100 protein-coding genes, 4 tRNA genes and 1 pseudogene (2 of these 105 cut by a window edge) are annotated in these 115,343 nt (G+C 59.8%); 55 read left to right on the top strand and 50 right to left on the bottom strand.

What is annotated here, in order from left to right:
* The 7 genes from cobG to M1E04_RS21705 form a co-directional block, all read left to right on the top strand.
* Positions 1-1,276 carry the 3' portion of a precorrin-3B synthase gene (cobG, locus tag M1E04_RS21735; RefSeq protein WP_456292024.1) on the top strand. 77 nt of this gene lie to the left of the window's left edge, so the window shows 1,276 of its 1,353 coding nt (coding positions 78-1,353); the start codon falls outside the window, past its left edge; its stop codon occupies positions 1,274-1,276.
* Positions 1,269-1,895, top strand: coding sequence for a precorrin-8X methylmutase (locus M1E04_RS21730; protein ID WP_456292023.1), 627 nt, complete (start codon positions 1,269-1,271; stop codon positions 1,893-1,895). The genes cobG and M1E04_RS21730 overlap by 8 nt, the downstream gene beginning before the upstream one ends.
* A complete protein-coding gene (locus M1E04_RS21725) occupies positions 1,895-2,626 on the top strand; it encodes a precorrin-2 C(20)-methyltransferase (protein WP_296307670.1) in 732 nt (243 codons plus the stop codon). Before M1E04_RS21730 ends, M1E04_RS21725 begins: the two co-directional genes overlap by 1 nt.
* Positions 2,626-4,335, top strand: coding sequence for a precorrin-3B C(17)-methyltransferase (gene cobJ / locus M1E04_RS21720; protein WP_192133238.1), 1,710 nt, complete (start codon positions 2,626-2,628; stop codon positions 4,333-4,335). Before M1E04_RS21725 ends, cobJ begins: the two co-directional genes overlap by 1 nt.
* A gap of 338 nt (positions 4,336-4,673) precedes the next feature.
* Entirely contained in the window at positions 4,674-5,474 is an 801-nt protein-coding gene (locus M1E04_RS21715; protein ID WP_065987738.1) for a hypothetical protein, read from the top strand.
* A 48-nt stretch (positions 5,475-5,522) separates the two neighbouring features.
* Positions 5,523-6,227, top strand: coding sequence for a hypothetical protein (locus M1E04_RS21710; RefSeq protein ID WP_065987737.1), 705 nt, complete (start codon positions 5,523-5,525; stop codon positions 6,225-6,227).
* Positions 6,224-6,862, top strand: a complete 639-nt coding sequence (locus M1E04_RS21705; protein WP_192133234.1) for a hypothetical protein — start codon at positions 6,224-6,226, stop codon at positions 6,860-6,862. Before M1E04_RS21710 ends, M1E04_RS21705 begins: the two co-directional genes overlap by 4 nt.
* Before the next feature lie 7 nt (positions 6,863-6,869).
* Here M1E04_RS21705 and M1E04_RS21700 read toward each other — a convergent pair whose 3' ends face one another.
* From M1E04_RS21700 to M1E04_RS21640, 13 genes are all read right to left on the bottom strand, one after another.
* Positions 6,870-7,466: a MarC family protein gene (locus M1E04_RS21700; RefSeq protein ID WP_065987735.1), complete on the bottom strand. Its 597-nt coding sequence runs from the start codon at positions 7,464-7,466 to the stop codon at positions 6,870-6,872.
* 67 nt (positions 7,467-7,533) lie between these two features.
* Entirely contained in the window at positions 7,534-10,329 is a 2,796-nt protein-coding gene (locus M1E04_RS21695; RefSeq protein ID WP_296307661.1) for a hybrid sensor histidine kinase/response regulator, read from the bottom strand.
* 93 nt (positions 10,330-10,422) lie between these two features.
* Positions 10,423-11,718 (bottom strand): phosphoribosylamine--glycine ligase, encoded by a 1,296-nt coding sequence (purD, locus tag M1E04_RS21690; RefSeq protein WP_456292022.1) that lies wholly within the window; start codon positions 11,716-11,718, stop codon positions 10,423-10,425.
* A gap of 183 nt (positions 11,719-11,901) precedes the next feature.
* Entirely contained in the window at positions 11,902-13,509 is a 1,608-nt protein-coding gene (purH, locus tag M1E04_RS21685) for a bifunctional phosphoribosylaminoimidazolecarboxamide formyltransferase/IMP cyclohydrolase (protein ID WP_456292021.1), read from the bottom strand.
* Between the two features lie 78 nt (positions 13,510-13,587).
* Positions 13,588-13,908: a DNA-binding transcriptional regulator Fis gene (gene fis, locus M1E04_RS21680; protein ID WP_015093301.1), complete on the bottom strand. Its 321-nt coding sequence runs from the start codon at positions 13,906-13,908 to the stop codon at positions 13,588-13,590.
* On the bottom strand, positions 13,905-14,918 hold the full coding sequence (gene dusB, locus M1E04_RS21675) for a tRNA dihydrouridine synthase DusB (protein ID WP_456292020.1): 1,014 nt from the start codon (positions 14,916-14,918) through the stop codon (positions 13,905-13,907). Before dusB ends, fis begins: the two co-directional genes overlap by 4 nt.
* A 277-nt stretch (positions 14,919-15,195) precedes the next feature.
* Positions 15,196-16,575 carry a DUF3426 domain-containing protein gene (locus M1E04_RS21670; protein ID WP_456292019.1) on the bottom strand — a complete coding sequence of 460 codons (1,380 nt, stop codon included), beginning with the start codon at positions 16,573-16,575 and terminating at the stop codon, positions 15,196-15,198.
* Positions 16,576-16,630: 55 nt separating this feature from the next.
* Complete coding sequence (gene prmA / locus M1E04_RS21665) at positions 16,631-17,509, bottom strand: 50S ribosomal protein L11 methyltransferase (protein ID WP_065987729.1); 879 nt, start codon at positions 17,507-17,509, stop codon at positions 16,631-16,633.
* Positions 17,510-17,778: 269 nt separating this feature from the next.
* Complete coding sequence (gene accC / locus M1E04_RS21660; RefSeq protein ID WP_065987728.1) at positions 17,779-19,128, bottom strand: acetyl-CoA carboxylase biotin carboxylase subunit; 1,350 nt, start codon at positions 19,126-19,128, stop codon at positions 17,779-17,781.
* Between the two features lie 17 nt (positions 19,129-19,145).
* Positions 19,146-19,601 (bottom strand): acetyl-CoA carboxylase biotin carboxyl carrier protein, encoded by a 456-nt coding sequence (gene accB, locus M1E04_RS21655; RefSeq protein WP_065987727.1) that lies wholly within the window; start codon positions 19,599-19,601, stop codon positions 19,146-19,148.
* An 80-nt stretch (positions 19,602-19,681) separates the two neighbouring features.
* Complete coding sequence (aroQ, locus tag M1E04_RS21650) at positions 19,682-20,134, bottom strand: type II 3-dehydroquinate dehydratase (RefSeq protein ID WP_065987726.1); 453 nt, start codon at positions 20,132-20,134, stop codon at positions 19,682-19,684.
* A gap of 152 nt (positions 20,135-20,286) precedes the next feature.
* Positions 20,287-22,071: a protein-disulfide reductase DsbD gene (locus tag M1E04_RS21645; RefSeq protein ID WP_456292018.1), complete on the bottom strand. Its 1,785-nt coding sequence runs from the start codon at positions 22,069-22,071 to the stop codon at positions 20,287-20,289.
* 116 nt (positions 22,072-22,187) lie between these two features.
* Positions 22,188-23,852 carry a response regulator gene (locus tag M1E04_RS21640; protein ID WP_192133220.1) on the bottom strand — a complete coding sequence of 555 codons (1,665 nt, stop codon included), beginning with the start codon at positions 23,850-23,852 and terminating at the stop codon, positions 22,188-22,190.
* A 397-nt stretch (positions 23,853-24,249) separates the two neighbouring features.
* Here M1E04_RS21640 and M1E04_RS21635 point away from each other — a divergent pair, with 397 nt between their 5' ends.
* The 5 genes from M1E04_RS21635 to M1E04_RS21615 all read left to right on the top strand — a co-directional run bounded on the left by M1E04_RS21635 (position 24,250) and on the right by M1E04_RS21615 (position 29,506).
* Positions 24,250-25,341, top strand: a complete 1,092-nt coding sequence (locus tag M1E04_RS21635; protein ID WP_065987724.1) for a DUF2333 family protein — start codon at positions 24,250-24,252, stop codon at positions 25,339-25,341.
* Positions 25,342-25,344: 3 nt separating this feature from the next.
* Positions 25,345-25,890, top strand: a complete 546-nt coding sequence (locus M1E04_RS21630) for an NUDIX hydrolase (protein ID WP_065987723.1) — start codon at positions 25,345-25,347, stop codon at positions 25,888-25,890.
* Between the two features lie 163 nt (positions 25,891-26,053).
* A complete protein-coding gene (locus M1E04_RS21625) occupies positions 26,054-26,425 on the top strand; it encodes a translation initiation factor Sui1 (protein ID WP_065987874.1) in 372 nt (123 codons plus the stop codon).
* A 183-nt stretch (positions 26,426-26,608) separates the two neighbouring features.
* Complete coding sequence (speA, locus tag M1E04_RS21620; RefSeq protein ID WP_065987722.1) at positions 26,609-28,522, top strand: arginine decarboxylase; 1,914 nt, start codon at positions 26,609-26,611, stop codon at positions 28,520-28,522.
* 90 nt (positions 28,523-28,612) lie between these two features.
* The gene (locus M1E04_RS21615) at positions 28,613-29,506 is read left to right on the top strand and encodes an alpha/beta hydrolase (protein ID WP_456292017.1); all 894 of its coding nucleotides are present in this window, start codon (positions 28,613-28,615) and stop codon (positions 29,504-29,506) included.
* Here M1E04_RS21615 and M1E04_RS21610 read toward each other — a convergent pair.
* Positions 29,496-30,836, bottom strand: a complete 1,341-nt coding sequence (locus tag M1E04_RS21610) for an MATE family efflux transporter (RefSeq protein WP_456292016.1) — start codon at positions 30,834-30,836, stop codon at positions 29,496-29,498. The two genes, M1E04_RS21615 and M1E04_RS21610, sit on opposite strands and share 11 nt — an antisense overlap.
* A gap of 139 nt (positions 30,837-30,975) precedes the next feature.
* Here M1E04_RS21610 and M1E04_RS21605 point away from each other — a divergent pair, with 139 nt between their 5' ends.
* Positions 30,976-35,901 carry an alpha-2-macroglobulin family protein gene (locus tag M1E04_RS21605; RefSeq protein ID WP_456292015.1) on the top strand — a complete coding sequence of 1,642 codons (4,926 nt, stop codon included), beginning with the start codon at positions 30,976-30,978 and terminating at the stop codon, positions 35,899-35,901.
* 130 nt (positions 35,902-36,031) lie between these two features.
* Here M1E04_RS21605 and M1E04_RS21600 read toward each other — a convergent pair whose 3' ends face one another.
* On the bottom strand, positions 36,032-36,325 hold the full coding sequence (locus M1E04_RS21600) for a hypothetical protein (RefSeq protein ID WP_065987718.1): 294 nt from the start codon (positions 36,323-36,325) through the stop codon (positions 36,032-36,034).
* Between the two features lie 161 nt (positions 36,326-36,486).
* On the opposite strand from M1E04_RS21600, the gene pbpC reads away from it, so the two are divergent.
* Complete coding sequence (gene pbpC / locus M1E04_RS21595; RefSeq protein WP_456292014.1) at positions 36,487-38,823, top strand: peptidoglycan glycosyltransferase PbpC; 2,337 nt, start codon at positions 36,487-36,489, stop codon at positions 38,821-38,823.
* Positions 38,824-38,990: 167 nt separating this feature from the next.
* On the opposite strand, the gene M1E04_RS21590 is transcribed toward pbpC, so the two are convergent.
* The 6 genes from M1E04_RS21590 to M1E04_RS21565 all read right to left on the bottom strand — a co-directional run bounded on the left by M1E04_RS21590 (position 38,991) and on the right by M1E04_RS21565 (position 43,824).
* A complete protein-coding gene (locus M1E04_RS21590) occupies positions 38,991-39,560 on the bottom strand; it encodes a DUF4136 domain-containing protein (protein ID WP_065987716.1) in 570 nt (189 codons plus the stop codon).
* Positions 39,561-39,603: 43 nt separating this feature from the next.
* Entirely contained in the window at positions 39,604-40,233 is a 630-nt protein-coding gene (locus M1E04_RS21585) for a DUF4136 domain-containing protein (RefSeq protein ID WP_192133208.1), read from the bottom strand.
* Between the two features lie 48 nt (positions 40,234-40,281).
* Positions 40,282-41,031: a methyltransferase domain-containing protein gene (locus M1E04_RS21580; protein WP_296309195.1), complete on the bottom strand. Its 750-nt coding sequence runs from the start codon at positions 41,029-41,031 to the stop codon at positions 40,282-40,284.
* Positions 41,028-41,333: a MazG-like family protein gene (locus M1E04_RS21575; RefSeq protein WP_065987713.1), complete on the bottom strand. Its 306-nt coding sequence runs from the start codon at positions 41,331-41,333 to the stop codon at positions 41,028-41,030. Before M1E04_RS21575 ends, M1E04_RS21580 begins: the two co-directional genes overlap by 4 nt.
* A 180-nt stretch (positions 41,334-41,513) precedes the next feature.
* Positions 41,514-42,371 carry a MaoC/PaaZ C-terminal domain-containing protein gene (locus M1E04_RS21570; protein WP_456292013.1) on the bottom strand — a complete coding sequence of 286 codons (858 nt, stop codon included), beginning with the start codon at positions 42,369-42,371 and terminating at the stop codon, positions 41,514-41,516.
* Positions 42,372-42,456: 85 nt separating this feature from the next.
* A complete protein-coding gene (locus M1E04_RS21565) occupies positions 42,457-43,824 on the bottom strand; it encodes a 3-oxoacyl-ACP reductase (protein WP_065987711.1) in 1,368 nt (455 codons plus the stop codon).
* A 117-nt stretch (positions 43,825-43,941) separates the two neighbouring features.
* On the opposite strand from M1E04_RS21565, the gene M1E04_RS21560 reads away from it, so the two are divergent.
* Positions 43,942-45,219 carry an acetyl-CoA C-acetyltransferase gene (locus M1E04_RS21560; protein ID WP_456292012.1) on the top strand — a complete coding sequence of 426 codons (1,278 nt, stop codon included), beginning with the start codon at positions 43,942-43,944 and terminating at the stop codon, positions 45,217-45,219.
* A 220-nt stretch (positions 45,220-45,439) separates the two neighbouring features.
* Positions 45,440-46,246, top strand: coding sequence for an AraC family transcriptional regulator (locus M1E04_RS21555; protein WP_456292011.1), 807 nt, complete (start codon positions 45,440-45,442; stop codon positions 46,244-46,246).
* 160 nt (positions 46,247-46,406) lie between these two features.
* On the opposite strand, the gene M1E04_RS21550 is transcribed toward M1E04_RS21555, so the two are convergent.
* The 5 genes from M1E04_RS21550 to M1E04_RS21530 all read right to left on the bottom strand — a co-directional run bounded on the left by M1E04_RS21550 (position 46,407) and on the right by M1E04_RS21530 (position 55,456).
* Positions 46,407-47,105, bottom strand: coding sequence for a transposase (locus tag M1E04_RS21550; RefSeq protein WP_456292010.1), 699 nt, complete (start codon positions 47,103-47,105; stop codon positions 46,407-46,409).
* Between the two features lie 274 nt (positions 47,106-47,379).
* Positions 47,380-49,278 carry a hypothetical protein gene (locus tag M1E04_RS21545; protein ID WP_456292009.1) on the bottom strand — a complete coding sequence of 633 codons (1,899 nt, stop codon included), beginning with the start codon at positions 49,276-49,278 and terminating at the stop codon, positions 47,380-47,382.
* A 153-nt stretch (positions 49,279-49,431) separates the two neighbouring features.
* Complete coding sequence (locus tag M1E04_RS21540) at positions 49,432-50,301, bottom strand: hypothetical protein (RefSeq protein ID WP_192133190.1); 870 nt, start codon at positions 50,299-50,301, stop codon at positions 49,432-49,434.
* Positions 50,298-52,553, bottom strand: a complete 2,256-nt coding sequence (locus M1E04_RS21535) for a hypothetical protein (protein WP_456292008.1) — start codon at positions 52,551-52,553, stop codon at positions 50,298-50,300. Before M1E04_RS21535 ends, M1E04_RS21540 begins: the two co-directional genes overlap by 4 nt.
* Positions 52,554-52,636: 83 nt before the next feature.
* A complete protein-coding gene (locus M1E04_RS21530) occupies positions 52,637-55,456 on the bottom strand; it encodes a hypothetical protein (protein ID WP_456292007.1) in 2,820 nt (939 codons plus the stop codon).
* Positions 55,457-55,788: 332 nt separating this feature from the next.
* Between M1E04_RS21530 and M1E04_RS21525 the strand changes: the two genes are divergently transcribed.
* The 3 genes from M1E04_RS21525 to M1E04_RS21515 all read left to right on the top strand — a co-directional run bounded on the left by M1E04_RS21525 (position 55,789) and on the right by M1E04_RS21515 (position 62,276).
* Positions 55,789-58,614, top strand: a complete 2,826-nt coding sequence (locus M1E04_RS21525) for an autotransporter outer membrane beta-barrel domain-containing protein (RefSeq protein ID WP_456292006.1) — start codon at positions 55,789-55,791, stop codon at positions 58,612-58,614.
* A gap of 198 nt (positions 58,615-58,812) precedes the next feature.
* Positions 58,813-61,077 carry an autotransporter outer membrane beta-barrel domain-containing protein gene (locus M1E04_RS21520; protein ID WP_456292005.1) on the top strand — a complete coding sequence of 755 codons (2,265 nt, stop codon included), beginning with the start codon at positions 58,813-58,815 and terminating at the stop codon, positions 61,075-61,077.
* Positions 61,078-61,382: 305 nt separating this feature from the next.
* Positions 61,383-62,276 (top strand): PA4780 family RIO1-like protein kinase, encoded by an 894-nt coding sequence (locus M1E04_RS21515; RefSeq protein WP_192133180.1) that lies wholly within the window; start codon positions 61,383-61,385, stop codon positions 62,274-62,276.
* Between the two features lie 79 nt (positions 62,277-62,355).
* Here the strand turns inward: M1E04_RS21515 and M1E04_RS21510 are convergent, their stop codons facing one another.
* The 3 genes from M1E04_RS21510 to M1E04_RS21500 all read right to left on the bottom strand — a co-directional run bounded on the left by M1E04_RS21510 (position 62,356) and on the right by M1E04_RS21500 (position 64,419).
* Complete coding sequence (locus M1E04_RS21510; protein ID WP_065987690.1) at positions 62,356-62,808, bottom strand: DUF2599 domain-containing protein; 453 nt, start codon at positions 62,806-62,808, stop codon at positions 62,356-62,358.
* A gap of 17 nt (positions 62,809-62,825) precedes the next feature.
* Positions 62,826-63,758: an Ig-like domain-containing protein gene (locus M1E04_RS21505; RefSeq protein WP_456292004.1), complete on the bottom strand. Its 933-nt coding sequence runs from the start codon at positions 63,756-63,758 to the stop codon at positions 62,826-62,828.
* Between the two features lie 280 nt (positions 63,759-64,038).
* Entirely contained in the window at positions 64,039-64,419 is a 381-nt protein-coding gene (locus M1E04_RS21500) for a hypothetical protein (protein ID WP_369318899.1), read from the bottom strand.
* 155 nt (positions 64,420-64,574) lie between these two features.
* Here M1E04_RS21500 and M1E04_RS21495 point away from each other — a divergent pair, with 155 nt between their 5' ends.
* A complete protein-coding gene (locus tag M1E04_RS21495) occupies positions 64,575-64,772 on the top strand; it encodes a heavy-metal-associated domain-containing protein (protein ID WP_192133176.1) in 198 nt (65 codons plus the stop codon).
* Between the two features lie 116 nt (positions 64,773-64,888).
* Here M1E04_RS21495 and M1E04_RS21490 read toward each other — a convergent pair whose 3' ends face one another.
* Together M1E04_RS21490 and M1E04_RS21485 are read right to left on the bottom strand one after the other, a co-directional pair.
* Positions 64,889-66,748 (bottom strand): Lnb N-terminal periplasmic domain-containing protein, encoded by a 1,860-nt coding sequence (locus tag M1E04_RS21490; RefSeq protein ID WP_456292003.1) that lies wholly within the window; start codon positions 66,746-66,748, stop codon positions 64,889-64,891.
* A gap of 72 nt (positions 66,749-66,820) precedes the next feature.
* Positions 66,821-67,309 carry a DUF3015 domain-containing protein gene (locus M1E04_RS21485; protein ID WP_065987685.1) on the bottom strand — a complete coding sequence of 163 codons (489 nt, stop codon included), beginning with the start codon at positions 67,307-67,309 and terminating at the stop codon, positions 66,821-66,823.
* A gap of 279 nt (positions 67,310-67,588) precedes the next feature.
* On the opposite strand from M1E04_RS21485, the gene M1E04_RS21480 reads away from it, so the two are divergent.
* From M1E04_RS21480 to M1E04_RS21460, 5 genes are all read left to right on the top strand, one after another.
* Entirely contained in the window at positions 67,589-70,021 is a 2,433-nt protein-coding gene (locus M1E04_RS21480) for a Lon protease family protein (protein ID WP_456292002.1), read from the top strand.
* 185 nt (positions 70,022-70,206) lie between these two features.
* Complete coding sequence (locus tag M1E04_RS21475) at positions 70,207-70,539, top strand: PA4575 family protein (protein ID WP_065987707.1); 333 nt, start codon at positions 70,207-70,209, stop codon at positions 70,537-70,539.
* A gap of 171 nt (positions 70,540-70,710) precedes the next feature.
* Entirely contained in the window at positions 70,711-71,199 is a 489-nt protein-coding gene (locus M1E04_RS21470; protein ID WP_065987683.1) for a TIGR00645 family protein, read from the top strand.
* A gap of 139 nt (positions 71,200-71,338) precedes the next feature.
* Entirely contained in the window at positions 71,339-71,644 is a 306-nt protein-coding gene (locus tag M1E04_RS21465; RefSeq protein WP_455913840.1) for a DUF6482 family protein, read from the top strand.
* Positions 71,645-71,729: 85 nt separating this feature from the next.
* Positions 71,730-72,347 (top strand): FKBP-type peptidyl-prolyl cis-trans isomerase, encoded by a 618-nt coding sequence (locus M1E04_RS21460; RefSeq protein ID WP_122535350.1) that lies wholly within the window; start codon positions 71,730-71,732, stop codon positions 72,345-72,347.
* Positions 72,348-72,429: 82 nt separating this feature from the next.
* Here the strand turns inward: M1E04_RS21460 and M1E04_RS21455 are convergent, their stop codons facing one another.
* Both M1E04_RS21455 and M1E04_RS21450 read right to left on the bottom strand, forming a co-directional pair.
* A complete protein-coding gene (locus M1E04_RS21455) occupies positions 72,430-72,672 on the bottom strand; it encodes a PA4570 family protein (RefSeq protein WP_065987680.1) in 243 nt (80 codons plus the stop codon).
* Positions 72,673-72,846: 174 nt separating this feature from the next.
* Positions 72,847-73,815 carry a polyprenyl synthetase family protein gene (locus tag M1E04_RS21450; RefSeq protein ID WP_065987679.1) on the bottom strand — a complete coding sequence of 323 codons (969 nt, stop codon included), beginning with the start codon at positions 73,813-73,815 and terminating at the stop codon, positions 72,847-72,849.
* Between the two features lie 239 nt (positions 73,816-74,054).
* On the opposite strand from M1E04_RS21450, the gene rplU reads away from it, so the two are divergent.
* From rplU to M1E04_RS21425, 5 genes are all read left to right on the top strand, one after another.
* Positions 74,055-74,369 carry a 50S ribosomal protein L21 gene (gene rplU, locus M1E04_RS21445; protein ID WP_003176051.1) on the top strand — a complete coding sequence of 105 codons (315 nt, stop codon included), beginning with the start codon at positions 74,055-74,057 and terminating at the stop codon, positions 74,367-74,369.
* Between the two features lie 33 nt (positions 74,370-74,402).
* Positions 74,403-74,675: a 50S ribosomal protein L27 gene (gene rpmA / locus M1E04_RS21440; RefSeq protein WP_037015434.1), complete on the top strand. Its 273-nt coding sequence runs from the start codon at positions 74,403-74,405 to the stop codon at positions 74,673-74,675.
* Between the two features lie 241 nt (positions 74,676-74,916).
* The gene (gene cgtA / locus M1E04_RS21435; RefSeq protein WP_192133168.1) at positions 74,917-76,140 is read left to right on the top strand and encodes an Obg family GTPase CgtA; all 1,224 of its coding nucleotides are present in this window, start codon (positions 74,917-74,919) and stop codon (positions 76,138-76,140) included.
* A gap of 85 nt (positions 76,141-76,225) precedes the next feature.
* On the top strand, positions 76,226-77,344 hold the full coding sequence (gene proB / locus M1E04_RS21430) for a glutamate 5-kinase (RefSeq protein WP_410929573.1): 1,119 nt from the start codon (positions 76,226-76,228) through the stop codon (positions 77,342-77,344).
* 28 nt (positions 77,345-77,372) lie between these two features.
* Positions 77,373-77,843, top strand: coding sequence for a CreA family protein (locus M1E04_RS21425; RefSeq protein WP_108118986.1), 471 nt, complete (start codon positions 77,373-77,375; stop codon positions 77,841-77,843).
* A gap of 68 nt (positions 77,844-77,911) precedes the next feature.
* Here the strand turns inward: M1E04_RS21425 and rpsT are convergent, their stop codons facing one another.
* A complete protein-coding gene (rpsT, locus tag M1E04_RS21420) occupies positions 77,912-78,190 on the bottom strand; it encodes a 30S ribosomal protein S20 (protein WP_037015424.1) in 279 nt (92 codons plus the stop codon).
* Between the two features lie 250 nt (positions 78,191-78,440).
* On the opposite strand from rpsT, the gene murJ reads away from it, so the two are divergent.
* From murJ to ispH, 6 genes are all read left to right on the top strand, one after another.
* Entirely contained in the window at positions 78,441-79,985 is a 1,545-nt protein-coding gene (gene murJ / locus M1E04_RS21415; protein WP_296310843.1) for a murein biosynthesis integral membrane protein MurJ, read from the top strand.
* A 118-nt stretch (positions 79,986-80,103) separates the two neighbouring features.
* On the top strand, positions 80,104-81,051 hold the full coding sequence (gene ribF, locus M1E04_RS21410; protein WP_192133164.1) for a bifunctional riboflavin kinase/FAD synthetase: 948 nt from the start codon (positions 80,104-80,106) through the stop codon (positions 81,049-81,051).
* 1 nt (position 81,052) lies between these two features.
* Positions 81,053-83,884 carry an isoleucine--tRNA ligase gene (ileS, locus tag M1E04_RS21405; protein WP_456292001.1) on the top strand — a complete coding sequence of 944 codons (2,832 nt, stop codon included), beginning with the start codon at positions 81,053-81,055 and terminating at the stop codon, positions 83,882-83,884.
* On the top strand, positions 83,877-84,389 hold the full coding sequence (lspA, locus tag M1E04_RS21400; RefSeq protein ID WP_456292000.1) for a signal peptidase II: 513 nt from the start codon (positions 83,877-83,879) through the stop codon (positions 84,387-84,389). Before ileS ends, lspA begins: the two co-directional genes overlap by 8 nt.
* 7 nt (positions 84,390-84,396) lie before the next feature.
* Positions 84,397-84,849, top strand: a complete 453-nt coding sequence (gene fkpB / locus M1E04_RS21395) for an FKBP-type peptidyl-prolyl cis-trans isomerase (RefSeq protein ID WP_065987706.1) — start codon at positions 84,397-84,399, stop codon at positions 84,847-84,849.
* Between the two features lie 82 nt (positions 84,850-84,931).
* The gene (ispH, locus tag M1E04_RS21390) at positions 84,932-85,879 is read left to right on the top strand and encodes a 4-hydroxy-3-methylbut-2-enyl diphosphate reductase (protein WP_065987671.1); all 948 of its coding nucleotides are present in this window, start codon (positions 84,932-84,934) and stop codon (positions 85,877-85,879) included.
* 21 nt (positions 85,880-85,900) lie between these two features.
* On the opposite strand, the gene M1E04_RS21385 is transcribed toward ispH, so the two are convergent.
* Complete coding sequence (locus M1E04_RS21385) at positions 85,901-86,404, bottom strand: GspH/FimT family pseudopilin (RefSeq protein ID WP_065987670.1); 504 nt, start codon at positions 86,402-86,404, stop codon at positions 85,901-85,903.
* Between the two features lie 183 nt (positions 86,405-86,587).
* Between M1E04_RS21385 and pilV (M1E04_RS21380) the strand changes: the two genes are divergently transcribed.
* The 11 genes from pilV (M1E04_RS21380) (at position 86,588) to thiO (ending at position 95,546) form a co-directional block, all read left to right on the top strand.
* Positions 86,588-87,028, top strand: coding sequence for a type IV pilus modification protein PilV (gene pilV, locus M1E04_RS21380; protein ID WP_456291999.1), 441 nt, complete (start codon positions 86,588-86,590; stop codon positions 87,026-87,028).
* Positions 87,025-87,726 (top strand): PilW family protein, encoded by a 702-nt coding sequence (locus tag M1E04_RS21375; RefSeq protein ID WP_456291998.1) that lies wholly within the window; start codon positions 87,025-87,027, stop codon positions 87,724-87,726. The genes pilV (M1E04_RS21380) and M1E04_RS21375 overlap by 4 nt, the downstream gene beginning before the upstream one ends.
* Before the next feature lie 31 nt (positions 87,727-87,757).
* Positions 87,758-88,222 (top strand): pilus assembly PilX family protein, encoded by a 465-nt coding sequence (locus M1E04_RS21370; RefSeq protein ID WP_342214622.1) that lies wholly within the window; start codon positions 87,758-87,760, stop codon positions 88,220-88,222.
* Positions 88,219-88,641 carry a type IV pilin protein gene (locus tag M1E04_RS21365; RefSeq protein ID WP_456291997.1) on the top strand — a complete coding sequence of 141 codons (423 nt, stop codon included), beginning with the start codon at positions 88,219-88,221 and terminating at the stop codon, positions 88,639-88,641. The genes M1E04_RS21370 and M1E04_RS21365 overlap by 4 nt, the downstream gene beginning before the upstream one ends.
* 125 nt (positions 88,642-88,766) lie before the next feature.
* Entirely contained in the window at positions 88,767-89,249 is a 483-nt protein-coding gene (locus M1E04_RS21360) for a GspH/FimT family pseudopilin (protein ID WP_456291996.1), read from the top strand.
* Positions 89,249-89,719, top strand: a complete 471-nt coding sequence (gene pilV / locus M1E04_RS21355) for a type IV pilus modification protein PilV (protein WP_456291995.1) — start codon at positions 89,249-89,251, stop codon at positions 89,717-89,719. The genes M1E04_RS21360 and pilV (M1E04_RS21355) overlap by 1 nt, the downstream gene beginning before the upstream one ends.
* A complete protein-coding gene (locus tag M1E04_RS21350; RefSeq protein WP_456291994.1) occupies positions 89,716-90,408 on the top strand; it encodes a PilW family protein in 693 nt (230 codons plus the stop codon). Before pilV (M1E04_RS21355) ends, M1E04_RS21350 begins: the two co-directional genes overlap by 4 nt.
* Before the next feature lie 65 nt (positions 90,409-90,473).
* The gene (locus M1E04_RS21345; protein WP_192133142.1) at positions 90,474-90,929 is read left to right on the top strand and encodes a pilus assembly PilX family protein; all 456 of its coding nucleotides are present in this window, start codon (positions 90,474-90,476) and stop codon (positions 90,927-90,929) included.
* Positions 90,916-94,008, top strand: a complete 3,093-nt coding sequence (locus M1E04_RS21340) for a pilus assembly protein (RefSeq protein WP_456291993.1) — start codon at positions 90,916-90,918, stop codon at positions 94,006-94,008. Before M1E04_RS21345 ends, M1E04_RS21340 begins: the two co-directional genes overlap by 14 nt.
* A gap of 14 nt (positions 94,009-94,022) precedes the next feature.
* Positions 94,023-94,412 (top strand): type IV pilin protein, encoded by a 390-nt coding sequence (locus M1E04_RS21335; RefSeq protein ID WP_192133286.1) that lies wholly within the window; start codon positions 94,023-94,025, stop codon positions 94,410-94,412.
* A 30-nt stretch (positions 94,413-94,442) separates the two neighbouring features.
* The gene (gene thiO, locus M1E04_RS21330) at positions 94,443-95,546 is read left to right on the top strand and encodes a glycine oxidase ThiO (RefSeq protein WP_456293224.1); all 1,104 of its coding nucleotides are present in this window, start codon (positions 94,443-94,445) and stop codon (positions 95,544-95,546) included.
* On the opposite strand, the pseudogene M1E04_RS21325 reads toward thiO, so the two are convergent.
* The 6 genes and pseudogenes from M1E04_RS21325 to M1E04_RS21300 all read right to left on the bottom strand — a co-directional run bounded on the left by M1E04_RS21325 (position 95,516) and on the right by M1E04_RS21300 (position 100,958).
* Positions 95,516-95,977, bottom strand: a pseudogene (locus M1E04_RS21325) (hypothetical protein). The gene thiO and the pseudogene M1E04_RS21325 sit on opposite strands and share 31 nt — an antisense overlap.
* Positions 95,973-96,542, bottom strand: a complete 570-nt coding sequence (locus M1E04_RS21320) for a nucleotidyltransferase domain-containing protein (protein WP_192133138.1) — start codon at positions 96,540-96,542, stop codon at positions 95,973-95,975. The pseudogene M1E04_RS21325 and the gene M1E04_RS21320 overlap by 5 nt, the downstream one beginning before the upstream one ends.
* 76 nt (positions 96,543-96,618) lie before the next feature.
* Positions 96,619-97,959: a sigma-54-dependent transcriptional regulator gene (locus M1E04_RS21315; protein WP_192133137.1), complete on the bottom strand. Its 1,341-nt coding sequence runs from the start codon at positions 97,957-97,959 to the stop codon at positions 96,619-96,621.
* 2 nt (positions 97,960-97,961) lie between these two features.
* A complete protein-coding gene (locus tag M1E04_RS21310) occupies positions 97,962-99,554 on the bottom strand; it encodes an ATP-binding protein (RefSeq protein WP_192133135.1) in 1,593 nt (530 codons plus the stop codon).
* Complete coding sequence (locus M1E04_RS21305; RefSeq protein ID WP_065987657.1) at positions 99,544-99,783, bottom strand: PP0621 family protein; 240 nt, start codon at positions 99,781-99,783, stop codon at positions 99,544-99,546. Before M1E04_RS21305 ends, M1E04_RS21310 begins: the two co-directional genes overlap by 11 nt.
* 152 nt (positions 99,784-99,935) lie before the next feature.
* Complete coding sequence (locus M1E04_RS21300; protein WP_065987656.1) at positions 99,936-100,958, bottom strand: outer membrane protein assembly factor BamD; 1,023 nt, start codon at positions 100,956-100,958, stop codon at positions 99,936-99,938.
* 151 nt (positions 100,959-101,109) lie between these two features.
* Between M1E04_RS21300 and rluD the strand changes: the two genes are divergently transcribed.
* The 7 genes from rluD (at position 101,110) to M1E04_RS21265 (ending at position 106,321) form a co-directional block, all read left to right on the top strand.
* Entirely contained in the window at positions 101,110-102,072 is a 963-nt protein-coding gene (gene rluD, locus M1E04_RS21295) for a 23S rRNA pseudouridine(1911/1915/1917) synthase RluD (protein WP_065987655.1), read from the top strand.
* An 8-nt stretch (positions 102,073-102,080) separates the two neighbouring features.
* Positions 102,081-102,809 (top strand): peptidoglycan editing factor PgeF, encoded by a 729-nt coding sequence (gene pgeF, locus M1E04_RS21290; protein ID WP_456293223.1) that lies wholly within the window; start codon positions 102,081-102,083, stop codon positions 102,807-102,809.
* A 174-nt stretch (positions 102,810-102,983) separates the two neighbouring features.
* A complete protein-coding gene (gene clpB / locus M1E04_RS21285) occupies positions 102,984-105,548 on the top strand; it encodes an ATP-dependent chaperone ClpB (protein ID WP_456291992.1) in 2,565 nt (854 codons plus the stop codon).
* Positions 105,549-105,896: 348 nt separating this feature from the next.
* Positions 105,897-105,972, top strand: a tRNA-Asn gene (locus tag M1E04_RS21280).
* A 20-nt stretch (positions 105,973-105,992) separates the two neighbouring features.
* Positions 105,993-106,069, top strand: a tRNA-Pro gene (locus M1E04_RS21275).
* A 6-nt stretch (positions 106,070-106,075) separates the two neighbouring features.
* Positions 106,076-106,151 (top strand) — tRNA-Lys (locus M1E04_RS21270).
* 93 nt (positions 106,152-106,244) lie between these two features.
* A tRNA-Pro gene (locus M1E04_RS21265) sits at positions 106,245-106,321 on the top strand.
* A 102-nt stretch (positions 106,322-106,423) separates the two neighbouring features.
* On the opposite strand, the gene pstS is transcribed toward M1E04_RS21265, so the two are convergent.
* Complete coding sequence (gene pstS, locus M1E04_RS21260; RefSeq protein WP_065987653.1) at positions 106,424-107,458, bottom strand: phosphate ABC transporter substrate-binding protein PstS; 1,035 nt, start codon at positions 107,456-107,458, stop codon at positions 106,424-106,426.
* Between the two features lie 210 nt (positions 107,459-107,668).
* Here pstS and M1E04_RS21255 point away from each other — a divergent pair, with 210 nt between their 5' ends.
* Positions 107,669-109,069, top strand: a complete 1,401-nt coding sequence (locus M1E04_RS21255) for a sensor domain-containing diguanylate cyclase (RefSeq protein ID WP_369318920.1) — start codon at positions 107,669-107,671, stop codon at positions 109,067-109,069.
* A gap of 102 nt (positions 109,070-109,171) precedes the next feature.
* Here the strand turns inward: M1E04_RS21255 and M1E04_RS21250 are convergent, their stop codons facing one another.
* The 8 genes from M1E04_RS21250 to pilB form a co-directional block, all read right to left on the bottom strand.
* On the bottom strand, positions 109,172-110,470 hold the full coding sequence (locus M1E04_RS21250; protein ID WP_065987651.1) for an NAD(P)/FAD-dependent oxidoreductase: 1,299 nt from the start codon (positions 110,468-110,470) through the stop codon (positions 109,172-109,174).
* 252 nt (positions 110,471-110,722) lie between these two features.
* Positions 110,723-111,262: an MOSC domain-containing protein gene (locus M1E04_RS21245; protein WP_065987650.1), complete on the bottom strand. Its 540-nt coding sequence runs from the start codon at positions 111,260-111,262 to the stop codon at positions 110,723-110,725.
* Entirely contained in the window at positions 111,259-111,888 is a 630-nt protein-coding gene (locus M1E04_RS21240; RefSeq protein WP_065987649.1) for a DUF1780 domain-containing protein, read from the bottom strand. The genes M1E04_RS21245 and M1E04_RS21240 overlap by 4 nt, the downstream gene beginning before the upstream one ends.
* Before the next feature lie 298 nt (positions 111,889-112,186).
* Positions 112,187-112,390: a DNA gyrase inhibitor YacG gene (gene yacG, locus M1E04_RS21235; RefSeq protein WP_456291991.1), complete on the bottom strand. Its 204-nt coding sequence runs from the start codon at positions 112,388-112,390 to the stop codon at positions 112,187-112,189.
* On the bottom strand, positions 112,390-113,010 hold the full coding sequence (coaE, locus tag M1E04_RS21230) for a dephospho-CoA kinase (RefSeq protein WP_456291990.1): 621 nt from the start codon (positions 113,008-113,010) through the stop codon (positions 112,390-112,392). The genes yacG and coaE overlap by 1 nt, the downstream gene beginning before the upstream one ends.
* The gene (locus M1E04_RS21225; protein WP_065987647.1) at positions 113,007-113,879 is read right to left on the bottom strand and encodes a prepilin peptidase; all 873 of its coding nucleotides are present in this window, start codon (positions 113,877-113,879) and stop codon (positions 113,007-113,009) included. The genes coaE and M1E04_RS21225 overlap by 4 nt, the downstream gene beginning before the upstream one ends.
* A 1-nt stretch (position 113,880) precedes the next feature.
* The gene (locus M1E04_RS21220; RefSeq protein WP_456291989.1) at positions 113,881-115,098 is read right to left on the bottom strand and encodes a type II secretion system F family protein; all 1,218 of its coding nucleotides are present in this window, start codon (positions 115,096-115,098) and stop codon (positions 113,881-113,883) included.
* A 2-nt stretch (positions 115,099-115,100) separates the two neighbouring features.
* On the bottom strand, positions 115,101-115,343 hold the final stretch of the coding sequence (gene pilB, locus M1E04_RS21215; RefSeq protein WP_456291988.1) for a type IV-A pilus assembly ATPase PilB. 1,452 nt of this gene lie beyond the right edge of the window; 243 of the gene's 1,695 nt are visible here — the last part of the coding sequence; its start codon lies off the right edge, out of view; its stop codon occupies positions 115,101-115,103.

The following is a 115,343-nucleotide window of genomic DNA, read 5'->3' as shown; positions in this document are numbered from 1 at the left end:
CCCGGCGCTGGATGGCGGTATCTGCCGGATCAAGCTGCCGGGCGGGGTGCTTTCAGCGGATCAGGCGCTGGCCGTGGCGGATGCTGCCGAGGGGTTCGCCGGCGGTGTGATCGAGGCGACCAATCGCGGCAATCTGCAGATTCGCGGTATAGGCGCCAACCATGACGGGCTGATCGCCTGCCTGCTCGATGCCGGTCTGGGGCCAAGCAATCCGGCAAGCGACGACGTGCGCAACCTGATGCTCAGCCCGACCGCAGGCATCGATCCGCAGCAACTGCTGGACGTGCGTCCGCTGGCCCGGCAGATCCTGCATTCCCTTGAGCACCACCCGCGTTTCCATGAGCTGTCGCCCAAATTTGCCTTGTTGCTGGACGGCGGCGAGGGGTTGGCGATGCTCGAGCATCCCCATGACGTCTGGCTGTCAGCGTTGCAGGTCGATGGCCTGACCCTGCTGGGTTTCGGGCTGGCGGGCTGTCCGGCGACCGACTCACCGGTGGCTGCAGTGGCGCCGGAAGCAGCGCACGCATGGGTGGTCGCGGTGCTGGAAACCTTTCTGGATCTCGCTCGGCCCGATCAGGCACGCATGCGCGATCTGCTGAAAGAAACGCCCGTGCACCGATTCCTCGAACACGTCGCCGCGCGTTTGCCGCAGCCATTCGTGGTTGATCAAAAAGTAACCAGCTGGCGGCGCGAACCGATCCGCTCTTTTGCGCACATCGGCACGTACGCCCAGGCAACAGCCGGCGTGGTGGCCGTGGGCGCAGGCGTGCCGTTGGGGCGTCTGCGGCCGTCCATGTTGCGTGAAGCCGCCCGATTGGCGACTGCGTTTGGCGACGGCCAGTTGTGCATGACGCCGTGGCAAAGCCTGACGCTGCGCAATGTCCCGGCGGAAAAGTCAGCGCTCGCAGTGGATGGCTTGGGTCGGGCGGGCCTGCTCGTCGATGCCGCTCAAGCACTGTCGAAAATCGTCGCCTGCACCGGCTCCGCTGCCTGCGCTAAAGGGCTGGCTGACACCAAGGCCGACGGGCTGCGTCTGGCCGCATTGCTGCAAGAAAACGCCATCAGCCGCGCGGTGCACCTATCCGGCTGCGCGCGTTCGTGTGCTGCTGCCCATGTGGCACCGGTGACCCTGCTGGCAGCGTCGCCCGGTCGTTACGACCTTTATTTTCGTCATGCAGAAAAGGCCGGGTTCGGCGATCTGCATGCACGTGACCTCACTATTGAAGCAGTCGGCGCGTTGTTGACCGCCGACTCACGGAGCAACACCGATGATTGATTACATCCGCGACGGCCAGGAGATCTACCGTAACTCCTTCGCGATCATTCGTGCCGAAGCCCGGCTCGATTCCATCCCGGCCGACCTGGAAAAACTCGCCGTACGGGTGATTCATGCCTGCGGCATGGTCGATGCAGTGGAAGGCCTGCGCTTTTCGCCCGGCGCGGGCACGGCAGGTCGCCGCGCGCTGGCCGCCGGTGCGCCGATCCTGTGTGACGCACACATGGTCGCCGAAGGCGTCACGCGCACTCGCCTGCCCGCCAACAACCCAGTGATCTGCACCCTGAAGAACGAACGCGTGCCCGAGATGGCGCGGGAGCTGGGCAACACCCGCTCGGCCGCTGCGCTGGAGCTGTGGCGCCCGCATCTGGAAGGCGCGATTGTGGTGATCGGCAACGCGCCGACCGCGCTGTTCTATCTGCTGGAAATGCTCGACGCCGGCGCGCCGAAACCCGCGTTGATCCTGGGTTTCCCGGTGGGCTTCGTCGGCGCCGCTGAATCCAAGGACATGCTGGCTGCCGACAGTCGCGGCGTGCCTTACGTGATCATGCAGGGCCGTCGCGGCGGCAGTGCCATGGCGGCGGCGGCGGTCAACTCACTCGCCACGGAGATCGAATGATGGCACCCCGCGGTCGTCTGATTGGCCTGGGCGTGGGGCCGGGTGATCCGGAACTCATTACCGTCAAGGCACTGCGCCTGCTGCGCGAGTCGCCGGTGGTCGCGTACTTCGTCGCCAAGGGCAAGAAGGGCAACGCGTTCGGCATCATCGAAGGCCATCTGCAGCAGGCTCAGACGCTGATGCCGCTGGTGTACCCGGTGACCACCGAGGCTTTGCCCGTTCACCTGTCTTACGAGCAAGTGATCAGCGATTTCTACGACCGCAGCAGCGCCGATGTGGCGGCGCATCTGGACGCCGGACGCGACGTGGCGGTGATCTGCGAAGGCGACCCGATGTTCTACGGGTCTTACATGTACCTCCACGATCGTCTGTCCGATCGCTACGAAGCCGAAGTGATTCCCGGTGTCTGCTCGATGCTCGGCGGTGCGTCGGTGCTGGGTGCGCCGCTGGTGTACCGCAATCAGAGCCTGTCGGTGCTGTCTGGCGTGTTGTCCGCCGAGGAACTCAAACGCAAGCTTCAGGATGCCGACGCCGCGGTGATCATGAAGCTGGGGCGCAACCTGCCGAAAGTGCGTCAGGTGCTGATGGAAACCGGCTTGGCGGAGCGCGCGCTGTACGTCGAGCGCGCGACCATGGCCAATCAGAAGATCGTGCCGCTGGCCGAGGTTGACCCAATGTCGTCGCCGTATTTCTCGCTGATCATTGTCCCCGGCGAACGGTGGCAAGGCTGATGGTCACGACCAGCATCAAGGCTCCGGCGATTGTCATCCTGGGCAAAGGCGCGCTGGCGACGGCGCGACGTATCCAGCAGCTGTACCCCCAATCGCTGATTTACGGGCTGGCCGGGCGCGTCGAAGAGGCCGACCGCAGCTACTCGGAGTTTGGCGCGACACTGCGTCAGCTGTATCAGCAAGACACGCCGATCATCGCGCTGTGCGCAGCGGGCATCGTCATTCGCACGTTGGCGCCGGTGTTGCTGGAGAAGGGCGTCGAGCCGCCGGTGCTCGCCGTTGCCGAGGATGGCAGCGCAGTAGTGCCGCTGCTGGGCGGACTGGGTGGCGTCAACGTCATGGCCCGGGAAGTGGCCGCCGCGCTGAACACCGCAGCAGCTATCACCACCAGTGGCGAGTTGCGCTTCGGCACCTGCCTGCTTAACCCTCCAGCCGGTTACGCGCTCGGCGACCTGGAGCTGGGCAAGCGCTTCGTCAGCGACTTGCTGTCGGGCGAAAGCGTGCGTGTCGAGGGCGCGGCGCCCTGGTTGGCCCAGGCGCAGTTGCCTGAGGATGATCAGGCGCAGCTGGCGATCCACGTGGGTTACGCCGAGCGCGAGCCCAGCGATCACGAGCTGCTGATCTACCCGCGCAATGTGCTGGTGGCGCTGAGCGGTGATCTGGCCGATCCCGCCGAGGCGGTAAAAAACGCGCTCCACGATTCGCGCATTGCCGTGCAGGCGCTGGGTTGTTTACTGGCCAGCAAAGCCGAGATGGCCAGTCCGGCGCTGCACGCGGCTGCCGAATCACTGGGCGTACCGTTGCGTTTCACCGCCGCCGGTACCCCTGCGGAAATGACCCAGCAGGTATTGCCACAACTGTTGCCACCGCTCACCCCGGCGGCGGGCATTGCCATTGCTGTCGCGCCGCAGCCGCTGGAGGTTCAGCAGATTGGCTGTGCACGGGGGCGGCTGGCGGTGATCGGCCTCGGCCCGGGCGCTACCGACTTCATGATTCCCGCCGTTAAAGCCGAGCTGGCGCGCGCCAACGATGTGCTGGGCTACGAGACTTACGTGCGCATGGCCGGGCCGTTCCGCGCCGACCAAGTGCTGCACTGCACCGACAACCGCGAAGAAATGCTGCGCGCCCGGCACGCATTCGAGCTGGCCGCTGAAGGGCGCTCGGTGGTAGTGGTTTCTTCGGGTGATCCCGGCGTCTTCGCCATGGCGGCGGCGGTGCTGGAAGCGCTGCATGAGTCGGACAATCCCGACTGGCACCGGGTGGATCTGCACATCCTGCCGGGCGTGTCGGCTTCGCTGGCAACCGCCGCGCTGGCGGGTGCCCCGTTGGGCCACGATTTCTGCGTCATGTCCCTGTCGGACAACCTCAAGCCGTGGGAGATCATCGAGAAGCGGCTGGACCTTGCCTGCCAGGCCGATCTGGCGCTGGCGTTCTACAACCCGATCTCGCGCTCCCGGCCCTGGCAGTTGGGGCGCGCCCTGGAAATCGTCCGCCAGCATCGGGGCCCTGACACCCCGGTGACCCTGGGACGCGACATCGGCCGGCCCGCCCAGACGTTACGGGTCATCACCCTCGGCGAGCTGACGCCGGAGCAAGTCGACATGCGCACAATGGTGCTGGTGGGGTCGTCGCTGACCTGCGTATTCCCTCGCGCCAATGGCCAGCCGTGGGTCTACACGCCGCGTTGGTATGGTGCCAAGCCGGCGTGACTGACTGTTCGGTTTGCGCTGTGGGATTTGTCTCATAGCTGACGCAGGCCTATCAGCCGGTCGATGGCGAAACCTATCCAGCCGCCTGTAGAAACGCCAGCCGGTGGACGACTGGGCGCGTCGTCCACTGCCGTTGCCTTGCGCGAAGCTGCTGCCAACCGCTTGCTTTGCTTGATGTTTAGCTCTCCCCATGGCCAGTAGCGGTGCCGTCGCTTTGTAGGAATAGTTGCCTGAATGTGCCGAACCCGGCTACCAACCCTTGGGTGGCGCGGCGGGCAATGTTCGTTAATCTCGGAGGTGTCCACGACGGACTTACCTGCCAGTTAAAGGATTAACGAATGAAACATGAAACAAGCATGACCGACGCCGAACGCAGTGCTTTCATCGACCAGTGCCAGATGGCCAACTGCACCCACTCGTTGATCGAGCACTTCTCCGCAATGGATAACGCTGTTCCGGATCTCCCGGACGACCCAAGCCAAGGTGCCGTTGCGGCGGGCAACCTGCTGGCCTTCGCCGAAGGCGTTTCCCGGCAGAACAAAGACGACGTCATTGACTCCCTTCTGTTCGCCACGCTCGTCGCCAACAAAGCGTTCAACCCGGAGAAGCAGAGCGAGCAGTGGTACCAGCAATACAACAAGGTGTTGACGACGCTGGGCTGGTTTTCCACCAACTGGAGGTACAGCCGCTATTACTCGACGCACCGTCGATTCAGCATGGAGCAAGCAGGGCTGGAGATCATCTCTTCCGCTATCGCCGCCGCCGCACTGCCCGGGCCTGCGTCCGTCGCCATGCTGAAGGTCGCCGGTGATGCCGTCGCCGCGCTGAAAGCCCAGGAAAAACCGCTGCGAATTTTCGAGCGTCAGACCAAGACCCACCGTGGCGCGAATTTCCGCATCGGCGCTTGTACTGAATCCAGCGACGGCACTGTCAACCTGGCGATGGGTGCGGTGAATTTCTCCACCGATTCGGCTGTCACCAACGTCCTCTTTTGGGAATGGAACAGTGCTGAAGTGCAAGCTTTCCGGGGTGAGAACCATCTGGTGTTGAACACACGCGTCTATGCGGCACTGCGTACACAGATCCAGCAGCGTTTGAACAAGAGCGCCTCAGCCGCCATCGAGGAATTCCAGATCTAATCAGATAGGGGGAGGCGCCCGTCGCCTCCTTCTCAAGGAGATGTGCCCATGCATCAGGGAATGATCGAAACGCAGGTCAGCGCAGGGTGCCTGCTGTTCACGCACAGTGCCTGTACTGACTTACAGAAAAGTGACGCCGCCGATTGCGTGCTGTACACGCAGCTTGCGGCGACCAAGAAACACGCTCGCTTTACCTCCACCTCTGCCTGGAACGACACATGGCTCGCTGCTTTCATCCGTTTCGGCTGGGCGCTGAACACCCATGAGACGTTGAGTTGCCCGGCGCTGGAACTCGGGCCCGGCTCGGTGTGGGGATGGTTGAAGAGCAAGTGGCCGATTTTCATGCCCAACGACATGCTGTCTGACAGTGAGTCGGCCCTCTGGCGTTCTGTTTCCAGCCGACCCAATCAGCCAGCAGTCGACCTGCTGGCCCGCCAGGCGCTCGGGCCCTTAGTGCCGAGGGATACAAGCGACGTGCAAAAAGGCCAGAAGGTGGTGCTGCAGTTCGGCTTTCTGAACCTGAACGCAGGGCTGTCCGTTGCGCTCGTGAGCTTCACGCACCGAACTGCGCTGAAAGACGACTTTGTGTTCGAGACGCTGCAGCCCCACGATATCGTCGGCAATATCGATCTGCGCTTCTATTCCCTGCGACTCATGGACCTGGTCTACACGCCCCTGCGCAAAAACGTCAGCCAGGCGCTGGAGGGTCGTCGCCCCAGCCTGGTGTGCGCGTTGGCGGGAGCTGACGCATGAGCGCGACAGGCGCGGTAGTCGGCAATGGTCTGGTCTCACTGTCTGCCGGTATCAAGAGGCAGGACCGCGAGGACCTGTTCGACTGCCTGCTGCGAGCCGAGCGAGTGGCGGGTAAGGTCAGTCGGGATGAACATTTCACCTACTGGGCATACCGGTATGGCACGGCACTGGAGCAACGAAGTTTCAGGAAACTGAGCCCGATCATTCATGAACCAATGGTGATCGGGAGCGCGTCGGAACTGGAGGAAATCAGCTTCAGTGTTATCGAATCACGCGGCTCCGCTCGGTTGGCGCGACAGGCGAAGGCGTCGCTTCAGTCCATGCGCATCCATCGTTATGCGACGCATTTTTTTGAGAGCATCAACGCCAACAGCGTCATCGCCGGCTTTCAGGTCATTCCGTGCGCGACGGACTCTGCGGGCAATGTGATGGTGCTGCTGTGCGGCATCCAGATGACCGGCAACGTCGAGACGAGGGATTTCGACTTCTGGTCTGAATCACGCAGTGAGCTGACATTGCGCATCACCGGAGGGGTCTACCGTTTTGACCGCACCGACTACGCCAGACACCGAGATGCCGTTGCCAGGGAGCTGGACGGCCATGGCGCACGGGCGATTCAGACCTTTGCGATCTGAGCGCCCATCAGGTCAGCAGGTAGCCCTTGATGCCCGTGAAAATGATCTGGGCGGCGAGCGCGCACACAAACAACCCCATCAGGCGGCTGACAATCTGCAGGCCTTGATCGCCGAGAATCCGCTCGATGCTGTTGGACAGATAAAGGATGACGCCGACGGTCAAGCTGGCCAGCGCGATGCTGACGATGGCCGTGAGTTTGTCATCCCAGTGCGGCTGGCTGATGCCCATTACAAGCAGTGCGCCGATGGTGCCGGGGCCGACGGTGATGGGGATGGTCAGCGGCACAATCGCAACGTCCTGCTGGACGTTGTCGGTCTGCACGCCGGATTTGCCCTGCGCCATGGCCAGCGCGGAGATGAACAGCACGCTGCCGGCACCAATACGGAAGGCGTCGGCGGTAATGCCGAACACCCCGAAAATCACCCGCCCGAACAAGTACAGCAAGACGCTGGACACCAGCGTCGCGAAGGCGATCTTCCACGCCAGGCGTCGGCGTTCCTTGCGCGAATAACCGCGACTCAGGGAGATGAAACAGGACAGGACGAAGAACGGGCTATAAAGCACCAGCATCTTCAGGTAAACGCTGAACAGCACGTGAAGCATGGTTTGAGCTCATGGCGGCAGACTGGGACGGCGCCAAGTCTATCAGCCCGTAACGGCCACCTGGCGGTCAGTTTTGCTCGTAACGGTCTTCGCCGCGGGTGGCGCGGGTTGCGTCATCCCGGGCACGTTGCTCCACCCAGTATTCGACCAGATCGCGTAACTGCGACATCTCTACCGGCTTGGACATGTGCCCGTCCATGCCGGACTGTCGGGCGCGATCCTTGTGCTCCGCCAGAATGTGCGCGGTCAATGCCACCACAGGGGTGCGAATGCGCTGGTTTCCGGTTTCCCAGGCGCGGAACTGCTGCGTCGCCGAGAACCCGTCGAGGATCGGCATTTCGCAGTCCATCAGCACCAGGTCATAGCGCCGGGTCTTCATCGCCAGCAGCGCCTCTTCGCCATTGCTGGCCGTGTCCGGCTGCAGGTTGAGCTTGCCGAGCATGCCACGAATGACCTTGGTGGAAATGCTGTTGTCTTCGGCAACCAGAATGCGGAAGTCGCTGGGCACGTCGATATCGCCGATCGCCCCGGGGACTGCAGAAAAGGGCGCATTGCCTATGTTGCGCTGATTGAGCTCGTCCGCCAGCGTGGTCTTCAGCGTGTACCCGGCGACCGGTTTGGCGAGGATGCGTTTAACCCCGGCATTGCGCGCGATGATCTTGCTCGGCGCGTTGCTGATGCCGGTGAGCATGATCAACAGAATGTCGTGGTTCAGGCTCGGGTCTTCCTTGATCTTGGCGGCCAGTTGCATGCCGGTCATGCCGGGCATGTTCTGGTCGAGCAGGACGATATCGAAATAGTCGCGCAGGTGAGCCTTGGTGCGCAGCAGCGCCAGCGCCTCTTTGCCCGATGGCACGGCGCTGACGTTGAGCCCCCACGCGCTGCACTGCTGGACCAGCACCTTGCGGCAGGTATCGTTGTCGTCGACCACCAGAACCCGCGCGCCTTTTAGCGGGCTGTCCAGATCGGCGGGGGGCTGCTCCAGTCGTTGTGCATCAAGGGGCAGACTCAGCCACAGCGTGCTGCCCTGATTGGTGCCGCTCTGAATGCCGAACTCGCCGCTCATCAACAGAATGAGCTGCCGGGCGATGACCAGCCCCAGGTGACCGCCCACCTTGCTGGCCGCCAGGAAATTCTTGCTGTGCAATTCGGCGTGCAGCAGCGCGTCGCGCTCGTTGGGCGTCAGCGGCGTGCCGCTGTCCTGAACGGCGATGCGCAGTCGTGGCTTGCCGCCGCGGGAGTCGAGGGCGACGACCAACAGGATCTCGCCCTCGTCGGTCTTCTTTAAGGCGTTCTCCAGCAAGCTGAGCAGCGTCTGTCGCAGGCGTGTCGGGTCACCGCTGATGACGCGCGGCACCTGGGGCTGAATGAAGCTGATCAGCTCGACACTTTGCTGTTCGGCCTTGGCGCGGAAGATGCTCAGGCAGTCCTCGATCATCGCATTGAGATCGAACTGCACGTCGTCCAGCTCGATCTGACCGGACTCCAGCTTGGTGATGTCGAGGATCTCGTTGATCAGGGTCAGCAGTTCGTTGCCGGCACTGTGGATGGTCTGCACGTAATCGCGCTGCTTGACCGACAGCGGCGTGCCCAGCAGCAGCTCGGTCATCCCCAGAACGCCGTTCATGGGGGTGCGGATCTCGTGGCTGATCTTCGCCAGAAACTCGGCCTTGGCGTTGATCTCCGCTGTACTGGCGGCGAGTTCGCGGCTGATGCTGAAGTTGTCTTCAGTGATGCTGCGATGACGCTCGCTCAGGGCGATGCTCATCAGCAGGCCGCACAGGCAAAACACCGCCAGCACCCCGATGATCAGCGTCTGCGCGGGAATACTCGTCAGCCAGAGCATGGCCGGCAGTACCACGAGGTTGCCGAGATTGAACGCGATCATGGCGATCACGAACGGCCGGGCAGGGGAGTAGCCCTTCTGCAGGTGGTAGATCGACACGAGGGTGATGCTGACCGTGGTCAATGCCACCAGCAGGAACGTCATGATGTTCAGCGGCAGGGTGTCAACGAACAGCACCAGGAGCGCACCAAAGCCCACCACCAGCAGCACGCCCATCAGCAGCCGATTGAGCATCTCGACGCCGCGCTGAACGAAGAAACAGTAGGTGTACATCAGCCCGGTCGCGGCGGCGAGGAGCAGGGCGAGGTGAGCGCTCGGCGTCTGCGCCAGATGCCAGCGCGGCAGCCACGGCGCCTGAAGGTTGAGCAGCAACAGCGCACTCAGCCCCAGAAACGCCTCGCACGCTGCCAGCCACAAGCTGCTGATCGAGCGGGACTGGGCGAAGCGCGTGAGGTTCTGCACGATCAGCATGGCCAGCGAGCCGAAGAACAGGCCGAGCAGCAGGGGGCGGCGCTCGTCGGCGGCGCTGGTGACGGCGGACTGCAGCGTGATGTTAGGGCGCAGCTCCTGCTCGGACTTGAGGCGCAAATACAGGTCGAGCGGCTTGTCGCTGTGGGGCACCGGCAGCAGGAAATCCAGTGACGGCAGGGGTTGGGCTTCGCGCGGCACCCGGTTACCGGAGCGCGAATGATCGATCAGGCTGTCGCCGTCGAGCACGTACATGTCGACCGTCGCCAGGTCAGGCGCGAAGATCCGCACCAGTTGTTCATGGGTGGCCGGGGGCAGGCGGTAGTGCAGCCACAGCGCGGCGTCGCGATTGGTCGCGCGCACCTTGTCGAGTTCGACCGGGCTGAATTGGGATTCGTAATGGGGGGAGCGAATGTCGCTGAGGTTTAGGTTTGCCTGATCGTCGACAAGGGTTGACCAGCCTGCACCGACCTCGGCGGCCGCCGAAGTTATACAGAGCAGGGTCAGCAATGTGACGGTCAAACGAGTGGCAATCCTGAGCCAGCGCACGGCGAAATCCCTTCGTGAATGAAGCCTGTTTAACTCTGGGGCACCGGATGCCCGATCAGCGACTCAACGAGGAATCGCCGATCGGGCCGAGGCTCACGCCAGATCTTCGCCGCGTTCCCGGGCAATGGCGCGATAGCCGATGTCCGTGCGGTAGAAACAACCTTTCCAGTCAATCTTTGCAGCCAGCTCGTACGCTTGTTTCTGCGCATCGCCAACGCTGTCGCCCAGCGCTGTCGCGCACAGCACGCGACCGCCGGAGGTCACGATACGGCCATCCTGCAACGCAGTGCCAGCGTGGAACACTTTGCCCGGCAACGCGGCCGCAGCGTCCAGCCCGTGAATCTCGTCGCCCTTGGCGTAGTCGGCCGGATAGCCGCCGGCTGCCAGCACGATTGCCAGACTCGGACGCGGGTCCCACTGAGCATCCACCGTATCCAGCGTTTGCGCCAGAGCGGCTTCAACCAGGGTCACCAGGCTCGACTGCAGGCGCAGCATGACAGGCTGGGTTTCCGGATCGCCAAAACGGCAGTTGAATTCGATGACTTTCGGATTGCCAGCCTTGTCGATCATCAGACCAGCATAGAGGAAACCGGTGTAAATGTTCCCCTCGGCGGCCATGCCCCGGACGGTCGGCCATATGACTTGATCCATCACGCGCTGGTGAACCTCGGCGGTGACCACCGGGGCCGGGGAATACGCACCCATGCCGCCGGTGTTCGGGCCGCTGTCGCCATCGCCGACGCGTTTGTGGTCTTGACTGGTGGCCATGGGCAGTACGTTCTTGCCGTCGACCATGACGATGAAGCTGGCTTCTTCGCCGTCGAGGAATTCCTCGATCACCACGCGCGAACCGGCGTCGCCGAAAGCATTGCCGGCCAGCATGTCGCGCACGGCGTCTTCTGCTTCTGCGAGGGTCATCGCGACGATCACGCCTTTGCCCGCCGCCAGGCCGTCGGCCTTGATGACGATCGGTGCACCTTTCTCTTGCAGGTACGCCAGCGCCGGTTCGATTTCAGTGAAGTTCTGGTAGTCGGCAGAGGGAATGTTGTGGCGCGCGAGGAAGTCCTTGGTGAATGCCTTGGAGCCTTCCAGCTGTGCGGCGTCCTTGGTCGGGCCGAAGCACTTCAGGCCACGGGCGCGGAACAGGTCGACAACACCGGCGACCAACGGCACTTCCGGGCCGACGATGGTCAGCGCGACGTTCTTCTCGGCGAAGTCAGCCAGTTGCTCCAGCGCCAGCACGTCGATGGCGACGTTTTCACACTTGGCTTCAGTGGCGGTGCCGGCATTGCCGGGAGCGACGAAGACTTTCTCGACACGAGCGTCCTGCGCGACTTTCCAGGCCAGAGCGTGTTCACGGCCACCGCTGCCAATGATCAAAACATTCATTTCCAAAACCTCTATATCGACGACGCGTAAAAATCCGAACGCAAACAGTGTGGGACGGCGAACGCAGACTGTGGGACCGGCTTTAGCCGGGAAGAAGGCAGTACATCCGACACATATGTCGGGTCAGTCATTCCGCTTTCCCGGCTGAAGCCGGTCCTACAATAGCCAGCAGCGTAAACCGTATCAGTGACGGAAATGGCGCATGCCGGTGAATACCATCGCGATACCCGCTTCGTCCGCTGCTGCAATCACTTCGGCGTCACGCATCGAGCCGCCTGGCTGGATCACTGCCGTGATGCCAACCTTGGCCGCGTTGTCGATGCCGTCCCTGAACGGGAAGAACGCATCGGAGGCCATGACAGCGCCCTGCACCTGCAAACCGGCGTGTTCGGCCTTGATCGCCGCGATGCGGGCAGAGTTCACCCGGCTCATCTGGCCTGCGCCGACGCCGATGGTCTGCCGGTTCTTGGCGTAAACGATGGCGTTGGACTTCACGTACTTGGCGACCTTCCAGGCGAAGATCAGGTCGTGAACTTCCTGCTCGGTCGGCGCGCGTTGGGTGACCACTTTCAAGTCGTCTGCGCCGATCATGCCGATGTCGCGGCTCTGCACCAGCAAGCCACCGTTGACTCGCTTGTAATCCCAGGCCGGCGCGCGCTCTGCGTCCCACTGGCCGCTGGTCAACAAGCGCACGTTGGCTTTGTTGGCGATGATGGCCTGGGCTTCAGCGCTGACGCTCGGGGCGATGATCACTTCGACGAACTGGCGCTCAACGATGGCCTTGGCCGTCTCGGCATCCAGCTCACGGTTGAAGGCGATGATGCCGCCGAACGCCGATTCGCTATCGGTGGCATAGGCCAGCTCGTAGGCCTGACGAATGCCGCCTTCTGTATCCAGGCTTACTGCAACGCCGCACGGGTTGGCGTGCTTGACGATTACGCAGGCAGGCTTGACGAAGCTCTTCACGCACTCAAGCGCCGCGTCGGTATCGGCGACGTTGTTGTAGGAAAGCTCTTTGCCTTGCAGTTGGGTCGCGGTCGCAATGCCGACTTCGGCAGGCTTGGCTTCAACGTAGAACGCCGCGCTCTGGTGCGGGTTCTCGCCGTAGCGCATTTCCTGCGCTTTGATGAACTGGCTGTTGAAGGTGCGCGGGAATGCGCTGCGGCCTTCGGTGCTCAGGGTGTCAGCGGACTGGTCAACGCTGCCCAGGTAGTTGGCGATCATGCCATCGTAGGCCGCAGTGTGCTCGAAAGCCTTGAGCATCAGGTCGAAGCGCTGCGCGTAAGTCAGGCCGCCGGCCTTGAGGCTTTCCAGCACGTTCGTGTAATCGCTGGCGTTGACGACGATGGCGACGTCTTTATGGTTTTTAGCGGCGGAGCGAACCATGGTCGGGCCGCCGATATCGATGTTCTCGATGGCGGTCGGCAGGTCGCAGCCCGGCTTGGAAACCGTGGCTTCGAACGGATAGAGATTCACGGCGACCAGGTCGATCGGCTTGATGCCATGTTCGCTCATGATGGCGTCGTCGATGCCGCGACGACCCAGGATGCCGCCGTGGATTTTCGGGTGCAGTGTCTTGACCCGGCCATCCATCATTTCAGCGAAGCCGGTGTAGTCGGCGACTTCTACCGCTGCAACGCCGTTGTCCTTGAGCAGCTTGAACGTACCACCGGTGGAGAGGATCTCGACACCGAGGGCTTGGAGTTCACGCGCAAATTCAAGGATACCGGTCTTGTCGGATACGCTGATCAAGGCGCGGCGGATCGGCAGGCGGGTCGTCTGGTCGGTCATCTCAACTTCCATCAAAAGCAAAAGAATTTTGCAAAAAAAACGACCGCATTGAGGTGAGGTCGCTTGTTTTTCGGATGCTTACAGCAGGTCGTACTGCTTGAGTTTCTTGCGCAGGGTGCCGCGATTCAGCCCCAGCATCTCGGAGGCTTTGGTCTGGTTGCCCTTGACGTAGTTCATCACGCACTCGAGCAACGGCGCCTCGACTTCCGAGAGCACCAGGTTGTAGACATCAGTGACGGCCGCACCTTCCAGATGAGCGAAGTAGTTGTGCAACGCCTTCTCGACGCTTCCGCGCAGGGTCTGACCCTCTTCGCTTGGCGTATTGAGGTGTTGTTTCAAATTGACGTTGTCGCTCACGGGTGTTGTTCCACTCACTAAAGTCTCAGTCATCATCGTCATGCGGCCACCTCTTCTTCGTTCCCTGCTGGGAGGGATTTATCGCGCTGGGAAAAGAACTCCCGAACGTTGGCGCACTGTGCTTCTGTATCTTCCAAACGGTTGAAAAGGGCGCGAAACTCCTTGGCGCCCGGCAACGTTGCGAGGTACCAGCCGACGTGTTTGCGGGCGATTCGCACGCCCATCACGTCGCCATAGAAGGTGTGAAGCGCAGCCAGATGCTCTAGCAGAATGCGTTCCACTTCACTGACGGGCAGGCCTGGAAGTTTTTTCCCGGTCTGCAGGTAGTGTTCTATCTCGCGAAAAATCCATGGGCGCCCCTGGGCGGCCCGGCCAATCAACAGCCCGTCGGCGCCGGTTGCGTCGAGGACGTAGCGGGCCTTTTCCGGTGAATCGATGTCGCCGTTGGCAAACACCGGGATGGACACCGCCTGCTTGATGGCGGCGATGGTGTCGTACTCGGCTTCACCGGTGTAGAGATCGGCACGGGTTCGCCCGTGCACCGCCAGCGCCTGAATGCCGGCTTGTTCGGCAATTCTGGCGACGGTCAGACCATTCTTGTTCGCCCGGTCCCAGCCGGTGCGAATCTTCAGCGTGACCGGTACCTCGACTGCCGCGACCACCGCGTGCAGGATTTCAGTCACTAACTGTTCATCTTTCAACAGCGCTGAGCCAGCGGCCTTGTTGCAGACCTTTTTTGCCGGGCAACCCATGTTGATGTCGATGATCTGCGCGCCGAGTTCGACGTTGGCGCGTGCTGCGTCCGCAAGCATCTGCGGGTCCCCGCCAGCGATCTGTACCGAGCGTGGCTCGGGATCGCCTTCGTGAATCATGCGCAACCGCGACTTGCGGCTGTTCCAGAGGCTCATGTCGCTGGTGACCATTTCCGAGACCACCAGGCCTGCGCCGAGCTGGCGACAGAGTTGTCGGAAGGGCTGGTCGGTGATACCCGCCATCGGGGCGAGAATCAAGCCGTTTTGCAATGTGTAAGGGCCGATGCGTACCGCCGACATAGGGTGACCTGTTGTGGGGCCGAATCACGAGGTCTGGTCCGAAAAGTGCTTCAGCGCCAATTCAGACGGGACCCAGAGTATGAAAAAGGGTGGGCATGATACCCGCTCTCGATGACTGGATAAAGGCTGAATTGGATAAAATCTGAACAGTTCCGTTCTTAACGCGAACGGTTAGGTTTAGGCCGGTATTGTCATAAAAGTGTCGTCGGATTTCGGGCATCCCGTCCCTTGCAAGGTGCTGCATTTCGGTGCGGACAAACCCGCCGCGCCCGGGTTTTCACTCCGGCGAACGGAAGCTCAGGCTGTAGTTCGCCGCCTTGGGGCCCGGGTCGAGGACGTCCAGTGCGATGTGAATCGGCGTCTGGGGTGGCATTTCGTCCTTGCCCGCCAGCTCGCCGCTCAGGTACTCGCCCGGTTTGAATCGACGGCTGGCGATGAGTTGACCCGTCGCATCGGCAAAGCGTAGTTCGAGCAGCGGGAACGGCTGGGAGAATGACGCACGGTTATAGATGATCGCGTCGACGACCAGCGCGCCCTGAAACTCGGGGTGGCTGCGCACGACAAGGTTGCTGCTCTTGAGCAGTTTGATATCAACCTTGGACGGGACCTTGCAGCCGAGGGACGGGCACAGCTCCATAAAAATGGGGCGGTATTGATCCTGTCGCGCCAGCTCTTCGAAGTGGTACGCAATGTATTGGCCGGCCAGTGCGCCCAGCCCAACCAGGATCAATAGCATCCACAGCAGACGCCGTCCCCAGCGTGGCTTGGGTTTCTGCCAGGACAACTGCAGCGGGTCATCCGTCAGGTCGACCAGCGCCCTGTCCCGCAGGCCCGGTTCGTTGCGGCCGCCACGCTTGTCGGCAGCGGCGTGCGGAGGCTCATCGTCCCCATCATCATCGTCACGGGCGCTGAGGCGATCCTGATGCTCGTGGGTGTCCAGAGCGGAGAAGCGTTCCGAGGACGGCTCATCGTCGGGGTCGGCGTGAGGCTTGAGCGAGTGGGGGTGATCGGGTTCGTCGCCCAGATCGTCCGGGCTCAGCGAGAATGAAGGCTCGGTGCGATGGCGTTCCTGCTGATTGATGGGCTCGTCCAGCGGGCCTTCGTCTATCGAGTGGTCGGTATGCGCTTCGCGTTCCTCGACGACTTCGGCGCGCAGCTCGGGCAATCGGTCGACATCCTCGTGACTCATGCCGTGGGCCCACGACTCCTGCGCGACGTCAGGCTCATCGCGTCGGGCGCTGAAGGACTCGACTTCGTCGTGATCGCGCGCCTTGCTGACACGCCCGAAGGACTCGGGCAGCTGAATCTCGCGCTGTTCGAGACGGGCCAGCTCGACATCGAGATCGTCCAGATCAAGGCTGTCCAGGTCCACCTCACGCTCTTGGCGCTTGACCGGCAACGGCGCTGGCTGTGTCACGACGAGTGATTGTGGCGCGAGGATTTCCGGCGTCTTCTCCACGCTTTCGATGTTCGGCGCGGAAGGCGACGGCGTTTCCGGCGTTGCATCGGCGCGTTGTTCCAGCAGTTGCTTCGCGGCGTTGAACACCTGCAGGCATGAGCCACAGCGCACCATGCCTCGGGCCACGCTCAACTGGGCGTGACTGACGCGGAAACTGGTCTGGCAATGCGGGCACTGAGTGACGAAGCTGTCGGTCATGCGGGTATCCGGGGTTAAAGAGCGCCTGATGGTTGGATCTTAGGGCAACTGGCTGTCAGCGGCGACGACCGGTGATCCGCACCCAGCCCTCGCGGTTGGCGATCGGGTCCAGCTCGAAGGTGTCAGCGTACGCGGCAGCGACTTCATCGCCTTGCTCGGCAAGGATACCGGACAGCGCCAGACGGCCACCGGGTTTGACCAGGCTCGCCAGCTGCGGCGCCAGAGCAACCAGCGGGCCCGCGAGGATGTTGGCCACCAGCACATCGGCCGGCACCTGGGGCAGGTCTTCAGGCAAATACAGCGGGAATTTCTCGGCCGGGACATTGTTGCGGCCGGCATTGTCGCGCGACGCTTCCAGGGCCTGGACGTCGATGTCGGTGCCGACGGCTTGTTCAGCGCCCAGCAGCAGTGCGGCGATGGCGAGAATGCCGGAGCCGCAGCCGAAGTCCAGCACGTTGCAGCCGGCGAGGTCCTGGCCGTCGAGCCACTCGAGGCACAGCGCGGTGGTCGGATGAGTACCCGTGCCGAATGCGAGGCCCGGGTCGAGCAACAGATTGACGGCGTCCGGCTCCGGTGCGGCGTGCCAGCTCGGCACGATCCACAACCGCTGGCCGAAGCGCATCGGGTTGAAGTTGTCCATCCAGCTGCGTTCCCAGTCCTGATCTTCGATCACTTCATGGGTGTGTTCCGGCAGCTCGGCGTCGGTGAGCAATCTCAGGTGAGCGAGGACGTGATCGGCATCGGTGTCGGCTTCGAACAGCGCCAGCAGGTGCGTGTGCGACCACAGCGGCGTGGTGTTCAGCTCTGGCTCGAAGATCGGCTGGTCTTCAGCGTCCATGAACGTCACCGATACGGCGCCGACTTCGAGCAGGGCGTCTTCGTAGGTTTCGGCTTGTTCGGGGCTAATGGCGAGACGGACTTGCAGCCAAGGCATGGCGGGTGACCTTCGAGTTGAAAAATTGAAAGGCGGCCGACGGCCACGAAAGACCGGCAAGTTTACGGGGTTCGTGGGGAAACAACAAAGTGGGTGTCGCGATCTGTGGCGTCCGTGTTCACACCGCAACCCTGATGGCGATCGGACCGGCCTCTTCCCGGCTAAAGCCGGTCCCACTGAATGCCGCACCCCACAACCAGATCGCACGCCCCGAAAACAACAAAGCCGCTCGAGAGCGGCTTTGTTGGTCTGTAGCACTTACTGGCAGATCAATGCTTGTCAGCGGCCAGTTTGTGTTCCAGGTAGTGGATGTTGACGCCGCCTTCGCAGAAGCCTTCATCGCGGGTCAAATCACGGTGCAGCGGGATGTTGGTCTTGATCCCGTCGACCACGATTTCATCCAGGGCGTTACGCATGCGCGCCATGGCTTCTTCGCGGGTCGCGCCCCAGGTGATCAGCTTGCCGATCAACGAGTCGTAGTTGGACGGAACCTTGTAGCCACTGTACAGGTGCGAATCCACACGCACGCCATTACCGCCTGGCGCGTGGAAATGCTTGACCAGGCCCGGACTCGGGACAAAAGTCTTCGGATCCTCTGCGTTGATCCGGCACTCCAGCGAATGCCCGGTAATGACCACGTCATCCTGGGTGTACGACAGTTTGTTGCCGGCGGCGATGCTGAGCATCTCCTTGACGATGTCGATACCGGTGACCATTTCCGAAACCGGGTGCTCCACCTGAACACGGGTGTTCATTTCGATGAAGTAGAAACGGCCGTTCTCGTACAGGAACTCGAACGTGCCAGCACCACGGTAGCCGATGTCGATGCAGGCTTTGACACAGGCCGCGAACACGTCCTTGCGGGCTTGCTCGTCGATGAACGGTGCAGGCGCTTCTTCCAGAACCTTCTGGTGACGACGCTGCAGCGAACAGTCGCGGTCGCCCAGATGGATCGCCTGGCCCTGACCGTCGGAAATGACCTGGACTTCCACGTGACGTGGGTTGGTCAGGTACTTCTCGAGATAGACCATCGGGTTGCTGAACCAGGCAGCCGCTTCAGCACGGGTCTGCTTGGCCGCTTCGATCAGGTCTTCTTCCTTGTGCACCACGCGCATGCCGCGACCACCGCCGCCGCCAGCGGCCTTGATGATCACTGGGTAGCCGACTTCACGGCCAATGCGCAGCGCGATCTCTTCGTCTTCCGGCAGCGGGCCGTCTGAACCGGGAACGGTTGGCACGTTGGCAAGCTTCATGGCGTCTTTGGCGGAAACCTTGTCGCCCATCAGGCGAATGGTTTCGGCTTTAGGGCCGATGAACGCGAAGCCGGATTTCTCGACCTGTTCGGCAAAGTCTGCGTTTTCCGCGAGGAAACCGTAGCCCGGGTGAATCGCCGTGGCGCCGGTCAGCTCTGCAGCCGAAATAATGGCCGGAATGTTCAGGTACGACAGGTTGGCTGGCGCCGGGCCGATACAGACAGTTTCGTCTGCCAGGCCAAGGTGCATCAGCTCACGGTCTGCCGTGGAATGGACCGCGACGGTCTTGATGCCCAGTTCTTTACAGGCACGCAAGATGCGCAAGGCGATTTCGCCGCGGTTGGCGATCAGGACTTTTTCCAACATCGCAGGCTCTCCCCGGTTCAAACGATGGTGAACAGCGGCTGGTCATACTCAACCGGCTGACCGTTTTCTACCAGGATGGATTCGATCGTGCCGCTGACTTCAGCTTCGATGTGGTTCATCATTTTCATCGCTTCAACGATGCAGATGGTGTCGCCTTTCTTGACGGTCTTGCCGACTTCAACGAACGCTGGCGAGCCAGGCGCCGGAGTGCGGTAGAAGGTGCCGACCATTGGCGATTTGACGACAGTGCCGTTGAGCTTCGGAGCAGAGGGTGCTTCGGCGGCTGCGGCCACTGGGGCTGCAGCCGGGGCAGGTGCCGGAGCGGCAACCGGGGCAGGCGCGTAGTACTGCTGTGCTGGAGTCTTGCTGTGACGGCTGATCCGTACGGATTCTTCGCCTTCACGGATCTCCAGTTCGTCGATGCCGGACTCTTCCAGCAGTTCGATCAGTTTCTTGACTTTACGGATATCCATTAATCATCAACTCCCAAGGGACGGTCAGGGGGATTTGGTAGCCGGTTCCGGCGGTCTGGCTCAGTACGGGACTGTGCCGTTCACGCCTCCGAACGCTTGGCCAATTGTTCCAGGGCGGCCTCCAGGGCCAGTCGGTAACCGCTGGCGCCAAGGCCGCAGATCACGCCTACAGCAACATCTGAAAAGTAGGAGTGATGGCGGAAAGGTTCGCGCTTGTGCACGTTTGACAGATGCACTTCGATGAATGGGATGCTCACTCCCAGCAGCGCGTCACGTATCGCGACGCTTGTGTGCGTAAAAGCAGCCGGATTGATCAGAATGAAGTCCACGCCTTCATCGCGTGCAGCGTGGATGCGATCGATCAACTCGTATTCAGCGTTGCTCTGCAGGTACATCAGGTGGTGACCGGCTTCGCGCGCACGCTGTTCCAGATCCTGGTTGATATCGGCCAACGTGATCGAGCCATAGATCCCCGGTTCACGGGTCCCCAGCAGGTTCAAGTTAGGTCCGTGAAGAACCAGAAAGGTCGCCATCGAGTGTTCCTTGTTGTTCGCGTTTTCGACGCTCACGTACAGAGTGAGCCGCTGATGGGCAGCGACTATGCCGGAAAGTACGATGGACTGTCCAGTTACCCACAATATTCAGCACGATGCCCGATGTTCGCGCGAAGTTTGTGACCATGGCGCTAGATTTGGTCATTTGCTCTAGAAAGCCGCTCTGAGAACGCTTCGACGTCGATTTCGCCGACGACGCGTGCGTTTTCCAGCTCGTTGCCGTTTTTTCCGAAAAACAGCAGCGCGGGAGGGCCAAACAGTTTGTAGCGATCGAGCAATGCGCGTTGCTCGGCATTACTGTCCGTCATGTCGAAGCGGATCAGCTTGAAGGCCCCCAGTTGGCTGACGACTTTTGGATCTGGCAGCACCTCGTGCTCGATAACCTTGCAGCTGATGCACCAGTCGGCGTACCAGTCGACCAGCACGGGTTGGCCGGCGCTTTTGGACGCTTCAAGGATCCCGTCCAGCTCGCTGGCCTGGGTCACGGTCTGCCAGCGGCTTTCCGAGGCCGGTTGGGCAGGGCCCGAATCGAGCCGGGATTGACCCAGCGGACGCAGCGGATCGGTCTGCCCGCTGAAAGCGCCGTACCAGCAGGCAAGGGCGTAAACCAGCAAGAACAAGCCAAGCAATTGAGCGAGGCGGCCCCGCGTGGTCTTTTCGCCGAACTCCAATGCACCGAGGAACAACGCAACGCCGGCCCACAGCAGGCCGATTAACAGTAGCGTGAGTTGCCCCGGAATCACCCGGCTCAGCAAGCCGATGGCCAGGGCCAGCAACAGCACGCCGATGGCATTCTTGACCGCCACCAGCCACGGCCCGCTTTTAGGCAGCCACGCCGCCCCGCCCGTCGCCACCAGCACCAGCGGCGCGCCCATGCCCAGGCCCAGAGCCAACAGCTTCAAGGCCCCGCCCAGGGCATCGCCGCTGGCGCTTATATAAAGCAGCGCGCCGGCCAGTGGTGCCGAGACACAGGGCGAGACCAGCAGGCTTGAAACCACGCCCAGAACCGCCGCGCCCCACAAAGACCCGCCCTGGGTATTGCCGGCGATGCGGTCCAGTCGGTCATTGAGCGCGCGGGGCAGGCGCAGCTCGAACGCACCGAACATGGCCACGGCGAACAGCGCGAAAAAACCGGCGAACGGCACGAGCACCCACGCCGATTGCAATCGTGCCTGCAGATTGAGGCTGGCGCCGAACGTGCCCATCACTGCCCCAAGGATCGCGAAGCAGAGCGCCATCGGCAGCACGTAGGCCAAGGCCAAGGAGAACCCGCGCAACCCGCCGATCTGTCCGCGCAGGACCACGCCGGAGAGGATCGGCAGCATCGGCAATACGCACGGCGTGAACGTCAGGCCGACGCCGGCGAGGAAAAACAGCGCCAGTTGTTTCCAGCTGAACTCGGCGTGGGTGACATTCCCGGCAAGGGGCGTATCGGACTTTGCAGGGCTCGCGCCGCCGATGCTCAGTCGCTCGGTTTCCGGCGGGTAGCAAAGGCCCTTGTCCGCGCAGCCCTGATAGGTGACGACAAGGGTGAAGGGCCGCGTGTCTCCGGTTTTGCGCGGCAGGGTGACGTCGAGGATGCCGTGATAGACCTCAACGTCGCCAAAGTACTCATCGTGCTTCTTTTCGCCGTCTGGCAGTTGCGCGGCGCCGAGGCCGATGTCGGCGGGCTCGGTGCGGAACTGAAAGCGATGGCGATAGAGGTAATAGCCTTCAGTGGCGACGAACTGAAGCTTGACGGACTCTGGGCTGGTGTCGCTCAGGTTCAACTGAAACGCCTGACGCACCGGCAGAAAATCCTTGCTGTTGTCGACAGCTGCGCCGCCCAGTGTGGAGCTCGATCTGTTCTCCAGAAAGCTCGCGCCGACGGCGGGCAGGGCACAGATCAGCAGTAACAGACAAAGCAGGCGGCGCATGGCGGTCTCGCATCACAGAAGTCCGCGCATGATAGCGGAGTGGCTGCGGGCGTGCAGGGAGGGCTAGAGTTCTTCGGTCTGAACTTCGGTCTGAAAATGATGCAGGACGCAACCTGTCAAACGATGTCCGGCTGGGTGTGTTTGCTGTGGGGCGACACTGCTGCATGTACTTCTAACCCGTGCACCTGATTGCGGCCTGCCTTTTTTGCGCGGTACAGCGCTTCGTCTGCTTGCGAGGCCATCATCAGCGCGTCGTCGTCCTCGGTGATCTCTACCACCCCGGCGCTGAAGGTGCAGAACAGATCCACAGGCTCCGCGGGGTAATGGATTTCGGCGAAGCGCTGGCGAATTTCGTCGAGCACGCCGTGGGCCGCTGCGAGATCAGTGTCCGGCATGACCACGGCGAACTCCTCACCGCCGTAGCGACCGATGTAGTCGGTCTTGCGCAGTCTTTGCTTGAGGAACAGCGCCAGGCTTTTGATCACGCGGTCGCCCATGGGGTGGCCGTGGCTGTCGTTGACCTTCTTGAAATGGTCGATGTCCAGCATCGCGAAGCTCAGCGGCTTGTTCTCTCGCCGCGAGCGGAAGCTGCAATCTTCAAGCAATTGCAGGATGTGCGTGTGGTTGTACAGGCCGGTCAGGCTGTCGCGGATCATGCGCGCCTTGAGGTTGCGCGCCCGTGCCGCGCGATTGCGCACGGTGGTGATCAGGTGGCGAGGCTTGATGGGTTTGGTGAGAAAGTCATCGCCGCCTTCGCTCATCGCGTCCAGCTGTTTATCCAGATCGTCTTCAGCCGAGAGGTAGATGATTGGCACGCTGACGTAGCGATCATTGTGGCGGATCACTTTGGCCAGCTCGGTGCCGGTGCAGCCGGGCATGTACATGTCGAGGATGATCAGGTCAGGCTGAAATTCGGCCAGCTCAGCCATGGTCTTGATGGGGTCGAGCAGGGTACGGGTGACGATTCCGGCCCCGTTCAGCAAGCGTTCGGTGTGCTTCGCCTGGGCGCGCGAATCATCGATGATCAGCACCTTGTAGGGTTCGTACTGTGCAACTCGTGTCAGGATTTCGATCTTTTCCAGCAAGCTTGACGCTTCGAGCGTGCCGGTCAGGAATTCCTCTCCACCGGCGCGCACGGCGGCGAGGCGCGTGGGCGTGTCCGTCTCGTGATGGCTGAAAAACAGCAGCGGGAGTTTTTGCTCGAGTCCTTCCTGCATCTGGGTGGCGAGCTTCAGGCCCTGGCCTGCGCCACCGAAGTCGACGTCCATGACGACAGCGGCAGGCAAGCGTTCGGCCATCGTCATGTGGAAGGTGTCGACGCTTGCGAGGGACTGCGCGCTCAGACCGAAGAACTCCAGTTGCTTGGCCAGACGCTCGCCGCGTTCATGGTCCTCCAGCACAATGTAAATCGGTTTGCGCAGGGGCGGCAGAGCGGTTTGCTCAAGACGGTCGCCGTGCCTGAGGCCGGTGTGGGACAAGCGTTGCATCAGACGGTTGAGGTCAGTAATCAGGGCGCTGCTCAATCGACCGCGATTGGCCTCGACGTCGAGCAATGCCAGGTTAATCGCGGTGGCGAGTTGCACGTGTTCGGCCTGCTCGAAGCGTTCTGCAAACCGCAGCAGCCGCTCGTTGGCCTCGGTGAGTTCAGCCATGTCCGTTGCCGACCATTCACTTTGCTGCAGGCGCTGCCACACCTCAAGGATCTGACGAGCCTGATGGATAACGCGCTGGGCAAAGTGGTGTCTGAGCCGGTCGCGGCTCGGATCTTCTGCTTCGGTCATGTCCTGACTTCTTTATAGGGGAAACCCCGATATAAGTGGTGGCGCTATGCTAGCACTACTTTCTGCGGCTAAGGATGCCGCAAGTCATTTTCTCGTGATTTTTGCCGATTTTATCCGTCAAATTTCCAGCTTTTAACCCGTTTGAGTGTACGGATCAGTTGGTTCTATTCAGGCCATGCAGATCACCCGTGGTTGCTGACGGTAAGAGAATGGATGAGGTGCCATAAAGCGTAACCCTGATGGCCTCAGCATCCGCCTCCTCCCGGCTAAAGCCGGCCGGGAAGGCGCTCGACTCAGTTGCTCAACAATTGCACCTGCCATCACATTCCTGCCAAACGCACCTTGCTGTAAGGTTGCGGTCAGAAGCACTGAATTCCGTGATTGAAAGGACAAGGCCATGCTGGATTGGAAGAAGCGCTCGGGCAGCGCGGGAACTGAACGCGTTGACGAAAAACCGATGGGCAAGGCGCCTCGCGGTTATTGGGGCGGCCTGTTGTTCAGTCGCGCCGTCGGGGCCGTGGTGGGTATCTACCTGGTGGTCACTGTGGTGCTCGGCATCTGGTGGAGCAGCGAACCGCCCCTGTTTCCGGTCCAGCAGCAAGCCCAGGCCGCCGCGCAAAGCGAAGGCAAGCAGATGGTGTTGGGCTACACCACCGTCGAAACCCTCAAAACCGTCGCCTCCACTCTGCTGGACAAGCCGGGCGGTTACATTTCCAACGATCGCTCGCCGCCCGGCCTGTGGATGGACAACATGCCGAGCTGGGAATATGGCGTCCTGGTCCAGGTGCGCGACCTGAGCCGTGCCCTGCGTAAAGACTTCGCCCGCTCGCAGTCACAGTCCGCTGAAGATGGCGACCTGGCACGTGCCGAGCCGTTGTTCAACTTCGACAACAAAAGCTGGGTGCTGCCTTCGAGCGAGTCTCAATACCGTGACGGTATCGCTGCGCTGAGCCGCTATCAGGCGCGCCTGTCTGACCCGAATCAGAAGGGCGCGCTGTTCTACACCCGCGCCGACAACCTGAACAACTGGCTGGGCGACGTGGGTACGCGACTGGGCTCCCTTTCCCAGCGGCTGTCCGCCAGCGTGGGTCGGGTCAAACTGAACAGCACCCTGAAAACCGAGGCGCAATCCACGGTTACGGTCAAGCCGGGCGAAGTGCCGCAGGTTGACGAAGAAATCGTTGAAACCCCATGGATGCAGATCGATAACGTCTTCTACGAAGCACGTGGTCAGGCCTGGGCGCTGTCGCACCTGCTGCGCGCGATCGAGGTCGATTTCGCCGATGTTCTGGCGAAGAAGAACGCGACCGTCAGCGTGCGTCAGATCATTCGTGAGCTGGAAGCCTCGCAAGAGCCGATCTGGAGCCCGATGATCCTCAACGGCAGCCCGTTCGGCATTTTCGCCAACCACTCGCTGGTCATGGCCAACTACCTGTCGCGTGCCAATGCGGCGGTGATTGACCTGCGTCAGCTGCTGTCCCAAGGCTGATCGATGAGTGTTTCCGATCAAGAGGCCGCCCACCGTGCGGCCTCCGATGCCGAGTTGATTGCCTGGGTTGATCGTCATGACCAACCCCTCGGTTCTTTACCCAGGGCAGATCTGCGTGAGCGCGGGCTCATCGGGCGCGGCACCTATATCCTTCTGTTCAATTCGGCTGGCGAGCTGTGTGTGCACCGGCGCACGCTGAGCAAGGCCATTTATCCCGGCTACTGGGATGTGGCGGCGGGCGGTATGGTGCAGGCCGATGAAAGCTACGAGCTCTCGGCGGCGCGCGAACTGGAGGAAGAGTTGGGCGTTTCCGGCGTGGCGCTTGCGGCTCACGAGCGGTTCTTCTTCGATCAGCCGGATAACCGCCTGTGGTGCGCCGTGTTCTCGGCGATCTGGGACGGGCCATTGAAGCTGCAGCCGGAAGAAGTGCTGGAAGCGCGCTTTCTCAGCATTGATCAAGTACTGCGCGAAACCACTGAAAAGCCTTACTGCCCGGACTCGTTGGCCGCGTTGAAGCGCTATTTGGAAGGCGTCGCAAATGTCCCGTAAATTGGCGCATATTTGCACTTAGCATCGGCGCCTTTTGCCGTTACACTGCGCGACTTTTCACGCCGGACCGCCCTTGCGATCCGGTAGCGCTGCCCCTGCCTGAGTGGGGCTTCGCGGTCGGCTCCCGTCGGCCAGACTTCGCTCCTCAACAAGAGGATTGCCGGTGGCCAAAAAAGCCGCATCCTTCGCCGCCCTCGGTGGCCTGGTATTTTCAACCGATGCCGGTCGGCATTGTCCCGACTGCCGTCAGCCTGTCGACGCCTGCACTTGCAAAAGCACGCTCATCCCGGAAGGTGATGGCATCGCCCGTGTGCGCCGTGAAAGTAAAGGCCGCGGCGGCAAGACCGTCACGACCGTCACCGGCGTTCCGCTGGCCGAAGACGCGCTCAAGGACCTGGCAAAGACCCTCAAGCAACGGTGTGGAACCGGCGGCGCGCTGAAGGATGGCGTGATCGAGATCCAGGGTGACCACGTCGACACGCTGTTGGCCGAGCTGGTCAAACAGGGTTTCAAGGCGAAGAAGTCGGGCGGTTGAGCCGTCTGTTTCGAGCCCGTTGATTTTGTCGTCGGTCTGGCCGCAGTCATCCATGCAAACTCTGCTGCGCAATGCGGGTCTATTGCCCCACAGGCGAGCAGGCGCCAAACCGTCATTTCCACGCTCTACACTGCGCCCAGCCGGTCAGGCCGGGGCTTTATGACTTTTCTATAGGGGACTTTGATGTCCGTACGACGCACACGCAAAGACGATGGCAGCCAATGGACCGTGGCAGACAGCCGCAGTGTCTACGGGATCCGTCATTGGGGGGCCGGTTATTTCGCAATCAATGAAGCCGGCCGCGTTGAAGTTCGCCCCAACGGGCCGACCAGCTCGCCCATCGATCTTTACGAGCAGGTCGATCAGCTGCGCAAAAGCGGCTTGTCCCTGCCACTGCTGGTGCGTTTCCCTGACATACTGCAGGACCGCGTGCGTCAGTTGACCGGTGCGTTCGACGAAAACATCGCCCGCCTGGAATACCAGAGCAAATACACCGCGCTGTACCCGATCAAGGTCAACCAGCAGGAAGCGGTGGTGGAAAACATCATCGCCACGCAAAACGTTTCCATAGGCCTCGAAGCCGGCTCCAAGCCTGAGCTGATGGCCGTGCTGGCTTTGGCGCCGAAGGGCGGCACCATCGTCTGCAACGGCTACAAGGACCGCGAGTTCATTCGTCTTGCCTTGATGGGGCAGAAGCTGGGCCACAACGTCTTTATCGTCATCGAGAAAGAGTCCGAAGTCGAACTGGTCATCGAAGAAGCCGCCGAGCTGAAGGTCGCGCCGCAAGTGGGGCTGCGCGTGCGCCTGTCGTCCCTGGCCTCCAGCAAATGGGCCGACACCGGTGGCGAGAAGTCCAAGTTCGGGCTGTCCGCCGCGCAGTTGCTGTCGGTCGTCGAGCGCTTCACCAAGGCAGGGCTCGATCAGGGCATTCGTTTGCTGCACTTCCATATGGGCTCGCAGATCGCCAACCTGGCCGACTACCAGCATGGTTTCAAGGAAGCGATTCGTTACTACGGCGAGCTGCGTAACCTTGGCCTGCCGGTCGATCACATCGACGTGGGCGGCGGTCTGGGTGTCGACTACGACGGCACGCATTCGCGCAACGCCAGTTCGATCAACTACGACATGGACGATTACGCCGGTGTCGTGGTCGGGATGCTCAAGGAGTTCTGCGACGCGCAGGGCCTGCCGCATCCGCACATCTTCTCGGAGAGCGGCCGTTCGCTGACTGCGCACCACGCCATGCTGGTGATTCAGGTGACCGACGTCGAGCGTCACAACGACGAAGTGCCGGAGATCACCGACAAGGAAAGCCTGCCGGAAACCCTGCAGTGGCTGATCGATCTGCTCGGCCCGACCGACATCGAAATGGTCACCGAGACCTACTGGCGCGCCACGCACTACATGAGCGACATCGCGTCCCAGTACTCCGACGGCAAGATCACCCTGGCGCAGAAGGCCTTGGGCGAGCAGTGCTATTTCGCAGTGTGCCGCCGTTTGCACAACTCGCTGAAAGCCCGTCAGCGTTCCCATCGTCAGGTGCTCGACGAACTCAACGACAAGCTGGCCGACAAGTACATCTGCAACTTCTCGGTGTTCCAGAGCCTGCCGGATACCTGGGCGATCGATCAGGTGCTGCCGATCATTCCGCTGCATCGCCTGGACGAAGAGCCGCTGCGTCGCGCCGTACTGCAAGACCTGACCTGCGACTCCGACGGCAAGATCAATCAGTACGTCGACGAGCAGAGCATCGAGACCAGCCTGCCGGTTCACTCGTTGAACGAGGGTGAGGATTACTTGCTGGGCGTGTTCCTGGTCGGTGCGTATCAGGAAATTCTGGGCGACATGCACAACCTGTTCGGTGACACCGATTCGGTGAACATCTATCAAAACCAGGATGGCAGTGCCTATTCAGCCGGGATCGAAACCCACGACACCATCGAAGACATGCTGCGTTACGTGCACTTGTCGCCGGAAGAACTGATGACCCATTACCGGGACAAAGTGGCCAGCGCCAAGATCACCCCGCGCGAGCGTACCCAGTTTCTGGATGCCTTGCGACTGGGCCTGACGCGGTCGTCCTACCTGTCGTCGTAATGAGTTAGGTAGTCCCAAAAACGGGCCCTTGTGGCCCGTTTTCGTTGTCTGCACAGTCAGGTGTCCTTCACTGTTTCGGGAGCATGAACGATGATCAAATTGGCGCTCAAAGCAGTGCCCGCCGCCTGGCTGATGACCTTGCTGATGGCCTGCTCGCCGTTGAAGGTGCTCAACGCGTTTACCCCGAGCAGCACGTTCAGCAGAACGTCCGATCTGGCGTACGGCCCGGACCCGCGCAATAAACTCGACGTCTACACGCCCAAAGATGCAGCGCCGGACGCGCCGGTCGTCGTGTTCTTCTATGGCGGCAGCTGGACCAGCGGATCGCGGGGTGATTACGCCTTTGTCGGTGAGGCGCTGGCGTCCCGGGGCATCGTTGCGGTACTTGCCGATTATCGGTTGTACCCGCAAGTGCATTACCAGGAGCTGCTGCAGGACAGCGCCCAGGCAGTGGGCTGGACCCGCGATCACATTCGTCAGTTCGGCGGGGATCCGGCGAAGTTGTATGTGATGGGCCACAGTGCCGGGGCTTACAACGCGGCGATGCTGGCCCTGGATCCGCAATGGCTGGCGGCGGCGGGCACCACACCTTCCATCATCAAGGGCTGGGTCGGTCTGGCCGGGCCCTATGATTTTCTGCCCATCGAAGACGCGGAGGTGAAGCCGGTTTTTTACTTCCCGAATTCGCCACCGGACTCCCAGCCGATCAACCATGTCAGCGCAGCGTCACCGCCGGCGTTGCTGATCGCTTCCGTGGACGACACGGAAGTAAACCCGCAACGCAACACGGGGGGCATGGCCAGTCGGTTGCGCGCTCAGGGCGTGTCAGTGCGCGAGGTGTATTTCTCTCGCACCAGTCATCGCACGCTGGTGGGTGCACTTGCCCGCCCGTTACGCAGCCTGGCGCCGGTGCTGGAGGAGGTTGCAGCGTTTATCCACGCCCAGGATCAGGCGCAGGTCTCCAGCGTCTCGGTCAGCCGTTGAACCAGGCGCCGCTGCGGTTGAGCTTCAACGCCAGATATCCCAGCGTCAGCGCCCTCAATGCCATGAACAGCAAGAACACCAGCCACAGCCCGTGGTTGCCGAACCCGCTTGCCAGCCAGGCGAACGGTGCGGTGATCAAGGCAGTGACGATCATCGCGTTGCGCATCTCGCGAGCACGGGTGGCGCCGATGAACAGGCCGTCGAGCAAATAGCTCCAGACCGCGACAAAGGGCAGAACGGCGAGATAGGGCAGATAAACGAAGGCGATGTCACGCACTGCGGTGATGTCGGTCTGCATCTCGACGAACAGGTGCCCGCCCAGCAGAAACAGCCCCACAAAAGCGACGCTGCAGATCAGCGACCAACCCCCGGAGACGTTCAACGAGCGCCGCAGCGCCTCGCGATCCCGCGCGCCGATGGCGTGTCCGCAGAGGGCTTCAACGGCGTGGGCCAGTCCGTCCAGCGCGTGGGCCATCAGCAACAGCCCATTGAGCAGCAGCGCGTTGGCTGCCACGGTGGCGTCGCCCAGTCGAGCGCCCTGCACGGTGATCAGGAAGAACACCGATTGCAGGATCAGGCTGCGAATGAAGATATCGCGATTGACCGTGAGCAGCGGTCGCCAGCTCTGCCAGCGCTTGAGCGCGGACACCGCCAGCTGTCCGGGATACGCGCGCAGACCTTTGTGGGTGAGGGCGAGACCGAGGAGGGCGCCAGTCCATTCGGCGATAACCGACGCACGTGCGCTGCCGACCACGCCCCAGTCCAGGCCCATGACGAACCACAGATTCAGCGCGATGTTGACCAGGTTGGTGGTCAGCAGAATCGCCAGCGGCGCCCGGGCGTTTTGCAGCCCGAGGAACCAGCCCACCAGCGCATAACTGGCCAGCGCGGCCGGTAAGCCGAATAAGCGGGTATGGAAGAAATCGCGGGTCAGGTCGTTGAGATCGTCCGAGGGCTGCATCATCTCCAGCGCCAAGTGCTGGAACGGCAGGCCGATCAGCCCCAGCAGTACAGAAAACCCCATCGCCAGCAGCAAACCCTGCAACAGCACCTGGCGCAGCGCCGCGCCGTCGTTGCGCCCGGCGGCCTGGGCGGCGAAGCCGGTCGTGCCCATGCGCAGAAACCCCATGGCCCAGGCGAGAAAGCTGTACAGCGTGCCGCCGACCGCCACCGCGCCGAGCTGGTGGGCGTGGGGGAGATGGCCGATGACCGTGCTGTCCACTAGCGAAACCAGCGGCACGGAGATATTCGACAGGATCATCGGCGCGGCCAGCGCCCACACCTGCTGATGCGTGGCGCGCTGACGCCAGTCGTTGAAGAAGTTAGACATGAAGGCTCCCGGGCTAGCGCGCGAGTGTAGCGAGAACAAAAGCACAAACCCACGGTCTATCTGCGCGCCGCGCTTTACGATTGCCAAAGCGGTGCTATAACTTCTGCTCCCTCATCGCTGCCGTCCAAATGAGTGCCTCATGCTAAACAAAGGATTGTTCCTGGCCTGCGCGCTGGTACTGCTCAGTGCCTGCGATTCCTCTTCATCCGACAAACCCGCCCCTGTCCCCGCTTCGCCGGCTGCAGCAGCTGCGCAACCCGGCCCCACCGATGCCAAGCCCAAGCCTGCGGTGGACATTCCTGCGCTGAGCAAGCGTTACGCCGGGCGCGAGTTGACGGTGGTGGACGTCTCCGAAGTTCAACTCGATGGCGCCAGCACGCTGTCGTTGAGCTTCTCGGTGCCCTTGAACCCCGATCAGAAATTCGCTGAAAAAGTGCACCTGGTCGACAGCAAGGACGGCAAGGTCGATGGCGCCTGGGAGCTGTCGGACAACCTCATGGAGCTGCGCCTTCGTCACCTCGAGCCCCAGCGCAAACTGGTGCTGACCATCGATCCGGGCCTGGTGGCGGTGAACAACAACACCCTGGCGGCCGAGTATTCCGCGCGTCTGGAGACGGCTGATCTGCAAGCGACCGTGGGCTTCGCCAGTCGCGGCAGTCTGCTGCCAACGCGGCTCGCTGAGGGGCTGCCGGTCATTGCCCTCAACGTCGATAAAGTTGACGTCGAATTCTTCCGCATCAAGCCTGAGTCGCTGCCTGCGTTTCTTGGCTCGTGGGAAGGCTCGTCCAGTCTTCGGAGTTATCAATCCAAAGAACTGCTGCCCCTGGCCGATCTGGTCTACAGCGGCCGTTTCGACCTGAACCCTGCGCGCAACACCCGCGAGACCGTGCTGCTGCCGATCTCGGGCCTCAAACCGCTGCAACAGCCGGGCGTTTATCTTGCCGTGATGCGTGCCTCCGGGACCTACAACTACACGCAGCCAGCCACGCTGTTCACCCTCAGCGACATTGGTCTGTCGGCGCACCGTTACGCCAACCGCCTGGACGTGTTCACCCAGGCGCTGGAAGGCGGCAAAGCCCTGAGCGGCGTTGACGTCGAGCTGTATGACGAGAAGGGCCGTGTGATCGGCCAGCGCAAAACCGACAACGCTGGCCACGCGGAACTGCCTTTGCCGGCCAAAGCCCAAGTGCTGCTGGCCCATCAGGGCGAGCAGACCAGCATGCTGCGCCTGAACAGCGCCGCGCTGGATCTGGCGGAATTCGACATCACCGGCCCCAAGGCCCACCCGCTGCAATTCTTTATCTTCGGCCCGCGCGACCTCTATCGTCCGGGAGAAGTGGTGCTACTCAATGGCTTGCTGCGTGACAGCGACGGCAAGAGTGTGAAACCGCAGCCGATCACCGTGGAAGTGCGCCGTCCGGATGAGCAGGTCAGTCGCAAGTTCGTGTGGGACGCTGACGCCACCGGGCTCTATCAATATCAATTGCAGCTGTCGGACGAAGCACCCACAGGTCGCTGGCAACTGGTGTTTGATCTGGGTGACGGCAAGCCGCAGCTGTATGAATTCCAGGTCGAAGATTTCCTGCCAGAGCGCATGGCGCTGGAACTCAAGGGCAGCGACACCCCGCTGGCGCCCGATGCGCCGTTCGACGTAGCCATCACCGGTCGATACCTGTACGGCGCGCCAGCGTCGGGCAATCGCCTGAACGGCCAGCTCTATGTGCGTCCTCTGCGTGAAGCGGTTCCCGCTCTGCCGGGTTATCAGTTTGGCTCGGTGACCGAGGAGGATCTCAAGCAGGACCTTGAAATCGAAGACAGCACACTGGATGCCAACGGCAAGCTCGACCTGAGTATCGACAGCCAGTGGGCCAAGGCCCGCTCACCGCTGGAGCTGGTGCTACAGGCCAGTTTGCAGGAGTCGGGTGGGCGCCCGATCACGCGGCGACTGACCCAGCCGGTCTGGCCCGCCGAGGTAATGCCGGGGCTGCGCAGTTTGTTCGATGGCGAAGCCACTGATGGCGACGGCCCGGTTGAGTTCGAAGTGCTGATGGCCGACGCCCAGGGCCACAAACTGGCCGCCGACAACCTCAAGGTGCGGCTGGTCCGCGAGCGCCGCGATTACTACTGGAATTACTCCGAGAGCGATGGCTGGAGCTATCACTTCAACGAGAAGTTTCTCAACCTGTCCGAAGAAACCCTCAGCGTGAAGAAGGATTCGACGGCGAAAATCAGCTTCCCGGTTGAGTGGGGCCCGTACCGCGTCGAAGTCGAGGATCCGGCCACCGGCCTGATCAGCAGCGTGCGTTTCTGGGCCGGTTACCGCTGGCAGGACAACGCCGAAGGCGGCGCCGTGCGTCCCGATCAGGTCAAGCTGGCGCTGGACAAACCGGCCTACGCCGACGGCGACACTGCGAAAGTGACGGTCACGCCGCCGTCTGCGGGCAAGGGCTATCTGTTGGTGGAATCGAGCGAAGGGCCGCTGTGGTGGCAAGAGATCGATGTTCCCGCCGAGGGCAAAACCTACGACATCCCGATGGACAAGAAGTGGGCGCGACATGACCTCTACGTCAGCGCGCTGGTGATTCGTCCGGGTGAGCGCAAAGCCAACGTCACGCCGAAACGCGCCGTGGGCGTCCTGCACCTGCCGCTGGATCGCTCGCAGCGCAAGCTCGCGCTGACCGTCACGGCACCCGAGATGATGCGGCCCAAGCAGCCGCTCAAGCTGAAGGTCAATGCGAAGAACGCTGACGGCACGATCCCGGAGAGCGTGCATGTGCTGGTCGCGGCCGTGGACGTGGGCATTCTCAACATCACCGAATACGCCACGCCGGATCCGTTCGCGGCGATGTTCGGGCGCAAGGAGTACGGCGCCGATCAACTGGACATCTACGGCCAGCTGATCGAGGCCGGGCGTAATCGTCTCGCCAGCCTGGCCTTCGGCGGTGACGCGGCGCTGGCCAAAGGCGGCAAGCGGCCGGAAACCAGTGTGACCATCGTCGCCCTGCAAAGCGCGCCGGTAACCCTGAACGAGCAGGGCGACGCGGAAGTCAGCGTCGACATCCCGGATTTCAACGGTGAGCTGCGGATCATGGCCCAGGCCTGGACCGATGAGCGCTACGGCATGGCCGAGGCCAAAACCGTGGTAGCGGCGCCGCTGATTGCCGAGCTGTCGGCACCCCGATTCTTGGCGGGTGGCGACCAGACCAAGGTGGCGCTGGACCTGTCGAACCTGTCCGGCAAAGCGCAGAAGCTCAATGTGAAAGTGGTTGCTGAAGGGCAGTTGAGCCTCGCAGACGGCGACGGCGCGAAAGCCGTCAGCCTGGATCAGGGGCAACGCACCACGGTGCAAATTCCGGTCAAGGCGCTGGGCGGCTTCGGTCAGGGCGTGATTCGTGTCACGGTCAATGGCCTGGACCTGCCGGGCGAGAGCCTGCCGGCGTTCAGCCGCGAATGGACCATTGGCGTGCGCCCTGCGTACCCGGCGATGCTCAAGCAATACCGCGCGGTGCTGAAGGATCAGGCGTGGAGCCTGCCGGAGGGCGCCCTTGAGGCCTTCGAGCCAGCGGGGCGTGAGGCGTTGCTGTCGGTGTCGAGCCGTCCGCCGCTGAACCTCGGCGAACAGATTCGCGCGCTCAAAGCCTACCCCTACGGTTGCCTGGAGCAGACCACCAGCGGCTTGTACCCGTCGCTCTACGCCGACGCCGCAACGCTCAAGCGTCTGGGCCTCCAAGGTGAATCCGATGCCGACCGCAAGCGCAAGATCGAGCTGGGCATTGAGCGACTGATCGGTATGCAGCGCTACAACGGCAGCTTCGGCCTGTGGGCGGCGGACGGCGAGGAGGAATACTGGCTGACGGCGTACGTGACCGACTTCCTGCTGCGCGCTCGCGATCAAGGCTTTGCCGTGCCACCGGACGCGCTGAAGAAAGCCAATGAGCGGCTATTGCGTTACTTGCAGGAGCGCAATCAGATCGAGGTCAATTACAGCGAAAACGCCGACCACACCCGTTTTGCCGTGCAGGCCTACGCCGGTCTGGTGTTGTCACGCAGTCAGCAGGCGCCGTTGGGTGCGCTGCGCAGCCTCTTTGAGCGCCGCAGTGACGCGCGATCCGGCCTGCCGCTGGTGCAGCTGTCCATCGCGCTGGAGAAAATGGGCGACAAACCCCGCGCCGATCAGGCCTTGCTCGCAGGGCTGGCAGCCGGTCGCAAGGCCAACGACTGGCTCGCCGATTACGGCAGCCCGTTGCGTGATCAGGCATTGATTCTGTCACTGCTGGAGGAGAACAAACTGGCGACAGACAAGGTCGAGGAACGGCTGTTTGCGCTGTCCGATCAGGTCGCGGCGAACCGCTATCTGTCGACCCAGGAGCGCAATTCGCTGTTCCTGGCCGGTCGCGCGATCCTTGATAAGCCCGAAGGCAAATGGGCTGCGACCTTGACCAGCGGCAGCAACAATCGCGCGCTGAGCAACGTTCAGCCGGGCGTCAAACTCGACAGTTCAGTGCTGGCCGCGCCGTTGACGGTGCAGAACACCGGTGGCGACACGCTGTATCAGCAAATGACCCTCTCCGGGTATCCGTCTCAGCCGCCTGCGGCCGGTGGCGAGATCCTGTCGATCAGCCGTGACTATCTGGGCATGGACGGCGCGGCGCTGAACCTCAATGGCTTGAAGAGCGGCGAACTGGTCTTGGTGCATCTGGAGATCAAGGCCAGGGAGCGCGTGCCGGATGCGTTGGTGGTGGATTTACTGCCGGCCGGTCTTGAGATCGAAAACCAGAATCTGGCGCAGAGTTCGGCCAGTCTTGAAGACGCCAGCGAGTCTGTGAAGCAGTGGCGCGAATCGATGGAAAACGCTGGCGTGAAGCATCAGGAATTCCGTGGCGATCGTTATGTGGCTGCGGTGGATCTGAAGGAATTCAACACGGTGCACCTGCTGTATCTGGCGCGGGCTGTGACGCCGGGCGTGTACCGCGTGCCGCCGCCGCAAGTGGAGTCGATGTATCGGCCGAACTGGCAGGCACTGGGCGAAGCGCCGGCGCAGTTGGTGGTGAAGGGCAAGAAGTAGAAGGACGGTCATTGCTCCCACGCGCTGCGTGGTAGCAGCCTTAACTGACGCTTTGCGTCAGGTGACGCTAGGGGACTGATTTATTTACAACGCTCCACCGTAAATTAATCTGTCCCCGGTTCCTGACGTATCAATGAATAATCCAGCTCAACAGCCACAACCCTAGAAACAGCCAGATGATCCCCATGATGATCGAGGCGCGCATGAAAGCGCGGATCGCTGAATACAGCAGCATCAACCCGATGACCAGGGCGACGATGCTGACGATTGAAGTGTCCATGCCCAGCGTGCGCGACAGGCCGTCAACGAAATTGCCGCCCGCGTGAGTGAACATGTTGAACAACCAGCTTAAGCCGTCGACGACGAAGCGGATCACGGCGCCAATCACTTGGCCGAGCCATTCGAAAACGCTTTCTACCTGCATATCTGCTTCCTGATGAGGGGCGTGGACCAAAAACGGCATTGCTCGCTTTGGCCGTCGATTGTCCGGGCGAGTTCCCTGTCGGGTAAAGGCTTTCTGTGAAGATCGCCCGATTATTGCTACGACAGGCTCGCTCGGGATCGTGCGAGCGAGCGTGCTCGCGAATGGGGCGACGCTTTGCCCGCGCTTTCGCCTGGCTCATCGGCAGCCTGCTCATGGTGTGCCTGCTGCTCTGGCTGGCCGATCGGATCTGGCCGCTGCCCTTGCCCAAGGACGATCTGGCGCGCGTGGTGCTCGCCGAAGACGGCACGCCGTTGTGGCGGTTCGCCGATGCCAATGGCGTCTGGCGCTATCCGGTGACGGTCGACCAGGTGTCGCCCTATTACCTCGAAGCGCTGCTGACCTACGAAGATCGCTGGTTCTATCAGCACCCTGGCGTAAATCCCATGGCACTGGCGCGCGCCGCTTGGCAGAACCTCGCTGGCGGCCACGTGGTGTCCGGTGGCAGCACGCTGTCGATGCAGGTCGCCCGTTTGCTCGACCCGCATTCGCGCACGCTGGCGGGAAAACTCCGACAACTGTGGCGCACCGCGCAGCTGGAATGGCACCTGTCCAAACAGGACATTCTGGTGCTGTACCTGAACCGCGCTCCGTTTGGCGGCACCTTGCAGGGCGTCGCCGCCGCCAGTTGGGCTTACCTGGGCAAGTCCCCGCAGCAGCTGACCCGTGCCGACGCGGCGCTGCTGGCGGTCTTGCCCCAGGCGCCGAGTCGCTTGCGTCCGGATCGCCACGCGCAACGCGCCCAGGCCGCGCGGGACAAGGTGTTACGGCGTCTGGCCGAGTTCGGCACCTGGCCCCAGGGGGCCGTTAACGAAGCGCTGGAAGAGCCGCTGCTGCTCGCGCCTCGTCAGGAACCCAGCCTGGCGCCTTTGCTCGCCCGGCGCCTGAACCGCCCGAACAGCTCGCCGCTGATCCGCACCACCCTGGACGCCGGTCTGCAGCGACGTCTCGAAGACCTGCTGCTGGGCTGGCGCGCGCGTCTGCCCGAGCGCACGTCCGCCGCGATTCTGGTCGTAGAAGCGCAGAACATGGCCGTGCGCGCGTACGTCGGCTCGGTGGACATCGGTGATGCCAAACGCTTTGGTCATGTGGACATGGTCAGCGCGCTGCGTTCACCCGGGTCAACGCTGAAACCCTTTCTCTACGGCAAGGCCATCGACGCCGGGCTGATCCATTCCGAGTCATTGCTGCAGGACGTGCCAAGGCGCTATGGCGACTATCGTCCCGGCAATTTTTCGTCGGGCTTCAACGGTGCGGTGGCGGCAAGCTCGGCGCTGTCGATGTCGCTCAATCTGCCAGCGGTGCAGTTGCTGGAAGCCTACGGCCCCAAGCGCTTCGCGGCGGAATTGCGCAATGGCGGCGTGCCGTTGACTCTGCCGCCTCTGGCCGAACCCAATCTGGCGTTGATCCTGGGCGGTGCAGGCAGTCGGCTGGAAGATCTGGTCGGTGGCTACAGCGCGTTTGCGCGGGGCGGACGCAGTGCGGACATTCGTTTGCAGCCCGATGACCGTCTGCGTGACCGACCGATGATGTCGCCCGGCGCGGCGTGGATCATTCGGCGGATTCTCAGCGGCCAATCCCGGCCTGACCTCGATCCCCACGCCGAGCTTGTGCAGCGCCCGCAACTGGCCTGGAAAACCGGCACCAGTTACGGCTTTCGAGATGCGTGGTCGATTGGCGTAGGGCCGAGGTTTCTGATCGGCGTGTGGATCGGCCGGCCGGACGGGACCCCGGTGCCGGGGCAGTTTGGGCTGGCGTCGGCAGCGCCGTTGATGCTGCAGGTTCACGACCTGCTGGTGAACCGCGACGCCCAGCGCAACATCCTGCCGCCGGTGTTGCCGGTGCCGCTCAACGTCGGTGTCGCAGCGATCTGCTGGCCGCTGGGTCAGCCGATGAGCAAAAGCGACCCGAACTGCCGTCGCCAGCGTTTCGCCTGGACCCTCGACGGCACGACGCCGCCGACCTTGCAGGCGACCGATCAGCCGTTGGGGTTGGGGCTCACGGAGAAAGTCTGGCTGAACGACAAGGGCTTGCGCGTCGCGGCAAGTTGTCCACAGGCTCAGGTCAAAGAGATTGCGCTCTGGCCGGCGCCGCTCGAACCCTGGCTGCCCAAGAGCGAGCGGCGCGAGGCACGTTTGCCGGACATCGACCCGTCATGCCCGCCCCAAGGGTTGAGCCTGGCGCCGCCGTTGTCGGTAGTGGGGGTGCGGGAGGGCGATCAGTTGCGCTTGCCGGCCGGCAGTCAGCAGCTATTGCGCCTCAAGCTGTCGGCGCTGGGCGGAAGTGGCCGGCGCTGGTGGTTCATCGACGGCACGCCGGTGGGCGACACCGCCAGTCAGGACAGCTACACCCACACCTTCACACGCATGGGGCGATATCAACTGAGCGTGCTGGATGAAAGCGGACAGACTGCCAGAGTGGAATTCAGTGTGGTGGATTGAGGCCTGGAGTTCGCCCCACTCTTGTGGGCGCGAGCGGGGTGGCGGTCCACCTTGCTCGCGAATGGGTGCTACAACCGCTGAATCTTCGGCGGTTGCAATGCCGTCTTCGTGAGCAAGCTCACTCCCACATGGACCATGCCTCACCGGCTGAGAACTGGGATCCACCCTCAATGGGGCGGGTATTGCTGCAGGATTTTCTGCACCGTCTGGCGCAAAGCCTGCTCGCGCGCAGCAGGGTTGGCGTTGCCGTCACTGACCATCTGTTCGGTGCTGCCACGCCACACCAGCTTGCCGTCCTTGCCGTCGAGCATGTCGATCTGCAGCGTCGAGACTTTGTAATCGATGTTGCGCGTCTCGGTGCCGATCGGGCCGCCCCAGTAGCCGCCCCATGGATTACCCCAATACCCGCCACCGCCGCCGTAGTTGGTGGTGACCGTCTGCTGACGGTTCTCAACGATCAGCCACGTCTGCAATTGAACGTCCGCTTTCACGCCGGGCGCCGCCATGCGCAGGCCGCGCTGCTCAAGCTGCTCGCCGACTGCCTGGCGAATGCGCTGCTCGGTGAGGTCACTTTTGATCCGCGGATCGTCGGGCTGATATTGCAAACCGGGCTCCTTCCACGCCCAGGACCGGTAGGCGCCGAAATCGCGCTGGGCGTCGAAATCGCGGTTGACCCGATCAGTCTGGCAGGCGCCGAGCAGCAGGGCGACACAAAGGACAGCAATGCGGCGGTACATAGGATTTCTCCAGCGTGTAAACAAAACGCCATGGGGCGCGAAATCAGGACGGCGGGTAGGCCGTCAGGGCTTGTTGTACGGCCTGGCGCAGGGCTTTGGCGCGCGTCGACTGATCGCCGCCGCTGGCGGTTTCGGCGCTCGCGCTCCAGACCGGCTGACCGCTGCGGGCATCGAACAGACTGATGCGCACCACAACTACCTGCTCTTGATAGGTGCGCACGATCGGCACGCTGGCATAACCGCCGTAACCGTTGCGGTACCCATTGCCACCGTAATAGCCCACACCTGAACCGCCGTAGTACGGATCGTAATAGTCGTCACGCACCTGCCGAATCCGGGTCTCTGCATGGGCATCGGCGGCCACGCGCAGGTCTGCCGCCTGCGGGTTCTGCGAAGGCCGCAGACCGCGTTGATCCAGCCCGTTGCTGACGGCTTCGGCCAGTTGAGCAGAGTCAGCCCAGAGGGTGCCCGGTGGCAGCTGGCCGTTGAGCCAGGCCCAGTTGCGATAGCGCCCGTAATCACGCGGCGCCGCAGGGTATGCGCTCATGTCGATCGCATTGGCGGCCTGAGGCGGCGCCGGTGGAATGGCCGCAGACACGGCGCGATAAGGGTTGGGGCTCTGGCAGGCGGCGAGGCCCATGCAGAGGGAAAGCAAAGCGAGACGGCGTTTCATGAGGGTCTCCGCAGCGAGTGTTAAGCAGCGTGTATCAACCAGCGTGGGTCAGACAGCCCGGCACATCCAGTGCAGATAGCGTCCGAGTCCGGCGAAGGCCGGGTGGCGACGGTGTGCGAGCTCCATTTCCAAGAGGTCCGCGAGATCAGCTTTGGCCTGAAACTCGACCGGCATGTAATCGTGAAAAACCCGAACGCCACTCTGGGTTTCGACTCGCCACAGGGAGCCAAGTTGCGCCGCCAGTTCGCGGGGATCAACAGGCTCCTGGGGCGTCAGGCTCTGTTTTTCACCGGCCAGGGTGTTCTTGCGCATCTTGCGGAAGTGGCCCTTGAGCAGGTTGCGGTAAATCAGTGCGTCGCGGTTGTAAAAAGCCAGTGACAGCCAGCCGTCGGGCTCGGTCAACTGATGCAGCACCGGCAGAATCGTGAACGGCTCGTCCAGCCACTCCAGCACTGCATGGCAGATCACCAGGTCGTAACGCTCGGTCAGAATATCGGGCAGGGCTTGCCAAGGTGCTTGAATGAACGTGGCGCGCTGACCGGCATCGGCGAAGCGCTGACGGGCGCCCTCCAGCATGGGGGCGGCGGGCTCAGCCACAGTGACGTCATGGCCGCGTTCGGCGAGCCACAACGACATGTGGCCAAGCCCCGCGCCAATGTCCAGCACGCGCAACGGACGATCCGGCAGGCTCTCGGTGAGGTCAGCTTGCAGCACCGCTAGACGGATCGCACCCTTGGCGCCGCCGTAGATTTTTTCAGCGAAGCGCGTCGCCAGTTGATCGAAATGACGGTCGCTCATTGGCTGAACCGCCGTTCGCCGTCCGCCAGTTTCGCGCGCACGACTTCATCCATGTCCAGGCCCAACTCGCTGCACAACAACAGCAGGTAAAGCACGATGTCCCCGACTTCCTGCCCGGCGTGGGCCAGTTCATCAGCCGGCAGTTGGCGGGACTGATCTTCGGTTTTCCACTGGAAGATTTCCACCAGTTCAGCCATTTCCACGCTGGCGGCCATGGCCAGGTTTTTCGGGCTGTGAAATTGCCGCCAGTCGTTGTTATCGCGGATGCGATGCAGGCGTTCGGTGAGTTCGTCGAGGTTCATGGGGGTCTCCTGAAGGTGCGTAGCTTCAGGGGGATAGGCGATTGACGCAAGGGGTCGCAGTGTTCAGAGATGCAGGTTCAAGACCCACCACGACGGTGCACCGATTCCCTTTGTAGGACCGGCTTTAGCCGGGAAAGCGGCAGATGCCACACCGCAAAAGTGATGGCCCAAGCACAGCCATCACTCCGAAGCCGGCTGCCAATTCCCCACCATATGCACGATTCCTTCCGCGCCCTCCAGCTTAAACTGCCCATGGGACCCTGCCGCGCTGGCAGACAGCGTCACTACGCTGGGCAGCCGCACTGGTTTTTGAAATGCCACCGATATCTCCACATTCGAGGCCGGCAGGTGATCTTCAAGGGCTGCCAACGAGCGGCTTTTTATCCACAGCCCATGGGCAATCGCCTTGGGAAAACCGAACAGTTTGGCGCTGCTGTCACTCAGGTGAATCGGGTTGTAATCACCACTGACCTTCGCGTATTGGCGACCGATGTCCGACGGCGCCGACCACGTCGCCAGTTCCGTCATCGGCAGTGGCGCGGGCTCGTGATCGCCTTCGATCTCTCCATCCACGTGAACGCCTCGGCACAGCATCGTGCTCTCTTCCTCCCACAGCAGGCCCAGCGCATCCTCGATCTGGGTGATCAGACTGAACGTCGCGCCTTTGGCGTGGGGCTTGAGATGGCCGGCGCGTACGCTGACCTGCACCTTGATCACGCTGCCGAGCGGGCGACGAATGCTGATCCGGTTATGCAAGTGGACCAGCCCGAGGAGCGGGAAGGGGAAGTCTTTGTCGGTAAGCAGCTTCATCTGCAGCGGGAAGGCCAGCACGTGGGGGTAAGTGGGCGGCAACAGGCTGCCGGGCACGAACCCGCAGACCTGGGCAAACGCCTTGACCTTGTCCGGGTCCACCGACATCCAGCACCGCAGGCCCTGATCCGGCAATTGGGTGCCGCTGACCTTGCGCCGCAGCGCCGCTTGCATGAACAAACCGGGCAAGGCCGGGGGCGTGTCCAGATACCGCCAGTGCGCACTCATCGAGCTTCTCCTGTGGTGATGCTGCAGATCAGGCACGCCTCGGACCGACGGGGCGAGCTCAAACGGTGATCGTGTCGGTGCTCACTCAGGCGCCAAGCACGCTTTGGCCGCACACGCGCAGCACCTGGCCGCTCATTGCGCCGGAGCCCGGCTGACCCAGCCAGGCCACTGCTTCCGCCACGTCTTGCGGCTGACCGCCCTGACCCAAAGAGCTCATGCGTCGACCGGCCTCTCGCAGGGCAAAAGGCATGTGCGCCGTCATGCTGGTTTCGATAAAACCCGGCGCCACGGCGTTGATGCTGATGCCCCGCGCTTTAAGCGTCGGCGCCATTGCCCGTGCGTAGCCGATCAGGCCGGCCTTGCTGGTGGTGTAGTTGGTCTGGCCGCGGTTGCCTGCCAGTCCGCTGATCGACGCCAGCAGAATCACACTGCCGTTGTCGCGCAGTGCGCCGCTGTCGATCAGCGCCTGGGTCAGCACCTGGGGAGCATTGAGGTTGACGTCGAGCACCGAGTCCCAGAAGTCCGCGGGCATATTGGCCAGCGTCTTGTCCCGGGTGATGCCGGCGTTGTGCACGACGATATCCAGGCCGCCGGGGAGGTGTTCAATCAACTGAGCGGCAGCGTCCGGTGCGCAGATGTCTAGCACCAGCGCCTGCCCGCCAAGACGCGCCGCCAACGCATCGAGATCGGATTTGGCTTGGGGCACATCCAGCAACACGACTTCGGCCCCGTCACGGGCGAGGGTTTCCGCGATGGCCGCGCCGATGCCTCGGGCTGCGCCGGTTACCAGCGCTTTACGTCCGGCCAGTGGGCGGGTCCAGTCCTGAACCTGCTGATGGCAGGCACTCAGGCGAATGACCTGACCGGAGATGAACGCGCTCTTCGGCGACAGGAAAAACCGCAGCGCGCCTTCCAGTTGATCTTCGGCGCCGTCCTCTACTTGCAGCAGCTGAACCGTGCCGCCGTTGCGCATTTCCTTGGCCAGAGAGCGGCTGAAACCTTCGATGGCCTGCTGCGTGCTGGCCGCCAGCGGATCGGTTTGGGCATCGGGCGAGCGCGCGAGAATGACGACGTGGGCGCTGTTATCCAGATGACGCAAGATCGGCTGAAAGAATTCGCGCAACTGATTCAGCTGAAAGGTGTGCAGTAGCGTGCTGGCGTCGAAGACCACAGCCTTGATCTTCTCGCTCTGCTCGGCGGTCCAGGGTTGGGCGCCGGTATTTTCGCCAGTCACTGCACCGCCAGCACTGAACAACACGTCGGTCAGGCGTGGCGCAAAGGCGCTGACCCGCTCGGCCAATGGCCCCGTGCTCAGCAACATCGCGCCCTCAACCGGACGCAACCGACCCGCCTGCCAGCGCTCCAGACGTGCGGGCGCAGGCAAACCGACGGCCCCGACCAGCTTGCGGCCGAGGTCGGAGTTGACGAAGTCAATGTAGCGATCGGATGCCATGGAACACTCTCCTTGAGTCTGGGTTCAAATCAGTGGACCGCGTGGTCGGGTAATAGGTCCTACGCTGTCAGGCAGCGCTTCTCAAACAATAGACGCATTCAGGGCAGGGAGATTTAGATGATTCAGACACGACGCGTGGCCATTGTCGGCGGTAATCGCATTCCGTTCGCTCGCTCCAACGGCGCGTATGCCACCGCCAGCAATCAGGACATGCTGACTGCCGCGCTGGAGGGTCTGATCGAGCGTTTCAATCTGCATGGCCTGCGCATGGGCGAAGTCGCCGCCGGCGCCGTCCTCAAGCACTCCCGTGATTTCAACCTCACCCGTGAATGTGTGCTCGGCTCAAGACTGTCGCCGCAAACCCCTGCCTATGACATTCAACAAGCCTGCGGCACCGGGCTCGAAGCGGCGCTGCTGGTGGCGAACAAGATCGCCCTCGGTCAGATTGAGTGCGGCATTGCCGGCGGCGTCGATACCACCTCCGACGCGCCCATCGGCGTCAACGAGGACCTGCGGCAGATTCTGTTGCAGGTCAATCGCAGCAAGACGACGGCTGACAAGCTCAAGGCGCTGACACAATTGCGCCTGCATAACCTCAAGCCGGAACTGCCGCGCAATGGCGAACCCCGCACCGGTTTGTCGATGGGCCAGCACTGCGAGCTGATGGCGCAGACCTGGGGCATCCCCCGCGAGGCGCAGGACCAACTGACGCTGGAGAGCCATCAGAAAATGGCCGCTGCGTATGCGGAAGGCTGGCAGGACGACCTGCTCACGCCGTTTCTCGGCCTGACCCGCGACAACAACCTGCGAGCCGACGCCAGCCTGGAAAAACTCGCCTCGCTCAAGCCTGCTTATGAGCCCAGCGCCAAAGGCACGCTGACAGCGGGCAACTCGACGCCACTGACTGATGGCGCGTCCTTGGTGCTGCTTGCCAGCGAAGCGTGGGCGCGTGAGCGGGGCTTGCCTATTCTGGCCTACTGGCGGGATGGCGAGGCCGCCGCCGTGGATTTCGTGCGCGGTAACGAAGGCCTGCTGATGGCTCCGGTCTACGCCGTCCCTCGTCTGTTGGCACGCAACGGGTTGACGCTGCAGGACTTCGATTATTACGAGATTCACGAAGCCTTCGCAGCGCAGGTGCTGTGTACGTTGAAGGCGTGGGAAGACCCCGAATACTGCAAAACCCGTTTGGGCCTGGATGCGCCGTTGGGATCGATCGATCGCAGCAAGCTGAATGTGAAAGGCAGCTCGCTGGCGGCCGGGCATCCGTTTGCCGCAACGGGTGGGCGGATTGTGGCGAACCTCGCGAAACTGCTGAGCAAGAAAGGGGGAGGGCGCGGGTTGATCTCCATCTGCGCGGCCGGTGGTCAGGGCGTTACGGCTATCATCGAGAGCTGATTTTTTAAAGTGTGTTCAAGGGACTTTTTTAAAGGGGACTGATTTATTTACAGTGCTTTAAAGGGGACTGATTTATTTACAGCGCTTCACCGTAAATTAATCTGTCCCCGTTTGAAGGGAACCAAAATCAAATAAATCAGACCCCTTTTAGAGACCCCTTTTAGTCCAGTGCGGCAGCCCGATTCTGCATCAGCTGTCATCCCCCAAAAAGGCTCCAGCGATGGCAACTGACGAACACTCCTCACGCAGCCTCGATACTCAGCGTCAAATCCCGGCGATCAAGGCGCTACCGCGCGCGCTCTACGCCCGAGCCGAAAGTTTGAGCCAAGGCTCATGGACCCCCACTCACAGCCACGACTGGGTGCAGTTTTCCTACGCCATCAGTGGCGTACTTGGCGTTCACACCCCCCATGGCAGCTTCTTTGCTCCGCCGCAGTGGGGCGTTTGGATTCCGGCTGGTCTCGACCATGAAGTGGTCACGTCAACCCGCGCCGAGATGCGCAGTCTGTATGTGCGCAGGGAGGATTGCGAGTGGGCGCCGGACCGCTGTCGCGTGCTGGAAGTCACGCCGCTGGCCAGGGAGCTGATCAAAGCGTTCTGCCAACTGCCGGCGGAATATCCACAGGTCGACAGCCGCGAGATGCGCCTGGTGCAGGTGCTGATCGATCAGTTGGCAAGTCTGCCCGAAGTGGGGTTTTCCCTGCCGCTGCCAAGGCATGCGCGCCTGCTCTGTCTGTGCAACGAACTCATCGAACAACCTGAGCAGCTCATCACCCTGACCGAGTGGGCAGCGCGACTGAGCATGTCCGAGAAAACCCTCATGCGCCTGTTCCAGCGGGAGACCGGCCTGAGCTTTCGAGGCTGGCGACAACGCGCCCGATTGCTGTCCTCACTTAAAGCGCTGGAGGAGGGCACAAGTGTGACCAGCGCAGCGCTGGCCTCGGGTTACGACTCGACATCCGCATTTATCGCCGCATTCAAAAGCCTGTTCGGGCTCACCCCCGGCGAGCTCTTTCGCAGCCAATAACAGTAGGTAGGCGTGGAAAGGGGACTGATTTATTTACTGGAAAGGGGACTACTGGAAAGGGGACTGATTTATTTACAACGTTTCACCGTAAATTAATCTGTCCCCGAGTGCCGCGCGTGCCATGTCCCCGCGTGCCAAATCCGATCTGATCCATCCCTGATCAAGTACCCAATACACCCTGAGGCCGACCCCGGCCCCGGTATTCAACCCGTCGCCCCAACACCTGTTCAACCTCATCAGCAAACTGCCGTCCCCCCGTCAATTGCCCCCTCTGCAGTGCATTCCGAATCAGTCTCAGCTCGCCGTCAGCCGCCGGCGCCTCAAAAAACGACCGATACGCCTGTTGCCGACCAAGCCGTGTCAGCCCCAAAGCCTCGTAACAGGAATGAACATCCAGCCAGTCGTGCTGCACATTCGTGGTGAACCGCAACCCAAAGCTTGACCATCGATACTCCTCCACGCGTTCAACCATTCCGGCCCGCACAGGATTGAGTTCGATATACCGACTGCACGCCAGCAAATATCCATCGGACTGGACAACGCTAGACTTGTAACGACTCTCCCATAGCGTTCCAGACCGCCCCTCCAGCTTATTGCGATACCGCGTCATGCGCGCAGCAAGCGCCTTCATCAACTTCCCCAATCCTTCGGTGCATGAAGGGGCTAGCAATAAGTGCACATGGTTGGTCATCAGGCAGAACGCAAACACCTTCACGTCAAACACATCTTTGAGTTCCTGCAGATCATCCAGATAACGCGCGAAATCGTCCTCATGGGCAAACACCGTTTGCCGGTTATGGCCGCGCTGAACAATATGATGAGGGTGACCGGGCAACACGATACGAGTAATGCGGGGCATGACTGATCCTCCGTCCTTGGGAAGGATCAGCGTAGCCGCGATGGTTCAGGGCGACCTGCGTCAAAGGGGGCAAATTGATTGCACGTTTGTAGCGCAAGCGAACCAAAAGCGCTGACTCGAGGCAAGGGGACGGATTTATTTAGAGATGCAAGGGGACTGATTTATTTACACGCTTCACCGTAAATTAATCTGTCCCCGGTTTAAATAAATCAGACCCTTTTATCGTTATTTATCGAGACCCCTTTATCGAATGAAGCCCGTTATTTCGCTTGGGTCATCGAGTCAACATGAAGTCGTCAAGTAGAGTAAGATCGCCGTCTGCAGTGGTAAATCTTAGCTTCCTTATGGCTCCTTTAATGTTGGATGTGTAGGTTCGTTCTCTCAATGGGGAGTTTGGACGATAATCTGCGGTCATCGAATAAACTAAATCCTCTGCGGAGTTGTAGAAGTTGTAATATCCTATATAGGTTGCATTTATGTCGTACTCCTTAAAGCTTACTGTCGTATAATCATGCAAAAAATCAATCAGTATGGAGTTCTTGGGCAACGAAGTATCGCCACCAGGCGCGAAGTAAGGTGGCGTCAGCAAGCCGTGGCTTGAATGGTCTGTTATAGCACACGCGGGTCCAGCCTCTAATGTGATATGCATAGTCCCGGTTTTTATTGTTTCACCTGTGGTAATCACCATTAAGGGGCAACCGCTGAAATCTTCGTAAACCACGGGAGGTAGCGTACTGACTTTTAATAGCAGTGCAGGAAATCCTAGCGCGTCGGCTTCGCTATCTTCATCTTCAAACCCGACCTTGCAGACAATCTGCAATTCGCTCCCATTCGCGAGTGTGTCTAAGTCCGAACGCTTAATAAGAACATTGAGCCCGCTACTGACTTCTGCGGCTTGAGTCAGATATGCCTCCAGCAACCTGATTGTCGGTACCCCTCCTGGTCCGGTAACCGTCAACCAAACTGTCTGACCCTCAGCAATAAAAGGCCAAGGCGCTACCGTAACATTTGCATCACCGGCAAAAGTGTTCAAATCTAAAACGTCCCCCAGAGCCTCGGTGATTTGCGGCGTTGGCAGTGACGCAGGGGGGATCGCCTCAACTGTCAATTTGAGAATGTCTGAGAAATACGTCCGGCTATCACGGTAAACTCGGTAGCGCACGTCAATCGTCTTGCCTATAACCGCTCCAATCATCGTCGCCGGAACAGGGGACTCAACCGTCTCCGGCGGAGAGCCACCGGGTTCACCAGGCTTCGACGGAATGGTATCGGAGATATCGTTCCAGACCGGCACGATAGTATCGCTGGCTCGCATGCCTGGATAACTCGCACGAAACGTGGCGCCGCCCACGACGGTGATCGGATTCAATGTCCCTGCCAGCGCTTCCACGATGACCGGCGCCGGAATTACCGCCGGTGCGCTCCTAATGGTGTACGCCTGTTCCGAAAACGGAAAACGCGTTGCCCCTCCATCAAAAGACGCTTCCAGCTTCAGGATAAAGGTCGAGCCGTCGGTCAGCGTTTTGAGGAGGTCCTTGGAGATGCCCCTGCTCTGGGCGCCCAATGTCGTGACGTTCAGCGGATTCCAGTTCTGCAGCGTGATCTGCGGCGTCGAGACCACGCTCAGCCAGAGTTTTTGCCCCACTGCCTGACCAGGCCAGGCCGCGAGTGTCATGTGGGCATTGGCGGTCAACGCCGTCACATCAAGCTCAGTCCCCTGCGCTTCGGTAATGACCGGCTTTGGATAGGCCGGACGCACATACTTGCGCACGGTGAGTTGAAGGGGGTCAGACGCGACGCCTTCTGGCTCATTTGGATTGAGCACCGAGTAAATGACGAGGATGGGTTGAGGGAGGGTTTCACCCGCTGCAATGACAAGGGCAGAGGGGACCTTGACCCTGATTTGCATTCCCTCGGAAGCGACCGGTTCGATCGAGTAATCATCGTTCCAGTAAAAACTGACCAGATAAGTGGCGGGAATATTATCAATGACAATATAGGTGTTATCGACGGCGTTGTTCTTGTTGGGATCAAGCACGTTGAATGCGTCTGCAGGCTCGACTTTAGGACGAGGGTAGGGTGTTGCGTTAATGGATAAAGTGCCGTCAAGCGCCTGTTTGATTGCCGCCGTCAATTTGTCTTTTTGCTCGGCGGTCAGGGAAGTGGTCTTCATTTTCTTTTGCTCCTTGCTAATCTGGTTCACGGAGTCGATGTGTGAATAGGCTGTGAGCCAGACAGCCGGGTATTGACGTACTTGTTACTCAAACCCGGCGGTATCTAATGATCGTTACTTAAACCAGTCGTAGGGTTTTTCAGCCTGGAACTCTCAAGAAACTGTGCCTGTCAGGAGTACGGTGGTGTCTTGCGTAGTTCCTCCGTCAACAATTTCCAGCCCTTTTGAGTCCGTCACCTTGGTGATTTCAATCGTATGAACAACCGGGACGCTTCTAATGGTGTACGCCTGTTCCGAAAACGGAAAACGCGTTGCACCGCCATCAAAAGACGCCTCCAGCTTCAGCGTAAAGGTCGAGCCGTCGTTCAGCGTTTTGAGGAGGTCCTTGGAGATGCCCCTGCTCTGGGCGCCCAACGTCGTGACGTTCAGCGGATTCCAGTTCTGCAGCGTGATCTGCGGCGTCGAGACCACGCTCAGCCAGAGTTTTTGCCCCACTGCCTGACCAGTCCAGGCCGCGAGTGTCATGTGGGCGTTAGCCGTCAACGCCGTCACATCAAGCTCAGTCCCCTGCGCCTCGGTAATGACCGGCTTTGGATAGGCCGGACGCACGTACTTGCGCACGGTGAGTTGAAGGGGCTCAGACGCGACGCCGTCTGGCTCATTTGGATTGAGCACCGAGTAAATGACGAGGATGGGTTGAGGGAGGGTTTCACCCGCTGCAATGACAAGGGCAGAGGGGACCTTGACCCTGATTTGCGTTCCCACGGAAGCGACCGGTTCGATCGAGTAATCATCGTTCCAGTAAAAACTGACCAGATAGGTGGCGGGAATATTATCAATGACAATATAGGTGTTATCGACAGCGTTGTTCTTGTTGGGATCAAGCACGTTGAATGCGTCTGCAGGCTCGACTTTAGGACGAGGGTAGAGTGCTGCGTTAATGGATAAATTGCCGTCAAGCGCCTGTTTGATTGCCGCCGTCAATTTGTCTTTTTGGTCGGTGGTGAGGGAAGTGGTCTTCATTTTCTTTTGCTCCTTGCAAGATTGCGCGTTGTCATCTTGATGTTGTCCCACAGCGTCCAGTCGGTCTCTCCGGTAACGCGGATGAAGTGAATGGGCAGGGCGGTGGTGGAAATGAAGTGATGATTTGTCGTTGCTGGCAGGGTTTTAGTCTCGACGATATTTTTACTGGCATCCAGCAAGTCGATACGGGTTTTGCCGTTGCAGCCATAAATGTCGAATTCAATTTTCGAGCAGTCGCGTCGCAAATCCATCAGGACGACTTGGGTTCCTGGTTGGTTGGCCGGATGTTGATAGCAAATGTGAAGTACAGGCAGTTGCAACGCCGCCGCCCCGTCGGGGGGTACGTCGTCGCGTATCGGGAATCCTGCCTGGCCGTTGCCCGACTCAAAAAACAGTGTGATGTAATCGGTGCTGAGCGTTCCTCCGGCCCGGATCATCGCGCCCGTGCGTGACGTGAAATCATCCGTGATCTCGTTCGGGAGCGGATCAAGGATCGCAAGCGTTCGGGTGACTGATTTGCCGCTGCCCCCAGCCGTTCGCTTTACTTCATAAAACACATTAACGGTGCTGCCGCGGCTTGGATCAATCTGCGCTGCCAACACCGGCCAATCGAGGGACTGATTATCGCTGGCGATCGTAAACGTCTGCGACGCACTGCCCTCCTGAACGGGGCCGGTCCAGTAAATCGTCACTTCGTCCAGGCGCTTGAGGGCAGCAGCGACGCCATCCACATGTACCGAAGTGCCATTGGGATTGGCCGCCGGATCGAAAATGTCGCCAGGGGCGTTCAGCACCGTCGGGATGGTAAGCAATATGCTTCCGCTGACGGTGTAAGCCGTGACCTCTGACTTCAACGTTGCCCCACCCGGTTTGTTAACGCGATAGCTTATGCTCAACGAGCCACTGGCCAGGGGCGTGAGTAGGTTTTTGTTAACCTCCATGTCTTTCCCAATCGAGGCTTCTCCATTCCCTACGGTATAGGTGTCCGAGAACACCAGCGCGTTACCGGCCTCCGTCAGCCCCTCCCAGGAGAGAAAAATCACGTCATTCTCTGCTTTACCGGCATAGGCAGGTATCCGAACCAGTACCGGATCCGAGATCACGCCAATGTCTATGTCACCGACAACGCCAGGGATCAGTGGTGCTGTCAGTTGCGCGGGCACACCGACCACAGTGATGGTGGTACGTTTCGAACCTTTGCCTTGTACCAGATAGCTGACAACAGCCCCGCCACCGGCAATGGCCACAACATCAGCGTTGGCCACGGTGAACTCCAGATTGAGTCCGCCTCCGGGGTATGTTGCTGGCCCAAGGACCTTTTCGAATGGCATACCGTCTGCAGCTCTGCCCTTCCAGTTCAGCGTTACCGAGTCCCCGGCAGCGGGAATTCCGTTGTCATGGGGGATTTCGACCTGGACATTGCCGCTGCCCAACTGATCGAGATCGATGATGCTCACCCGCGTCCCGGCTACCTTGACGGCCGGTGCTGGAGGAGCGTTGGGATCAACGATGACGTTGGTAAAAGCTGGCCTGGACACGAGCGAGTAATTGTTGACGATGTCCCTGATCTCATAACTCACCGTCACGGGGCTGCCGTCGCCCGCACCAATGAGCGTTTCTCTGGGGATAACAACGGTCTGAGGCTGATCTACCTGCGCGCCGACCAATGGAGCCTGTGTAAGCCGAACGCCGTTCCAGATGACCGTGAGTTCGTCGCCTTCGGCCATGTACAGCCATGGCGCAACAGTGACACTGACGGGGATATTCTCGTCAGTTATGTCGCCTGCAGGTGTAATACTCGCCACGGTCAGTCGGTCATTGAGGTAGGGTGTTGAAGCGTCGGTATCAGGTCCGCCGGGCACTGACAACTTTACGCGCACCGTTCGTTTGTCTGACGGTGCAGTTGAGTCGCTGAGTTGGTCAAAAATGGTGTAATAAACTTCACCACTGGGCTCGACAATGGAGACCGGATAGAGGTTGAACGCCATGAAGCTGTTCTGAAAGTGCGATTCCTCCAAGGAGAAGGTCTGTACAGTTTCGTCGTTCCAATAGAGCGTGACGAAGTCTCCCGGTTGGTAAGCCTGGATATTTAACCGAGCCTGCAAGAACACGGGCTTACTGGGGTCGTTCAAGTCATCCCAGCCTAGGCCAGGCCTCGCCGACCCGTAATCCATGACGGGGATGATCAATGGATTGAGCGCTAACGTTCCACTTGAGCGGGTTGAGACAGTGCCGTCTGGTAAAACTGCCATAAGGTAATTCCTTTCAGAGCGAACGGTGTTAGAAGCCAGACCTCTACAACAGGGCCCTACTGCGCCCTGTTGTAGAAGGGTGACTACGCGCGAGGAATAACTACGGTTCCCGAACGCGAATCTGCCGGTATTGTAGGGTTGATCGGACAAACAAAAAGGTTTCCTACTGGACCCAGTGCGATCCGGATATACTTCTGATCCGCCTCAACAGGTGTGCCAACTTTATTGGTAATGGAGTAATTCACCGTGCAGCCAGCACGGCAGATTTTTTGCAGATAGGGATTATAAGGAACAGCAAGTTCGTAATGACCCAGTAGTATTTCCTGGTCGGTGATCCTGTGGTCGATGACAACAAGTTCGGTCCCGGAGATTTCCTCAGCCGTGGGGTCAAATAGACCTTTCCGACCCACGAACCTCAAGTTGATGAGGTCATCCTTGGCAATGTTGCTCACATCCTTCAGCATAATCTGGATGGGCGTTCCGTCCAGCCCGTTCTTCGTGTTGATCACATTCTGAGCGGTATCCTCTTCGGGGAATACCGCCTTGGCTAACGAACCGTCCCCTGGCAGTAAGCCTGGCGATTGCACATCGACCGGTGTCGTTTCGGATACTGCAGTCGCTACCTGACTACTGGGGGGCAAATCACGGCTTACGATGTAGAACACATCTTTCAGTCCGGTCGAGGCACCCACTGTCGTTGCGGGTATAGTGATTTTCGCATCTTGTTTTTCATTTGCGAGGGTAATGGGAAATGGCGTTCCAATGAGTATGCCGTTCCAACTGACTTGCACCCGATCCCCGGGTTTCCAGATAACCATCCCGTCTTTGCCGATATGGGGAACAGTGGCTACAGCATCCTTGTTGAAGTCGCCAGGCGGAATCACGTTATCACCGCCAGCGCCGCTGTCACCGACGACGACCAGCGGCACGAGGTTTTCATGCCAAGGCGTTTCCGGGTCTGGATCGGGGCCTGGGCCTGGGCTGTCGAGATTTACGTTAACGGAAGTTGGGGGAGAAGTGTTTGCAAGCACGCTCCCGCGCCATATTTCGTATGTAACTACTTTGCCGTTGCCGCTGCCTTCGGCTAGAACATCCGCATAAGGCAACTTGATCACTTTCAAAGGTACGGTTGGGGCAGGGTTTAAGTCGGCCGCCACCAACGTCACGGGCGGCATTTTCGTATTGCCCCATACGACGTAGATCCTGTCGCCTTCCGCAGCGTTCGTATAATTCGGTATTTCGACTTCCACCAGTTCAGCCGCGTCTTGCTGAGTCACGACGCCGTGAGCGACGTAGTCCGGAACCACCGGAGGCTCAAGATCAGTTGGCGCTTCGGTCAGGAGTACTTCAATAGGGACGGGGTTTGCACGTGGACTGATATTGCCGGCCTTGTCCGTGAGTCGATAAGCAAAGTATAGGACCTTGTTGCCCAGCGGCTCGATGTCTGTGACCAAAAACTTGACATCCAAGGCTTTGCCTGCGCTTGCATCGGTCAGCGTAAAAGTGCCGGGAAGATATTTAGCGTCGTCCTCTGCTGCAGTATCGCTTAGCCACAGTTGCGCAACATCCAGGCCGGCGCTCAGATACCAGGCGGGCAGGGTGGCGGGAATGCCATCACCGACGACATCCGCCAGGGTAATGCCTGACAGTTGCTCCTGGGTGAATTCCAGCAAAGGCATGTCGGGGGGCGAAGCTCCACCCGGGGCTTCGCGATCGAAGATCACTGTTACAAGATTTCCTGACAGACCTTCTCCGCTGGAAAGCGGGTCAAAAACGCTGTAATCGAGTGCCCATGGCGTGGTGCCCGTTGCAGGAAAATCCGTTTTAGGAATCGCCAAATCGAACACGAAGCTTCCATCATCCGACTCGGCCTGCGTAATAGGGCGTTGAGGTCCTAGTTCCGTCGCTGTTCCGTCTTCGGCCACCCGATACAACTGAATGACGGCGCCCGCCGGAAACTCGGGAACTTTGTTCGGGATGCGAACTGGAAGATCCGCACCCAGTATCGCAAGAGGAAGAGTGCCGTCCGGAAAGACCGTGTCTGGCACTTGGAGTGGGGGGAGTAGGGTGGCAACAAGCTTGCCCACGCCGTTATCGACCGATGCGCGACCGCTTTTCTCAAAACGTTTTTTTGATTTGTAACGCCAGCGTGTCAATGACACAGGAATTTCGCGGCTGCGTGCCACCTCGGACTGGTTCCCCAACCCGTCCCGCAGTTGATACGCGAAATATTGAGGAACATCACCGTTGATGAGCAGTAGAGACTTGGGGAAGCGCGCAAAGGTAGTTTCGCTGATACTTGTGACTTCCACCGCACTCTCGGTGACCAGCACTCCTTCCGTTTCAGAAGTGCCCAGCCATGGCGTAAGAACATCCCCGATACGCTTGCCATACCAGAGTGGCGCCCGGACGTCGAGGTAATCGTCCGTCAAGTCGCTCTGTGCGATGCCGTCGAGTTGCTCAGGTGTGAAGCTCAAGTAGGGAAGCGGCGTTCCACCTGGAGGTTCTCGATCCAGAATCACCTCCACAGGCAAATTGGATAAGTCCTTTACGCTGCCAGAGCCTACGTAGTAATCCACGTTGAACGTTACACTTTCACCCTCGGACGGAAAAGAAGCCTTATCAATAGTCATTGAGTAGTAGAAAGCGGGGTTGCCCTGGGCGGCTTGCTTATCGGCAGCGGTGACGGTACGGCGTGTTCCGAGCGGGGTGCCTCTCACATAGAGTTCCAGAAAATCGCCGACGAAGATGTCGTCGCTGTCGGGAATTCCCACCTCAAGGTCTGCGTCCAGAAACTCAAGCGGAATCGTATGAGTAACCGGGTCTCTATTAAAAACAGTCAGTTGCAAAAGCGCGCGTCCTGCTCGAGCTCTTGTTGATGACGGAAAGATATTGTTTCCCATGTCCAACTCCCTGTGAAGATATGGCGTAAATGCCGATAACAAGATGGTGGGTTTTCAAGAGTCTGTCTGCTGTCATAAATGACAGTGCCGTGGGCGGGCGATAAATAAATGTCAACGAAAGTACTTGGCATATCAATGTGTTGTCGGCGCCGTTGGGCGGTTAGAGCGAACTGAAATAACCATTATTTCGAATGGTTATTAAAACGGGCGTTAATACGCGTGCTAAATAATGAGTGCTGCATACACTTGGTTTACCCTTTGATAAGCGCCATGAGCACGCTCGGCAATCGCTAATCAATCAGGGGCGACTCAAGGAAACAGGGAGGTTAGTTATGACACGTCGTAAAGGATTCGGAACTGAAGGTTGGGAATTTCCCGTTCTCATGGTGTTTGGAATGGCCGTCAGTCATTGCGCAGGCGCGGCAATTTTAGCTCCGGGCACAACGGGTATCGTCAATGCCGGGTCGCCCGTGACATTCTGGCGACTTGATAACGCGACGCTGCTGGTCAACCCGGGTGGGGCAACTCAGGGGATCAGCGCTCAGGCAGGATCAACAGTGAATCTCGACGGTGGCTCGGTTTCGGCTATTGATCCTGCCACCCAACCTAACTCTTCCGGCGTCAGCCTGATCGTCAGCAACGGCCTGATCAACGATTCAACCATTTCATCGGTCAATGCTGTTGGCCTGTCTGTCAACCGTCAGATTTCCGGTGCAGGAGGCGGGTCGACTGCCAGTGTCACTAACAGCTCGATCAGCGGCATTGGACGAGGCGTCAATGTCGTGGGCGACAGCACGGCAACGCTGATCAATACCCAAGTGACGAGCAGCGGCAGCGGGCCCGGGGGCGTCATCGCCGATGGAGTGGGGCTGACGGTTATTGGCGGATCGTTATCCCTGCAAGGGGGGGCGGCTACCGGCAGTAACCGGGGCGCGGTTCTCACGGCCGACAACGGCGGCCGAATCACCCCGTCGCTCAGCCTGGATGGCGCCACTCTCACAGGCACCTCCGGCAGCGCTATTCTGATCGGGACAGTCGTCGGCACGGTGACCAACGCCACGGTCACCGTGCAGAACGGGTCCACGCTCAATAGCGGCAATGGCGTGATTCTCGAGGTTGGGCAGGCGGCTACGGCTTCCCGGGCATCGAACGTGAACTTTGTGGCCGATGACAGCCGACTCGTCGGTGATGTCAATGTCATCCAGGGCTCGCTCGCCGACGTCACATTACGTAACAACGCTGCTTTCACCGGCGACATGACCCATATCAACAGTCTGAACATAAATGCCGCCACCATGACCGGCAACGTCATTGCCTTGCCCGGTTCGCCGACTGCGGTCGTCATGGCAAACAACTCGACATTCACAGGATCCATGTCCGACATTGCAAGTCTTGATCTGAGTGCGAGCACCGTGACCGGTAATGTAACCGAGAGCAGTGGATCAGTTGCGAGGGTGTCCATGACCAATGGTGCAAACCTTGTCGGCACATTGAGCAACCTGGGCAGCCTGAGTCTCGATGGGAGCACTATGACCGGCGACGTGGTGCAGGACGCTGTTACCCCGGTTTCCATCACGCTCAATAACGGTTCACAACTGACCGGGACAGTGGTTCAGGGGCAACGGATGGCAGTCGACGGGGCCTCCACGTTCAACATAGTCAGCGACTCCTCAGTGGGCGAGCTGACAATGGCTGGCGGGACGGTAAACATGCGAGCGGGCGGTCAGGGTTTCCGCACGCTCAACGCCAGCAGCCTCGCGGGGAATGGCGCGTTTACGATGGGCACGGATCTGGCCGGACATCTCAGTGACCTGGTCAACGTGGTGGGGAATGCCGATGGGGCGTTTGTGCTGCGTGTGCAGAATACGGGCGTCGAACCCGTCCAGGAGGATTTCGCGCAGAAGGTTGTGCACTCGGGAGGCGGTAGCGCGGCCTTTTCTGTCCTGGGCGGCCAAGTGGACGTGGGGACATTCGTGTACCGGCTCGAAAAAAGAGGCAACGAGTGGTTTCTTGCCCAGGCAACCACCGGTGGAGGCGAACCGCCGGTGGGCCCAGGCGAAGGGGACGGAGGCGAACCGCCGGTGGGCCCAGGCGAAGGGGGCGGAGGTGAACCGCCGGTGGGTCCAGGCGAAGGCGACGGAGGTGAACCGCCGGTGGGTCCAGGCGAAGGCGACGGAGGTGAACCGCCGGTGGGCCCAGGCGAAGGGGACGGAGGTGTACCGCCAGTCGGTCCTGGCGAGCCGATCATCTCGCCGTCGGCGCGCGCGGTCATCGGAGTGTTCAGTGCCGCCCCTACTGTCTGGTACGGCGAGACCGCTACGTTGCGCAGCCGCATGGGGGAACTGCGCAACGGGCGCGATCAGGGCGGCGTCTGGGCGCGAACCTATGGAAACCGATATAGGGTCTCGGCAACGGACCAGGTCAATTACACACAGACCCAGTCTGGCATTTCATTCGGCGTAGACACCCCGGTCTCTGAAGTAGACGGGCAGTGGCTGGTGGGTGTAATGGGCGGTTACAGCGAATCCGCTCTCGACTTGCAGCGAGGCAGCGATGGTCGGGTCCAGAGTTATTATCTGGGTTTGTACAGCACCTGGCTGTCGACAAGTGGTTACTACGTTGACGCGCTGATCAAGGCCAACCGCTTCCAGAACAAGGCGGATGTGCGCATGAGTGACGGTGAAAAATCGAGGGGTAATTATCAAAACTACGGCATCGGCGGTTCTGTCGAAGTGGGTAAACACATCAAGTTTGCCGAAGACTGGTTTGTCGAACCCTTCGCACAGGTCTCGGCTCTGTGGGTACAGGGAGAGGATTACGCACTTGATAACGGATTGGAGGCCCGCAGCAACAAGGCCGATTCCTTAGTTGCCAAAGCGGGCACCCACTTGGGCAAAAATATTCCGTTGACCGGGGGAGGATTCGTTCAGCCTTATTTGAAAGTCGCCGCGGCCCATGAGTTTGCGCGCAACAACGAAGTCAAAGTCAATCGGACGACGTTTAGCGATGATCTGTCCGGCAGCCGCGGTGAGTTAGGCGCGGGCGTGGCGCTTCAACTCAATAATGTGTTGCAGCTCCATGCCGATGTGGACTACAGCAGTGGCGAAAACATCGAGCAACCCTGGGGTATGAATGTCGGGTTGCGCTATTCCTGGTAATGCGCCTTTTCGCGTGGTTGCGTCTCCGGCGCAGGAAACTTCTCGATTCTTCCACAATTTGTGTACCAAGATAAGTTTGTTTAGGAAATGTCCTACATGACCGTAGGACCTTTCTTGCCGTAATTTAAGAAGTTCTCCTATCAAATGGCCTCTCTTTAAAGCCGCACATCGTTGTGCATGAGGGAGAGGAACTGTTTAATGAAATCCGAAAGAGTATTCATGCGAGCTGCACCCTGGCCCATCGCCGTTTTCCTGGGGACTGCGCTCACGTGCGAAGGGGGATGGGCCAGCTATCTTCGCCCAGGCAGTGAGGCCACAGTCAGTTACGCCGATACACCGGAAGACTGGCGGCTGAATAATGCGCGACTCGTCGTCACACCGGGAGGTGAAACAGGAAACATTGATGCCCGCTGGAATTCCACCGTTGATATCGACGGTGGCACAGCGACAAGCCGGGGCAGCGCCGGCGTGTTACTCGAGACAAGCCATGCCGTCATCAACAACGCAACCATTACCGCGCAGAACATCACGTCCTCAACGTCGGAAGCCAGCTTCGGACTGCATCTGTATCGCTATGACACGGACACGGGCGGCTCAAGCGCGGTTGTCACTAACAGCATCATTTCCGGTGCCGGTCGCGGGATTAACGCATTCGACGGCGCTGAAGTTTCATTGGTGAACACAACCGTCAAAGGCAATGCTGGCGTCGACACAGTGGGGCCTATTTCCGGTGGTGTCGGTATGGTGCTGGGCGGCAGTCGCGCCACGATGTCGGGCAGCACCGTCGTAGGGGAAAACAACGGCGTGGTCATGGTATCGGGTCGAACAGGGGCGCAGTCTTCTGCCGCAAGCCTCGTTGTGGCCGATGGTTCTGCGGTCGTGGGTGAGAAGGGCAGCGCCATTCTGGTCAGTGCCGGCAACGCTCCGGCTGTCGAAACCAGGATCGATGTCGCCAACGGCTCCACCCTCAAAGGTGGCAACGGGGTGATCCTCGAGGTAGAAAACGCTGCTATCGCCACATTCAACGTCAGCGCCAGTCAACTGGAAGGTGATGTTCTGGTGCAAGAGGGATCTACCGCCAAGCTGTCGCTGGATAGCAATGCCAGTCTCACAGGCAAGGTGACTAACGCTACGAGCCTCGCTATCGATCACTCTTCTGCGTGGATCATGCAGGGCCATTCCTCAGTCAACTCGCTCTTCCTGAACGGTGGGACCGTTGATCTGCGAGGGACGACACCCGAATTCAGCCGCTTGACACTGGGCCAACTGGAAGGCAATGGCACATTTGCCATGGGCACCGATCTGGCGGCTGGCGAGAGTGATTTCCTGGAGGTGACAGGAACGGCCGTCGGTAGTTACCAGCTTTTGGTACAGAACACCGGTGTCGATCCGGTTCAGGCCAACGATACCCAGACCCTCGTGCATGTGGCAGAAGGCGATGCACAGTTTTCTCTGCTCGGCGGCAAGGTCGACTTTGGCACCTACGCCTATCAGCTTGAGCAGAACGTGGCCGAAGGCGGCACGGACTGGTCGCTGGTGAAGACCGACGAGCTCTCTGAGTCCTCACAAGCCGTGATCGGCCTGTTCAGCGCCGCGCCAACCATTTGGTATGGCGAATCAGCGACGCTGCGCACTCGCATGGGAGAATTGCGCAAGGGTACCGATCAGGGCGGCGGCTGGATTCGCAGCTACGGCAATAAATTCAACATGTCTGCGGGTGGCGGCGTGGCCTATAAGCAAGTCCAGCAGGGGGTAGCGTTCGGTGCTGACGCGCCTTTGCCAAGCAACGAGGGCCAATGGCTTGTGGGCCTGATGGGCGGTTACAGCAAGTCCGACCTGGACCTTCAGCAAGGCACATCCGGTACGGTTGACAGCTATTACCTCGGCGCCTATAGCACCTGGCTTGCCGATGATGGGTTCTATGTCGATGCGCTGATCAAGGCCAACCGTTTCCAGAACCATTCCGAAGTGCGCATGAGCGATGGCGAGAAAGCAAAGGGTAATTACAACACTGCAGGCGTCGGTGCCTCGGTAGAGGTCGGCAAGCACATCAAGCTCGCAGATGACTGGTTCGTCGAGCCGTTCGCTCAAGTTTCCGGACTGTTGGTCGGTGGAGAAAGTTACGATCTCGACAACGGCATGCGCGCCAGCAGCAACCGGGCCGATTCGTTGCTGGGCAAAGCCGGTACGCAAGTGGGCCGCACATTCACGCTGGACGATGGGGCATTTGTTCAGCCCTATATGAAGGTGGCCGCTGCTCACGAGTTTGTGTCGCGCAATCGCGTGAGCATCAACGAAAACCGCTTCACAAACGACCTCTCTGGCTCTCGCGTCGAGTTGGGGGCCGGCGTTGCCGCGCAAATGACCGACGTGCTGCAGTTACATGCGGATGTCGACTTTATGAAGGGCCGCAACATCGAACAACCTTGGGGCGTAAGCGTAGGCGTTCGCTATAGCTGGTAACGAAGACGCAACCATTTGCTGTCATGGAAGGGGTCTTCAAAGGCCCCTTATTTCTGAGTGTTCGCTTGGCATCCGTGACGTTAGGGGGGCCTTCCTTTGATATGACCCATTGGCAGAGGGCTTTATGGCTGATCGACAGGGTATCGCTGCGCCCGGCATGAAATCTGCTTTGCAGGTGTAAGCGCCGTAGAGGCAGGTATTGAATCCATGGTCGAGTCGCATAAGCCCCTACTCGCCGACAGAGGATTGCCGTATAACGAGCAACAATCGCGTGTTTGGCAACGAAGGACCCCCAATAAAAGCTGATGAAGACTCCTAAACGCATTGAACCCCTGATCGAAGACGGTCTGGTCGACGAGGTGCTGCGCCCGCTCATGAGCGGCAAAGAGGCAGCTGTTTATGTGGTGCGCTGTGGCAAAGAGCTGCGGTGTGCCAAGGTTTACAAGGAGGCCAATAAACGTAGTTTCCGTCAGGCGGCGGAATACCAGGAGGGCCGCAAGGTCCGCAACAGCCGCCAGGCCCGCGCCATGGCCAAGGGTTCGAAGTTCGGCCGCAAGGAAACCGAAGACGCGTGGCAGAACGCTGAAGTCGCGGCGCTGTTCCGTCTGGCAGGGGCCGGGGTGCGAGTGCCCAAGCCGTACGACTTTCTCGAGGGCGTGCTGCTCATGGAGCTTATTGCCGATGAGTACGGTGATGCCGCGCCGCGTTTGAATGATGTGACGCTTGAGCCCGATCAGGCGCGCGAGTATCACGCGTTCCTGATTCAGCAAATCGTGCTAATGCTGTGTACCGGCCTGGTGCACGGTGACCTGTCCGAGTTCAATGTGCTGCTCACGCCTACCGGGCCGGTCATTATTGACTTGCCGCAAGCGGTAGATGCTGCGGGCAACAATCATGCATTCACCATGCTGGAGCGCGACGTCGGCAACATGGCGTCCTACTTCGGCCGGTTTGCGCCCGAGCTGAAAGAAACGCGCTACGCACGGGAGATGTGGTCCCACTTCGAAGCCGGCACGTTGTCCCCTGCGACCGTGCTGACCGGGGAATTTGCAGATCCGGATGATATTGCCGACGTCGGCAGTGTCTTGCGCGAGATCGAAGCGGCGCGACTGGATGACGCAAGGCGCCAGGCCGCGCGAACGGCGGACGATGCGCCGCCGAACAAGTCAGAAGAACCGCCTCCGCCCTGGATGCAGTAGCAACCCGCCAATGAAGCGCTGGATCAGTGTCCAGCGCTTCATCTAACGATGCTCAGCCACCGCCAGGTCTGGCAGGGATTCAGTGGTAGACAGGGTCCGGATCGGGTTCGAGAGGGTTGCATCCGGCTGCTACCGTTTTGGTATACCCCACGTATGGCCTCCACGGCTCCAGATTCCACTCAGGTTTTTCCCGCGCGATGTAGAGGTGACAGGTCAACTGATTGATCATGCCCCGGTTATTCGACCAATGTTCGCTCTGTCCGAACTTCTTGACGACTTCATAAAACATGTACGCCGTTTCAGTTGCGTCGATGTAGCGGCCGCATGCACTGGGTGTCAGTGACAGCATCCATTCGTTGAATTGATAATCGCTGCTGAAGCGATACACCCATTTTCCGCTCTGAATGTACTCACTGCAGTTCTGGGCAACAGAAGGTTTAAGGGGCTGTTTCATGGCCACCTCTGCAGCTGAGAGCTGTGTGGCGGCAGCGCCGGCCAATAACGCGGCGATTAAAAGCATCCTTGTTTTCATGGGGCGTTCCTCGCCAACTAACGTTTGAACAGCAGCTTGATGAGCACATAGGCGCTCGCTATGAAGCGTTGAATAGCATCGCGCGTAGCCGGATCGAATTGCTCGATCGTTCCAGGATCGACTTCCTTGTACTTCAAGTCGTTGACCCGCAGTATTTGCGAGTAAAAGATTTGACTATTGCCGAAGCGTTTCAAGCTCCAGTTAAACAGTACGGGCCTACCCCTGTTTGCGTTCAGCCAGGTTTGATCAATAGTGAAGTTTATATAGTTGCCGTTAAACTGTTTTATAGGACTTTCAACGGTGGTCAGCCCGATGAACCGCGCCTGCGCCGAGTAGTAATCAGTCGCAAACTGAACGCGCAGGTTGTTGTTGTCCGGGCTATTGATGGTGGGCGCGGCAATGGCACCGGAATGGCCCATGACCGTCAAGGACAAGGCCAGAGACCTATGCACTTCGTTGCTGGGCGGCCGTACCACGGTGTATTTGATGGTTGCGTTGACCCCGATGCAGTCGATGACCTCGTACATGGAAATCTTGAAGACCAGCGGAATCGCAGGATTGGTCACCGTTTGGATCTCGGAGTCTATCGTGACGCTCCTGCCCACCCAAGACACACGCACCGTATCTCCATTCAGGGCACCATAGGCAGGAATCTCCACGTAACCATCGCCTTCGTAGGCGTAATAATTGATCTGCTCTCTGCCGTTCCCTGCACTTGTCGCATTTTTGAAATGGGGTTCGACAAGGTTCATCTCATTATTCTGTTGGATGTTGACGGTCCATGGATTGGAGATAACGCCATCAACGCGAGCAGTAAAGGTATGTGTGCCTTGTGCGAGCCCCGCAGCGGGTAAGCTCCATGTGCCATCGGCCTGGAGTGTGGCGGTGCCAAGAGGAACTCCATTGTCGAGAACTTGTACTGATCCTGCTGTAGGCGGAAGACGCGCCATTTTGTAAACTCCTTTTAAGTAGGGGTTGCGTGACTCCTTGTCTTGACTTCAATGTATAGATGGAGAGAGCGCGGTATGCCATGTTCTTCAAATATTGATTCGCGATAGTGTCCTGTCAGGCATATAGCGAATAACCTGCGGGCGTCGGCAATACCGAGTTGCCTGTTGGCCGTTGTGAAAGGGAATCAGGGGAGGGTGCGCATCGCGCAGGCATCGCTAGCTGAAGTTGATTACTTTCAGCTCATCCTTGCCAGGGCGGCAAGGTCGTTCTGAGCCGTTATCAGTAATTCAAATCCGCTTTTTTCAGATACATCCCGTTGGGCCCGGACGCGATGCGGTATTTCAGAACGTCACCTGCATTGATGTGCAGGCGCGTGTTGTTCTGCGCCTCAATGCCCGGCGAGCAGCCCGGCGTCTGGCCTGGCAGTACACGCAAGCGCACAGACAGGTCGCCCGCGGGCAGGTTGAAGGAGCGAGACTCTTCCTGGTACAGGCGCCCGACGAGTTGGTCCTGCATGAAGATCCCGATTTCGCAGGACGTGGAGATCTCCAGGCGCTCGCGGGAAATGATCAGCACGCCATAGTCCTGATCGGCATGAGCCCAGGATGCGCAAGCCAACAGTCCGGCGAAACCTGCAATACGAAAGGCTGACCAGTGCATGTCTGATTCTCCTGATATGAAGGTTGTAGGCGCACTCTGGCGCAGAGTGCGGATGAATGCCAGCCCGGCCGATTCACCGGAAACTTGACCTTGCCCCGACGGAAAGGTCTTAGATGGCGTCATCACACGTTTTCGATGGGAAGAGGAGTCAGCAAATGCAGGTATTCAAGGTTCAAGGCATGACCTGCGCACATTGCGTGCGAGCCGTCACTGGCGCCATTCAGGGGCAAGACCCCACGGCGCAGGTGCAGGTTGATCTCGCCACAGGCGAGGTGAAAGTCCAGAGTCAGCTTGAGGCTGAGCAGATTGTGAGATTGATCGAAGAAGAAGGTTACACCACGACGCGCACATAGCAGTGCTGGGCTCTTCCCGGCTAAAGCCAGTCCTACACAACCGTCGCGCGCATTGTAGGACCGGCTTCAGCCGGGAAGACGTCGGGCATCACACTGAAAAACCAGGAGCGCATCACTCAATAGTGATACCACTTCAGCTCAAGCCTCACTTCATTCACCGGCGAGGTCAGCTGGCTGAAATCCCGCTGGGCGCTGAGCCGCAGGCCGAGATTGCGCGACAGTTCCCATTGTTGATTGAGGCTGATGTTGCGCCGCACTTCGCCGTTGGTGAAGTAATCGCCCTTGGTTTCCAGGCTGAAATTCCCCAGCGGGTTACGCCACAGCACGCCGGTATTGAAACCCGCCGCCGGCGAAATAAGCGCCGAGAAATCGTTGTTGTGTTCAACCCGCACGGTGCCCAGTGCGAAGCCCAGCACGTCATCCCCCAATTTCCATGTGCCGCCCGCGCCGCCGTTGACGTGACTTACCAGATTCTCGTCGCCGTGCTTGCCCAGCACCCGCTCAAGGCCACCCGCCACTTGCCACGACCAGGGCTGCAATAGCTCGTTGCGCGGTGTCAGCGAACGGATGGTCGCCAGATCGAGCCGCTGGACCTGCCAATGACTGTCTTCGTATTGGCGCAGCTTGAGCTGCAGGATTTCGATCTGCGCGCCGAGCGGAAAGCCATACGCGTTGTCATTCAAATCGTGATACGCCATCCGCAGGCCGTATTCGGCGAATGCTTTGTCATCCCGGGTGCCCGCACCCAGTTGCCAGGTACGCGACTCATGACCGTCTTCCGGCAGACCCGGGCGTTCAATCTCCAACGGCGGCGGCGGATTGGTGCTGATCGCACGCAGCAGGTCATAGCTGCGTTGCGCGCTCGTCGGATCACGTTCCTGGCCGTTGGCGCGATACCGCTCCAGCCTGTAGGCCGCGTCCTGAATCAATGCGCGACGTTCCTTCGGCAACGCGAGGTAATCGGCGCTCTGCATCTGCCTCTGGTCCGCACTGACTTTCAGGACCCACTGCTGCTCATCGTGATTCAGCGGCTCGGCGCGGCTCAGCAGCTCCCGTTCCCTGGAAGGGCGATACTCGATCTTCTCGACCAGACCCGCTTCCTTGACCGCGCGCACGGTGTCCGTGGGAATGGCGGTCAGACGAAACTGCGGCGTCAGGTCCAGACTAGGGCGAGCCACCTGAAGCAGCTCTAGCAAGCGGTAGGAGCAGTTCTCGTCAAAAAAGAAATACCCGAAGCGAATCTGTTTGAGTTCCCACACGTGCTCGACCATGCGCCGGGTTTCTTCGGGCGTCAGGTTGAGGCGGTATTCCCACAGATCGCGGTTCTCCAGGCTACGGTACTCGGAGAGTTTTTCCTGGTACGGCACCAGCGCGAACAGCCCCGGGTAGCCTCCTGCCAAGCCTTTCCACGCATACAGAATGCTGTTGTCGGAACCCTCGATGTAAGCGCCGAAATTAATCGCGTAGCTGAGCAAAGCGGTCTTGTTGGCCTGCACGTCCGCCTGATCGATGCGCAGCAGCGTGTGGCCGAACATGGACGACGGGCTGTTGAGGTAGGCCGCCGGGAAGATCAGCACGGTGCTGTCCGGGGCCACATCGGAAAACCATTTGTTGAATTCTTTGCAGTCAACCGCGGGCAAATCGGTCAGCTTCAATTCGTCGCGCAGAAAGCGCGTGCGGGAGGGGTAAACGCACTGCGGATGGGCGTTTTCCTGGCCTTGGGTGACAGGACGGTAGATCGCCTCAAGCGTCGCGGCCAGCTCGGCTTTGGGGTCATGGGCGCCGTTCTGGGCGAGGAAGAATTTCGGGTCGTCGACATAGCTGCGCCAGCCACCCAGCTTGCCGGCATCGTAGTGACCAATGGAGATCCAGAATCTGGAATTGGCCAGTTGCTGCAAACGATCATTGTCGACGTGAGGCGCGGCGGACAGCGGGGCGCAGACACAGAGCATCAGCCAGGCAAGGCGTTTGAGCATAGAGTGGCAACTAGTCAGAAGTGGGCAGGGCGGAGAACCTGCCTTCCGGGGAGGAAGGCAGGCGGCACGACTTTAAGCTTGGGTCGCGTATTTAGCCAGAGTCGGATCGTTCTTCAGGATGTCGATGGTGTTGGTATGAACGTCTTCAGCAGTGGCGTCGGCCTTGGTGAAGATCTGCTGATAGTGCTCGTGGGTGACTGCGGCGAAATGCGCACGGTCTTCCGGTGCAACGCCCAACACGACCGCGTACGTGGTCAGTGCTTCGCCTTGGCCCATGGCCATGTCCTTGGAAAGCTCATCCATCATGCCGTTCATGGCAATCCAGGATTTGCCGCCGTAAGTCAGCGCGCTGTTGGTGGAGCAACCGTTGGTGCCCGAGGTCATGCCGAAGGTGGCGTTGCCCGAAGTACCGTTGGTGGTGGAAGCGAGGAAGTGAGCGGGAGTACCGCGTTGACCTTCAAACAGCATGTTGCCCCAACCGCAGTCCGGACCGCCAGGCGCTTGAGCCATGGCGTTGATGGACACAGCGGCGAAGAGAGTACCAAGAAGAATCCGTTTCATAGCTTTAGTCTCTGTTGTTTCAACCAAGGGTCGGATTCCTGGCCGTAAGGGCGCCAGGGCGAACCGGTTATTTAATTGTTACCGGTCGCGCAAGTTGGAGTTTAGGCACGATATGAACGTTCCGTCAGCAATTGCAGATTGTTGCGTGTAATCCACCTCCGCCGGGTGTGTAGGCAGGTTCCTCATACGGAAAAGCGATCAGGTGGTTCATGCCTTGCCAGTGCGGTGCGGCGAGCGCCAGAATGCGCCCATCTGCCCCGCCTGATGTAAGGATGTCCGATGCCCGATTCTGTTGCTGCCAGCTTGCGACTTGCGCCCGAAGCGCTGACCCGTCCCTTTTCCGCTGAACAGTTCAGCTTCACGACAACCAACGATCTGGAACCCTTTCGCGGCGTGCTCGGCCAGGAACGAGCGGTCGAAGCCCTGCAATTTGGCGTCGCCATGCCGCGCCCCGGCTACAACGTGTTCGTCATGGGCGAGCCTGGCACCGGGCGCTTTTCCTTCGTCAAACGCTACCTCAAGGCCGAAGCCAAGCGCATGCAGACGCCGTCGGACTGGGTGTACGTCAACAATTTCGACGACGCCCGCGAGCCGCGCGCACTGGAATTGCCGCCCGGCAGCGCCAGCGCGTTCATTGCCGACATCAATGGACTGATCGACAACCTGCTGTCGACGTTTCCTGCGGTGTTCGAGCATCCGTCCTACCAGCAAAAGAAGAGCTCGATCGACCGCGCCTTCAACCAGCGCTATGACCGTGCACTCGACGTCATCGAGCGTCTTGCGCTGGAAAAGGACATCGCGCTGTACCGCGACAACACCAATATCGCATTCACCCCGATGCTCGAAGGCAAGGCGCTGGACGAGGCCGAGTTTTCGCAATTGCCGGAAGTCGAGCGCGAGCGTTTTCACACCGATATTTCGGCGCTGGAGGAGCGCTTGAATGAAGAGCTCGCCAGCCTGCCGCAGTGGAAGCGCGAGTCCAACAACCAGATGCGTGAGCTCAATGAAGAGACCATCATCCTCGCGCTTCAGCCCCTGCTGGCACCGTTGTCCGAGCAGTACGCCGAAAACGCCGCGGTGTGCGCCTACCTCCAGGCGGTGCAGGTCAACCTGCTGAAAACCGTGGTCGAGCAACTGGTCGACGACAGCAAAACCGACGCCCAGGCACGCAAGCTGCTCGAAGAGCAATACTGCCCAAGCCTGATGGTCGGCCATGCCGCCAGCGGTGGTGCGCCGGTGGTGTTCGAACCGCACCCGACTTACGACAACCTCTTCGGCCGTATCGAATACAGCACCGATCAGGGCGCGCTTTACACCACCTATCGTCAGCTACGGCCCGGAGCGTTTCACCGGGCCAACGGGGGCTTTCTGGTGCTCGAAGCCGAAAAAATGCTCAGCGAGCCATTCGTGTGGGACGCCCTCAAGCGCTCCCTGCAATCGCGCAAGCTGAAGATGGAAGCGCCGCTGGGTGAGCTGGGGCGTCTGGCTACCGTGACCCTGACCCCGCAGACGATTCCACTGCAGGTCAAAGTCATCATCATTGGCGCACGATCGCTCTATTACACGCTGCAGGACCTCGATCCGGACTTCCAGGAGATGTTCCGGGTGCTGGTGGATTTCGACGAAGACATCCCGATGGTCGACGAGAGCCTGGAGCAATTCGCCCAGTTGCTCAAAACCCGGACCTCGGAGGAGGGCATGGCGGCCCTGACGGCGGACGCGGTCGCGCGCCTTGCCACGTACAGTGCGCGTCTCGCCGAGCATCAGGGGCGCTTGTCGGCGCGCATCGGCGATCTGTTTCAACTGGTCAGCGAGGCGGACTTCATCCGCAGCGTGGCCGGTGACGAGCGCACCGACGCCGGACACATCGAGCGGGCGTTGAAGGCCAAGGCCACACGCACCGGTCGTGTTTCCGCACGCATTCTCGACGACATGCTGGCGGGCATCATCCTGATCGACACCCATGGCGCGGCAGTCGGCAAATGCAACGGCCTGACGGTGCTGGAAGTGGGGGATTCCGCGTTCGGTGTGCCGGCGCGCATTTCAGCGACGGTCTACCCGGGCGGCAGCGGCATCGTCGACATCGAGCGTGAGGTCAACCTGGGTCAGCCGATTCACTCCAAGGGCGTAATGATCTTGACCGGTTATCTGGGGAGCCGTTATGCCCAGGAATTCCCGCTGGCCATTTCTGCGAGCATCGCGCTGGAGCAGTCATACGGCTACGTCGATGGCGACAGCGCGTCCCTCGGCGAGGTCTGCACGCTGATTTCCGCACTGTCGAAAACTCCGCTCAAGCAGTGCTTCGCCATCACCGGCTCGATCAACCAGTTCGGTGAGGTCCAGGCGGTGGGTGGCGTCAACGAGAAGATCGAGGGCTTCTTCCGACTCTGCGAAGCCCGAGGTCTTACGGGCGATCAAGGCGCCATCATTCCCCATGCCAACGTTGCCACGCTTATGCTCGACGAGCGCGTGCTGCAAGCGGTGCGCGCCGGCCAGTTCCACGTGTACGCCGTGCGTCAGGTGGATGAAGCGCTGAGCCTGTTGGTGGGCATGCCGGTCGGAGAAGCGGACGAAGACGGTCAGTTCCCCGATGATTCGGTCAATGGCAGGGTAGTGGACCGCCTGCGCGACATCGCTGAAATGCTCAGCGACGACGACCTCAAAGAGCTCGAAAAGGAGGCGCCACAATTACAGCCCGAGCTGAAAAGCTAGGCCTTTGACGTCAATGAAACGGGGCGTTTGATGGCAAAATGACCATTCGGCGCCCTTTTCGTTTTCGCGCTTTTCCAACGGGGTATTTGTTCGATATTGTCGTGTTGCAGCAGTTGTCAAAGGGACTGACGCATTTCTCTCGTTCTGCGAAGGAGATGAATACTGCAATCAATGAGGAGCTCGCCATGCCGCGCAGCCTCTGTCTTACTCGCCAATGCCTGGGTCTGGTGACCCGAATCGAATGTGTCGTTCGCCCGTTGTCAGGCGATACAGGAATGTGGACCTTGTTGTTCGCAGCCGGAATGTCTGGCGAACAGCCCTCGGCACTCAAGGCTCAGGGGCCTTTTCATGGACCGATTGCTGCCGAATCGGTGCTTGATGCCATTGCTGAAAGCCTTGTGTTGCATGGCTATGAAACGGCGGAGGAGATCCCGATCTGGGGCCTTCACCTTCAAGGGGAGCTGCGAAGGATCAACAGCGACGCTGCTCAGGCTCAGCGGACGTCTCCGGTCAACTGATCCCAGCCTCTCGACGCGTCCGCATGTGCTTTCTGCGGTCTCCAAAATGCGGATTCGTCGATCTTCTCCGGCGCCCGATCGGGCGTTATTGTTTCAACTCTTTTCGCGGTGGGTTGTGCTAATTGGCCTTCGCCCTATACTCGCGAGCTTTTCAATGATCTGTGAGCTTCAATGGAACGTTTTATCGAAAATGCCATGTACGCATCGCGCTGGTTGCTGGCGCCGATCTACTTCGGTTTGTCTCTGGGGCTTCTGGCGCTGGCGCTGAAGTTTTTCCAGGAAATCTTTCACATCATCCCTAACGTGTTCGCGCTGGCCGAATCGGACCTGATTCTGGTGCTGCTGTCGTTGATCGACATGGCGCTGGTAGGTGGTCTGCTGGTCATGGTGATGATCTCCGGCTACGAAAACTTCGTGTCTCAACTCGATATCGACGAAGGCAAGGAAAAGCTCAACTGGCTGGGCAAGATGGATTCTTCGTCGCTGAAGATGAAAGTCGCCGCGTCCATCGTCGCGATTTCGTCCATTCACCTGTTGCGGGTGTTCATGGACGCCAAGAACATCGAGCCGCAGTACCTCATGTGGTACGTGATCATCCATATGACCTTCGTGGTCTCGGCCTTCGCGATGGGCTATCTGGACAAGCTGACCAAGCACTGATCGCCTGCGCTTCCGGCTGTAGGGTGATCGAAGCGTTACGAGCCAATATGACCAGCGGCACTGCTGGTCCCTTGCGCTCAGGCCAGTGTCAGCGAGACTTGGGGTTCGCTTATTCAGCCAGTCACCACGAGGCTTAGCCATGAACTTGCAGGAACTCACCTCACACGCCGGCGCCGGCCGCATCGACGAACTCAACCTTATCTCCATCGAAGGCGGCATCTACCTGCTGGAAGCGCGGATGCAGGGCGTCGCACATCGTCTGGTCGACGCACAGAACAAAGCGTTGCACCTGCGTTCGGTCGAGCACGCACGGCAACTCCTGCAATCTGTGCCGCCCCTCCCGTTCAGTCTGGTCCACGCCGTGGTCCATGATGAGATGTGTGGCGTGGAAGACGCCCTGGACCAGAACGTCAAGATCCCCCTGTCCATCCGCTCGACCTGGTAGGTTTTTACTGGATATTGCCCTTTGTGCTAGTCTGCCCGGCCTTTAAATGTGAGCACCCATGGGTGCTCTTCAGCGGAGCAGTCTCATGTCCGAAGTCAATCTGTCCACCGACGAAACCCGCGTCAGCTACGGTATTGGTCGTCAGCTGGGCGACCAACTGCGTGACAACCCGCCGCCGGGCGTCGACCTCGACGCCATTCTGGCCGGTCTGACCGACGCCTTTGCCGGCAAACCGAGCCGCGTTGGCCAGGAAGAAATGGGTGCGAGCTTCAAAGTCATCCGCGAAATCATGCAAGCCGAAGCAGCGGCCAAAGCTGAAGCAGCAGCTGGCGCCGGCAAGGAATACCTGACCGAGAACGCCAAGCGTGATGGCGTTACCACTCTGGCCTCCGGTCTGCAATATGAAGTGATCACTGCGGGCGAAGGCGCTCAGCCGACCCGCGAAAGCAACGTGCGCACTCACTACCACGGGATGCTGATCGACGGCACTGTGTTTGACAGCTCCTACGATCGTGGCGAGCCGGCTGAATTCCCGGTTGGCGGCGTGATCCCAGGCTGGACCGAAGCCCTGCAACTGATGAAGGCCGGCAGCAAATGGCGTCTGTATGTTCCTAGCGAACTGGCCTACGGCGCTCAAGGCGTTGGCAGCATTCCGCCGCACAGCGTTCTGGTCTTCGACGTTGAACTGCTCGACGTTCTGTAAGCCTCTGTAGCGACCGCTTCACGCTCGACGGATGCCGAGTCAGCCCCGCGCTGGCTCGGCATTGTCATTTTAGGTGTCGCCATCAATGCAGTTCACTGGTCGGACGCAATGCCCGCGCATAGCAGAACAGAAACAGGCTCCGCACCATCTCCTTCTGAACGCCGGGTTCGCTTGAACTCAGGCTGCTGACATCCAGATCCCCCTGATCGCGCAATTCGTCCAGCGCCTCTTCTTCCAGCACCGCACACACTTGACCCGTCTCGCGATCGAGGATGCGCAGGTAGGGTTGTGGCCGGTCAAGCCAGGCATCAATCAGATACGTCATGTGATTCTCCTTGAGTGTTTCAATGAGAATAATTCTTATCTGAGGAATAGCAAGGATCTATTTGAGATTAATTCGCATTGCTGACGGGGCATGCCTTGAGGGCGGGCCTGAATCCCGCACAACAAAAAGCCCGTCACATGGACGGGCTTTCAGCGGAGTGGAGCGGGGCAGCGGTCAGTGTGTGCGAGCGACCGCAAATTCACTCAGCTCGACGAGTGCGTCGCGATAGACGCTCGGCGGCAGCACATCCAGACAGGCAATGGCGCGAGCGATGTAGTCGCGTGCCAGCTGGGCGGTGTACTCGAGGGCGCCTGAAGTTTCCACGGCGTCGCGGATGCTTTCGAGATCTTCCAGGCCGCCCTTCTGAATGGCCTGACGAACCAGCGCAGCCTGTTCAGCGGTGCCTTCGCGCATGGTGTAGATCAGCGGCAGGGTGGGCTTGCCTTCGGCGAGGTCATCACCGACGTTCTTGCCGAGGGTTTCCGCATCGCCGCGATAGTCCAGCAGGTCGTCGACGAGTTGGAAAGCGACACCCAGATGATCGCCGAAGGTACGCAGCGCTTCGCTTTGCTCCGGGCCGGCGTTGGCCAGGGCTGCGGCGCTGTGGGTCGACGCTTCGAAGAGCATTGCGGTTTTGCCGCGGATGACTTCCATGTAGGTTTCTTCGGTGGTGCTGGCGTCGCGTACTTTGGACAGCTGCAGCACTTCGCCTTCCGCGATGACCCGCGTGGCCTTCGAGAGGATCTGCATCACCTGCATCGAGCCCAGTTCAACCATCATCTCGAACGAGCGCGAATACAGGAAATCCCCCACCAGCACGCTGGGTGCGTTCCCCCACATGGCGTTGGCTGTCGAGCGGCCGCGACGCATGCCGGACATGTCTACCACGTCGTCGTGGAGCAGGGTGGCGGTGTGCAGGAATTCGATGGTCGCCGCCAAAAGGCGCAGGTCATCACCGCCAGAGCCCAGCGCTTTGCCGCACAACAGAACGAGCAACGGACGCAGGCGTTTACCGCCAGCGGAAGTGATGTAGTCGCCGATTTTGGAGACCAGCGGCACGCGCGATGTCAGCTGCTTCTTGATAATGTGGTCGACGGCTGTAAAGTCGTCCGCCACAGCGGTGTAGAAGGCTTGGGGTTGCATCAGCGAGACGTGCTCCAGAAGGGTTGCGCGGCATGCTAGGTTGCAGGCCCCACCCTGTCAAGGCGTGACATAACGCAGCTTGCAAGGCGTTGATCGCTTGCGTACAATCGCGCACCCTAACTTCCTGGGCAGCACCTGCCTTACGCAATTGCATGTCGGCCTTCCAGCCTTGTGCAGCCATGCCAGCCAATACCTCTTCCTATAAAGAGCTGGGTGAGCAGGATTATCGGAGATACACCATGTCTTATGCAGTAATCGTTACTGGCGGCAAGCAATACAAGGTCGCCCCAGGTGAATACCTGAAGATTGAAAAACTGGAAATCGCTACCGGCGAATCCGTTACTTTTGATCGCGTTCTGTTGGTTGCCAATGGCGACGACGTGAACATCGGCGCTCCAGTTGTTGCAGGCGCTACCGTTGTGGCTGAAGTGATCTCCCAAGGTCGTCACGATAAAGTCCGCATCATCAAGTTCCGTCGTCGTAAGCACCACATGAAGCGTATGGGCCACCGCCAGTGGTACACCGAGATCAAAATCACCGGTATTCAGGCTTAATTTCAGCCTAATCCTCACTAGGAGAATTGACTCATGGCACACAAAAAAGCTGGTGGTAGTACCCGTAACGGTCGCGACTCAGAAGCCAAACGCCTTGGCGTGAAGATGTATGGCGGCCAGGTTATCGTTCCGGGCAACATCATCGTGCGTCAGCGCGGCACCCAATTCCACGCTGGCTACGGCGTTGGTATGGGCAAAGATCACACCCTGTTCGCTAAAGTCGAAGGCGTGATCAAGTTCCAGGTTAAAGGCGCCTTCGGTCGTCGCTATGTAAGCATCGTGCCAAAGACTGAAGTCGCGGCATAATCTTGCGTTCAGGGGGGATGAGGGCCTGACCTTCATACCTCCTGAGCTGAAAAGCCCTGTCGATGACAGGGCTTTTTCGTTTGTAGAAGGGTCTGTTTCCGGTGAGTCTCTTGCAAAGCTGTTTGTGTGGGCCGTTGTGGTGTGAAGTCGCTGGTTTTTGATCGGTATCGCAACGCTCATCTTTGCAAGAGCCTTATGAATTTATGTTGTTTGCTCGTCTTTGTGACGGGAGGCGTGCGCTATGAAATTTGTTGATGAAGTATCCATTCGAGTAAAGGCCGGTGATGGCGGTAACGGTTGCATGAGCTTCCGTCGCGAGAAATTCATCGAGAACGGTGGTCCTAACGGTGGTGATGGCGGTGACGGCGGCTCGATCTACATGATTGCCGACGAAAACCTCAACACCTTGGTCGACTACCGCTACACCCGTCACTTCGACGCCGAGCGCGGTTCGAACGGCGGCAGCACCGACTGCACCGGTCGCAAGGGTGAAGAGCTGGTGTTGCGTGTGCCGGTCGGCACGACTGTGATCGACGCCGGCACCCAGGAAGTCATCGGCGACCTGACCAAGGCCGGCCAGCGTCTGCTGGTGGCCCATGGCGGCTGGCACGGTCTGGGCAACACGCGTTTCAAATCCAGTACCAACCGCGCGCCGCGTCAGACCACCCCCGGCAAGCCGGGTGAGCAGCGTGACCTCAAGCTTGAGCTGAAAGTGCTGGCTGACGTCGGTCTGCTCGGTTTGCCGAATGCCGGCAAGAGCACGTTCATTCGCTCGGTATCGGCTGCCAAGCCAAAGGTCGCTGATTACCCGTTCACCACGCTTGTTCCGAACCTGGGTGTCGTCAGCGTCGATCGCTGGAAGAGCTTTGTCGTCGCCGATATTCCCGGCCTGATCGAAGGTGCTTCCCATGGTGCAGGCCTGGGGATTCGCTTCCTCAAGCACCTGGCCCGGACACGTCTGCTCCTGCACCTCGTTGACATGGCACCGCTGGATGAAAGCAGTGCGCCGGATGCCGCTGAAGTCATCGTCAACGAGCTGGTCAAGTTCAGCCCTGCGCTGGCCGACCGCGATCGCTGGCTGGTCCTGAACAAGTGCGACCAGATCCTCGAAGAAGAGCATGAGGCCCGCAAGCAGGAGATCATTGATCGTCTGGAGTGGACCGGCCCTGTCTACGTGATCTCGGCCATCGCCAAAGAAGGCACCGATCGCCTGACCCACGACATCATGCGCTATCTCGAAGACCGTGCTGATCGTCTGGCCAATGACCCGGCCTACGCTGCCGAGCTGGCTGAGCTGGATCAACGCATCGAAGACGAAGCTCGCGCCCAGTTGCAGGCGCTGGATGATCAGCGTGCCTTGCGCCGTAGCGGCGTGAAGAGCGTACATGACATCGGCGATGACGATTGGGATGAGGAAGACGTGGAAGACGAAGATGGTCCGGAAATCATTTACGTCCGCGACTGATCGACTGAAGTAAACTACGACGCCGCTCTTGAAGCGGCGTTTTAGTATCTAGAATTCGGACTCTCTGGCTTAAGGTTGAAAGATCATGCGGAGCAAGGTGACAGGTGCCCAGCGTTGGGTGGTGAAGATCGGAAGTGCGCTGCTGACGGCGGACGGCAAGGGTCTGGATCGCAACGCGATGGGTGTTTGGGTCGAGCAGATGGTGGCCCTGCATGAGGCGGGTGTCGAGCTGGTCCTGGTTTCATCCGGCGCAGTAGCGGCCGGTATGAGCCGTCTGGGCTGGACTGCGCGACCGAGTGCCATGCATGAGCTTCAGGCCGCTGCAGCAATCGGTCAGATGGGTCTTGTGCAGGCGTGGGAATCCAGCTTCGCCGAGCATCAACGGCATACTGCGCAGATTCTGCTCACTCACGACGATCTGTCCGATCGCAAGCGCTACCTGAACGCCCGAAGCACGTTGCGTACTTTGGTTGAGCTGGGAGTCATCCCTGTCATTAACGAAAACGACACCGTCGTCACCGACGAGATCCGTTTCGGCGACAACGACACGTTGGCGGCTCTGGTGGCCAACCTGGTTGAAGCTGATCTGTTGGTCATCCTGACCGACCGTGACGGCATGTTCGACGCCGATCCTCGCAATAATCCCGAGGCGCAGCTCATTTATGAAGCGCGCGCTGATGATCCCGCCCTTGATGCGGTGGCTGGCGGCACCGGCGGTGCGCTGGGTCGTGGCGGCATGCAGACCAAGTTGCGTGCGGCGCGACTCGCCGCCCGTTCCGGTGCGCACACCGTGATCGTGGGTGGCCGCATAGAGCGCGTCCTGGCGCGTCTGAGGGCGGGTGAGCGATTGGGCACGTTGCTGTCCCCTGAGCGCGAAATGCTCGCGGCTCGCAAGCAATGGCTGGCCGGGCATCTGCAAACCCGTGGCACGCTGGTGCTGGACGAGGGGGCGGTAAAAGCACTGACCCAAAGCCATAAAAGTTTGCTGCCGGTCGGCGTCAAGCTGGTGCAGGGCAGCTTTCGTCGCGGCGAAATGGTGGTCTGCGTGGCGGCTGACGGTCGTGAGATCGCCCGCGGGCTGACCAATTACAGCGCGCTCGAAGCGCAGAAGATCATCGGTCTGCCCTCTGACGCCATCGTCAAGGAGCTGGGTTACATGGCCGAGCCTGAACTCGTGCACCGTGACAACCTGATTCTGGTCTGAAGTGCATCATCAAAAGAAGGAAGCATACATGCGAGTCATGAAAGGGCTGGTAGGCGCGTTGCTGATGTTGCCGTTGCTGGCATCGGCTGAAGAGATCGGCCAGGTATCAACTGTGTTCAAGATGGTCGGTCCTAACGATCGGATTGTGGTCGAAGCATTCGACGACCCCAAGGTCGACGGTGTGACGTGCTATCTGTCTCGCGCGAAAACCGGTGGGGTGAAGGGTGGTCTGGGCCTGGCTGAAGATCGTGCCGAAGCGTCCATCGCGTGCCGGCAGGTCGGTCCCATTCACTTCAAGGAGCAATTGAAGGATGGCGACGAAGTATTTAAGGAGCGGACTTCGCTGGTGTTCAAGACGATGCAGGTCGTGCGATTCCTCGACAAGAAACGCAATACGCTGGTCTACCTCGTTTACAGCGACAAGGTCATCGAGGGCAGTCCGCAGAATGCCGTAACCGCGATCCCGATCCTGCCATGGACCCCTGCGCCGGCACCTTGAAGCTGCAGAGGCAAATCGAAGGCAATAAAAAACCGACCCTGGGGTCGGTTTTTTAACAAGCGAATCGCTTAGGCTGCAGCAGCAAGGTTCAGAGCCTTGATGTGGCCATTCAGGCGACCTTTATGGCGAGCAGCTTTGTTCTTGTGGATGATGCCTTTATCGGCCATACGGTCGATAACTGGCACAGCCAGAACATAAGCAGCTTGCGCTTTTTCAGCGTCTTTAGCGTCGATGGCTTTAACTACATTCTTGATGTAGGTACGAACCATGGAACGCATGCTGGCGTTGTGGCTGCGACGCTTCTCAGCCTGTTTTGCACGTTTTTTGGCGGAAGGTGTGTTGGCCACCGTCGAGCTCCTCGAAAGACTTGGGAAATAGCTAACAAAATAGGCCGCGAATCATGCCGATGAGTTTGACACTTGTCAAGGGCAGTTGATGCGTTCCGCTGAGTGGTCGCAGTGTGGTGCCGAGGTGATTTCTTTCCGGCGTGCGACCTGTAAACTCGCGGGCTTTGGCTCTGAGCTGTTTTGCGGCGCGGAGTATCGCATATATGGAACGCGCTTTGGCGCTTCCTTTGGTCAGGCGTATAACCTTTCGATGAATCTACTCAAATCGCTTGCCGCCGTGAGCTCTATTACGATGCTTTCGCGGGTGCTGGGCTTTGTCCGCGACACCATCATCGCGCGCGCTTTCGGTGCCGGCATGGCCACTGACGCCTTCTTTATCGCCTTCAAGCTGCCCAATCTGCTGCGCCGGATCTTTGCCGAGGGCGCTTTTTCCCAGGCCTTCGTTCCCATCCTGGCGGAATACAAGAGCCAACAGGGCGAAGAGGCAACCCGCACATTTGTTGCATATGTCACCGGCCTGCTGACCTTGGCCCTGGCGATCGTCACGGTGCTGGGCGTCGTATTTGCCCCGTGGGTCATCTGGGCCACCGCGCCGGGTTTTGCCGATACGCCGGAGAAGTTCCAGCTGACCTCGGACCTGCTGCGGGTGACCTTTCCTTATATATTGCTCATTTCTCTGTCATCACTGGCCGGCGCTATCCTCAACACGTGGAATCGCTTCTCCGTACCTGCGTTCGTGCCGACGCTGCTCAATCTGGCGATGATCTTCTTCGCCCTGTTCCTGACGCCCTATTTCCACCCGCCCGTGATGGCGCTGGGCTGGGCTGTGCTGGCGGGCGGTTTGCTGCAGCTTCTTTATCAGCTGCCGCACCTGAAAAAGATCGGCATGCTGGTGCTGCCGCGACTCAACCTGCGCGACACCGGTGTCTGGCGGGTGATGAAACAGATGCTGCCAGCCATGCTCGGGGTGTCCGTCAGTCAGATTTCGCTGATCATCAACACCATATTCGCCTCGTTTCTTGTCGCCGGTTCCGTGTCTTGGATGTATTACGCCGACCGCCTGATGGAACTGCCTTCCGGGGTGCTCGGCGTGGCGTTGGGGACGATTCTGCTGCCGATTCTCTCGAAAACCTACGCCAGCCGGGATCGCCATGAATACTCGCGGATTCTCGACTGGGGCCTGCGCTTGTGTTTCCTGTTGGTGCTGCCGTGCACCCTGGCGCTCGGGCTGCTTGCCGAGCCGCTAACAGTTTCGCTGTTCCAGTACGGCAAGTTCGACGCCGTGGATGCTGCGATGACCCAGCGTGCGCTGGTCGCGTACTCGGTGGGGCTGCTGGGCATCATCGTGATCAAGGTGCTCGCGCCGGGCTTTTATGCTCAACAAAATATCCGCACGCCGGTGAAAATCGCGATCTTCACCCTCATAGTGACTCAGCTGTTCAATGTACTTTTCGTCTATGTCATCCATCTGGCACACGCCGGTTTAGCGCTCGCGATCAGTGTCGGGGCTTGCCTCAATGCGTTGCTGCTGTTCTGGCAGTTGCGCAAGCAGGACCTGTTTCAGCCGCAGCCGGGTTGGCCGATGTTCCTGGGCAAGCTGATTATCGCGGTGGTGGCGATGTCCGCCGTGCTGCTGGGCCTGATGCATGTGATGCCCGCTTGGTCAGACGGCGAGATGCTGCAGCGATTCCTGCGCCTCGGCGCGCTGGTACTGGCAGGTGTCGTGACGTATTTCGGCACTTTGCTGTTGCTGGGTTTCCGGGTCAGGCATTTCGCTCGCAAGGCGATCCTGTAGGATCAGTCGTCGTTTTCTGCCGGTTAACGTCGATTGTTGTGGTTTGCCCGGATGTGTCGCCTGTCGTTGACGGCGGTGTGTGGTTATAATCGGCCACTTTATGAGCAAGAAGCGCGTTATGCAGCTGGTTCGAGGCCTTCACAATCTGCGCCCGCAGCACCGGGGCTGCGTCGCCACTATTGGCAATTTCGACGGTGTACACCGGGGTCATCAGGCTATCCTGGCGAGACTGCGTGAACGCGCCGTCGAGCTGGGCCTGCCCAGCTGTGTAGTGATTTTCGAACCGCAACCGCGTGAGTTCTTCGCTCCCGACACTGCGCCGGCCCGTCTGGCCCGGCTGCGCGACAAGCTCGATCTGCTGGCTGGCGAGGGCGTTGATCTGGTGTTGTGTCTGGCCTTCAATCAGCGCTTCAGCAAGCTCAGTGCATCCGAGTTTGTCGACACCGTGCTGATCGATGGCCTGGGTGTGAAACACCTGGAGGTGGGTGACGACTTCCGTTTTGGCTGTGACCGAGTGGGCGATTTCGATTTCCTGCAAAAAGTCGGCGCCGAAAAGGGCTTCACCGTCGAAGCGGCGCAGACCGTCGAAATCGATGGCGTCCGTGTGAGCAGCACCAAGGTGCGCACGGCGCTTGCCGCCGCAGACTTCACCCTGGCCCAGCATTTACTGGGCCGCCCGTTCGAAATCTCTGGCCGCGTACTGCATGGACAGAAACTGGCGCGTCAGTTGGGTACGCCCACGGCCAACGTGCAACTCAAACGTCGTCGCGTGCCATTGACCGGTGTCTACCTGGTCAGCGCGCAGATCGATGGCAAGGTATGGCCGGGCGTCGCCAACATTGGCGTGCGTCCCAGCGTGGCGGGCGATGGACGTCCCCATCTGGAGATTCATCTTCTGGATTTTACCGGCGATATCTATGGCCGGCGTTTGACGGTGGTATTCCACCACAAGCTGCGTGATGAGCAGCGCTTTGCCTCCCTTGAGGCGCTCAAGACGGCGATCGATGCGGATGTCGCTGCCGCTCGTGCCCACTGGCACGACCAACCGCTAAACTTTAGAGCCTGAAATGACCGACTACAAAGCCACGCTTAATCTTCCGGACACCGCCTTCCCGATGAAGGCCGGCCTGCCCCAGCGCGAGCCGCAAACTCTGCAGCGCTGGGACAGCATTGGCCTGTACCAGAAGCTGCGCGAAATTGGCAAGGATCGGCCCAAGTTCGTGCTGCACGACGGGCCTCCGTACGCCAACGGCAATATCCACATCGGTCATGCGGTCAACAAGATTCTCAAGGACATGATCGTTCGCTCGAAGACCCTTTCCGGCTTCGACGCGCCTTATGTCCCGGGCTGGGATTGCCACGGTCTGCCGATCGAGCACAAGGTCGAAGTCACCCACGGCAAGAATCTGCCTGCGGACAAGACCCGGGAACTGTGCCGTGCCTACGCGGCCGAGCAGATCGAAGGGCAGAAAGCCGAGTTCATCCGTCTGGGTGTGCTGGGCGACTGGGACAACCCGTACCGCACCATGGACTTCGCCAACGAAGCCGGTGAAATCCGCGCGTTGGCTGAGATGGTCAAGAACGGCTTTGTCTTCAAGGGCCTGAAGCCGGTCAACTGGTGTTTCGATTGCGGCTCTGCATTGGCTGAAGCGGAAGTTGAATACCAGGACAAGAAATCGTCCACCATCGACGTCGCCTTCCCGGTGGCCGATGCCGACAAGCTGGCTGCCGCCTTCGGTCTGCCAAGTCTGGGCAAACCTGCTGCCATCGTGATCTGGACCACCACCCCGTGGACCATCCCGGCAAACCAGGCGCTCAACGTTCACCCGGAATTCACCTACGCACTGGTCGATACCGGCGAGCGCCTGCTGGTGCTGGCTGAAGAGCTGGTTGAGTCCTGCCTGAAGCGATGGAACCTTGAAGGTTCGGTGCTGGCGACGGCCGAAGGTTCGGCGCTCGAGCTGATCAATTTCCGTCATCCGTTCTACGATCGTCTTTCGCCCATCTATCTGGCCGACTATGTCGAGCTGGGCGCGGGCACCGGTGTTGTACACTGCTCGCCGGCCTATGGCGTCGACGACTTCGTGATCTGCAAAAGCTACGGCCTGACCAACGACGACATCATCAGTCCGGTGCAGAGCAACGGTGTTTACAGCCCGTCGCTGGAGTTCTTCGGTGGCCAGTTCATCTTCAAGGCCAACCAGCCAATCATCGACAAGCTGACCGAAGTCGGCGCGTTGCTGCACACCGAAACCATCACCCACAGCTACATGCACTGCTGGCGCCACAAGACGCCGCTGATCTACCGCGCCACCGCGCAGTGGTTCGTCGGCATGGACAAGCAGCCGACGTCGGGTGACACCCTGCGCAGCCGCGCCGTGAAGGCTATCGAAGAAACCAAATTCGTCCCGGCATGGGGGCAGGCGCGCCTGCACTCGATGATCGCCAACCGTCCTGACTGGTGCATCTCCCGTCAGCGCAACTGGGGCGTGCCGATCCCGTTTTTCCTGAACAAGGAAAGCGGCGAGCTGCACCCGCGTACCGTTGAGCTGATGGAAGAAGTCGCTCAGCGTGTCGAGCAGGAAGGCATCGAAGCCTGGTTCAAGATGGACGCTGCCGAGCTGCTGGGTGACGAAGCGCCGCACTACGACAAGATCTCCGACACTCTGGACGTCTGGTTCGATTCCGGCACCACGCACTGGCACGTCCTTCGCGGCTCCCACCCGATGGGCCACGAAAGCGGTCCACGCGCCGACCTTTACCTCGAAGGCTCGGACCAGCACCGCGGCTGGTTCCACTCGTCGCTGCTGACCGGTTGCGCCATCGATAATCACGCGCCGTACCGTGAATTGCTCACCCACGGTTTCACCGTGGACGAGAACGGCCGCAAGATGTCCAAGTCGCTGGGCAACGTCATTGCGCCGCAGACCGTCAACGACACACTGGGCGCGGACATCATGCGCCTGTGGGTTTCGGCGACCGATTACTCCGGCGAAATGGCCGTTTCCAACACCATTCTGCAGCGCAGCGCCGATGCGTACCGTCGTATCCGCAACACCGCACGTTTCCTGCTCTCGAACCTGACCGGCTTCAACCCGTCCACCGACTTGCTGCCAGCCGAACAGATGCTGGCGCTGGACCGCTGGGCGGTGGATCGTGCGCTGCTGCTGCAACGTGAGCTGGAAGAGCATTACGGCGAGTACCGTTTCTGGAACGTCTACTCGAAGGTGCACAACTTCTGCGTTCAGGAATTGGGTGGCTTCTATCTGGACATCATCAAGGATCGCCAGTACACCACCGGTGCCAACAGCACGGCGCGCCGCTCTTGCCAGACTGCGCTGTTCCACATCTCCGAAGCGCTGGTTCGCTGGATCGCACCGATCCTGGCGTTTACCGCCGATGAGCTGTGGCAGTACTTGCCGGGCGAGCGTAACGAGTCGGTCATGCTCAACACCTGGTATACCGAGCTGAGCGAACTGCCTAAAGGCTTCGAGCTTGATCGCGCCTACTGGGAGCGGATCATGGCGGTGAAGGTGGCGGTCAACAAGGAAATGGAAAACCTGCGCGCGGCCAAGGCCATTGGCGGCAACTTGCAAGCCGAAGTCACGCTGTACGCCGAAGACGCGCTGGTGGCGGATCTGTCCAAGCTGAGCAACGAGCTGCGTTTCGTGCTGATCACCTCAACGGCCAGCGCCGCGCCTTTCGTCAGCGCGCCTGCCGATGCGGTGGTCACCGAAGTGGCTGGTTTGAAACTCAAGGTCGTCAAATCCGGCCACGCCAAGTGCGCGCGCTGCTGGCATCACCGCGAGGACGTCGGGGTCAATCCCGAGCATCCGGAAATCTGCGGTCGTTGCGTCGACAACATCAGCGGCGCAGGCGAGGTTCGTCACTATGCCTAATGCATCGGCTGGCCGTATGGGCCGACTGGGTTGGTTGTGGTTGAGCGTGCTGGTGGTGGTCATTGACCAGGCCAGCAAGTTCTACTTCGAAAGCCGCCTGGAGTTGTACGAGCAGATCGTCATCCTTCCTGACTACTTCAGCTGGATGCTGGCCTACAACACCGGGGCTGCGTTCAGCTTCCTGGCCGACAGTTCCGGCTGGCAGCGCTGGTTGTTTGCGCTGATCGCGGTGGTGGTGAGTGGGGTACTGGTGGTCTGGCTCAAGCGGCTCGGACGCGACGAAACCTGGCTGGCGATTGCCCTTGCCCTGATATTGGGCGGGGCACTCGGCAATCTGTATGACCGAATCTTCATCGGCCATGTCATAGACTTCATATTCGTGCATTGGAAAGAACACGGCTTCCCGGCCTTCAATGTTGCGGACAGCGCCATTACCGTTGGCGCGATCATGCTGGCTCTGGACATGTTCAAGAGCAAGAAAACCGGAGAGACCGTCAATGACTGATCAGTTGATGACCGAACAGGCTACTCAGGAAACACGCATCGGTCAGAACACGGAAGTCACCCTGCATTTCGCGCTGCACCTGGAAAACGGCGACACCGTCGACAGCACGTTTGACAAGGCGCCGGCGACTTTTAAGGTCGGCGATGGCAGCCTGCTTCCGGGCTTTGAGGCGCTGATCTTTGGCTTCAAAGCCGGTGACAAACGCACGCTTCAAGTGCCGCCGGAAAACGCTTTCGGTCAGCCGAACCCGCAAAATCTGCAGGTCATGCCCCGTTCGCAGTTCCAGAATATGGAGCTGTCGGAGGGGCTGCTGGTGATCTTCAACGATGCGGCGAACACCGAGCTGCCGGGCGTGGTGAAATCGATGGACGATGATCAGGTCACCGTCGATTTCAACCATCCGCTGGCGGGCAAGACGTTGACCTTCGAAGTAGAAATTTTCGAGGTGAAGGCACTCTGAGCATCGCCAGAGCGCCTGGCCCCGGCACTGTTCGGGGCCTTTTCGTTTATATGTTTCATTGCGCGTAGACACGAGGCACATCATGCAAATCAAACTCGCCAACCCACGTGGCTTCTGCGCCGGGGTGGACCGTGCGATCGAAATCGTCAATCGCGCGCTGGAAGTGTTTGGCCCGCCGATCTACGTGCGCCATGAAGTGGTTCATAACAAATTCGTCGTCGAAGACCTGCGCAGCCGTGGCGCGATCTTCGTCGAAGAGCTCGATCAGGTGCCGGACGACGTCATCGTGATTTTCAGTGCCCACGGCGTGTCGCAGGCGGTGCGCACCGAGGCGGCAGGTCGCGGCCTGAAGGTGTTCGACGCCACCTGTCCGCTGGTGACCAAAGTGCATATCGAGGTCGCGCGCTACAGCCGTGATGGCCGCGAGTGCATCCTCATTGGGCACGCCGGCCACCCTGAGGTCGAGGGGACGATGGGGCAGTACGACGCCAGCAATGGCGGCGCGATTTATCTGGTCGAAGACGAAGCAGACGTTGCCAACCTCCAGGTGAGCAATCCTGAGAACCTTGCCTTCGTGACCCAGACGACGCTGTCGATGGACGACACCAGCCGGGTCATCGACGCCCTGCGCACACGATTCCCGGCCATTGGTGGCCCGCGCAAGGACGACATCTGTTACGCCACGCAAAACCGTCAGGATGCGGTCAAGGTCCTTGCCGATGAGTGCGACGTGGTGCTGGTGGTCGGCAGCCCGAACAGCTCCAACTCCAATCGCCTGCGTGAACTGGCTGAACGCATGTCGACCCCTGCCTATCTGATCGATGGTGCCGAAGACATGCAGCGGAGCTGGTTCGACGGCGTGGGCCGCATCGGCATTACCGCCGGTGCTTCTGCGCCCGAGGTGCTGGTGCGTGGCGTGATCCAGCAGCTGCACGCCTGGGGCGCGACCGGCGAAGACGAGCTGGCCGGGCGCGAGGAAAACATCACCTTCTCGATGCCCAAGGAATTGCGCGTCAAGTCGCTGCTGTAATCCGGTCAATCCGTAACCGCATCATGCGCAGGGCTCGCTGCTGAATCCCTCGGATCGCAGCGTGACCCTGCCGGTCACCGCAATCACCAACTGGTAGCGACTGGCAGGTGCGTCTCTGAGGCACACCGCCAGTGTCCCGTTAGCGTTGTTCAGCAGCCGCCCCGTGTTATCGAAACCAATGCGCACGGCCACTTTGCTGTTGCCCACCACCCTGACGTCACGGTGGCTGGCGAACTCGGCCAGCGACAGCTCACCCTCGTCTCTGAGCTGGTTGCGGTTGCTGTCGACGAACACGTTCCAGCCTCGGCTCCAGTCCTTTTCAAGGGCCTGTATCACCACTGGCTGACTGCGCAGAATCGCCTCTGTGCGAGCCATTCGCAGCCCGCTGGCCAGTTGCTGAGCCGTGTCCTGACGTCGTTGTGAGTCGATCAACTGGCCGAAGGCGGGGATCGCGAGCGTCGCGACGATACCCACAATCACCAACCCTGCCAGCAGTTCAATCAGCGTCAATCCTTGCTGTTTCACGAGCGTCTTCCGTTGAGTTCGGCGCTCAAGCAAACACCTGCTCCGTTGCGCTGACAACCGGTTCGATTGTCAGCCGGTATGTCTGCAAGCCGCCGTTACACATCCTTCGGGCAAACCGCTGCGCATCGACTTCACTGGTGCCTGCACAGCGGACGGCAGAGGTGGGCGATGGCAGGAAAGGCGATGCAATCAGGGATGACATTGATCGAAGTGCTGGTTGCGCTGCTGATCTTCAGCGTTGGCATATTGGGTGTGGCGATGCTGCAGCTCAACGCGCTGAAGTACACCGACAGCTCGATGCGCAGCATGCACGTCAGTTTCATCGCCCATGATCTTCTCGAGCGAATCCGCGCCAATCCGGGCACCAGTTATGCGCTGGCTTCGCTGAGTCAGGCGCCATCGTCCGGCAGTCTCGCCGTCCCACGCCAGCAAGACCTGTACGACTTCGCGACGCAGTTGAGACGCGCGGTCGGTGACGATGCCGAGGCATCCATTGCGGTGTCGGGATCGAGCGTGACCCTCACATTGAAGTGGGACGATTCCCGCGCCAGCCAGGAGGCCGCACAGAAGCAGACGCTGACGTTGACCGCAGATGTATCTGCCGAGCGGGGCGCACGACCATGAGGCCTTTGGAGAAAGGCTTTGGCCTCGTCGAGGTTATGCTGGCGCTGATGTTGGGATTGGTGATGTCGCTGGCCTTGGCGCAGATATTCATCAGCTCAAAGAGCAGCTATGCCAGTCAGACATCGTCCGCCAGCCTGCAGGAAGACGCGCGATTCGTGCTCAGCAAAATGGTCCAGGAAGTGCGGCTGGTCGGCATGTTCGGCTGTTTGGGAAAAGTCGACGACGCCAGCGTCGGCAATGGCTTCTCCAAGGCGTTTGAAGCGCCGATCCACTGGGACGCCAGCTCGCAGACACTGAGCCTCGCCACCGCCGGAACCGGGGAGGGTGGAGGCTGGTCGACCTGGGTCATACACACCGACTGCGTGTCATCCGCCACCGCGTACTCCAACGGCCGGGCGCCCCGGCTCGCCGGACATGAGACCGCGATGCCCATTCACAAGCAGGTGTATCGCTTCAACAAGGCCCGCAATGAGCTGTCGCTGAATGGCCAGCCCCTGGTCAGCAACGTGCGCGCGTTCAGCGTGCTGTTCGGCGTTGCCGGTTCGATCAATGACCGCTCCGTTGCGCGGTACGCGGCCACCGCCGAACCCTCGTTGATCCGCAGTGTACGGCTGACCCTGACATTGTTCGACCCCGCAGATCGGGCGCAGGAACAGACCAGCGACGTCGTTGCCGCCCTCCGTAACCGGCTGGGGTGATCACATGAATATGAATCCACGACGTGGCGCGGTGTTGATCGTCAGCCTAGTGTTCCTGCTGTTGCTGACCCTCTTGGCGACATCGTCGATGCAGAACGCCACCCTCCAGGAAAAAGTGGCGGGCACGCTCAAGCGGCGTGATGCGTCGTTTCAGTCCGCCGAGACAGCGCTGCGCATTGCTGAATCAAACATCCTGTCATCCGGGTTTTCACTGCTGGCCTGTTCGTCGCCAGCGAGATGTTTGCCTCCGCCTGAAGCGCTGACACTTTCCAAAAGCGGAACGGGCGGGGCGTCGGGTGTGGATTGGGTCGCGACGCGCGGTGGTTTTTACGGCATTCAGCATGTCGGCCAAACCGATCAGCCGCCCGGTGGCGGAGACGGTCAGTTTCGGATCCTGTACCGCGTGACGGCCATCGGCATTGAGGGCGACTCACGCACCGTGATCGAAAGCATCCACACCGAGGAGCGTCGCGTGATGTGGCGGCAGCGGCAATGAACAGACCATCCGCGGGTTTCACCCTGATCGAGCTGCTGATTGCCATCGCCATCGTCGCGATTCTCGCCGCCGTCGCGTATCCGCAATACAGCGAATACACCCGGAAAACCCGCCGCTCGGAGATCGCCGGGGTGCTGGTTGAAGAGGCGCAGAAGCTTGAGCGGTTTCATTCACGGGCAGGGCAATACTCGGACGTCAGCGGGCCTCCGGCGTTTAGTCATGAGGTGTCGATGGGGAATGCGTTTTATCGGATAGGGGCTGAGCGCAAGGGGCGGACGTTCACGCTGACCGCTTCGCCGGTTGGCGGAGGAATGATGGCGGGCGATGCGTGTGGGAATTTTGTGCTGGAAAACACTGGCAAGCGCGACAATCTCGGGATGTCGGGGGCTGCCAGTGTGGCGGGGTGTTGGGGGCGCTGAAATGACCTGGGTCGGCTACGGCGCCGCGCGTCAGGGCGTTCGTCCGCCGAAAACAGCCACACATCCCCCCGGCAAATATTGAAACAACCGGTTGCTATATAGTTTCTCCATTAAGGAGAGATTAAATGCCCAAACGGTGTCGGGGTTTTACGCTGGTCGAGTTGCTGGTGACCATCACGTTGGTCGGCATCCTCGCCGCGATGGCCATTCCAAGTTTCACCTCTGCTATTCAGAACACCAAGGCCGACACGGAAGTAAGCGACTTTCAGCGTTTCCTTAACTACGCCCGCCAACAGGCTATAAACAGCGGCACTGTCATCCGTGTAACGCCATCGGTGGCGGGTGCTGCCTGGAATACTCAGCTGAGTGCCATTGATCCTGCGGCAACGGCGTCGATTCCCATTCTGCGAGTTTTGCCAGCGATGGACTCTGCATCAGTGCTTGCAGTGAGCGGAAATCCTACTGCGATCGACTTCAACAACCTGGGGGGGTTGTCCGCACCGGTGCCGACGGCGGCTGCTGCCGTAAGCATCACCTACACACGCGGCACCATCACCCGCGTGATCAACATATGCCTGAGCGGCCGTATCGTGTTGGGCGGTTGCTGATGAAGGCCAGAATTGATGCCAGGCAACAGGGCACGACGCTGATTGAGGTGCTGGTTGCCCTGCTTGTTCTAGCCATTGGGCTGTTGGGTGCGGCAGCGCTCCAGTTGAATGCGCTGAAATACACCGACAGTTCAAGGCTCAGCAGCCAGGCAAGCTTTATCGCGTACGACATGATGGATCGCATACGTGCCAATCCTGATGCTGACTATAGTTTGACTTCCCTGGCGGCGGTGACTTCTGGTCCCAATCTGACTGTTCCGCGGACGCAGGACCTCTACGACTTCAAGACTAATATCCGAACTCTCGACCCTGTCACGGGGGATGGGACGATTGCGGTGGATTCGGCAAATAAGCGGTTGGTCACCATTACTGTGATCTGGAGTGATGCCCGGGCCACCAACACGGCAACTGCCTTGCAGACCTTCAAAGTTACAAGTCGTGTGGCGATAGACGCGAAGGTGACGCAATGAAGCACCGCGCCAGAGGCTTCGGCCTGATCGAGATCATGATCTCGCTGTTACTGGGCCTGCTCATAGTGGCGGGCGTTATTCAGATTTTCATTTCAGCCAAGAACACTTATCTGTCACAGAACGCCTCGGCGGTCATGCAAGAAGATGCACGATTCATCCTCACCAAGATGGCGCAGGAAATACGCATGGTCGGGATGTTTGGCTGTCTGGCGACGGTCAAAGACTCAAGCGCCAACAGTGACTTCGCCGCTGCGCAAATGACGCCAGTTCGGTGGGATAACGCAACGTCGAAATTGACGCTGGTAACAGCCGACGTGGGAAATGATGGTGGTGTTCCTACCTGGACCGTTGTCTCCGATTGCAAGTCAGGAGCGACCGCTCGGACCGGAACGGCCATCCCTGCCGCCACCGAATTAGCATTTCCAATACGCCAACTCGTCTACCAGTTTGCGAATAAGCAGTTACTTCTTGGGGGGGCTGTCATCGTAAATAACGTGAATGACTTCTCGGTGATGTTTGGTACTGCCAATACGGCGTCGGACACAACGGTTACAGCGTACACCGCGACGCCCGCCAGCATGGCTACGGTGCGCAGCGTCAGGCTGACCCTGGAACTGCAGGACGCAACAGGTCGAGTTAAAAACCAGAAGTTCAGCGTTATGACCGCTTTACGCAACCGTCTCTACTAGGTGTTGCCATCTTGAATGTAACCAGACACAGAGGTGTACAACGTACCCGGGCCCGCGAGCGCGGAATGGCGCTGATCGTCAGTCTGGTGTTTCTGTTGCTGCTGACGTTGATCGGGATTTCATCAATGCAGAACGCTACGCTTCAGGAAAAGATGTCCGGCAGCGTCAAGTTTCGCAACGAGTCCTTTCAGATTGCGGAGGCGGCTGCGCGTATGGGGGAGTCTGCAGTTCAGGCCAGTAATTACAAGCTGGCGACATGCATAAAATGTGCTCCACCTCCGGAAGCTACAAGCGTAACGGGACCGGGTGCCAACAGTACCTCGGGAGTGACCTGGTTCGCGACGACAGGCATGACGGGAGGTTTGTGGGCTGTCCAGAAAATCGCCACAACCAAGGACCCGGTTAACATCAATTCTGTGGGGTGGGATGAAAGTAAGTCGTGGACGCTTTATCGCATCACAGGCGTTGGCATCTCTGGTAACTCACGAACTGTAGTGGAAAGTATTTATGCCAAACGTTGAGTGGTGCCGCAGGGCAAGGCTTTATCTGTGCAAGCTGATGATGGGCGCACTGCTTGGCCTTTATGGCTCGGCCACCGCTTTCGCCGCATTTGTGCCGTCTGATTCTCCCTTGTTAACCGTGGGGTCGGTGACGCCGAACGTCATGCTGCTGGTGGATGACTCCGGGAGTATGAACAGTATCATCTGGGCCTCGGGGTTTGATCCCAACGCGGATCCGGTTCAAGTTTACAGCTGCAATTCGGATTTCAACTGCAGTAATGTCACTGCAATGGATATGACGGACACCAACTTTTTTGTGGGAAACCTGCGTGCCGGCGGCTGCGATAATGGGTATGACGGTTTCTACAAGTTCACCACACGCACGCGCGTCTGTCTCAAACTCCCCGACCCGGTGGGCAACGGGAATACCCGGTACACCACTGCTTACATCAGCTACTTGCTTTACGCCACGTCGTTGTCCAAAAAAGACTACACGGATGATTCGATTCCCGACGATTACAGAATCAGTGTCGCGCGCACGGTGTCTGCCGCGCTGGTGGCCAGCAATCGAAATCTGCGAATTGGCCTGGCCACCTTCAATCCCCCTACGAGCGGAAACGCTGGGCCTGGCGGCAACATCGCAAGGGCGATCAGCGATCTGTCCCAGACGACCGCTACAACTACCGCGCAAGCCAATGCCAACTACAACTCGCTGATCTCGTCCATCAACGGCCTTGCGGCAATCGCCAACACGCCATTGGCTGAAACCTATTACGAGGTGACCCGCTACTTTCGCGGAATGACGCCCTATTACAATACGACGCCTTCGACCTACACCAGCCCGATTCAGTACCGTTGTCAGCGAAACTATGGAGTCGTGATTACCGACGGTCTGCCGACCTACGATCGAACCTTCCCCACGAATGATCCGCTGGGCGGCGCAAGCTTGCCCAACTGGGACGGCAAGAACAACGACGGTGATAACCTCAATGGCGATGGGGAGGGTGACACCCTTTATCTGGACGATATCGCGAAATTCGCCTACGACATCGATATGCGAGCGAGCGGAACCGATGCCGCCGGCAAGAGCTGGGACGCTGCAGATTTCACCAAACAGAACATGTTCACCTACACAGTAGGATTTACAGCAGCCAATGCAATGCTCTCGGACGCGGCCACTTACGGTAAGGGTACTTATTACCAGGCGACGGACAGCGCGGGTCTCAATGCTGCGTTATCCGCGGCTCTGAACGACATCACCTCCCGCGCAGGAACCGGGGGAGGTGTAGCGTCGAATTCATCCACACTGTCCAGCTCATCGGTTTATTTCCAGACGCAATACGATCCGACTGACTGGCGGGGCACAATCAAGGCTTCGGCAATTTTGGCTGATGGAACCGTAAACACCGCATCGCCTATCTGGTCCACCGACAAACAAATCGTTCCGGGCATTACTGCTACTTACGAGTCCTGGAACTCCCTGACCAATGCCGTTATTCCGTTGTCCTTTCCAAGCTTTTCATTGCCCCAACAGACCGTGCTCAACGCCAATCTGCCGCTTGGGATTTCTGGGCTGGATTTAGTGCAATGGAGTAAAGGGACGAACAAGACAGGATTGAAAACGCGTACGGTGTTGCTCGGTGATGTGATCAACTCGCCCTTGACGTACGCCTCACCTACGGACAACCCAGCGTCGGACCCTGCCTCTGATAATAGCTATTCCACGTATTTGGATATCAAATCAAACTCAATGAATCCCTCCCTCGTAGTCAACGCCAATGATGGGTTGGTCAACGTGATCGACCCGTCCACGGGTAACAGGCTTTATGGGTACATGCCATCCACCGTTCTCGCGAACCTGCATTACGTCGCTGACCCTAACTACATCAACGGCGTATCTCACAAATTTTTGGTGGATGGGCAAATTTCCGTCGTAGATGTCCAGTTTGCTTCGTCCTGGAAAACTCTAGCCATCGGGGGGACGGGCTCCGGTGGCAAGGGATTTTATGCGCTGCAGCTGTTTAATGCCGGTGCTTCTAATACGGTTAAAGCGCTTTGGGACATCAGCAGCGTTAGCACAGGTTTTGCCAACATGGGTTACGCGTATGCCAAACCGGAGGTGGCTCAACTGCCAGACGGCCGATGGGCAGCATTCATCTCTAATGGCTATGGCAGCACCAATGGCGTGGCGTCACTCTTTGTCGTTGATGTCAGCAATGGGGCTCTTATAAGAGAGATCGCCGTCGATAACTCAGGCAACAATGGATTGTCCTCAGTCAAGTTACGCGTCAATGCACAGAGTGTTGTTCAGTACGCTTATGGCGGTGATTTGAAGGGTCAGATGTGGAAGTTTGACTTCACGGGGCAAACCGCATCCACCTGGAAAGTAGGGCTGGGTGGAAGTCCACTGTTCACTGCCTCAGGAGGGGCGAATCAGCCGATCACTGCTCAGCCGGTCGTGGGAAATAATCCGAACGGCGGCAAGATGGTTTATTTTGGCACGGGCAAATTGCTCGAAACCGCGGACAAGACCACGACCGCGACTCAAGCGTTTTATGCGGTCTGGGACAATGACGGGACGAGTGCCAACTATCGCGAAAGCGACCTTGTAGCGCAGGCTATAAATGGGGTCTCAAGCGGAGCTTCTGGGCAGTTTTTTACCACTACCCAAAATGATGTGAATTATGCAGCCAAGAAAGGCTTCTACCTTCCGTTGATTTATAACACCGTCGCGACGGGGGAGCGTGTTATCTATCCGGCGACACTCGCGTTCGGCCGGGTTCGATTTACCACGGCTATCGTCGACACAGGTGATCCATGTTCAAGCTCTGGATCGGGTAGATACGTTGAACTTGATGCGTTAAGCGGGCGGATGCTTAGCTATCCGGTTCTGGATACAAACGGTGATGGGCAGGTCAACAGTGCTGACGCTAATTCAAGCGGTATCCTGATAAGCGGTGGCGTGCCTAACGCAGCCGTTACGCTTGATAAAGAGAACGGCAATCAAGCGATTCCTTTGGGCGGTTTAGGTACCCCTCAAACCATCACTGATTTGGGCGGGGTGTCAAACCGACGCATCATGTGGCGACAGATCAGATGAGGAAAGAAAAAATGATGGGCAGTAAATCGAAAGGATTCACCCTCATAGAACTGATGATCGTGGTGGCGATTGTGGGTATTCTCGCGGCGATCGCCTACCCCAGTTATACGGAATATGTGAGGCGCACTCACCGTACCGAGATTGCTGGGATTTTGATGGAGCAGAGCCAGGTATTGGAGCGTTACTTCACCAAGACCGGTAGCTATAAAGACGCGACGGTGACGGTCTCGAATGCTTGGTACACCGTTGCAGTGGTGCCCGCCGATGCGACCTTCACCTTGACGGCTACACCCATAGCCAACTCCATGATGAACGGCGACAAGTGCGGCACCTTCCAGATCACCAATACCGGCGCGCGCACCAACTCCACCGGCCTGTCGAACAAAGACTGTTGGGGCCGTTGAATCCATGCAGATGAACAGGCCGTGGCCGTTGTGCTAAATCAAGACATAGTCATCATCGGCGGAGGCGTCATCGGCCTCCTGACCGCCTTCAATCTCGCCTCCAAAGGCCGAAGCGTAACGCTGCTCGACCGCTCTGAAGTCGGCCAGGAATCCTCATGGGCCGGCGGCGGCATTGTGTCGCCGCTCTACCCATGGCGCTACAGCCCCGCCGTAACGGCACTCTCGCACTGGTCGCAGGATTTTTATCCGCAGCTCGCCGAGCGCTTGCTGGCAATGACCGGCATCGATCCGCAAGTGCACAAGACCGGCCTTTACTGGCTGGATCTCGACGACGAGGCCGAGGCGCTCGAATGGGCCGCGCGTGTGAATCGTCCGCTGACGTCGGTGGATATTTCTGCGGTCTACGACGCCGTGCCGGTCATGGGCGGCGGCTATTCGCGAGCGGTGCACATGGCCGACGTCGCTAACGTCCGCAATCCGCGTCTGGTCAAGTCGCTCAAGGCTGCGTTACTGGCATTGCCCAACGTGGTGATTCGCGAGCACTGCCAGGTCATCGACTTTGTGCGCGAAGGTGATCGCGTCCTGGGTGTCACGACGGACGGGGGCGATGTGCTCGGCGACAGCGTGGTGCTGGCCGCCGGTGCATGGAGCGGTGATCTGCTCGGCAAATTGGGGCTGGCGCTGCCCGTTGAGCCGGTCAAAGGCCAGATGATCCTCTACAAGTGCGCCGCCGACTTTCTGCCGAGCATGATCCTCGCCAAGGGCCGTTACGCGATCCCTCGGCGTGACGGGCATATCCTCATCGGCAGTACGCTTGAGCACGAAGGGTTTGATAAGACGCCCACCGAAAATGCCCTGGACAGCCTGAAAGCCTCGGCGATCGAATTGATACCCGCGCTGGCGGATGCGCACGTGGTCGGGCACTGGGCGGGGTTGCGACCGGGGTCGCCTGACGGCATTCCATTCATCGGGCCTGTGCCAAATCATCAAGGCTTATGGCTGAACTGCGGGCACTACCGCAACGGCCTGGTGCTGGCGCCGGCTTCGTGTCAGTTGCTGACAGATTTGCTGGTGGGGGAAATGCCGATTATAGATGAGGCGCCTTATGCGCCAGAGGGGAGACTGAAACCATGAGCGGCCATCTCCGACGCCAGTAGCCCTCGAAGTGCTTCGGTACTCGTGAGTAGCTCCGCGAGCAAAGCGTCATCGATGTCCATGTAGCCTTCGTACTCAGCGAGGTTTCTGCGCTCGTGGCAAAGCGCAAAGAGCCGTACCCGCACTTTATCCATATCAGCGTGTGTGGAAGGCACTGAAACACACGATAGCGGCGGTCCGACCGGTATCCTTTCAGGCGCAGTGCCGACAGCGCCATTGCGTGTGCAGCGTTATAGGCCAGATCAAAACGGCTGGCGTATGAAAGAGCGGAATTATGAGCGTCCAACAGCCTATCAAGGGCCGAGCGGACCAGTCCGATATTCGTTCTTGTTAGCAGGCTCGGCTTTCAATCCGCCGGTACGTACCAAGTTCGCCGAAGCTCGTTGCCCATTCCGTGGGTTCTCCCTAATCGCTTCCGATGATGTCGATCTTTTCCTGCTCTGCCACGCGGGTCACGAAGCTGTTGCCGGTGGCGAGCTTCGCTTTCCAGTCTGACGGCGTGTAGAGCGTTGGGTTGATGGGCCTGCCCAGCATCTCTTCGAGCGGGATCATACGCTCCATCACTTCGCTGTAGCTGACGCCTTCACCGATCAGCATCAGATCTAGGTCGCTGGATGTGTTGGCGGTCCCTTTCGCAACCGAGCCGTAGATAAACGCTCGCTGAATCTGGTCTGCGAAAGGCAGCAACTCCACTCGAAGGTGATCGGCGATGCCGAATGTTTTGCGCACAAGGCCAGTCAGTTCGGGGTACACCGGACTTTCAGGATTCGCCTGATAATGGATTTGGTTGCCCTGCCGGGTTGCGGTCAGCAAACCTGCTGAGTGCAATTTCTCCAGCTCACGAGTTGTGCTGCCTTTGCCGACCTGGACCCAGCGACTGATTTCGTTGGTATAGAAGCTCCGCTCCGGATTGCCGAAGAGCAGGCCCAGCACTCGTTGCTGAGTCGTGGTGAAGAGCGCGTCGCCGATGTTCATAGGGATCTGTCTAGATAAGTCCCAAAAAGGGAACGATAGGTCCCTTTTTGGGACCTGTCCAGCGCGGCGTAATCCATCACTCCAATCCCAACTTCTTCAACCGATAACGCATCGACCTGAACGTCAAATTCAAACGCTGCGCTGCCGCCGTGCGATTCCAGCGGGTTTCCTCCAGCGCCTGCAGGATCAGTTTGCGCTCGATGCTTTCCAGGTAGTCTTCCAGGTTATCAATGTTGGCCAGGCTCGGGCCGTTCTCCTCGGCGGGGCGTGATGGCTCGGCCAGGCGCAGGTCCGCGGTGTCGATCTGATCGTCTTCGCACAGCGTGTATGCCCGCTCAAGCATGTTTTCCAGCTCGCGCACGTTGCCGGGGAAGCGATAGCCCTTGAGGGCCGCCAGCGCATGGGGCGGTAGGACGGTCGCTGGCTCACCGGCGGACTCGGTCAGGCGGCGCAGTACGCTGTTGGCGATCTCTTCGATGTCTTCGCGACGTTCGCGCAACGGCGGCACGCGCAGCTCGATGACGTTCAGTCGGTAATACAAATCCTGCCGGAAACGCCCGGCAGCCACTTCCTGATTAAGGTCCTTGTGGGTCGCGCACAGCACGCGAACATCCACCACTTGCTCCTGCTGACCGCCGATGGCGCGAACGGACTTTTCCTGGATCGCGCGGAGCAGTTTCACCTGCATCGCCAGCGGCAGATCAGCCACTTCATCGAGAAACAGGGTGCCGCCGTGGGCGACCTGAAACAGCCCGGGCTTGTCTTCGTGGGCGCCGGTGAAGCTGCCTTTGCGATGTCCGAAAAATTCGCTTTCCATCAGCTCTGAAGGGATCGCGCCACAATTGACCGGCACAAACGGCTGCTCGGCGCGCGGGCCTTGCTCATGAATAAGCCGGGCGACCAGTTCTTTGCCGCTGCCCGATTCGCCGCTGATGTAGATCGGCGCCTGGCTGCGCGCCAGTTTGGCGATCTGCTTGCGCAGCGCCTGCATCGGCGGGGAGCTGCCCAGCAGGCGATGGTCAATGCGGTTTTCTTCGGCAGGCGCGGTGCGCAGGCGCAGGGCGCTGGACACCAACTCACGCAAGCGTGTCAGGTCGACCGGCTTGGTCAGGAAATCGAACGCGCCGGCTTTCAGTGCATGGATCGCCGTGTCGAGGCTGCCATGGGCGGTGATCATCGCCACCGGTACCTGGTTGTGGCGTTTCTGAATGTGTTGCACCAACTCCAGGCCGTTGCCATCGGGCAAGCGCATGTCGGTCAGGCACAGGTCGAACGGCTCGCGGGCCAGCCACTCTTGCGCTTCCTTGACGTTGCGCGCACTGCGGGTGTCCAGTTTCATCCGACCGAGCGTGATTTCCAGCAGCTCGCGAATGTCCGGCTCATCGTCGACGATCAGGATCTTTTGCCGTTGGCTCATGTTCAGCTCAGCTTGAACGGATGGGCGAAGGTCATTCGCATGCAGCTTCCGCCACCTTCCCGTGGAATGTAATTGAGGCTCGCCTGATTGCTTTCGCACAACTCGCGCGAGAGATACAGGCCCAGGCCGGTTCCTTTGCTTTCGGTGGTGAAGAAGGGTTCGAAGATTTTCGCCAGATGCTCTTCGGCAACACCCGGTCCGTCGTCGAGGACGTCCAGCGTCGGCAGTTCGCTGTACGGGGCTTGAAACAACCTTAGCCAAACTTGCGCGTGTTCGTGGAGCTGGCCGCTGTAGCGCAAACCGTTTTGCACCAGATTGCTCATCACCTGCTGCAATTGTTCGGCGTCCATCTGCGTACTGAGCACGCCTGCGCCGATGTCCATATGCACGCTTTGACCCGCCGTCAGCTCATCCCGAAGGTTAACGACGAACGCCTCCAGCCATTGCTTGAGATCGAGCAGCTGGGGTTCGGTCTGACGTCGACGAGACAGCTGCAGAACGTTCTCGATCACCAGATTCATCCGCCGCGATTGATCGTGAATGATCTGATTGAGACGCCGGTCCGGCGCGGTCAGTTCCTCCGATTCCAGCAGCAGTTGCGCGGCATGACTGATGGCGCCCAGCGGGTTGCGGATCTCGTGGGCAATACCGGCGGTCAGTCTGCCCAGCGCGGCCAGTTTGAGCTGCTGGGCCTGTTGGGAAATCTGCGACAGGTCATCGAGAAATACCAACGTGTGGCGATGACTGCCGCGTGCCAGTGGGATGAAACCCGGACGCAGCACCGGACCAATGGCCGAAGTGGTGATGCTGCGCGGGGCCATCGACGGGTTGGTCATCCATTGACCCAGGCGCTCGACCAGTTGCGGCGAATAGGCGTCGACGATTTCGCCCAGCAAGCGCTCGTGGCCCAGTAAATTCAGCGCGCTCTGGTTGGCGAGCAGTACTTTGTGGTCCTCGTCGAGCACCAGAATGCCGGTGCGCATGCGCTGCAGGATCAGCGCGTTGAGTTCTTCAAGGTTGTCGACGTCAGCGGCGCGACGTTCGGCGATGTCTTCACTGAGCTGCAAGCGGCGTGACAGGGCCTGGACCAGCAGGGCCGCCGCAAAGCACAGGGCACCCAGCGAGCCGGCCTGCACGAAATGATTGGCCGCTGAAGGCTTGTGATAGCTGATGTAGAAGGTCAGATAGATGATGCCGATGGCTGACAGCGCGGCAATCAGCAGGCCGGTTCGCTTGCGCAGGAGCACATTGCTGATTGCCACCGAGGCGATAATCAGGTTGCCAATGCCGCTCGGTGCACCGCCCCCGGCGTAGAACAGCGCCGCCAGCATCAGCGTGTCGGCCATGGCGAGGGAGAACAGTTGCCCCTGGCGGCTCGGGCGTTCGAGCAGCACCACGACAAGGATGTTGAAGACCAGATACAGCCAACAGCCGATGCGGAACAGCTCGATGTCGGCCAGCTCCAGCAGTTCGGCATCCAGGCTGCTGGAGATCAGCAGCACCAGCAGCACGCCGATGCTCAGACGATAGAGGTGATACAGCCGCAGGATGCGTTGGGCCTGAGGCGTCGCCAGCGACAGGCTGTCAGCGGTCACGTGCAGCGGGGCCCTGCAAACGGTGCGCTTCGGTGCAATACCATTGCTGGTTCTGGCTCAGCGCGCGATCGCGAGGGACATGCACGCCACATTGCGCGCAACGCACCATGGGCGCTGCGTCGAGTTCCGGCGTTGCGGGCTTCGGGCGTGGGGCAGGCCCTTTGACCAGGCGTTTGAAAAACCAGACGACCGCCACAATCAGGGCGAGCCACATAATCAAGCGAATCATGTCTGTCAGCTTATGAAGTGAAGAGCGCGCAGTGTAGCCAAGCGGATGTCGGGCGCACAGTCATCTCCATCGCCGGATGCTGTCGGAAAATGGTCGGGCATGAAAAAAGGCCCCGAAGGGCCTCTTTTAGCTGACGTTTTGCAGGGACTGAATCAGTCGAACAGGCCAAAGGTCATGTAGCTGAAGATCGAGCGGCTTTTCGGCGTGCCGTCGTCGTCATCGTTTTTCTTCTCTTCGTCAGCCGACTGGTTCTCAGGCAACAGTTCGGCAGGGATGGCTTCCTTGGCGTCCTGATACTGCTTGATCACGTCCTGATTGGCGCGGGTTTGTCCTGGCGGCAGCGGCGGACGGCTTTCAATCAGACCCAGGGTCGCCTTGGACAGCCAGGAGCGGTTGTCGGCTTCTGCCGTGCGCGCTTCGAACTTGCCATCTACCAGCTGCGGGTGATCCGGATAGTTGGTTTTCAGGACTTCCAGGCTGGTTTCAGCCAGGTCGTCCAGGTGCAGACGCTGATAAGCCTCGACCATGACCGCCAGGCCGTCACCGACCGATGGGGTTTCCTGGAAGTTTTCGACAACGTAACGACCGCGGTTGGCCGCTGCGACGTAAGCCTGACGGGTCAGGTAGTAGTCGGCAACGTGAATCTCGTAGGCCGCCAGCAGGTTGCGCAGGTAAATCATGCGCTGCTTGGCGTCAGGGGCGTAGCGGCTGTTCGGGTAGCGGCTGGTCAGCTGGGCGAACTCGTTGTACGAATCGCGAGCAGCGCCCGGGTCACGCTTGGTCTGATCCAGCGGCAGGAAGCGGGCAATGATGCCGACGTCCTGGTCGAACGAGGTCAGGCCCTTGAGGTAATAGGCGTAGTCGACGTTCGGGTGTTGCGGGTGCAGACGAATGAAACGCTCGGCCGCCGACTTGGCAGCCTCGGGCTCGCCATTCTTGTAGTTGGCGTAGATCAGCTCGAGTTGCGCCTGGTCAGCATAGCGACCGAACGGATAACGCGACTCCAGCGCCTTGAGCTTCTCGGTGGCGCTGTTATAGCTGTTGTTGTCCAGATCGGCCTGCGCCTGCTGGTACAGCTCGACTTCACTGAGGTTTTCGTCGATGACTTCTTTCTTCGAAGAACAGGCAACAGTAAGTCCGAGGATGGCTATCAGCAGCAGGTGTTTCACTTGCATGGCGGCTTGCGTCCCTATAACGGCCTGCTGTCTTGCGCAGGACCGTCCTGTTATGATGGGCGCCCCGTGGAACCCCCGGGACAAAAGACGCCGTATTTAACCACAAGCGCACAGCCGAAACCAAAGGCCAGTGCCACCTCCTAGTTTGAGCATGTCTGAGATCATAGAACTCCGCGCAGAGGTGCCGTCCGAATTGGGCGGTCAACGCCTCGACCAAGTCGCCGCCCAACTATTCGCAGAGCACTCGCGCTCGCGCCTTTCCGCCTGGATCAAAGACGGCCGCCTGACTGTGGATGGCGGCGCTTTGCGCCCGCGTGACATCGTGCATGGCGGCGCCGTTCTGCTCCTCAAAGCCGAGCAGGAAGCCCAGGGCGAGTGGATCGCGCAGGACATCGAGCTCGATATCGTCTACGAAGACGACCAGATCCTGGTGATCAACAAGCCGTCCGGTCTGGTGGTGCATCCGGCAGCAGGTCATGCCGACGGCACCCTGCTCAACGCCTTGCTGCATCACGTGCCGGACATCATCAATGTCCCGCGTGCCGGCATCGTGCACCGCCTGGACAAGGACACCACCGGTCTGATGGTGGTCGCCAAGACCATCCAGGCGCAGACGCAACTGGTCACCCAGCTGCAGAATCGCAGCGTCAGCCGCATCTATGAGTGCATCGTCATCGGCGTGGTGACCTCGGGTGGCAAGATCAACGCACCCATCGGTCGTCATGGCCAGCAGCGTCAGCGCATGGCGGTCATGGAAGGCGGCAAGCCTGCGGTCAGCCATTACCGGGTTCTGGAGCGTTTCCGTTCGCACACCCACGTGCGGGTGAAGCTGGAAACCGGGCGCACCCACCAGATCCGCGTGCACATGGCCCACATCAACTTCCCGCTGGTCGGCGATCCTGCCTACGGCGGTCGTTTCCGTATTCCGCCTGCAGCCAGTGTCACCATGGTCGAATCGCTGAAACACTTCCCGCGTCAGGCGCTGCATGCGCGTTTCCTTGAGCTGGATCATCCGACGACCGGTAAGCGCATGAGCTGGGAATCGCCGCTGCCGGACGACTTTGTCTGGCTGCTGACCCTGCTCAAGCAAGACCGCGAAGCGTTCATCGGATGACTGAGCGCGTGACGGACTGGCTGATTCCCGACTGGCCTGCGCCGGCGGGTGTCAAAGCGTGCGTCACGACGCGTTCGGGCGGTGTCAGTGTGGCGCCGTTCGACAGCTTCAATCTCGGCGATCACGTTGATGACGATCTGGCAGCCGTTACACACAACCGTTCGGCGCTGACCACACGCCTGCACGTTCAGCCTGCATGGCTGAAGCAGGTTCACGGTATTGACGTCGTCGAGGCTGCACCGGCAGATGTACTTCAGGCTGATGCCAGCTGGAGCCGAACCCCGGGCGTTGCCTGCACCATCATGACGGCTGATTGCCTGCCGGCCCTGTTCTGCAACAAAGCCGGTACTCAGGTCGCCGCTGCCCATGCAGGTTGGCGCGGTCTGGCGGCAGGTGTGCTTGAGGCGACTGTGGACAGTTTTGCCGATGCGTCATCCGAGATCCTCGTCTGGCTTGGCCCTGCCATCGGGCCGCAGGCATTCGAAGTCGGTCCCGAAGTCCGTGAAGCCTTTATAGCCATGCACCCCGAGACGGCCGATGCGTTCGTGCCGGGCGCCAACGCCGGCAAATTCATGGCCGACATCTATCAGTTGGCGCGTCTGCGTCTCGCTGCCCACGGTGTCACAGCGGTCTACGGCGGCGGTTTTTCGACCTATAACGATGAGCGCTTCTTTTCTTATCGCCGTGGCGCACGCACTGGACGCTTCGCTTCGCTTGTCTGGGTCGAAGCCCGGTAGCCTCCGCCGCTCCACTCTTTCCTCCCGAATCCTCTCCTTCAAGCTAATGTTGACCCATGTCAACCAGTGCGCGCTTGAATCCTGCCTAATCGACCGCATCTAAAGAACCATCTGGCAGGTTTTCTTTATTAGGTGTGTTCATTGCTCCGGCCTGCCCATATAGGAAGGTGAAGAATGCGTATTGACCGTTTAACCAGCAAATTACAACTCGCTCTCTCAGATTCTCAATCACTGGCGGTGGGCCTGGACCATCCGGCTATCGAACCCGCGCACCTGATGCAGGCGCTGCTTGAGCAGCAGGGCGGTTCGATCAAGCCTTTGCTGCTGCAAGTGGGCTTCGATATCAACAGCCTGCGCACCGCGCTGACCAAAGAGCTCGACCAACTGCCGAAGATCCAGAACCCGACTGGCGACGTGAACATGTCGCAGGACCTGGCGCGCCTGTTGAACCAGGCCGATCGCCTGGCTCAGCAGAAGGGCGATCAGTTCATCTCCAGCGAGCTGGTGTTGCTCGCCGCGATGGACGAGAACAGCAAACTCGGCAAGCTGCTGCTCGGCCAGGGCGTCAGCAAGAAAGCACTGGAAAACGCCATTAGCAACCTGCGGGGCGGCGATGCCGTCAACGACCCGAACGCCGAGGAATCCCGTCAGGCGCTGGACAAGTACACCGTCGACCTGACCAAGCGCGCCGAGGAAGGCAAGCTCGACCCGGTGATTGGCCGCGACGACGAGATCCGTCGGACTATCCAGGTGCTGCAGCGCCGGACCAAGAACAACCCTGTGCTGATCGGTGAGCCTGGCGTGGGTAAAACCGCCATCGCCGAAGGCCTTGCCCAGCGCATCATCAACGGCGAAGTGCCGGACGGACTGCGAGGCAAGCGTCTACTGTCGCTGGACATGGGCGCACTGATCGCGGGTGCCAAATTCCGTGGCGAATTCGAAGAGCGCCTGAAAGGCCTGCTCAACGAACTGTCGAAGCAGGAAGGGCAGATCATCCTGTTCATCGACGAGCTGCACACCATGGTCGGTGCCGGCAAGGCCGAAGGTTCGATGGATGCCGGCAACATGCTCAAGCCGGCGCTGGCCCGGGGTGAGTTGCATTGCGTGGGCGCCACGACGCTCAACGAGTACCGCCAATACATAGAGAAGGACGCTGCCCTCGAGCGTCGCTTCCAGAAAGTGCTGGTGGATGAGCCGAGCGAAGAAGACACCATCGCCATTCTGCGCGGCCTGAAAGAGCGCTATGAGGTTCACCACAAGGTGGCGATCACTGACGGCGCAATCATTGCGGCCGCCAAGCTCAGCCACCGCTACATCACCGACCGGCAACTGCCGGACAAAGCCATCGACCTGATCGACGAAGCCGCCAGCCGCATCCGCATGGAGATCGACTCCAAGCCGGAAGTGCTCGACCGTCTTGAACGTCGCCTGATCCAGCTGAAGGTGGAAGCGCAGGCGCTGAAGAAGGAAGACGACGAGGCCGCGATCAAGCGCCTGGAAAAACTCCAGGAAGAGGTTCAGCGCCTTGAGCGGGAATACGCCGATCTCGAAGAAATCTGGACCTCCGAAAAAGCGGAAGTGACCGGTTCTGCACAGATTCAGCAGAAGATCGAGCAGTCCCGCCAGGAACTGGAAGCGGCGCGGCGTAAGGGCGACCTCAACCGCATGGCCGAATTGCAGTACGGGGTCATCCCCGATCTGGAACGCAGCCTGCAGATGGTCGACCAGCACGGCAAGCCGGAAAACCAGCTGCTGCGCAGCAAGGTGACCGAGGAAGAGATTGCCGAAGTCGTGTCCAAGTGGACCGGCATTCCGGTTTCGAAGATGCTCGAAGGCGAGCGTGACAAGCTGCTGAAGATGGAAGAGCTGCTGCACCAGCGGGTGATCGGCCAGAACGAAGCGGTCGTCGCCGTGGCCAACGCGGTGCGCCGGTCGCGTGCCGGGTTGTCCGATCCGAACCGTCCGAGCGGCTCGTTTATGTTCCTTGGCCCAACCGGTGTGGGTAAGACCGAGCTGTGCAAGGCGCTGGCGGAGTTCCTGTTCGACACCGAAGAGGCCATGGTGCGCATCGACATGTCTGAGTTCATGGAGAAACATTCCGTGGCTCGTCTGATTGGCGCGCCACCTGGCTATGTCGGGTACGAAGAAGGCGGTTATCTGACCGAAGCGGTACGCCGCAAGCCTTACTCGGTCATCCTGCTGGACGAAGTCGAGAAAGCGCACCCGGACGTCTTCAACGTCCTGCTGCAAGTGCTCGAAGACGGGCGTCTGACCGACAGTCACGGGCGTACGGTGGATTTCCGTAATACCGTGATCGTCATGACCTCCAACCTCGGCTCGGCTCGCATCCAGGAGCTGGTGGGCGATCGGGAAGGGCAGCGCGCGGCGGTCATGGATGCGCTCACCACGCACTTCCGTCCGGAGTTCATCAATCGGGTCGATGAAGTGGTGATCTTCGAACCGCTGGCCCGCGATCAGATCGCAGGCATCACCGAGATCCAACTCGGCCGCCTGCGCAAGCGTCTGGCGGAGCGCGATCTGGGGCTGGAGCTGTCCAGCGAGGCGATGGACAAGCTGATCGCTGTCGGCTACGACCCTGTGTATGGCGCGCGGCCGCTCAAGCGGGCCATCCAGCGCTGGATCGAAAACCCGCTGGCTCAGTTGATTCTGTCGGGTGGCTTCATGCCTGGCACCAGCATCAGAGGCACGGTGCAGGACGACGAGATCGTCTTCGGCTGATCCGCACTTCTATATAGAAACGCAACGGGCTCTCCTGATGGGGGCCCTTTTTTATGCGGGGTGATTTATTCGCCGAGCGCAAGATTTTCACGAGGTTGAGGGCGATCCGCAAAAAATTCGCAAATCATTGTCTTGAAAGCAATTTAGAGGGTTGACAGGTGTTTCTGGAAATGTAGAATAGCGCGCCTCAGAGACGTGAACGCAGCGATGCAGACAGGTCGAAGAGGCTGAAAATGCGGTAGGTTCAGTGAGGTAAACGCCAAATTCGTTTGGTGCAAAATTACTGAATTTGTTGTGTTGAAGCGCGTCAAACGCTGCATCTGAAATTGATAGATTTGAAAAGATCGTTCCGTGATAGCTCAGTCGGTAGAGCAAATGACTGTTAATCATTGGGTCCCAGGTTCGAGTCCTGGTCACGGAGCCAATTTCAAGAGGTAGTACCGTCGGGGTATAGCGCAGTCCGGTAGCGCGCCTGCTTTGGGAGCAGGATGTCAGGAGTTCGAATCCCCTTACCCCGACCATTATTTGGGTCGTTAGCTCAGTTGGTAGAGCAGTTGGCTTTTAACCAATTGGTCGTAGGTTCGAATCCCACACGACCCACCATTTTTGACCTGGCTTCATCGGGTTGGATCTTAGGGAGTGACGCCATTCGCGTCACCCGCTCTGGAAACGCCTTAGGGTGTTTTCATGTTTCACCGGGGTATAGCGCAGTCCGGTAGCGCGCCTGCTTTGGGAGCAGGATGTCAGGAGTTCGAATCCCCTTACCCCGACCATTTTCGCCTAAGCAGTATCCGGGCAGAAAATACCGCTTCAACGCCACTCGCGCTGAAGCTACAAAAAAGCGTCCTTCGGGACGCTTTTTTCGTTTCTGGCTTTCACTGAGCCTTGGGCGGATTAGCCCAGTACGCCTCGATCTGATTCTTCAGGTCATCCGGGATCGGCGCGAAGTCCAGCGAGCGTGCGTGTTCCTGCCCGCTCTCCAGCGTCCAGCGAAAGAAATCCTGGACGGTCTTCTGACGATCAGCGTCCTTGGGTTGCCTGTACATCACGATGAACGTCGCGGCGGTGATCGGGTAAGCGTTTTCCCCCGGCGCGTCGAGCATCGACAGGTCAAAATCCTTCGCGTTTTTCCAGTCTGCCGTCGCGGCTGCCGCCTGAAAGCTTTCGGTGCTCGGCGTCACGAACGTGCCGGCAGCGTTCTGTAACAGCCCATAATTCAACTTCTGCTGTTTGACGTAGGCGTACTCGACGTAGCCGATCGAATTCGGCACCTGTTTCACGTACGTCGCCACGCCCTCGCTGCCCTTGCTGCCCATGCCCACCGGCCAGTGCACCGATGCGCCTGCCCCGAGCTGACTCTTCCATTGCGGGCTGACCTTCGCCAGATAGCTGACCCAGTTAAACGTGGTGCCGGAATCATCCGAGCGGTACACGACGCTGATTTTCGCGTCAGGCAGTTTCACGCCCGGGTTCAGGGCGGCGAGGGCCGGGTCATTCCATTTGCTGATCTTCCCCAGGTAGATGTCGGCCAGCACTGGGCCTGTGAATTTCAGGGTGCCGGGTTTTATCGAAGCGATGTTGATGACCGGTACGATGCCGCCGATCACCGAGGGAAACTGCTGTAGCCCGAAGGATTGCAGGTCTGCCGAGCTCATCGGCCGGTCGGTCGCACCGAAATCCACGGCGCCTTCCTTGATCAGCGCAATCCCTGCGCCAGAGCCTATGTATTGGTAGTTAACCTTGATCTGGGTCTTCTGGTTGTAGTCAGTCGCCCACTTGTACAGCACCGGGTAAATGAACGTGGAGCCGGCGCCGGTGACTTCGGACGCTGCGCCTGCCGTGGCGGCCATGGATAGATTGAGCGCGATGCCAAGGCCTGCGGCCAGCATCAGTCGGGAGAGCTGCGACATGGATGACTTCCTGTAATCGAGCGACATCGGGGTGAGATGCGTTGATGGGATCACAGCAAACAGCACGTTTTTATGACAAGGCGTGACAGAATTCTTCTTTGATAGCGTGATCAATTGCCACGGCCAGGTCAGTTATTTACACGTCGCTCCGGTGCGGATTCATGAGGCCGGGTATAGACTTCAGGCAGTCTTTTCAGGATCGGCCGTGTTATGAAGTCGCCAACTCCTTCATTCGAGCAACAGCGACTTGAAGCGCTGCATCTTCTCGAAGTACTCGACACCCCACCCGAGGTCGCGCTGGACCGGATCACTCGTCTGGTGGCGCAAGTGCTGAACGTGCCGATTGCCCTGATATCGCTGGTGGATCAGGATCGCCAGTGGTTCAAGTCCCGAGTGGGGCTTGAGGCGGTCGAGTTGCCGCGGGAGCTCGCTTTCTGTGCGCACGCCATCCTTGAGGCCACCGAGCTTGTGGTGCCCGATGCCATTGAGGACGCGCGGTTCTGCAACAGCCAGCTGGTCACCGGCGATCCCCATGTCCGCTTTTATGCCGGTGTGCCCATACGCACCAGCCAGGGCTTCGCTGTGGGCACGCTTTGCGCCATTGACGCACGGCCCAGAATCCTTACCCCAGACGAGCTGTCCATCCTCCACGACCTGGCCGAGATCGTCAGCCGCGAAATGCAGCTGCGGGAAAACCTGATGCTGACGCGGATTCAGAAGAACCGCTCCGAAGCAATGTTTCAGGCCAGCGAGGCAGGCTATCGCTCGATGTTCGAGCTGGCCTCGGTGGGCATTGCGCTGGTTGCGCCGGATGGTGGCTGGATCAGCGTCAACGCCGCGCTGTGCGACGTCCTTGGCTACGCACCCGATGAGCTCAAGCACCTGACGTTTCAGGACATCACTCACCCCGACGATCTGGACAGTGATCTTGAGATGCTGCATCAGTTGAGTGTCGGCCAAATCAACAGCTACCAGATGGAGAAGCGCTACCTGCGCAAAAACGGCAGCTCGGTCTGGGTCAATCTGAGCGTCACGAAGAAGCTGTCCGAAGCCGGAGAGCTGGAATATTTCATCTCCATCATTCAGAACATTCAAGCGCGCAAAGAGCTTGAGCAGGAAGCCCGACATGACGCCCTGACTGGCCTGCACAATCGCCGCGCGCTGGACTCGCTGTTGCCGATCGCTCAGGCCCGTGCCGACCGCTCCAGGTTGCAGCTGGCGTTGATGTTCATCGATCTGGATGGGTTCAAAGTCATCAACGACAGTTACGGGCACGATGCCGGGGATGATCTGCTGCGCGCTGTTTCCACACGTTTGCAGAGCTGCATTCGCAGGACTGACAGCCTGGTGCGGCTGGCCGGTGATGAATTCATCGTGATCCTGGAAGGCATCACGCCGGGTGTGGAGGAGGCCCGCGAAGTGGCTCAGAAACTCCTCGTCGCGATTGCACAGCCCCTCACGATCAAAGGCGATGTCATTCGCTGCAACGCCAGTATCGGCTTTTCCATGTACGAACCCGGCTCGGGCAAGGCTCCTGACGAACTCATGCGCGAAGCCGACCGCTGGATGTACAAGGCCAAGCATCTGGGCAAAGGGCAGGTGATGCCTTAGCGCAGGCGTGCGCTCGTGGCAGACGAGTTGCGGGGTAGGTTGTGCAGAATGTCGAGGAATGAGGCCCGCCGCATTGGCGCGGCGGACCTGCAGGGCTGATTCTTAGTGCAGCTTCATCCGTGGCTCGGTGCCGCGGCCGATTCGGCTGCCCAGCATGAGCATCAACGTGCGGAACATGCCGTAGAGTGCCATCTGGTGCATGCGGTACAGCGAAACGTAGAACATCCGCGCCAGCCAGCCTTCGAGCATGACACTGCCGGTCAGATTCCCCATCAGATTACCGACTGCCGAGAACTTCGACAGCGAGATCAGCGAGCCGTAGTCCTGATAGCGATACTCGGGCAGCGTGCCGCCCTCGATGCGCAGCTTCAGCGATTTCACCAGCAACGACGCTTGTTGATGCGCCGCTTGCGCACGGGGCGGGACATTGCGGTCGGTGCCTTTTTGCGGGCAGGCCGCGCAGTCGCCGAAGGCGAAGATACTGTCGTCGCGGGTGGTCTGTAGCGTCGGACGCACCTGCAGCTGATTGATGCGGTTGGTCTCAAGACCGGCGATACCCTCCAGAAACGCCGGAGCGCGGATGCCCGCCGCCCAGACCTTCAGCGTCGCAGGAATCACCTGACCGGTCGCAGTCACCAGGCTGTCAGCCGTCACCTCACTGACCGCCGAGTTGGTCAGCACCGTCACGCCGAGTTTCTCCAGCGTCTTGTGTACCGGGCCGCCAATACGCTCCGGCAGTGCCGGGAGGACGCGCGGCCCGGCCTCGATCACGGTGATGCGCAGGTTTTCCGGCTTGATCTGGCCGAGCCCGTAGGCCGCCAGTTCATGCGCAGCGTTGTGCAGCTCTGCGGCCAGTTCGACACCGGTCGCGCCGGCACCGACAATGGCGACGTTGATTTCTTCGGCCGCATCGTTCTGGCTGGCGTGGGCCTGCAAATAGCGATTCAGCAATTGCTGATGGAAGCGCTCGGCCTGCTTGCGCGTGTCGAGGAAAAGGCAGTGCTCAGCCGCGCCTTTGGTGCCGAAATCATTGGTCGTGCTGCCCACGGAAATGACCAGCGAGTCGTAATCCAGGCTGCGCGCCGGGACCAGCGCATTGCCGTTTTCGTCGAGGGTCTCGGCCAGGTGGATCTGCTTGTTTTCGCGGTCCAGCCCGGTCATGCGGCCCATCTGAAACTGAAAATGGTTCCACTTGGCTTGCGCCACGTAGTTCAGTTCGTCCTCATAAGAGTTGAGCGAACCGGCGGCCACTTCGTGCAGCAGCGGTTTCCAGATGTGGGTCAGATTGGCGTCCACCAGCGTGACGCTGGCCTTGCCTTTCTTGCCGAGGGTTTTACCCAGACGGGTAGCCAGTTCCAGACCGCCAGCGCCTCCGCCGACAATCACAATACGATGGGTCATGGGGGTATCTCATAAGGCTTAAGGAATTCTGTGTCAGCGAAATCCGCGCGAGCGCAAGGCAGCTCATAGCGTCAGATCGCTCGGCAAACGGGTCAACGGGCCCGGTCCGAGCACCACCACAAGGAGCAGCCGAAGCCAAAAAGGCCAGCGCTCGACTTGGGGTGGGGGCTCGAATGTACGCTTCGACACGCGCTGGGTCGGCAGGTTTCAGGCCGCTGATCATTTGAGGCGCTTTATCAACATTGACCCGGATCAGGAGGCGGCGCTGTTGGCTGCGTTAAAGTCATGGACGCTCGGTTCGATCGGCTCGATACACAACACGTCGTCCAGACGCACGATGCCGCTTTGTATCACCCGCGCGGTGATTCCGCCATGCCCGCGAACGGCCTGAAAGATGCCGTGGCCGAGGCGTTGCTCAAGGCGCGCGCAGGGCTGGCACCAGCCGGTGGTTTCGAAGATCGCCTGGCCGATGCGGAAACGTCGGTTCTTCAGGCTGAACAGGTTGATGCCGCTGATCACGATGTTGCGTCGCAAATCCTGGGGCAACACCGGATTGTCCTCGGCCCGCCCCATCAGCGAACTGACCACTGCAAAGTGCTCCCACTGGATCAGCGTCACCTGTCGAGCGTTGCGCGGGCCGGGGCGGGCATGATCGCCCGTCAGGCCTGCTTCGCGACGGGCTTCCACGGCGTCCAGCTCAACCATCTCGCCCCGGGATTCCGGGCGCACGCCAATCCAGCGCACACGCCCGCGCTGGGGTACATCGGCGATCAATTCCTGCAACGGGCTCATAAACTGATTCCTACATCAAACACCACGCTGCGGCCCAGATTGGTCCGCAGGAAATCCGGGGCATCCGGATGGGCGAACAATACCCGGGCGAAGGTCGGCCCGACCAGCGAGAGTGACCGCCAGCCCTGACGCAAATACTCGGTGGGCGGCGGAAAGTGGCTGTTCAAGTCGAGCACCTCGCGCTTGAGGCTAGCGAAGGCAATGATGTCCAGCTCGCCCACATCCAGCCCACGCTCTTTGTAGTTGTGGGCCTTTTTGCGCAGCGTGGGTGCCAGGCGCCGGAGCAGCTCGGCAGCGGGAATGCGCTTGGGTTTGGCTTCGCGCCGCACCAGTTGGCTGAGGGAAAACGCGCTGCGTCGACGTTGCAGTTCTTCACGCCACTCATCGTTGAGCCGACGGCCTTCATCCAGAACAAAGAACACTTCAAAACACGCGTCGCGAAACAGTACGTCAGGCGGCTCTTGCCCGGCAGGCAGGAAGTCGTCAGTACGATGGGGAATATTCAGGCCCTGCAGCAACCGCTCGCACACCCAACGTTCGCGCTCCCACTTGCGCGCATTGGACAGAAACGCATTGGCTTGCTCGGCCTGGCTCGTCAAAAGACGCAGATAATCAGAGTCATCCATGGCGCCAAGCTTAACGCTGCTGAGGGGATAAGAAATACTGGAGCGGAGATAAAGTTGGGCGGGGCGGTGCTTATCGGCTCAAGAAACCGCCGCAAGCCCATTGTGGGAGTGTGCTTGCTCACGAAGACGGCATTGGAACTGCTGGATATCCAGCGGATGTACCGGCCTCTTCGCGAGCAGGCACGCTTACACAAAACGTCATCCCGCTCGCCGCTCGCTTTTGTTGGCGGGATGCTCTCAGCTCTTGGGAGATATGGCAGCACTGGCGTTGTTCGTCCTGTGTGGCTGCCCACTTAGATCAATGTTGACGAGGGTCGAAGTCACCCGAAAACAGCCCGTCTTCAGCATCCGGCGCCACCGGAATCGCATGTTCTTCCGACGCCCAGGCGCCCAGGTCGATCAGCTTGCACCGGTCCGAACAGAACGGCCGAAATTTACTCTCCGGCGTCCATTCCACGGGCGCTCCGCAGGTTGGGCAATCGACGGTCATTGGTTGGCTCATCATTGGCCTCCACGCAAAGTTAAATAAAAGTGATGCAGACGCTCCACCTCGCTTTTCAGCCGGGCCGGGTCACGGTCATTGACGATTACATCGTCGGCCCGGCTCAAGCGCTCCTCGCGACTGGCCTGCGCTTTGAGAATCGCCCGCACCTGTTCCTCGTTGGTCTTATCGCGCAACACTGTGCGCTGGATTTGCACCGATTCCGGCACATCAATGACCAACACCCGCTGAACCATCTGGTGCTGAGAAGTCTCCAGCAACAACGGCGACACCAGAATCGCGTAAGCCGATTCAGCGCGCGCCAGGTACTGACGGATTTCCTCGCGGATCAGCGGATGCAGCAGGCTTTCGAGCCAGAGCCGCTGCTGGGGATCCTTGAAAATCAGCTCGCGCAACGCCGAGCGATTCAGCGTGCCATCGGCCTGCAACACGCTTGGGCCGAAGTGCTCGGCAATCTGCGCCAGGGCAGGGCGCCCGGGTTCGACGACCCAGCGTGCAGCGTGATCGGCGTCCACCAAGTGCACGCCCAGATCCACGAAGCACTGAGCCGCCGCACTCTTGCCGCTGCCGATGCCACCGGTGAGGCCCAGAATCCAGGGTTTTGACGCAGGAGAAGTCATCTGAAACCGGCGATCTGCAGATACGAAGTCGTTATTTGATCACCCCAGAGCAAAGCGATCCACCCTGCGAGCGCCAGATAAGGACCGAAGGGGATCGGCGTGCTGGTTTCGACATTGCGCAAGCGCAGCAGAATCAGGCCCAACACCGCACCGACAATCGACGACAGCAGAATCGTCAGCGGCAGAATCTGCCACCCGCCCCATGCGCCGAGCATCGCCAGCAACTTGAAGTCGCCGTAACCCATGCCTTCCTTGCCGGTGATCAGCTTGAACAGCCAGAACACACACCACAACACCAGATACCCGGCGACCGCGCCCCACAGCGCGTCGGTCAGCGACGTGAACAGCCCGAACGCGTTGACGATCAGGCCGAGCCACAACAGCGGCAACACGATTGCGTCCGGCAGAAGCTGGTGATCGGCGTCGATCAGGCTCATCGACAACAACCCCCACGTCAGCACCAGCATCGCCGCTGCCTGCCAGCCGAAACCGAAATGCCAGGCGATGAAGGCCGAGAGTAAGCCGCAGGCCAGTTCAACGAGGGGGTAGCGCTTGCTGATGGAGGCTTTGCATTGGGAACACTTGCCGCCTAGGAACAGGTAGCTCACCACCGGAATGTTCTCCCAGGCGCGGATTCTGTGTGAGCAATGCGGGCAGCGGGAGTGGGGGAGGATGAGGTTGAAGGTTTCTGTTGGGGGCTCGGCGGGGAGGTCGAGCATTTCCCGGGACTGGGTTTTCCAGTCGCGGATCATCATTTTGGGGAGGCGGTAGACGACGACGTTGAGGAAACTGCCGACGAGCAGGCCCAAGACAAGTGCGCATAAAACAAAGGCCAGCGGGGAGCTGGCCAGGAGGTCGAGGAGGGGCATGTTAAACAGCGTTTCCGAGCTGAAAAATGGGAAGGTACATGGCTATCACCAAGCCACCAACTATCACGCCGAGCACAGCCATGATCATAGGTTCCATGAGTGCGGTTAGACTGTCGACCATGTTGTCGACCTCATCCTCGTAGTAAGTCGCTACTTTATCGAGCATCGAGTCCAGTGCGCCGGATTCTTCACCGATGGCCGTCATTTGCACGGCCAGCATCGGAAACACGCCAGTGCTGCGCATGGAGAAGTTAAGCTGCATCCCGGTAGAAACGTCTTGTTTTACCTTGTTTACTGCGTTTCTAAAGACAACGTTGCCGGTCGCACCTGCCACGGAATCCAAGGCCTCAACTAGCGGGACACCTGCGGCGAATGTGGTAGACAAAGTGCGGGCATACCGGGCAACTGCGGATTTGTACAACAGAGGTCCGATTACGGGAAACTTCAAAAGCGCTCGGTCCATTCCATTTCGGAATTTTTCTGAAATTCTATAGGCCCGTCTAAATAGGAAGATGCACAAAGCGATCCCTGCGAGCAATATCCACCAATAGTCCTGAACAATCTTGGAGAGCCCGATCACCATCAGCGTAAATGTGGGCAGCTTCGCTCCGAAGCCTTCAAAAATGCTTTGAAATTGGGGTACCACTTTCAGTAGAAGAATGCCCGTTACTATGAAGGCCACGACCACGACAGCAATGGGATAAGTCATTGCTTTCTTGATTTTTGCCTTGAGCGATTCAGTTTTTTCTTTATAGGTTGCAACACGATCTAGCAACGCTTCGAGCGCGCCAGCTTGTTCGCCGGCGTCTACCAGGTTGCAGAATAGGTCATCGAAATAGAGGGGCTTTTGTCGTAGGGCCGTGGCAAAGCTGTGGCCAGATGCGACCTCTTGCTTAATGTCATCCACAAGCTTGCGCATGTTCGGGTTTTCATGCCCCTCGCTGATAATGTCGAAGGACTGCAACAGTGGCACACCTGCTTTCATCATTGTGGCCATCTGGCGGCTGAAGAACGCGATGTCCAACGGCTTGATCTTCTTGCCTTTGCCGAAGATCGAGACGGACTTTTTACGGACTTTGGTCGGGTTGATGCCCTGCTTTCGCAGCTGAGCTTTTACCAGCGCAGGATTGTGCCCATTGATTTCGCCAGTGAGCTTAGTCCCTTTTTTATCTAGCCCTTCCCAAGCATAGACGCTGACTTTTACTGCTTTGGTCGCCATGCTTAATCCTTGGTCACCCTGTTTATTTCTTCCAGACTGGTCACACCCTGCATCGCCTTCATCAGTCCCGAGGTGCGCAAATCATTAAAGCCGTCTCTGCGCATCTGTTCGGAAATCTGGATCGAGTTGCCTTCCTCCATGATGATGCGCTCCAGTGCGGGCGTACTTTTCACCACTTCGTAGATACCTACCCGGCCTTTGTATCCGCCATTGCAGTGTTCGCATCCCACTGGAGAGTAAAGCTG

It is taken from the genome of Pseudomonas sp. AK106, assembly GCF_053903055.1.
This window is presented reverse-complemented; position numbering and strand designations above follow the sequence as displayed.

Excerpts from the sequence above, each read along its gene's own strand:
- M1E04_RS21345 (WP_192133142.1), top strand. The coding sequence starts at position 90,474 with ATGGCGCTGATCGTCAGTCTGGTGTTTCTGTTGCTGCTGACGTTGATC.
- ispH (WP_065987671.1), top strand. The coding sequence starts at position 84,932 with ATGCAAATCAAACTCGCCAACCCACGTGGCTTCTGCGCCGGGGTGGAC.
- M1E04_RS21450 (WP_065987679.1), bottom strand. The coding sequence starts at position 73,815 with ATGCAACCCCAAGCCTTCTACACCGCTGTGGCGGACGACTTTACAGCC.
- M1E04_RS21520 (WP_456292005.1), top strand. The coding sequence starts at position 58,813 with ATGAAATCCGAAAGAGTATTCATGCGAGCTGCACCCTGGCCCATCGCC.
- lspA (WP_456292000.1), top strand. The coding sequence starts at position 83,877 with ATGCCTAATGCATCGGCTGGCCGTATGGGCCGACTGGGTTGGTTGTGG.
- speA (WP_065987722.1), top strand. The coding sequence starts at position 26,609 with ATGTCCGTACGACGCACACGCAAAGACGATGGCAGCCAATGGACCGTG.
- M1E04_RS21575 (WP_065987713.1), bottom strand. The coding sequence starts at position 41,333 with ATGAACCTCGACGAACTCACCGAACGCCTGCATCGCATCCGCGATAAC.
- M1E04_RS21540 (WP_192133190.1), bottom strand. The coding sequence starts at position 50,301 with ATGAAGACCACTTCCCTCACCACCGACCAAAAAGACAAATTGACGGCG.
- M1E04_RS21300 (WP_065987656.1), bottom strand. The coding sequence starts at position 100,958 with ATGCAAGTGAAACACCTGCTGCTGATAGCCATCCTCGGACTTACTGTT.
- M1E04_RS21305 (WP_065987657.1), bottom strand. The coding sequence starts at position 99,783 with ATGATTCGCTTGATTATGTGGCTCGCCCTGATTGTGGCGGTCGTCTGG.
- M1E04_RS21640 (WP_192133220.1), bottom strand. The coding sequence starts at position 23,852 with ATGACCGAAGCAGAAGATCCGAGCCGCGACCGGCTCAGACACCACTTT.
- M1E04_RS21545 (WP_456292009.1), bottom strand. The coding sequence starts at position 49,278 with ATGAAGACCACTTCCCTGACCGCCGAGCAAAAAGACAAATTGACGGCG.
- M1E04_RS21250 (WP_065987651.1), bottom strand. The coding sequence starts at position 110,470 with ATGACCCATCGTATTGTGATTGTCGGCGGAGGCGCTGGCGGTCTGGAA.
- M1E04_RS21335 (WP_192133286.1), top strand. The coding sequence starts at position 94,023 with ATGGGCAGTAAATCGAAAGGATTCACCCTCATAGAACTGATGATCGTG.
- M1E04_RS21700 (WP_065987735.1), bottom strand. The coding sequence starts at position 7,466 with ATGCTTCACGTGCTGTTCAGCGTTTACCTGAAGATGCTGGTGCTTTAT.
- M1E04_RS21630 (WP_065987723.1), top strand. The coding sequence starts at position 25,345 with ATGAGTGTTTCCGATCAAGAGGCCGCCCACCGTGCGGCCTCCGATGCC.
- M1E04_RS21365 (WP_456291997.1), top strand. The coding sequence starts at position 88,219 with ATGAACAGACCATCCGCGGGTTTCACCCTGATCGAGCTGCTGATTGCC.
- cgtA (WP_192133168.1), top strand. The coding sequence starts at position 74,917 with ATGAAATTTGTTGATGAAGTATCCATTCGAGTAAAGGCCGGTGATGGC.
- prmA (WP_065987729.1), bottom strand. The coding sequence starts at position 17,509 with ATGCCTTGGCTGCAAGTCCGTCTCGCCATTAGCCCCGAACAAGCCGAA.
- M1E04_RS21585 (WP_192133208.1), bottom strand. The coding sequence starts at position 40,233 with ATGAAACGCCGTCTCGCTTTGCTTTCCCTCTGCATGGGCCTCGCCGCC.
- M1E04_RS21715 (WP_065987738.1), top strand. The coding sequence starts at position 4,674 with ATGAAACATGAAACAAGCATGACCGACGCCGAACGCAGTGCTTTCATC.
- M1E04_RS21360 (WP_456291996.1), top strand. The coding sequence starts at position 88,767 with ATGCCCAAACGGTGTCGGGGTTTTACGCTGGTCGAGTTGCTGGTGACC.
- pilV (WP_456291999.1), top strand. The coding sequence starts at position 86,588 with ATGCAATCAGGGATGACATTGATCGAAGTGCTGGTTGCGCTGCTGATC.
- M1E04_RS21460 (WP_122535350.1), top strand. The coding sequence starts at position 71,730 with ATGTCCGAAGTCAATCTGTCCACCGACGAAACCCGCGTCAGCTACGGT.
- M1E04_RS21645 (WP_456292018.1), bottom strand. The coding sequence starts at position 22,071 with ATGCGCCGCCTGCTTTGTCTGTTACTGCTGATCTGTGCCCTGCCCGCC.
- M1E04_RS21615 (WP_456292017.1), top strand. The coding sequence starts at position 28,613 with ATGATCAAATTGGCGCTCAAAGCAGTGCCCGCCGCCTGGCTGATGACC.
- M1E04_RS21670 (WP_456292019.1), bottom strand. The coding sequence starts at position 16,575 with ATGACCGACAGCTTCGTCACTCAGTGCCCGCATTGCCAGACCAGTTTC.
- M1E04_RS21565 (WP_065987711.1), bottom strand. The coding sequence starts at position 43,824 with ATGGCATCCGATCGCTACATTGACTTCGTCAACTCCGACCTCGGCCGC.
- M1E04_RS21500 (WP_369318899.1), bottom strand. The coding sequence starts at position 64,419 with ATGCACTGGTCAGCCTTTCGTATTGCAGGTTTCGCCGGACTGTTGGCT.
- murJ (WP_296310843.1), top strand. The coding sequence starts at position 78,441 with ATGAATCTACTCAAATCGCTTGCCGCCGTGAGCTCTATTACGATGCTT.
- M1E04_RS21515 (WP_192133180.1), top strand. The coding sequence starts at position 61,383 with ATGAAGACTCCTAAACGCATTGAACCCCTGATCGAAGACGGTCTGGTC.
- M1E04_RS21465 (WP_455913840.1), top strand. The coding sequence starts at position 71,339 with ATGAACTTGCAGGAACTCACCTCACACGCCGGCGCCGGCCGCATCGAC.
- purD (WP_456292022.1), bottom strand. The coding sequence starts at position 11,718 with ATGAATGTTTTGATCATTGGCAGCGGTGGCCGTGAACACGCTCTGGCC.
- M1E04_RS21605 (WP_456292015.1), top strand. The coding sequence starts at position 30,976 with ATGCTAAACAAAGGATTGTTCCTGGCCTGCGCGCTGGTACTGCTCAGT.
- M1E04_RS21475 (WP_065987707.1), top strand. The coding sequence starts at position 70,207 with ATGCCGCGCAGCCTCTGTCTTACTCGCCAATGCCTGGGTCTGGTGACC.
- M1E04_RS21225 (WP_065987647.1), bottom strand. The coding sequence starts at position 113,879 with ATGCCCCTCCTCGACCTCCTGGCCAGCTCCCCGCTGGCCTTTGTTTTA.
- M1E04_RS21710 (WP_065987737.1), top strand. The coding sequence starts at position 5,523 with ATGCATCAGGGAATGATCGAAACGCAGGTCAGCGCAGGGTGCCTGCTG.
- M1E04_RS21725 (WP_296307670.1), top strand. The coding sequence starts at position 1,895 with ATGGCACCCCGCGGTCGTCTGATTGGCCTGGGCGTGGGGCCGGGTGAT.
- M1E04_RS21350 (WP_456291994.1), top strand. The coding sequence starts at position 89,716 with ATGAAGCACCGCGCCAGAGGCTTCGGCCTGATCGAGATCATGATCTCG.
- M1E04_RS21610 (WP_456292016.1), bottom strand. The coding sequence starts at position 30,836 with ATGTCTAACTTCTTCAACGACTGGCGTCAGCGCGCCACGCATCAGCAG.
- M1E04_RS21490 (WP_456292003.1), bottom strand. The coding sequence starts at position 66,748 with ATGCTCAAACGCCTTGCCTGGCTGATGCTCTGTGTCTGCGCCCCGCTG.
- accC (WP_065987728.1), bottom strand. The coding sequence starts at position 19,128 with ATGTTGGAAAAAGTCCTGATCGCCAACCGCGGCGAAATCGCCTTGCGC.
- M1E04_RS21560 (WP_456292012.1), top strand. The coding sequence starts at position 43,942 with ATGATTCAGACACGACGCGTGGCCATTGTCGGCGGTAATCGCATTCCG.
- M1E04_RS21470 (WP_065987683.1), top strand. The coding sequence starts at position 70,711 with ATGGAACGTTTTATCGAAAATGCCATGTACGCATCGCGCTGGTTGCTG.
- M1E04_RS21340 (WP_456291993.1), top strand. The coding sequence starts at position 90,916 with ATGCCAAACGTTGAGTGGTGCCGCAGGGCAAGGCTTTATCTGTGCAAG.
- M1E04_RS21375 (WP_456291998.1), top strand. The coding sequence starts at position 87,025 with ATGAGGCCTTTGGAGAAAGGCTTTGGCCTCGTCGAGGTTATGCTGGCG.
- M1E04_RS21635 (WP_065987724.1), top strand. The coding sequence starts at position 24,250 with ATGCTGGATTGGAAGAAGCGCTCGGGCAGCGCGGGAACTGAACGCGTT.
- M1E04_RS21705 (WP_192133234.1), top strand. The coding sequence starts at position 6,224 with ATGAGCGCGACAGGCGCGGTAGTCGGCAATGGTCTGGTCTCACTGTCT.
- fis (WP_015093301.1), bottom strand. The coding sequence starts at position 13,908 with ATGACGATGATGACTGAGACTTTAGTGAGTGGAACAACACCCGTGAGC.
- M1E04_RS21525 (WP_456292006.1), top strand. The coding sequence starts at position 55,789 with ATGACACGTCGTAAAGGATTCGGAACTGAAGGTTGGGAATTTCCCGTT.
- yacG (WP_456291991.1), bottom strand. The coding sequence starts at position 112,390 with ATGAGCCAACCAATGACCGTCGATTGCCCAACCTGCGGAGCGCCCGTG.
- clpB (WP_456291992.1), top strand. The coding sequence starts at position 102,984 with ATGCGTATTGACCGTTTAACCAGCAAATTACAACTCGCTCTCTCAGAT.
- aroQ (WP_065987726.1), bottom strand. The coding sequence starts at position 20,134 with ATGGCGACCTTTCTGGTTCTTCACGGACCTAACTTGAACCTGCTGGGG.
- pstS (WP_065987653.1), bottom strand. The coding sequence starts at position 107,458 with ATGTCGCAGCTCTCCCGACTGATGCTGGCCGCAGGCCTTGGCATCGCG.
- ribF (WP_192133164.1), top strand. The coding sequence starts at position 80,104 with ATGCAGCTGGTTCGAGGCCTTCACAATCTGCGCCCGCAGCACCGGGGC.
- ileS (WP_456292001.1), top strand. The coding sequence starts at position 81,053 with ATGACCGACTACAAAGCCACGCTTAATCTTCCGGACACCGCCTTCCCG.
- rplU (WP_003176051.1), top strand. The coding sequence starts at position 74,055 with ATGTCTTATGCAGTAATCGTTACTGGCGGCAAGCAATACAAGGTCGCC.
- purH (WP_456292021.1), bottom strand. The coding sequence starts at position 13,509 with ATGACCGACCAGACGACCCGCCTGCCGATCCGCCGCGCCTTGATCAGC.
- M1E04_RS21320 (WP_192133138.1), bottom strand. The coding sequence starts at position 96,542 with ATGAACATCGGCGACGCGCTCTTCACCACGACTCAGCAACGAGTGCTG.
- M1E04_RS21505 (WP_456292004.1), bottom strand. The coding sequence starts at position 63,758 with ATGGCGCGTCTTCCGCCTACAGCAGGATCAGTACAAGTTCTCGACAAT.
- M1E04_RS21535 (WP_456292008.1), bottom strand. The coding sequence starts at position 52,553 with ATGGCAGTTTTACCAGACGGCACTGTCTCAACCCGCTCAAGTGGAACG.
- coaE (WP_456291990.1), bottom strand. The coding sequence starts at position 113,010 with ATGACTTCTCCTGCGTCAAAACCCTGGATTCTGGGCCTCACCGGTGGC.
- pbpC (WP_456292014.1), top strand. The coding sequence starts at position 36,487 with ATGGGGCGACGCTTTGCCCGCGCTTTCGCCTGGCTCATCGGCAGCCTG.
- M1E04_RS21255 (WP_369318920.1), top strand. The coding sequence starts at position 107,669 with ATGAAGTCGCCAACTCCTTCATTCGAGCAACAGCGACTTGAAGCGCTG.
- rpmA (WP_037015434.1), top strand. The coding sequence starts at position 74,403 with ATGGCACACAAAAAAGCTGGTGGTAGTACCCGTAACGGTCGCGACTCA.
- rluD (WP_065987655.1), top strand. The coding sequence starts at position 101,110 with ATGTCTGAGATCATAGAACTCCGCGCAGAGGTGCCGTCCGAATTGGGC.
- M1E04_RS21315 (WP_192133137.1), bottom strand. The coding sequence starts at position 97,959 with ATGAGCCAACGGCAAAAGATCCTGATCGTCGACGATGAGCCGGACATT.
- M1E04_RS21220 (WP_456291989.1), bottom strand. The coding sequence starts at position 115,098 with ATGGCGACCAAAGCAGTAAAAGTCAGCGTCTATGCTTGGGAAGGGCTA.
- M1E04_RS21485 (WP_065987685.1), bottom strand. The coding sequence starts at position 67,309 with ATGAAACGGATTCTTCTTGGTACTCTCTTCGCCGCTGTGTCCATCAAC.
- M1E04_RS21480 (WP_456292002.1), top strand. The coding sequence starts at position 67,589 with ATGCCCGATTCTGTTGCTGCCAGCTTGCGACTTGCGCCCGAAGCGCTG.
- M1E04_RS21580 (WP_296309195.1), bottom strand. The coding sequence starts at position 41,031 with ATGAGCGACCGTCATTTCGATCAACTGGCGACGCGCTTCGCTGAAAAA.
- accB (WP_065987727.1), bottom strand. The coding sequence starts at position 19,601 with ATGGATATCCGTAAAGTCAAGAAACTGATCGAACTGCTGGAAGAGTCC.
- M1E04_RS21555 (WP_456292011.1), top strand. The coding sequence starts at position 45,440 with ATGGCAACTGACGAACACTCCTCACGCAGCCTCGATACTCAGCGTCAA.
- cobJ (WP_192133238.1), top strand. The coding sequence starts at position 2,626 with ATGGTCACGACCAGCATCAAGGCTCCGGCGATTGTCATCCTGGGCAAA.
- M1E04_RS21240 (WP_065987649.1), bottom strand. The coding sequence starts at position 111,888 with ATGGATGACTCTGATTATCTGCGTCTTTTGACGAGCCAGGCCGAGCAA.
- M1E04_RS21455 (WP_065987680.1), bottom strand. The coding sequence starts at position 72,672 with ATGACGTATCTGATTGATGCCTGGCTTGACCGGCCACAACCCTACCTG.
- M1E04_RS21590 (WP_065987716.1), bottom strand. The coding sequence starts at position 39,560 with ATGTACCGCCGCATTGCTGTCCTTTGTGTCGCCCTGCTGCTCGGCGCC.
- fkpB (WP_065987706.1), top strand. The coding sequence starts at position 84,397 with ATGACCGAACAGGCTACTCAGGAAACACGCATCGGTCAGAACACGGAA.
- M1E04_RS21570 (WP_456292013.1), bottom strand. The coding sequence starts at position 42,371 with ATGAGTGCGCACTGGCGGTATCTGGACACGCCCCCGGCCTTGCCCGGT.
- M1E04_RS21495 (WP_192133176.1), top strand. The coding sequence starts at position 64,575 with ATGCAGGTATTCAAGGTTCAAGGCATGACCTGCGCACATTGCGTGCGA.
- pilV (WP_456291995.1), top strand. The coding sequence starts at position 89,249 with ATGAAGGCCAGAATTGATGCCAGGCAACAGGGCACGACGCTGATTGAG.
- M1E04_RS21550 (WP_456292010.1), bottom strand. The coding sequence starts at position 47,105 with ATGCCCCGCATTACTCGTATCGTGTTGCCCGGTCACCCTCATCATATT.
- M1E04_RS21730 (WP_456292023.1), top strand. The coding sequence starts at position 1,269 with ATGATTGATTACATCCGCGACGGCCAGGAGATCTACCGTAACTCCTTC.
- dusB (WP_456292020.1), bottom strand. The coding sequence starts at position 14,918 with ATGTCGGCGGTACGCATCGGCCCTTACACATTGCAAAACGGCTTGATT.
- M1E04_RS21425 (WP_108118986.1), top strand. The coding sequence starts at position 77,373 with ATGCGAGTCATGAAAGGGCTGGTAGGCGCGTTGCTGATGTTGCCGTTG.
- M1E04_RS21245 (WP_065987650.1), bottom strand. The coding sequence starts at position 111,262 with ATGAGCCCGTTGCAGGAATTGATCGCCGATGTACCCCAGCGCGGGCGT.
- proB (WP_410929573.1), top strand. The coding sequence starts at position 76,226 with ATGCGGAGCAAGGTGACAGGTGCCCAGCGTTGGGTGGTGAAGATCGGA.
- M1E04_RS21600 (WP_065987718.1), bottom strand. The coding sequence starts at position 36,325 with ATGCAGGTAGAAAGCGTTTTCGAATGGCTCGGCCAAGTGATTGGCGCC.
- M1E04_RS21510 (WP_065987690.1), bottom strand. The coding sequence starts at position 62,808 with ATGAAAACAAGGATGCTTTTAATCGCCGCGTTATTGGCCGGCGCTGCC.
- M1E04_RS21530 (WP_456292007.1), bottom strand. The coding sequence starts at position 55,456 with ATGGGAAACAATATCTTTCCGTCATCAACAAGAGCTCGAGCAGGACGC.